This is a genomic window from Maritimibacter sp. DP1N21-5 (genome assembly GCF_019218295.1).
Taxonomy (GTDB): domain Bacteria; phylum Pseudomonadota; class Alphaproteobacteria; order Rhodobacterales; family Rhodobacteraceae; genus Maritimibacter.
Window position 1 is genome coordinate 1123358 of record NZ_JAHUZF010000006.1, and the last position, 112144, is coordinate 1235501.

105 protein-coding genes and 2 tRNA genes (2 of these 107 cut by a window edge) are annotated in these 112144 nt (G+C 65.2%); 63 read left to right on the plus strand and 44 right to left on the minus strand.

The features are described 5' to 3' along the window. From KJP29_RS13185 to KJP29_RS13220, 8 genes are all read left to right on the plus strand, one after another. Window positions 1–219, plus strand: the 3' end of a protein-coding gene (locus KJP29_RS13185; RefSeq protein ID WP_218463996.1) for an ABC transporter substrate-binding protein. The gene continues 978 nt to the left of window position 1, outside the view; 219 of the gene's 1197 nt are visible here — the last part of the coding sequence; its start codon lies off the left edge, out of view; its stop codon occupies window positions 217–219. 74 nt (window positions 220–293) lie between these two features. Then, entirely contained in the window at window positions 294–1076 is a 783-nt protein-coding gene (locus KJP29_RS13190; RefSeq protein WP_218463997.1) for an ABC transporter ATP-binding protein, read from the plus strand. Beyond that, on the plus strand, window positions 1073–1573 hold the full coding sequence (locus tag KJP29_RS13195; protein ID WP_218463998.1) for a hypothetical protein: 501 nt from the start codon (window positions 1073–1075) through the stop codon (window positions 1571–1573). The genes KJP29_RS13190 and KJP29_RS13195 overlap by 4 nt, the downstream gene beginning before the upstream one ends. Next, window positions 1570–2388, plus strand: coding sequence for an ABC transporter ATP-binding protein (locus KJP29_RS13200; protein WP_218463999.1), 819 nt, complete (start codon window positions 1570–1572; stop codon window positions 2386–2388). The genes KJP29_RS13195 and KJP29_RS13200 overlap by 4 nt, the downstream gene beginning before the upstream one ends. A gap of 2 nt (window positions 2389–2390) precedes the next feature. Beyond that, complete coding sequence (locus tag KJP29_RS13205) at window positions 2391–2759, plus strand: hypothetical protein (RefSeq protein WP_218464000.1); 369 nt, start codon at window positions 2391–2393, stop codon at window positions 2757–2759. Then, the gene (locus KJP29_RS13210) at window positions 2759–3769 is read left to right on the plus strand and encodes a branched-chain amino acid ABC transporter permease (RefSeq protein WP_218464001.1); all 1011 of its coding nucleotides are present in this window, start codon (window positions 2759–2761) and stop codon (window positions 3767–3769) included. The genes KJP29_RS13205 and KJP29_RS13210 overlap by 1 nt, the downstream gene beginning before the upstream one ends. Next, window positions 3766–5067 (plus strand): branched-chain amino acid ABC transporter permease, encoded by a 1302-nt coding sequence (locus KJP29_RS13215; protein WP_218464002.1) that lies wholly within the window; start codon window positions 3766–3768, stop codon window positions 5065–5067. Before KJP29_RS13210 ends, KJP29_RS13215 begins: the two co-directional genes overlap by 4 nt. Before the next feature lies 1 nt (window position 5068). Beyond that, window positions 5069–5680: an NTP transferase domain-containing protein gene (locus KJP29_RS13220; protein ID WP_218464003.1), complete on the plus strand. Its 612-nt coding sequence runs from the start codon at window positions 5069–5071 to the stop codon at window positions 5678–5680. Between the two features lie 66 nt (window positions 5681–5746). Here the strand turns inward: KJP29_RS13220 and KJP29_RS13225 are convergent, their stop codons facing one another. The 4 genes from KJP29_RS13225 to KJP29_RS13240 form a co-directional block, all read right to left on the minus strand. Continuing rightward, the gene (locus tag KJP29_RS13225; RefSeq protein ID WP_218464004.1) at window positions 5747–6445 is read right to left on the minus strand and encodes a Hint domain-containing protein; all 699 of its coding nucleotides are present in this window, start codon (window positions 6443–6445) and stop codon (window positions 5747–5749) included. A 563-nt stretch (window positions 6446–7008) separates the two neighbouring features. Further along, entirely contained in the window at window positions 7009–14865 is a 7857-nt protein-coding gene (locus tag KJP29_RS13230; RefSeq protein WP_218464005.1) for an Ig-like domain-containing protein, read from the minus strand. A 1067-nt stretch (window positions 14866–15932) separates the two neighbouring features. After that, window positions 15933–16018 (minus strand) — tRNA-Leu (locus tag KJP29_RS13235). 49 nt (window positions 16019–16067) lie between these two features. Then, entirely contained in the window at window positions 16068–16907 is an 840-nt protein-coding gene (locus KJP29_RS13240; protein ID WP_218464006.1) for a neutral zinc metallopeptidase, read from the minus strand. 135 nt (window positions 16908–17042) lie between these two features. Between KJP29_RS13240 and KJP29_RS13245 the strand changes: the two genes are divergently transcribed. After that, window positions 17043–17624 carry a YqaA family protein gene (locus KJP29_RS13245; RefSeq protein WP_218464007.1) on the plus strand — a complete coding sequence of 194 codons (582 nt, stop codon included), beginning with the start codon at window positions 17043–17045 and terminating at the stop codon, window positions 17622–17624. Between the two features lie 9 nt (window positions 17625–17633). Next, window positions 17634–18101, plus strand: coding sequence for a disulfide bond formation protein B (locus KJP29_RS13250; RefSeq protein ID WP_218464008.1), 468 nt, complete (start codon window positions 17634–17636; stop codon window positions 18099–18101). 14 nt (window positions 18102–18115) lie between these two features. Here the strand turns inward: KJP29_RS13250 and KJP29_RS13255 are convergent, their stop codons facing one another. Beyond that, window positions 18116–18877: an RNA methyltransferase gene (locus tag KJP29_RS13255; protein ID WP_218464009.1), complete on the minus strand. Its 762-nt coding sequence runs from the start codon at window positions 18875–18877 to the stop codon at window positions 18116–18118. A gap of 141 nt (window positions 18878–19018) precedes the next feature. Here KJP29_RS13255 and KJP29_RS13260 point away from each other — a divergent pair, with 141 nt between their 5' ends. Beyond that, window positions 19019–19636, plus strand: a complete 618-nt coding sequence (locus tag KJP29_RS13260) for a thiamine phosphate synthase (protein ID WP_218464010.1) — start codon at window positions 19019–19021, stop codon at window positions 19634–19636. A gap of 34 nt (window positions 19637–19670) precedes the next feature. On the opposite strand, the gene KJP29_RS13265 is transcribed toward KJP29_RS13260, so the two are convergent. The 8 genes from KJP29_RS13265 to KJP29_RS13300 all read right to left on the minus strand — a co-directional run bounded on the left by KJP29_RS13265 (window position 19671) and on the right by KJP29_RS13300 (window position 27030). After that, entirely contained in the window at window positions 19671–19892 is a 222-nt protein-coding gene (locus tag KJP29_RS13265; RefSeq protein WP_218464011.1) for a hypothetical protein, read from the minus strand. Window positions 19893–19957: 65 nt separating this feature from the next. Continuing rightward, window positions 19958–20620 (minus strand): SMC-Scp complex subunit ScpB, encoded by a 663-nt coding sequence (scpB, locus tag KJP29_RS13270; RefSeq protein ID WP_218464012.1) that lies wholly within the window; start codon window positions 20618–20620, stop codon window positions 19958–19960. Then, window positions 20613–21401 (minus strand): ScpA family protein, encoded by a 789-nt coding sequence (locus tag KJP29_RS13275; RefSeq protein WP_218464013.1) that lies wholly within the window; start codon window positions 21399–21401, stop codon window positions 20613–20615. The genes scpB and KJP29_RS13275 overlap by 8 nt, the downstream gene beginning before the upstream one ends. A gap of 11 nt (window positions 21402–21412) precedes the next feature. After that, window positions 21413–22417: a beta-N-acetylhexosaminidase gene (gene nagZ / locus KJP29_RS13280; RefSeq protein ID WP_218464014.1), complete on the minus strand. Its 1005-nt coding sequence runs from the start codon at window positions 22415–22417 to the stop codon at window positions 21413–21415. Between the two features lie 3 nt (window positions 22418–22420). Next, window positions 22421–23344, minus strand: a complete 924-nt coding sequence (locus tag KJP29_RS13285) for an SPOR domain-containing protein (protein WP_218464015.1) — start codon at window positions 23342–23344, stop codon at window positions 22421–22423. Next, window positions 23341–23568: a hypothetical protein gene (locus tag KJP29_RS13290; protein ID WP_218464016.1), complete on the minus strand. Its 228-nt coding sequence runs from the start codon at window positions 23566–23568 to the stop codon at window positions 23341–23343. The genes KJP29_RS13285 and KJP29_RS13290 overlap by 4 nt, the downstream gene beginning before the upstream one ends. A 489-nt stretch (window positions 23569–24057) precedes the next feature. Beyond that, entirely contained in the window at window positions 24058–25779 is a 1722-nt protein-coding gene (gene argS, locus KJP29_RS13295) for an arginine--tRNA ligase (RefSeq protein ID WP_218464017.1), read from the minus strand. Between the two features lie 90 nt (window positions 25780–25869). Continuing rightward, a complete protein-coding gene (locus tag KJP29_RS13300; protein WP_218464018.1) occupies window positions 25870–27030 on the minus strand; it encodes a deoxyguanosinetriphosphate triphosphohydrolase in 1161 nt (386 codons plus the stop codon). A gap of 78 nt (window positions 27031–27108) precedes the next feature. Here KJP29_RS13300 and KJP29_RS13305 point away from each other — a divergent pair, with 78 nt between their 5' ends. Next, a complete protein-coding gene (locus KJP29_RS13305; RefSeq protein WP_218464019.1) occupies window positions 27109–27438 on the plus strand; it encodes an iron-sulfur cluster assembly accessory protein in 330 nt (109 codons plus the stop codon). Between the two features lie 2 nt (window positions 27439–27440). On the opposite strand, the gene KJP29_RS13310 is transcribed toward KJP29_RS13305, so the two are convergent. Next, a complete protein-coding gene (locus KJP29_RS13310) occupies window positions 27441–28205 on the minus strand; it encodes an RES family NAD+ phosphorylase (protein ID WP_218464020.1) in 765 nt (254 codons plus the stop codon). After that, window positions 28165–28548, minus strand: coding sequence for an MbcA/ParS/Xre antitoxin family protein (locus KJP29_RS13315; protein WP_218464021.1), 384 nt, complete (start codon window positions 28546–28548; stop codon window positions 28165–28167). The genes KJP29_RS13310 and KJP29_RS13315 overlap by 41 nt, the downstream gene beginning before the upstream one ends. A 175-nt stretch (window positions 28549–28723) precedes the next feature. Between KJP29_RS13315 and KJP29_RS13320 the strand changes: the two genes are divergently transcribed. From KJP29_RS13320 to KJP29_RS13335, 4 genes are all read left to right on the plus strand, one after another. Continuing rightward, window positions 28724–30757: an ASKHA domain-containing protein gene (locus KJP29_RS13320; RefSeq protein ID WP_218464022.1), complete on the plus strand. Its 2034-nt coding sequence runs from the start codon at window positions 28724–28726 to the stop codon at window positions 30755–30757. Between the two features lie 96 nt (window positions 30758–30853). Further along, window positions 30854–30927 (plus strand) — tRNA-Gly (locus tag KJP29_RS13325). 79 nt (window positions 30928–31006) lie between these two features. After that, window positions 31007–31573: a superinfection exclusion B family protein gene (locus KJP29_RS13330; RefSeq protein ID WP_218464023.1), complete on the plus strand. Its 567-nt coding sequence runs from the start codon at window positions 31007–31009 to the stop codon at window positions 31571–31573. A gap of 189 nt (window positions 31574–31762) precedes the next feature. Continuing rightward, on the plus strand, window positions 31763–32152 hold the full coding sequence (locus KJP29_RS13335) for a GFA family protein (RefSeq protein ID WP_218464024.1): 390 nt from the start codon (window positions 31763–31765) through the stop codon (window positions 32150–32152). 21 nt (window positions 32153–32173) lie between these two features. Here KJP29_RS13335 and pgi read toward each other — a convergent pair whose 3' ends face one another. From pgi to zwf, 3 genes are all read right to left on the minus strand, one after another. Continuing rightward, window positions 32174–33790 carry a glucose-6-phosphate isomerase gene (pgi, locus tag KJP29_RS13340; protein ID WP_218464025.1) on the minus strand — a complete coding sequence of 539 codons (1617 nt, stop codon included), beginning with the start codon at window positions 33788–33790 and terminating at the stop codon, window positions 32174–32176. Window positions 33791–33863: 73 nt separating this feature from the next. After that, complete coding sequence (gene pgl, locus KJP29_RS13345; protein WP_218464026.1) at window positions 33864–34544, minus strand: 6-phosphogluconolactonase; 681 nt, start codon at window positions 34542–34544, stop codon at window positions 33864–33866. Beyond that, window positions 34541–35986, minus strand: coding sequence for a glucose-6-phosphate dehydrogenase (gene zwf, locus KJP29_RS13350; protein WP_218464027.1), 1446 nt, complete (start codon window positions 35984–35986; stop codon window positions 34541–34543). The genes pgl and zwf overlap by 4 nt, the downstream gene beginning before the upstream one ends. 192 nt (window positions 35987–36178) lie before the next feature. On the opposite strand from zwf, the gene KJP29_RS13355 reads away from it, so the two are divergent. Both KJP29_RS13355 and KJP29_RS13360 read left to right on the plus strand, forming a co-directional pair. After that, entirely contained in the window at window positions 36179–37126 is a 948-nt protein-coding gene (locus KJP29_RS13355) for a radical SAM protein (RefSeq protein ID WP_218464028.1), read from the plus strand. A 73-nt stretch (window positions 37127–37199) separates the two neighbouring features. Next, on the plus strand, window positions 37200–38369 hold the full coding sequence (locus tag KJP29_RS13360; protein WP_218464029.1) for a Hint domain-containing protein: 1170 nt from the start codon (window positions 37200–37202) through the stop codon (window positions 38367–38369). 3 nt (window positions 38370–38372) lie between these two features. On the opposite strand, the gene KJP29_RS13365 is transcribed toward KJP29_RS13360, so the two are convergent. The 5 genes from KJP29_RS13365 to KJP29_RS13385 all read right to left on the minus strand — a co-directional run bounded on the left by KJP29_RS13365 (window position 38373) and on the right by KJP29_RS13385 (window position 42279). Next, complete coding sequence (locus KJP29_RS13365; RefSeq protein WP_218464030.1) at window positions 38373–38957, minus strand: HNH endonuclease; 585 nt, start codon at window positions 38955–38957, stop codon at window positions 38373–38375. Between the two features lie 241 nt (window positions 38958–39198). Beyond that, on the minus strand, window positions 39199–39876 hold the full coding sequence (locus tag KJP29_RS13370) for an alpha/beta hydrolase (protein WP_218464031.1): 678 nt from the start codon (window positions 39874–39876) through the stop codon (window positions 39199–39201). Continuing rightward, a complete protein-coding gene (locus KJP29_RS13375) occupies window positions 39876–40508 on the minus strand; it encodes a DNA-3-methyladenine glycosylase 2 family protein (RefSeq protein WP_218464032.1) in 633 nt (210 codons plus the stop codon). The genes KJP29_RS13370 and KJP29_RS13375 overlap by 1 nt, the downstream gene beginning before the upstream one ends. Next, window positions 40505–41236, minus strand: a complete 732-nt coding sequence (locus KJP29_RS13380) for a cobalt-precorrin-6A reductase (RefSeq protein ID WP_218464033.1) — start codon at window positions 41234–41236, stop codon at window positions 40505–40507. The genes KJP29_RS13375 and KJP29_RS13380 overlap by 4 nt, the downstream gene beginning before the upstream one ends. After that, window positions 41233–42279, minus strand: coding sequence for a cobalt-precorrin-5B (C(1))-methyltransferase (locus KJP29_RS13385; RefSeq protein WP_218464034.1), 1047 nt, complete (start codon window positions 42277–42279; stop codon window positions 41233–41235). The genes KJP29_RS13380 and KJP29_RS13385 overlap by 4 nt, the downstream gene beginning before the upstream one ends. A 131-nt stretch (window positions 42280–42410) precedes the next feature. Between KJP29_RS13385 and cobA the strand changes: the two genes are divergently transcribed. The 3 genes from cobA to KJP29_RS13400 are packed head-to-tail and all read left to right on the plus strand — an operon-like array spanning window position 42411 to window position 45794. Continuing rightward, entirely contained in the window at window positions 42411–43265 is an 855-nt protein-coding gene (cobA, locus tag KJP29_RS13390) for a uroporphyrinogen-III C-methyltransferase (protein WP_218464035.1), read from the plus strand. Continuing rightward, window positions 43262–44533: a cobyrinate a,c-diamide synthase gene (locus KJP29_RS13395; protein WP_218464036.1), complete on the plus strand. Its 1272-nt coding sequence runs from the start codon at window positions 43262–43264 to the stop codon at window positions 44531–44533. The genes cobA and KJP29_RS13395 overlap by 4 nt, the downstream gene beginning before the upstream one ends. A gap of 40 nt (window positions 44534–44573) precedes the next feature. Then, window positions 44574–45794 carry an MFS transporter gene (locus KJP29_RS13400; protein WP_218464037.1) on the plus strand — a complete coding sequence of 407 codons (1221 nt, stop codon included), beginning with the start codon at window positions 44574–44576 and terminating at the stop codon, window positions 45792–45794. Between the two features lie 26 nt (window positions 45795–45820). Here the strand turns inward: KJP29_RS13400 and KJP29_RS13405 are convergent, their stop codons facing one another. The 4 genes from KJP29_RS13405 to cysS all read right to left on the minus strand — a co-directional run bounded on the left by KJP29_RS13405 (window position 45821) and on the right by cysS (window position 50720). Further along, a complete protein-coding gene (locus KJP29_RS13405) occupies window positions 45821–46561 on the minus strand; it encodes a squalene/phytoene synthase family protein (RefSeq protein ID WP_218464038.1) in 741 nt (246 codons plus the stop codon). Continuing rightward, window positions 46558–47526: an alpha/beta fold hydrolase gene (locus tag KJP29_RS13410; protein ID WP_218464039.1), complete on the minus strand. Its 969-nt coding sequence runs from the start codon at window positions 47524–47526 to the stop codon at window positions 46558–46560. The genes KJP29_RS13405 and KJP29_RS13410 overlap by 4 nt, the downstream gene beginning before the upstream one ends. Window positions 47527–47543: 17 nt before the next feature. Next, on the minus strand, window positions 47544–49172 hold the full coding sequence (cimA, locus tag KJP29_RS13415; RefSeq protein ID WP_218464040.1) for a citramalate synthase: 1629 nt from the start codon (window positions 49170–49172) through the stop codon (window positions 47544–47546). 150 nt (window positions 49173–49322) lie between these two features. Beyond that, complete coding sequence (cysS, locus tag KJP29_RS13420; protein ID WP_218464041.1) at window positions 49323–50720, minus strand: cysteine--tRNA ligase; 1398 nt, start codon at window positions 50718–50720, stop codon at window positions 49323–49325. Window positions 50721–50899: 179 nt separating this feature from the next. On the opposite strand from cysS, the gene KJP29_RS13425 reads away from it, so the two are divergent. Next, complete coding sequence (locus tag KJP29_RS13425; RefSeq protein ID WP_218464042.1) at window positions 50900–51247, plus strand: MmcQ/YjbR family DNA-binding protein; 348 nt, start codon at window positions 50900–50902, stop codon at window positions 51245–51247. Here KJP29_RS13425 and KJP29_RS13430 read toward each other — a convergent pair. Beyond that, the gene (locus KJP29_RS13430; RefSeq protein WP_218464043.1) at window positions 51244–52230 is read right to left on the minus strand and encodes a tellurium resistance protein; all 987 of its coding nucleotides are present in this window, start codon (window positions 52228–52230) and stop codon (window positions 51244–51246) included. The two genes, KJP29_RS13425 and KJP29_RS13430, sit on opposite strands and share 4 nt — an antisense overlap. An 82-nt stretch (window positions 52231–52312) precedes the next feature. After that, window positions 52313–55732: an indolepyruvate ferredoxin oxidoreductase family protein gene (locus KJP29_RS13435; RefSeq protein ID WP_218464044.1), complete on the minus strand. Its 3420-nt coding sequence runs from the start codon at window positions 55730–55732 to the stop codon at window positions 52313–52315. 161 nt (window positions 55733–55893) lie between these two features. Here KJP29_RS13435 and KJP29_RS13440 point away from each other — a divergent pair, with 161 nt between their 5' ends. The 5 genes from KJP29_RS13440 to grxD all read left to right on the plus strand — a co-directional run bounded on the left by KJP29_RS13440 (window position 55894) and on the right by grxD (window position 60639). After that, a complete protein-coding gene (locus tag KJP29_RS13440) occupies window positions 55894–56799 on the plus strand; it encodes a LysR family transcriptional regulator (RefSeq protein ID WP_218464045.1) in 906 nt (301 codons plus the stop codon). Between the two features lie 348 nt (window positions 56800–57147). Beyond that, window positions 57148–59310 (plus strand): phosphoribosylformylglycinamidine synthase subunit PurL, encoded by a 2163-nt coding sequence (purL, locus tag KJP29_RS13445; RefSeq protein WP_218464046.1) that lies wholly within the window; start codon window positions 57148–57150, stop codon window positions 59308–59310. A 101-nt stretch (window positions 59311–59411) separates the two neighbouring features. Next, entirely contained in the window at window positions 59412–59921 is a 510-nt protein-coding gene (locus tag KJP29_RS13450; protein ID WP_218464047.1) for a hypothetical protein, read from the plus strand. Window positions 59922–60015: 94 nt separating this feature from the next. Further along, window positions 60016–60258 (plus strand): BolA/IbaG family iron-sulfur metabolism protein, encoded by a 243-nt coding sequence (locus tag KJP29_RS13455; protein ID WP_218464048.1) that lies wholly within the window; start codon window positions 60016–60018, stop codon window positions 60256–60258. 21 nt (window positions 60259–60279) lie between these two features. Next, complete coding sequence (grxD, locus tag KJP29_RS13460) at window positions 60280–60639, plus strand: Grx4 family monothiol glutaredoxin (RefSeq protein ID WP_218464049.1); 360 nt, start codon at window positions 60280–60282, stop codon at window positions 60637–60639. 76 nt (window positions 60640–60715) lie between these two features. On the opposite strand, the gene KJP29_RS13465 is transcribed toward grxD, so the two are convergent. Beyond that, window positions 60716–61078, minus strand: coding sequence for a cell division protein ZapA (locus KJP29_RS13465; protein ID WP_218464050.1), 363 nt, complete (start codon window positions 61076–61078; stop codon window positions 60716–60718). Beyond that, on the minus strand, window positions 61071–61559 hold the full coding sequence (locus tag KJP29_RS13470) for a hypothetical protein (RefSeq protein ID WP_218464051.1): 489 nt from the start codon (window positions 61557–61559) through the stop codon (window positions 61071–61073). Before KJP29_RS13470 ends, KJP29_RS13465 begins: the two co-directional genes overlap by 8 nt. Before the next feature lie 236 nt (window positions 61560–61795). Here KJP29_RS13470 and tkt point away from each other — a divergent pair, with 236 nt between their 5' ends. Beyond that, complete coding sequence (gene tkt, locus KJP29_RS13475; protein ID WP_218464052.1) at window positions 61796–63817, plus strand: transketolase; 2022 nt, start codon at window positions 61796–61798, stop codon at window positions 63815–63817. Between the two features lie 66 nt (window positions 63818–63883). Here the strand turns inward: tkt and KJP29_RS13480 are convergent, their stop codons facing one another. The 3 genes from KJP29_RS13480 to KJP29_RS13490 all read right to left on the minus strand — a co-directional run bounded on the left by KJP29_RS13480 (window position 63884) and on the right by KJP29_RS13490 (window position 66052). Further along, window positions 63884–64564: a L,D-transpeptidase gene (locus KJP29_RS13480; RefSeq protein ID WP_218464053.1), complete on the minus strand. Its 681-nt coding sequence runs from the start codon at window positions 64562–64564 to the stop codon at window positions 63884–63886. Between the two features lie 52 nt (window positions 64565–64616). Further along, window positions 64617–64970: a hypothetical protein gene (locus tag KJP29_RS13485; protein WP_218464054.1), complete on the minus strand. Its 354-nt coding sequence runs from the start codon at window positions 64968–64970 to the stop codon at window positions 64617–64619. A gap of 98 nt (window positions 64971–65068) precedes the next feature. Next, window positions 65069–66052, minus strand: a complete 984-nt coding sequence (locus KJP29_RS13490) for a DUF808 domain-containing protein (RefSeq protein ID WP_218464055.1) — start codon at window positions 66050–66052, stop codon at window positions 65069–65071. 295 nt (window positions 66053–66347) lie between these two features. Between KJP29_RS13490 and gap (KJP29_RS13495) the strand changes: the two genes are divergently transcribed. From gap (KJP29_RS13495) to KJP29_RS13515, 5 genes are all read left to right on the plus strand, one after another. Further along, window positions 66348–67343: a type I glyceraldehyde-3-phosphate dehydrogenase gene (gene gap / locus KJP29_RS13495; protein ID WP_218464056.1), complete on the plus strand. Its 996-nt coding sequence runs from the start codon at window positions 66348–66350 to the stop codon at window positions 67341–67343. A gap of 148 nt (window positions 67344–67491) precedes the next feature. Next, window positions 67492–67635: a glyceraldehyde-3-phosphate dehydrogenase gene (locus KJP29_RS13500; protein ID WP_218464057.1), complete on the plus strand. Its 144-nt coding sequence runs from the start codon at window positions 67492–67494 to the stop codon at window positions 67633–67635. Between the two features lie 130 nt (window positions 67636–67765). Next, the gene (gene gap / locus KJP29_RS13505; RefSeq protein ID WP_218464058.1) at window positions 67766–68764 is read left to right on the plus strand and encodes a type I glyceraldehyde-3-phosphate dehydrogenase; all 999 of its coding nucleotides are present in this window, start codon (window positions 67766–67768) and stop codon (window positions 68762–68764) included. 104 nt (window positions 68765–68868) lie between these two features. Then, complete coding sequence (locus tag KJP29_RS13510) at window positions 68869–69882, plus strand: alpha/beta fold hydrolase (RefSeq protein ID WP_218464059.1); 1014 nt, start codon at window positions 68869–68871, stop codon at window positions 69880–69882. A 79-nt stretch (window positions 69883–69961) separates the two neighbouring features. Then, on the plus strand, window positions 69962–70588 hold the full coding sequence (locus KJP29_RS13515; protein ID WP_218464060.1) for a MarC family protein: 627 nt from the start codon (window positions 69962–69964) through the stop codon (window positions 70586–70588). A gap of 36 nt (window positions 70589–70624) precedes the next feature. Here the strand turns inward: KJP29_RS13515 and coaD are convergent, their stop codons facing one another. From coaD to KJP29_RS13530, 3 genes are all read right to left on the minus strand, one after another. Further along, the gene (gene coaD, locus KJP29_RS13520) at window positions 70625–71122 is read right to left on the minus strand and encodes a pantetheine-phosphate adenylyltransferase (protein WP_218464061.1); all 498 of its coding nucleotides are present in this window, start codon (window positions 71120–71122) and stop codon (window positions 70625–70627) included. A 106-nt stretch (window positions 71123–71228) separates the two neighbouring features. Beyond that, window positions 71229–71663 (minus strand): CBS domain-containing protein, encoded by a 435-nt coding sequence (locus KJP29_RS13525; protein WP_218464062.1) that lies wholly within the window; start codon window positions 71661–71663, stop codon window positions 71229–71231. Window positions 71664–71735: 72 nt separating this feature from the next. Then, complete coding sequence (locus KJP29_RS13530) at window positions 71736–72632, minus strand: LysR family transcriptional regulator (protein WP_218464063.1); 897 nt, start codon at window positions 72630–72632, stop codon at window positions 71736–71738. 125 nt (window positions 72633–72757) lie between these two features. Between KJP29_RS13530 and KJP29_RS13535 the strand changes: the two genes are divergently transcribed. The 9 genes from KJP29_RS13535 to KJP29_RS13575 all read left to right on the plus strand — a co-directional run bounded on the left by KJP29_RS13535 (window position 72758) and on the right by KJP29_RS13575 (window position 80932). Next, window positions 72758–74257, plus strand: a complete 1500-nt coding sequence (locus KJP29_RS13535) for a CoA-acylating methylmalonate-semialdehyde dehydrogenase (protein ID WP_218464064.1) — start codon at window positions 72758–72760, stop codon at window positions 74255–74257. A gap of 239 nt (window positions 74258–74496) precedes the next feature. Further along, window positions 74497–75099: a L,D-transpeptidase gene (locus KJP29_RS13540; RefSeq protein WP_218464065.1), complete on the plus strand. Its 603-nt coding sequence runs from the start codon at window positions 74497–74499 to the stop codon at window positions 75097–75099. A gap of 168 nt (window positions 75100–75267) precedes the next feature. Beyond that, the gene (locus tag KJP29_RS13545) at window positions 75268–75705 is read left to right on the plus strand and encodes a hypothetical protein (protein ID WP_218464066.1); all 438 of its coding nucleotides are present in this window, start codon (window positions 75268–75270) and stop codon (window positions 75703–75705) included. An 85-nt stretch (window positions 75706–75790) separates the two neighbouring features. Beyond that, window positions 75791–76213, plus strand: a complete 423-nt coding sequence (locus tag KJP29_RS13550) for a hypothetical protein (protein ID WP_218464067.1) — start codon at window positions 75791–75793, stop codon at window positions 76211–76213. 91 nt (window positions 76214–76304) lie between these two features. After that, entirely contained in the window at window positions 76305–77432 is a 1128-nt protein-coding gene (locus KJP29_RS13555) for a carboxylate-amine ligase (RefSeq protein WP_218464068.1), read from the plus strand. A gap of 129 nt (window positions 77433–77561) precedes the next feature. Next, window positions 77562–78707: an acyl-CoA dehydrogenase family protein gene (locus KJP29_RS13560; RefSeq protein WP_218464069.1), complete on the plus strand. Its 1146-nt coding sequence runs from the start codon at window positions 77562–77564 to the stop codon at window positions 78705–78707. Window positions 78708–78719: 12 nt separating this feature from the next. Beyond that, a complete protein-coding gene (locus KJP29_RS13565) occupies window positions 78720–79742 on the plus strand; it encodes an enoyl-CoA hydratase/isomerase family protein (protein WP_218464070.1) in 1023 nt (340 codons plus the stop codon). Window positions 79743–79752: 10 nt separating this feature from the next. Next, on the plus strand, window positions 79753–80625 hold the full coding sequence (gene mmsB / locus KJP29_RS13570) for a 3-hydroxyisobutyrate dehydrogenase (protein WP_218464071.1): 873 nt from the start codon (window positions 79753–79755) through the stop codon (window positions 80623–80625). 100 nt (window positions 80626–80725) lie between these two features. Then, window positions 80726–80932, plus strand: coding sequence for a DUF2892 domain-containing protein (locus KJP29_RS13575; protein WP_218464072.1), 207 nt, complete (start codon window positions 80726–80728; stop codon window positions 80930–80932). 102 nt (window positions 80933–81034) lie between these two features. Here the strand turns inward: KJP29_RS13575 and KJP29_RS13580 are convergent, their stop codons facing one another. Further along, on the minus strand, window positions 81035–82552 hold the full coding sequence (locus tag KJP29_RS13580) for an NAD(P)H-hydrate dehydratase (RefSeq protein ID WP_218464073.1): 1518 nt from the start codon (window positions 82550–82552) through the stop codon (window positions 81035–81037). A 174-nt stretch (window positions 82553–82726) separates the two neighbouring features. On the opposite strand from KJP29_RS13580, the gene KJP29_RS13585 reads away from it, so the two are divergent. The 18 genes from KJP29_RS13585 to KJP29_RS13670 all read left to right on the plus strand — a co-directional run bounded on the left by KJP29_RS13585 (window position 82727) and on the right by KJP29_RS13670 (window position 98104). Next, window positions 82727–83065 (plus strand): P-II family nitrogen regulator, encoded by a 339-nt coding sequence (locus KJP29_RS13585; RefSeq protein ID WP_218464074.1) that lies wholly within the window; start codon window positions 82727–82729, stop codon window positions 83063–83065. A 63-nt stretch (window positions 83066–83128) separates the two neighbouring features. Next, a complete protein-coding gene (gene glnA / locus KJP29_RS13590; RefSeq protein ID WP_218464075.1) occupies window positions 83129–84535 on the plus strand; it encodes a type I glutamate--ammonia ligase in 1407 nt (468 codons plus the stop codon). Window positions 84536–84775: 240 nt separating this feature from the next. Then, complete coding sequence (locus KJP29_RS13595; protein WP_218464076.1) at window positions 84776–84952, plus strand: hypothetical protein; 177 nt, start codon at window positions 84776–84778, stop codon at window positions 84950–84952. Between the two features lie 353 nt (window positions 84953–85305). Further along, complete coding sequence (alr, locus tag KJP29_RS13600) at window positions 85306–86355, plus strand: alanine racemase (protein WP_218464077.1); 1050 nt, start codon at window positions 85306–85308, stop codon at window positions 86353–86355. Then, window positions 86355–87134, plus strand: a complete 780-nt coding sequence (locus KJP29_RS13605) for an ABC transporter permease (protein WP_218464955.1) — start codon at window positions 86355–86357, stop codon at window positions 87132–87134. The genes alr and KJP29_RS13605 overlap by 1 nt, the downstream gene beginning before the upstream one ends. Then, entirely contained in the window at window positions 87131–87856 is a 726-nt protein-coding gene (locus tag KJP29_RS13610) for an ABC transporter ATP-binding protein (RefSeq protein WP_218464078.1), read from the plus strand. The genes KJP29_RS13605 and KJP29_RS13610 overlap by 4 nt, the downstream gene beginning before the upstream one ends. A gap of 145 nt (window positions 87857–88001) precedes the next feature. Continuing rightward, window positions 88002–88571 carry a hypothetical protein gene (locus tag KJP29_RS13615; protein WP_218464079.1) on the plus strand — a complete coding sequence of 190 codons (570 nt, stop codon included), beginning with the start codon at window positions 88002–88004 and terminating at the stop codon, window positions 88569–88571. Between the two features lie 17 nt (window positions 88572–88588). Then, window positions 88589–89023, plus strand: coding sequence for a paraquat-inducible protein A (locus KJP29_RS13620; RefSeq protein WP_218464080.1), 435 nt, complete (start codon window positions 88589–88591; stop codon window positions 89021–89023). A 153-nt stretch (window positions 89024–89176) separates the two neighbouring features. Then, window positions 89177–90544: a DNA repair protein RadA gene (radA, locus tag KJP29_RS13625; protein WP_218464081.1), complete on the plus strand. Its 1368-nt coding sequence runs from the start codon at window positions 89177–89179 to the stop codon at window positions 90542–90544. A gap of 48 nt (window positions 90545–90592) precedes the next feature. Then, complete coding sequence (locus KJP29_RS13630) at window positions 90593–91189, plus strand: CvpA family protein (RefSeq protein ID WP_218464082.1); 597 nt, start codon at window positions 90593–90595, stop codon at window positions 91187–91189. Window positions 91190–91300: 111 nt separating this feature from the next. Continuing rightward, window positions 91301–92773: an amidophosphoribosyltransferase gene (gene purF, locus KJP29_RS13635; RefSeq protein ID WP_218464083.1), complete on the plus strand. Its 1473-nt coding sequence runs from the start codon at window positions 91301–91303 to the stop codon at window positions 92771–92773. Between the two features lie 187 nt (window positions 92774–92960). Further along, window positions 92961–93248: a pilus assembly protein PilP gene (locus KJP29_RS13640; protein ID WP_218464084.1), complete on the plus strand. Its 288-nt coding sequence runs from the start codon at window positions 92961–92963 to the stop codon at window positions 93246–93248. A 73-nt stretch (window positions 93249–93321) separates the two neighbouring features. Further along, entirely contained in the window at window positions 93322–93696 is a 375-nt protein-coding gene (locus KJP29_RS13645) for an iron chaperone (protein ID WP_218464085.1), read from the plus strand. Window positions 93697–93889: 193 nt separating this feature from the next. After that, complete coding sequence (locus KJP29_RS13650; protein WP_218464086.1) at window positions 93890–94558, plus strand: SDR family oxidoreductase; 669 nt, start codon at window positions 93890–93892, stop codon at window positions 94556–94558. A gap of 6 nt (window positions 94559–94564) precedes the next feature. After that, window positions 94565–95329: a hypothetical protein gene (locus KJP29_RS13655; protein WP_218464087.1), complete on the plus strand. Its 765-nt coding sequence runs from the start codon at window positions 94565–94567 to the stop codon at window positions 95327–95329. A gap of 69 nt (window positions 95330–95398) precedes the next feature. Continuing rightward, complete coding sequence (gene surE, locus KJP29_RS13660) at window positions 95399–96184, plus strand: 5'/3'-nucleotidase SurE (RefSeq protein ID WP_218464088.1); 786 nt, start codon at window positions 95399–95401, stop codon at window positions 96182–96184. Continuing rightward, window positions 96181–96837, plus strand: a complete 657-nt coding sequence (locus KJP29_RS13665; RefSeq protein WP_218464089.1) for a protein-L-isoaspartate(D-aspartate) O-methyltransferase — start codon at window positions 96181–96183, stop codon at window positions 96835–96837. The genes surE and KJP29_RS13665 overlap by 4 nt, the downstream gene beginning before the upstream one ends. Before the next feature lie 94 nt (window positions 96838–96931). Beyond that, window positions 96932–98104 carry a peptidoglycan DD-metalloendopeptidase family protein gene (locus KJP29_RS13670; RefSeq protein ID WP_218464090.1) on the plus strand — a complete coding sequence of 391 codons (1173 nt, stop codon included), beginning with the start codon at window positions 96932–96934 and terminating at the stop codon, window positions 98102–98104. A gap of 42 nt (window positions 98105–98146) precedes the next feature. Here the strand turns inward: KJP29_RS13670 and der are convergent, their stop codons facing one another. The 3 genes from der to KJP29_RS13685 all read right to left on the minus strand — a co-directional run bounded on the left by der (window position 98147) and on the right by KJP29_RS13685 (window position 101743). Further along, window positions 98147–99607, minus strand: coding sequence for a ribosome biogenesis GTPase Der (gene der / locus KJP29_RS13675; RefSeq protein WP_218464091.1), 1461 nt, complete (start codon window positions 99605–99607; stop codon window positions 98147–98149). 48 nt (window positions 99608–99655) lie between these two features. Next, window positions 99656–101008 carry a PQQ-like beta-propeller repeat protein gene (locus tag KJP29_RS13680; RefSeq protein WP_218464092.1) on the minus strand — a complete coding sequence of 451 codons (1353 nt, stop codon included), beginning with the start codon at window positions 101006–101008 and terminating at the stop codon, window positions 99656–99658. 78 nt (window positions 101009–101086) lie between these two features. Then, entirely contained in the window at window positions 101087–101743 is a 657-nt protein-coding gene (locus tag KJP29_RS13685; RefSeq protein WP_218464093.1) for a hypothetical protein, read from the minus strand. A 217-nt stretch (window positions 101744–101960) separates the two neighbouring features. Here KJP29_RS13685 and KJP29_RS13690 point away from each other — a divergent pair, with 217 nt between their 5' ends. After that, the gene (locus KJP29_RS13690) at window positions 101961–103079 is read left to right on the plus strand and encodes an efflux RND transporter periplasmic adaptor subunit (protein ID WP_218464094.1); all 1119 of its coding nucleotides are present in this window, start codon (window positions 101961–101963) and stop codon (window positions 103077–103079) included. Next, entirely contained in the window at window positions 103076–106888 is a 3813-nt protein-coding gene (locus KJP29_RS13695; protein WP_218464095.1) for an efflux RND transporter permease subunit, read from the plus strand. The genes KJP29_RS13690 and KJP29_RS13695 overlap by 4 nt, the downstream gene beginning before the upstream one ends. A 128-nt stretch (window positions 106889–107016) precedes the next feature. Here the strand turns inward: KJP29_RS13695 and KJP29_RS13700 are convergent, their stop codons facing one another. Both KJP29_RS13700 and KJP29_RS13705 read right to left on the minus strand, forming a co-directional pair. Continuing rightward, window positions 107017–108882, minus strand: a complete 1866-nt coding sequence (locus tag KJP29_RS13700; RefSeq protein ID WP_218464096.1) for an ABC transporter ATP-binding protein/permease — start codon at window positions 108880–108882, stop codon at window positions 107017–107019. 117 nt (window positions 108883–108999) lie between these two features. Further along, on the minus strand, window positions 109000–110868 hold the full coding sequence (locus KJP29_RS13705) for a LysM peptidoglycan-binding domain-containing protein (RefSeq protein WP_218464097.1): 1869 nt from the start codon (window positions 110866–110868) through the stop codon (window positions 109000–109002). A 134-nt stretch (window positions 110869–111002) separates the two neighbouring features. Between KJP29_RS13705 and KJP29_RS13710 the strand changes: the two genes are divergently transcribed. Beyond that, window positions 111003–111560 (plus strand): TIGR00730 family Rossman fold protein, encoded by a 558-nt coding sequence (locus tag KJP29_RS13710; RefSeq protein WP_218464098.1) that lies wholly within the window; start codon window positions 111003–111005, stop codon window positions 111558–111560. Here the strand turns inward: KJP29_RS13710 and rarD are convergent. After that, window positions 111467–112144: the 3' portion of an EamA family transporter RarD gene (rarD, locus tag KJP29_RS13715; RefSeq protein ID WP_218464099.1), read on the minus strand. The gene runs 294 nt beyond the window's last position; the window shows 678 of its 972 coding nt (coding positions 295–972); its start codon lies off the right edge, out of view; the stop codon is at window positions 111467–111469. The two genes, KJP29_RS13710 and rarD, sit on opposite strands and share 94 nt — an antisense overlap.

The window sequence follows — 112144 nt, forward strand, 5'->3', positions numbered from 1 at the left end:
GCCGCCATCGCCGCCAACGTGATGGACGTGGCCAATGCCCCGGGCGAGCCGATCATGCCGGGCGAGCTTGGCAAGGCGCTCGAACTGATCGCCGCCGGCACCGACATCGACTATGTCGGCGCGTCCAACGTGGAACTCGTGGGACCGGGCGAAGCCGCTGGCACCTACCAGGAATACGAAGTGATGGACGGCGCCTACTCGACCGTCGGCTACCGCTGATCGTGCCTGAGTGACGACATCGCAGCCCGGGGGTCCGCCTCCGGGCTGCACTTATATTCTTCGGGGGACATCGCTTGATTACGGTCGAGAACCTGCACAAGCATTTCGGCGGCTTCCACGCGGTCGACGGCGCCAGCCTCACCATCGAAAAAGGCTCGATCACCGGGCTGATCGGACCCAACGGCGCAGGCAAGACGACGCTCTTCAACGTGATCGCGGGCGTTCTACCACCCACGTCGGGTCGCGTGACGATGGACGGCGAGGACATCACTGGCCTTCCGCCCCATGTCCTCTTCCACAAGGGCCTGCTCCGGACCTTCCAGATCGCCCATGAGTTCGGGTCGATGACCTGCCGCGAGAACCTTATGATGGTGCCGGGCGGGCAGTCGGGCGAGAACCTCTGGGACACGTGGTTCGGGCGCAAACGCATCGCCAACGAGGAACGCGCACTCCGTGCCAAGGCCGACGAAGTGCTCGAGTTCCTGACGATCTCCCATATCGCCGACCTGCGCGCGGGCCAGATTTCCGGCGGCCAGAAGAAACTTCTGGAGCTTGGCCGCACGATGATGGTCGACGCCAAGATCGTCTTTCTGGACGAGGTCGGTGCAGGCGTGAACCGGACGCTTCTCTATACCATCGCCGACGCCATCAAACGGCTCAACACCGAACGCGGCTATACCTTCGTCGTGATCGAGCACGACATGGATTTCATCGAGAAGCTCTGCAATCCGGTCATCTGCATGGCCGAGGGCAAGAAACTGGCCGAGGGCACGCTGGCCGAGATCAAGGCCAATGAACATGTGATCGAGGCTTATCTGGGCACCGGGCTCAAGAACAAGGACCAGGTGGGCGCATGAGGGGGTTCGCACTGGCCACCACCCTGCTCGCTTTCGCGGTGCCCGCTCTGGCACAGGCCGCCGCCTGCCGCGCGGTGACCGAGGGGGTGGATTTCTGTGCCGAAGGGACGCCCTTCGCGGGGGTCGAGCCGGTGGTGAACACCGACAGCGAACAGGAGGTCTTCACCTCCCGCTCCGGCATCACGCTGACCTTCGACAGGCTGCCGGTCTTTGCGCTGTCGCGCTGGGACGGCACCGACGCCGGCGCGAAGTCCATCGCCAATACGCTGGTCGGCGGCTTTGTGGGACAGTTTCCGCCGGTCGAGCACCCGGAAGACCGGGTCGCGGCGAGCGTGGATTACGCCATCATGACGAAACTTCAGGCGCTGGTCACCGTGACCGAAGTCGGCGAGGAGGTCGTCGTGATCCAGACCACCGAAGCCACCGAGGGGCTCACCGAGGCCCATCTCGATGCACATGCCGCCGTTCTGGCCGCAACCAAGGAAGACACCCCATGAGCGACGCTTATTCGGGACGCGGAAACAAGGACCGCTCGGTGACGAAGGAAAGCCACGCGACGATGACGCCCGGCCCGCAGCACGGCCGCGCCACCCCGGCAGCCGGCGGCCCCTTCCTGATCGGAGACACCATGACCGGCGGCTACGGCAACGGGCCCGACATCCTGCATGACTGCACCATCGCGGTCGAAAAGGGCGAGATCGCCGTGATCGTCGGACCGAACGGTGCCGGCAAGTCGACTGCCATGAAGGCGCTCTTCGGCATGCTCGACGTGCGCGGCGGCAAGGTGCGGCTTGATGGCGAGGATATAACCGAGCTGTCGCCGCAGGACCGGGTGCAGAAGGGCATGGGCTTCGTGCCCCAGACCCACAACATCTTTACCTCAATGACGGTCGAGGAAAACCTCGAGATGGGGGCCTTCATCCGCCAGGACGACATCCGCCCCACGATGGAACAGGTCTATGACCTTTTCCCGATCCTGAAGGAAAAGCGCCATCAGGCGGCGGGCGAGCTCTCCGGCGGACAACGACAGCAGGTCGCGGTCGGTCGCGCGCTCATGACGAAACCCAAGGTGCTGATGCTCGACGAACCGACAGCTGGCGTGAGCCCCATCGTGATGGACGAGCTTTTCGACCGGATCATCGAGGTGGCGCGCACCGGGCTTCCGGTCCTGATGGTGGAGCAGAACGCGCGCCAGGCGCTGGAGATCGCCGACAAGGGCTATGTGCTGGTCCAGGGCGCCAATGCCCACACCGGGACCGGCAAGGAGCTTCTGGCCGATCCCGAAGTGCGCCAGAGTTTCCTGGGAGGATGAGGATGGCTCGACAAGCGCTTGTGGCTCTGGCCTTTTCTCTCATTCCTCTAGCCGCATGGGCAGAGGGTGGCGTGATCACTTACGCCTGCACCGATGATACCGGGCACCCCATGACCTTCGACATCGCACCACAGGCGCTCGATGCCCGTCGGGCCGGTCACGTCGAGGTTACGGTCGGCGACGCGGCGATGTCCGGCACCATGGCCGGTGATCTGGGGCCGTGGAGCTGGAACGACGGTGGCGCGGTGACGACGCTTTTGGTCGACGGGGCAAGCGAGACCGGCATCGCGATGCTGCTTCACGTGCTCGACACCGGGACGACCCCGCCCACCTCGACCCTGACACATCTGACCTGCGAGGCGCCCGCGTAATGGATTTCGTCAACGCAATCGTTGCCCTTCTGAACTTCGTGGTGATCCCCGCTACGGCCTATGGCAGCCAGCTTGCACTGGGCGCACTGGGCGTGACCATGATCTACGGCATCCTGAGGTTCTCGAACTTCGCCCATGGCGACCAGATGGCCTTCGGCACCATGGTCACGATCCTGATCACCTATTGGTTCCAGTCGATGGGGCTGCATCTCTGGGTCCTGCCCACCGCCCTTCTCGCCCTGCCCTTCGCCATCGCGATCACGGCGGCCCTGATGATCGGGACGGACCGGGTGGTCTATCGCTACTACCGCCGGGTGCGCGCCAAGCCCATCGTGCTCGTCATGGCCTCGATCGGTGTGATGTTCGTGATGAACGGCATCGTGCGCCTCATCGTAGGTCCCGACGACCGCAGTTTCACCGACGGCGAACGCTTCATCATCAACGCGCGCGACTTCCGGGAGTGGTCGGGGCTGGCCGAGCCGCTTGCCTTCCGGACCACGCAGGGGCTGACCATCGTCACAGCGCTCATCGTCGTGATCGCGCTCTTCTGGTTCCTCAACAGGACCCGCACCGGGAAATCCATGCGCGCCTATTCGGACAACGAGGATCTGGCGCTTCTGTCGGGCATCAATCCGGAGCGCGTGGTGATGATCACCTGGCTGATCGTGGCCGCGCTCGCCACCATCGCGGGCGTGCTCTACGGGCTCGACAAATCCTTCAAGCCCTTCACCTATTTCCAGCTCCTCCTGCCGATCTTCGCCTCGGCCATCGTCGGCGGGCTCGGATCGCCCGTCGGGGCCATTGCCGGGGGGTTCGTCATCGCCTTCTCCGAGGTGACGATCACCTATGCCTGGAAGAAGGTCGTGGCCTATGTGGCGCCGGGTGACTGGGTGCCGGACGGGCTGCTCCAGCTTCTGTCCACCGACTACAAATTCGCCGTGTCCTTCGCGATCCTCGTGATCGTGCTGCTGTTCAAGCCCACGGGTCTCTTCAAGGGGAAATCGGTATGAGCATGAACTGGCGGAATATCGCGCTCTTCGCCGTCGTCGCGCTGCTGATCGTGGGCACCGGCACGTTCCAGAGTTGGAACCTTGCCCTCGCGATCCTGAACATGGGGCTCATCTCGGCCATCATGGCCCTGGGCGTGAACATGCAGTGGGGCTATGCGGGCCTCTTCAACGTCGGGATCATGGGCTTCGCCGCCTTGGGCGGCCTTGGCGTGGTGATCACCGCCATGCCGCCGGTTTCGGACGCATGGGCCGCGGGCGGACTGCGCGCGCTTGGCGGGCTCGTGGTCGGCGCTCTGGTCATCCTGGGCGGGGTGCAGATCTGGAAGCGCATGGCACCGGGCAAGACCCGCACGCTGGTCCTGCTGGCCGAGCTGGTCATCGGGTTCTTCCTGTTCCGCTGGGTCTTCGACGCCGGCGTCGACGCGATCGAGGCGGTCAACCCGGCGGGCACCGGATATCTGGGCGGGCTGGGCCTTCCCGTGATCCTCGCCTGGCCCGTGGGCGGCGCGCTGGCGGCCGCCGCCGCCTGGGCCATCGGCAAGACCGCCCTTGGACTGCGCTCGGATTACCTCGCCATCGCGACGCTCGGCATCTCGGAGATCATCATCGCGGTCCTGAAGAACGAGGAGTGGCTGTCCCGCGGCGTTAAGAACGTGAACGGGCTGCCGCGTCCGGTGCCCTATGAGATCAACCTGCAGAACAATCCCTCCTTCGTGGACCTTGCGTTGGGTTGGGGCATGGACCCGACGACCTTCTCGTCCATCGTGGTGAAACTGGCCTATGCCGGGCTTTTCGCCGTGGTGCTTCTGATCCTGATCTGGATGAGCGAGATGGCGCTGAATTCGCCCTGGGGCCGGATGATGCGCGCGATCCGTGACAACGAGACCGCGGCCGAGGCCATGGGCAAGGACGTCACCCGCCGCCACCTCCAGATCTTCGTAATCGGCTCGGCCGTCGTGGGGCTCGCGGGCGCGATGATGACGACGCTGGACGGCCAGCTGACTCCTTCGTCTTATCAACCCCTTAGATACACCTTCCTGATCTGGGTGATGGTCATCGTCGGCGGCTCGGGCAACAACTGGGGCGCTGTGCTGGGGGGCTTCGTGATCTGGTTCTTCTGGGTCCAGGTGGAACCGATGGGCAATGCCCTCATGGGCTGGATCACCGCGAGCATGCCGGAGGGCGACCTGAAATCGCATCTGTTGTCCTCGGCGGCACATATGCGGCTCTTGACCATGGGGCTTATTTTGCTTCTCGTATTAAGGTTCTCACCGCGCGGTCTGATACCGGAGAAATGACATGCTCGCCCTGCCCGTTCTCATCCTTGCCGCTGGCCAATCGTCGCGGATGCGAGGCGCGGACAAGCTGCTCGAACCCGTGGAGAGCGGTAAGCCGCTGCTGATCGACCGGATCGAGGCGGCGCTGCTGACCGGTCAGCCGGTGGTGGTGACGCTTCCGCCGCGCGAGGAATGTCCGGATCGCTGGGCGCTGATCGAGGAATGGCCTGTCGCGGCGATCGAGGTCAGGGACGCGGGAGAGGGTCTCTCCGCATCGGTCGCCGCCGGGGTCGAGGCGCTGCCGGAAATGTCGGTCGCGGTCATGATGCTCCTAGCCGACATGCCCGACATCACGTCGGAAGATATGCGGCGGGTCCTGGCCGAGTTCGACGGGGAATCAATCCTGCGCGGCGCGACGGCGGACGGAATCGCGGGGCACCCCGTGGTGTTCCCGGCGCGCGATTTCCCGGCTCTGCGGTCGCTCAACGGCGATGAAGGCGCGCGGCGGCTGTTTCGCGAAAACCGGGATCGCGTGCGCCCCGTCACCCTGCCCTACAGTCACGCGCGCACTGATCTGGACACACCCGAAGACTGGGACGCCTGGCGTTCCCGCAGCCTCGTCGCGCGGGCCTGATCCAAACGAAGCGGCCGCCACTCGGGCGGCCGCTGTGGTTTCTGGGCCGAGGTTGGTGGACCCGTTTCAGATATCCTGAAGAAGACGGGCCTCGCGGCTGTTCAGCGCCATGCGCGGACAGATGTAGTTGGCCTCGCCGGTTTCGAACTTGAGCCGCGGCACGGCCTCTGTGATCTCTTCGTATTGATCGGGGAAGGCCACGCGGATGGCCCACATCTCGGGCGAGAAACTTTCCATCCAGATGCCGTTGGCACAGAGAAGCTCATGCGTGTCGAGCAGGATATGCCGGAAACGCATCACCGAGCGCGGCACGAAGTCGACTCCGTCGAGGTGGGTCAGATCGCCCACCTCCGCGATCACCTCTTCCGTCCCAAAGTAGAGTTCGTTCAAGGGGCTGCGCACCAGGAGCCGATGACCCGCGTTGAGCACGAGGTTTCCGGCGTCGGGATCGGTTTCGAGCGCCCCGGCCTTGATCCGCACGGGACCGCGGGCCGAGCGGGATGCATCGTCATGCGTGGTGTCATACATGGTCATGCTCTCGCCGACCCAACGCACGACCGCCGGTCCATTGTCGCGAGTGACGAGTTGGTCGCCCGTCTTGACATCACGCGCGAGCGTCGGGCCGTTTACCGTTTCCAGCACCGCTGACGGGGCAAGACCCGATGGCGAGAAGACCGACAGGGGCGACCCCCCGCGTCCTTCGGGTTGCAGGCCAAGTCCGGGATCGAGGTCGCGATCAACAGCGGGTGAGCGGAAGTGCAACATGGCGGCAGTCCAGTTCCAATAGCTAGGTCCAAAGGGCTCGTTGACCGTCAGGCTAATCGGAAAAGGTGCCGTAAGTGTGAAAACGGCACCGACAATTGGAACGACCCAAACCCTTCCCCGCAAGGGCGTTTCGCGCTCGCCTGAGCAATGCGCCGCATTTTCGCCACATTGCGGGGCGCGACTGGGCGCCTCTCCTCTCCCCTCATGCGTTTCATCAGCTCAGGGCGCAGGTGAGCGACGAATCGCTACAAGGGCCTTGTTTCATGGGTAAATGTAGAATGAGCGGCCTATTGAACACGTGATGGAAACAATAAACGCCTGTGGCGCGGCGATCTTCAATTGTGTCCGAAATGCGTCTGCGGCACGGCAGAACGGCCACAATCGTTAACCATCCGTTACGTTTCCCAAAGCAAAAGCAACTCCACGAGCAAGGTCATGGAGTTGCTTTCTTAACCTGTGACGTCCTGCGGTCGTTCACCGCGCGACGCGGTCCTCGCGGACCGGGGGCAGCCCCTCCCCTGACAGGTTTGGGTGGCCCGCCGGTTACCTGGCGGGCCGCTGCATCACTTCTTCACCAGCATCTGCGCTTCGTGCTTCTTCAGGATGCGCCGCGCGGCGACATAGTCGTCGATCCCTTCGCGGGTCTCGAGCTCGGGGAAGAGTTCGAAGAGTTCCTGACGCTGCGCGTTGCCGACGCCCTTCAACGAATGGTCGCCCGGCTGGAAGCTCTCCGACCAGGTGCCGTCCGCGAGCACCACTTCGTGCTTTTCGAACATAAAGTGCACATAGGTCAGCGACTTCACATCGACCTGCATCACACCCTCGTTGTCGACAAGGTGCTTGGCCGAGGCCAGCACTTCGCGTTCGTCGAAGTAAAGCGTGGTGCGTTCGTTGGCGACCAGCATCCGGTGGTTGGGCGACACCATCATGTCGCGCTCCGGAAGATTCGGCCCCAGCGCGCCTGCCTTGATCAGCACCGGCTTCAAGTGCTGGCTCGAATGGAGCGCCCGCCAGTCGAGCGCCTTGTGCCCGACCCAGGCGATGTCCTGGATGCCGTTGTCACGGGTGATGACCCGATCGCCCTCACGCAGCTCCTCGACCGGAACCTCGCCCTTCGGCGTCGCGATCAGCGTGCCGGGGGTGAAGCAGGGAACGACGTCCTCGATGTTGAAGAACTCCATCGTGCCGACCGAGTTGCCCTGGTCGTCGAAGAATTCGACCATGCCGTTCTCGACGTTGGACGGGTCCTTCGTGACGATGAGCGATCCGCCGACCGGTGCCGACCCGGTGAGGTCGAGCGTGTCGAAGTCGTCTCCGCCCTCGCCGCCATCGACCACATCGCCCGCGTTGACGTTGACGAAATAATCCCTGTCGTCGCCGCCATCCATGGTGTCGTTACCGGCACCACCGTCGATATAGTCCTGCCCCTTGCCACCATAGAGCTCGTCGTCGCCGTCTCCACCGAAGATGGTGTCGTCGTCGATCCCGCCGTCGATGTAGTCGTCGCCCTCGTCCCCGAAGAGGACATCATCGTCGTCCTGGCCATAGATGACATCGTTGCCTGCACCGCCGTGGATGATGTCCTTGCCGTTCTCGGGTCGCGGATCGAGGAAGGTGGGCGTGACGCTGTCCGGATCGTTGCTGTCGGCATCGCCATAGTCGTTCACCGGATAGGCGTCGTCCTCGAGGTCAAGGATGTCGGGCGTATTCGGGCCCAGGCCACCCCAGATCTCGTCATCCCCGTCGCCGCCGTCGATCACATCCGCGCCGTGACCGCCGATGATGTAATCGTCCCCGGCATCGCCCTTGAGCGTGTCGTCGTCGAGACCGCCGTCGATGGTATCGTCACCATCGCCGCCATAGACCACGTCGGCATCGTCGCCGGTCAGGATGGTGTCGTTCCCGGCCCCGCCATAGACCACGTCCATGTCGTTGTAGGGGTCGGTGTCTTTCGGCACCAGATCGTTGGGCGTGAGCGGGCCGAAGGGCCAGTTGTCGACCGTCTCGCCCGGCACGAAGCCGTGATCCGAGGCCTCGGTCGGCGCCCGCGTGTCGATGTAGTCGTCCCCGTCACCGCCATAGGCCACGTCGTTGCCGTCGCCGCCGTAGATCTCGTCGTCGCCGTCACCGGCCCGAATGATGTCATCGCCTTCGTAGGCCTCGATGATGTCGTCGTTCGGTCCCTTGTCCGGGAAGATGTTGTCTCCCGCGTCCACGAGGTCGCCTTCCGGGTCGCCCGTGTAGCTGGTGTCGATCACATCGTTGCCGGTGGTGCCCTCGACGATCCCGTCGTTGATCATCAGGGACACGGTCGCCGTATCGGTGCCGCCGTTCCCGTCCGAGACCGTATAGGTCACCGTGGCCGGCCCGGTGACGTCCGTCGCGGGCGTGAAGGTGATCGTGCCGTCGGCATTGATCGTGGGCGTGCCGAAGCTCGACTGCGCGTCGATCACCGAAAGCGGATCGCCGTCCGGATCGCTGTCGTTGGCCAGAACGGCAAGCACGATGGGCGTGTTGATCGGCGTGCGGGCCGTATCGTCCACGGCATCGGGATTGGCGTTCTGGCCTGGCTCGGGGTTGACCACAACGGTCACTGTCGACGTATCTGTCCCGCCGTTTCCGTCGGAAATCGTATAGGTGAAGGTATCGGTCCCGGTGAACCCGTCATTGGGATCGTAAGTCACGGTGCCATCGTCGTTTTGCGTGACGGTGCCATTCGTGGGCGTGCCAATGTCGATGATGTCAAGCGGATCGCCGTCCGGGTCGCTGTCGTTGTCGAGCACCGGAATGACCACGGGATCGCCGCCTTCTGTCACCACCAGATCGTCCTCGGAGTCCGGGTTGTCATTCACCGGATCGACCGTCACGGTCACGGTCGCCACATCGGTCGCGCCGTTTCCGTCGGTCACCGTGTAGGTGAAGCTGTCGGTTCCGAAGAAATCCGCGTTCGGCGTGTATTTCACCGTGCCGTCGGACAGGAGCTCGGCCGTCCCGTTCGTGGGCGTGCCCAGGGCGGTCACGGTGATCGGGTCCCCCTGCGGGTCCAGGTCGTTGGACGTCACATCGACGATGAGGGCGGTATCCTCGTCGGTGTCATAGGCGTCGTCTACCGCATCGACCGTATTCGGCCCAGTCATACCCACCGACACGGTCACCGTCGCGATATCCGTCGCGCCAAGCGCGTCGTCGATCGTGTAGGTGAAGGTGTCGGTCCCGGTGAAGCCCGCGTTGGGCGTGTAGGTAAAGACCCCACCTGCGAGCGAAATCGTCCCGTTGGCGGGCGGCGTGGAGCCGATGACGCTGATCGCGTCGCCTTCCGGATCCGTGTCGTTCGCCAGCACGTCGATGGCCACGGGCGTGTTCGCCGCGGTCGAGGCCGTGTCGTCCACGGCATCCACCTCGTTCACCGGGTCGACCGTCACCGTCACCGTGGCCGTGTCGGTCGCGCCGAACTGGTCCTCGATGGTGTAGGTGAAGGTGTCGGTGCCGAAGTAGTCGGCGTTGGGCGTGTATTTCACCGTGCCGTTGGGCAGAAGCTCGGCCGTGCCGTTGCTGGGCGTGCCGACCGCGATCAGATCGAAGCTGTCGCCTTCCGGATCGCTGTCGTTGGCCAGCACATCCACGATGACCGAAGTATCCTCATCCACCGTCGCCGCATCGTCCACGGCGCTGACGGTGTTCTGCCCACCCTCCATCACGCGCACCGTGACGGTCGCCGTGTCGGTCGCGCCCTGGGCGTCGTCGATGGTGTAGGTAAAGGTGTCGACGCCGGTGAAGCCCGCATTCGGGGTATAGGTGAAGACCCCGTCCACGTTCGTCACGGTGCCGTTGGCCGGCTGGGTCGAGGAGATCACGCTGATCGCGTCGCCCTCGGGATCGGTGTCGTTGGCAAGGACGTCGATCTCCACCGCCGTCCCCGGCGAGGTCGTCGCGGTGTCGTCCACCGCGTCCGTAGTGTTCTCGTCATCGGGTTGCACGCCGATCGAGACGGTCGCCGTGTCCGTGCCGCCGTTGCCGTCGGTCACGGTATATTCGAACGTATCGGTCCCGATGTAGCCGGCCTCGGGCGTATAGGTCAGCGTCCCGTCGGGGTTCGCCGTCACCGTGCCGTTCGAGGGCTGGGTGTAGTCCAACACCTCGAGCGGGTCGCCGTCCGGATCGCTATCATTGGCGATCACGTCGATCACGACCGGGCTGTCCTGCTCGATCACCACGACGTCGTCGTCGGCGTTCGGGTCGTCGTTCACCGGGTCCACGTTCACCGTCACGGTCGCCGTATCGGTGGCGCCGTAGATATCGGTGATCGTATAGGTGAAGCTGTCGGTCCCGAAGAAGTCCGGATCGGGCGTGTATTGCACCGTGCCGTCCGCCAGCAGCGTCGCCGTCCCGTTCGCGGGCGTGCCCAAGGCGGTCACCGAGAAGCTGTCGCCCTGGGGGTCGAAGTCGTTGTCGGTCAGGTCGACGATGATCGAGGTATCCTCGTCGATATCGAGCGCATCATCCTTGGCCACGACGGCGTTGTTGCCGTTGGGCGTGACGTCGATGGTAACGCTGGCCGTGTCGGTGCCTCCGTTGCCATCGGAGATGGTGTAGCTGAAGCTCTCGGTCCCGATGAAGCCCGCATTGGGCGTATAGATGAACTCGCCCGGGTTCGCGCCAGCCGTGAGCGTGCCGTTGGCGGGCGCCCCGATGAGCTGGGTGATCTGGAGCGGGTCGTTCTCTGGGTCCGTGTCGTTGGCCAGCACGTTGAAGGTCACCGGCGTGCCCGCGATGGTCGAGGCCGTGTCGTCGACCGCGTCCGGGTTCGAGTTGGGCGCGGCCCCCACATCGACCGAGACGGTGGCCGTGTCCTGATTTCCGGCGCCATCGGTGATCGTATAGGTGAAGCTGTCCGGCCCGGTGAAGCCGTCATTGGGCGTGTAGACGAGGTTTCCGTCCCCATCCTGGGACACGGTCCCGTTGGTCCCGTTGGTGAAGCTGTCGATCGAGATCGCATCGCCGTCCGGATCGCTGTCGTTGGCCAGCACATCGACCGTGACCGGCGTGCCTTCGGTGGTAGAGGCCGTGTCTTCCACGGCATCCGGCGGCAGGTTGCCATCGCCGACCGAGATCAGCACCGTCGCGGTGTCCTGACCGCCGTGGCCGTCGGTGATCGTGTAGGTGAAGCTGTCGGTGCCCTCGAAGCCCGCATTGGGCGTATAGGTGAAGGTGCCATCGGCATTGCCGCTGATCGTGCCATTCGCCGGACCGGTCGCCTTCAACACTTCAAGCGGATCGCCGTCGATGTCGGTATCGTTGGCCAGGAGGTTGAGCGTGACCGGCACACCGGGATCGGTCGAGGTCACATCGTCAACGGCATCCGGCGCGTCGTTCTTCGGGCAGACGTCCACGGTGACGGTGGCCGTATCGGTGCCGCCGTTTCCGTCGGTCACGGTGTAGGAGAAGCTGTCCTGACCGTTGAAGTCCGCGTTGGGCGTGTACTTCAGCGTCCCGTCCGGGTTCTGCGACACGGTGCCATTTGCCCCTTGGGTGAAGCTGCCGACGGTCAGCGTGTCGCCTTCCGGGTCGCTGTCATTGGCGAGAACCGGGATATCGACCGAGCTGTCTTCATCCACCATGATGGTGTCGTCGACGGCATCCGGCGCATCGTTCTGGGCGCCCACGTCCACGGTGACGGTCGCCGTATCGGTCCCGCCGTTTCCGTCGGTCACGGTGTATGTGAAGCTGTCCTGGCCATTGAAGTCCGTGTTCGGCGTATAGGTCAGCGTCCCATCCGGGTTCTGCGATACGGTGCCGTTCGATCCTTGAGTAAAGCTGTCGACGGTGAGCGTGTCGCCCTCAGGATCGCTGTCGTTGGCCAGAACAGGAACGACGACCGAGCCGTCTTCGTCGACCGAGGCGCTGTCATCCACGGCGTCCGGGTTCGTGTTCTGCGGGTCGGTCACGATCTCTTCGATCTGGCTGAAGGTCAGGACCTTGCCGTTCGAGAAAGTCACCGTGCCCTTGAAGGCACCCGCGTCGCTGTCGTCCGCGGTCTGGTCGATGGTGACGCGGCCCGCGCCGGTGAGGTCGAGCACGTCGCGGTCGGTGGTCTGGACGGGGCCGTTGCCGCCGATGACCGTGTCGCCCGCGCCGTCTTCGCCACTTGCCACCACGAAGGTGTCATTGCCGCCTTCGCCATACATGAGGTCGGCACCCGCGCCGCCCGTGATCGTGTCGTTGCCCTCGTCATCGGGCTCACAGGCCGCACCATCCGCCACGTCGAAGTAAACGTCGGTGACGTTGATGCCCGAATTGTTGGGGCCGTTCTGGGCATGGTCGATGACGATCTTCGCCACCGGACCCGCGATCTGGACCAGGGTCGAGTATTCGGCGGCCGTGTCTTCCAGATAGCCGCCGTTCGAGTCGATGGTGTCCTTGCCCAGCGTGCCGTCGGTGTCCTTCAGGGTGACCTTGGAGCCGCCGGTCAGCTGAACCGCGATCTGGTTCCCGTCTGCGTCATAGGCCTTGATCGTGACAAGCCCGTCGCCGTCCACGTCGTTGACGCGGAAGGCCACGTTCTCCACGGCGTTCGAGAAGGACAGCTCATAGGAGGCGTCACGCCCCTGCCCGCCCGTCTCGGAATAGAAGGACTGCTTGGCGTTGATCGTCTCGGAGCCGCTGTCGATCCCCGAAACATTCTGCGCATCGGCGGCGTAGGACGAGGTCACCCCAGCGTCTTCGGAGACGATCTTGAAGGACACGTCCACATTGCCGGTGTTCTGCGCAAAATCCTGCGCGTCGGACCCGGCCGGTTTCGTCCAGTTGAAGCTCTCGCGCACCATGGTCGGCGCGGGCGTGCCGTTGACCAGACCGTGGTCGCCATAGAGCACGTCGTTCCCGGCGCCGCCGTCGATGGTGTCATCACCGCCCTCGCCATAGATGATGTCGTCGCCGTTCATGCCCAGAAGCGTGTCGTTGCCCGCTTCGTCCGGCAGGCAGTCGCCTTCGGTGGTCGCCGTGAAGTAGACGTCCGTCAGCTGCACATGGCTCGTCGACGAGCCCGTGATGTCGTGCTCCACCACGATCTTGTCGACAGGACCCGCAATCTTGACGAGAAGCGAGTTCTGATCTGCGGTCGCCGGCGCGTCCGAAGCCTTGGCCGTCGCCACATTGCCCGAGACACCCACCTTGGTGCCGCCTGTCAGATCGACCTCGACGGCCTTGCCATCGACATAGGCCCAGACCTTGACCGACGAACACTGGTCGATGTCGTTGATCCGGAAGCTCACGTCGGTGACGTCCTGATCGAAGGCGAGTTGGATCTTGGCGTCGTCGTATTTGTCGTCGCCTTCGAGCGCGAGGCCGGACTTGGCGTCGGCCCCGGCGTCGAGGCCGGACACGTTGCCGGCGTCGTTCTCGAACTCGACCTGCGCGTCCGAGGACTTCGACACGACCGACATGGTCACATTGACGGATCCGGTGTTCTGGGTGAAGCCGGCGGTGTCTTTCTCATCCGCATATCCCGGCGCTGCGTCCCATTTGAAGACTTCACGCGTCTCGGTAGGAACGTTGCCATCGCGGGTTTCCATGTCGCCGTGAATGACGTCATTGCCCGACGAGCCTTCGACGTAATCATCGCCGCCCCCTGCATAGATCTCGTCGTAGCCCGCGCCCGCCTTGATCACGTCATCGCCGCCGAAACCATAGATGATGTCGTCATTGCCAAACTCGCCCGGCAGCACGGCGTCGTTGTTGTCGACCATGTCTCCATCCGGATCGCCGGTGTAGGAGGCGTCGATCACGTCGGCCCCGTCGGTGCCTTCGACGATGCCGTCGAGCGACGCAGCATCGGGCACGGCGTTGAAGCCCATATCCGTGATCTTGACCCAGCCGCTGTCCTTGTCGGAGGCACCGTTGTCGTGGATGATGACGAGCTTCGTGATCGGACCCGCGACGGAGACGGTCACGTTGTCGCGGGTGCTTTCGCCGCTCAAGCCGCCGTCGATGTTCTTGCCGCCCTCGACGCTGTTGCCGGTCGCGGTAATGCCGCTGTCGGAAGCAAAGGAGAAATCCACGTCGACGAGGTTCCCGTCGGCGTCATAGGCGAGCACCGTCACCTTGTCGTCCCAAGTTTCCGACAGAAGCCAGTTGTTGTCCTGGTCCACGTCCTCGATCTGGAAATTCACGTCTGTCACGGCCGCGCCAAAGTCGATGATGGTCTGTGTCGGGTTCTGCACGCTCGCGGAGTGAAGTTTGCCATCCGCCATCGCGAAGCTGTCGCCGTCGCCATTGCCTGGCGTCGAGACCGAAACCGAAACGTTCTGGTTGCCGGTGGCGGACACGAGCGCGGCAGAGCCGTCGGACCCGGTGAGGTCCCAGTCGAGGCGGTAATCGCCGGACGGCTGCCAGGTGGAGGAAGTATTGGAATTGAAAGTCATGTCACTCTTTCCCTTGCTCAAATCCGCGCCGTGCGATGGGCTGGCTGGTCACGTTGCGGTCATAGGTTGCTGACCGGGGAAACGGGCCCCCGGCGACGGTGTCGCTCATTCGTGTCGCTTGATGGGTGCGAACGCCGCCGGCGCCCGCAGCGCAGGCGCGGGTCCCCGGATCAAGTACAGGCAAAGACGTCATGTCCCTCAGTGTCCCCTCGACATCGGTGTTCGTTCCGACCCAAGCGTCGAGCGACATCCGGACCACGGATTGCCCGCACACTCGGCACCGTCACAGCCCAGAAGGAGAGAGATCGGACCCCGTGGGACCGGCGTGATTGGAAAAGACGAAAAGCCCCCCGGCTCGTTCCCACCATCACGCATGCCGGATCCGCCCAAACGAGCGACACGGCACACACCTCTAACCCTCGGAAAATACCGTGGCTTCGCGTGCGGCCGCCCCCGTGGCCTATCAGACATCGCCCCCCAGTTGGGCAGGGCCACGTTAGCCCGGAGGAACTGGCTAAAAAAGGGATTTCTAACGATAAAACGGCGATTTGCGCCGCGCCTTTGTTAACGAACCATTACCTACGGAGGTGCCAGTTGCGAGATCCACGACGCGCATTGTTTCAGTTGCTCCGACGATCACAACCAAAAGACGAGCGCGCGATTGTCTGGGTTGTGGCGATCTCCTCAGAAGACGGCAGGTTATCCACAGAAATGGCCCAAGAGCGGCGATCTTGTCCCCAGGTCACTGTTGTCGCAACGGAAACAATGGGTCCCACATGGCAGACCGTCGACTTTGCCTCATTTCCGCCACGATCAAAGTGACCGAGCCTTCGAGCGTCGTTCACGATTCGATGCCAATCCACGCAGGCAGCCTGTTCTGTCCGCGGCCAAGCCTCTCGAAGGGCTCGCGATTTCCGAATCACAGAAAGCGACCCCCTTGCGTGGCCACGCGCTCTCGCCCCTGACATTCGCGACCTGCCGGGAACGCCGTCGAAGACGCGGTATCGCAGGCCACGACCGGAAAAGGCGCAGAACCTGGCACGAAACCGCCGATCAGATTGTGAGGCTGGTACCCGAGGTCGGACTCGAACCGACATGACCTTGCGGCCGGGGGATTTTGAATCCCCTGCGTCTACCATTCCGCCACTCGGGCCCCGGTGGCTGATCTATCCGCCGGGCCCGATGGCGTCAACGGTCGACTGTCAGAGCCGGGCCGCATTGAAGGTGTCGCAGGCGCGCATGTCGCCGGTCTGATATCCGGTCATAAACCAGCGCTGGCGCTGGGCAGAGGTGCCGTGGGTAAAACTCTCGGGCATGGGCACCCGACCGGCGTTGCGCTGGAGCGTGTCGTCACCGATCTGGCGCGCCGCGTTCATCGCCTCCTCGATGTCGCCGGGTTCGAGCGAGCCGAACTGCGCTTCGGCATGACGTGCCCAGATCCCGGAGTAGCAGTCGGCCTGCAACTCGATCATGACCGAGATCGCATTGGACTGCTCCTCACCGGAGCGCGCCCGCACGGCATTGGCCTGCGACAGGGTGCCCAATTCGTCCTGCAAGTGGTGCGCGACTTCATGGGCGACCACATAGGCAGCGGCGAAATCGCCCCGTGCGCCCAGTTGCCGCGACATCGTGGTGAAAAAGGCCGTGTCGAGATAGACCTTCTTGTCGCCGGGACAATAGAAAGGCCCCGTCGCTCCCGAGGCCCCGCCACAGGCGCTTTGCGTGACGCCCTTGTAGAGGACCAGCGTGACCGGGGTGTAAGATTCTCCCACCTGTTCGGGAAAGACCCCGGCCCAGACATCTTCGGTATCGGCTAGCGTCACCGACACGAAGTCGGCCGCCGCTTCGTCCTCTGCGGTGATCTCGCCGCCACCCTGCCCCGAAGCGACCTCGTTCAGGATCGGGGTGACGTCGACGCCGGCGAAATAGCCGACCGCGAGGATGATCAGAAGCCCGACCCCTCCGATGCCCCCGACCGCGCCGCCGCCCATCCGTCGGCGGTCCTCGATGTTGCGGCTGCCACGCCGTCCCTGCCACTTCATTGCGCGATCCCCCAACACCAATGCCTGCTTCACAACCAGTTCAACGCCTACCGGTTCCTCAGCGCAAGTCGCGACCTTGACCCCAGGGGCGTTTTCGGTCCTTTTGGCCGCAAAACGGGGTCGCCGGGGACAGGCATGCTGAGAAAACTCTACGACTGGACGATCGGTCTGGCACGCTCGCCCTATGCGCTCTGGGGGCTCGCCTTTGTCGCCTTCGTGGAAAGCTCGGTCTTCCCGATCCCGCCGGATATCCTGCTGATCCCGATGATCATCGCCGCGCCGCGCCGGGCCTTCCTTTATGCCGGCGTCGCCACGGTCGCATCGGTCGCCGGGGGCGCCTTCGGCTACTACATCGGGGCCTTCGCCTTCGACAGCATCGGCAGGCCCGTTCTCGAGTTCTATGGCAAGACCGACGGCTTCGACCAATTCACCCAGCGCTACAACGAATGGGGTGCCTGGGCGGTGCTCGTCGCGGGTGTCACGCCCTTCCCCTACAAGGTGATCACGATCCTCTCGGGCGCGACCCATCTGTCCTTCCCGGTCTTCATGATCTCCTCCCTTATCGCGCGCGGCCTTCGGTTCTTCGTGGTCGGTGCGCTTCTGTGGTTCTTCGGCGAACCGATCCGCGATTTCATCGAACGGCGGCTCGGGCTCGTCTTCATCGCGCTGGTCGTCCTGCTCTTCGCAGGGTTCTATGCCGTGACCTTCCTGCACTAAGGACATTTCATGCAACGCTTCGACTGGAAAACCCTCGTCCTTGTCGCCACTCTCGGGTCGGCGGCGCTTCTTGGCGGGGCGTTCATCTTTCAGGCCTTCGGGATTCCCCCCTGCAAGATGTGCTACTGGCAGCGTTACCCCCATGCCCTCGCCATCGCGGTCGGTGTTCTTGCGCTGGCTCTGAAGCGGAAATGGCTCGCTTGGATCGGGGCGCTCTCGGCGCTGACGACGGGGCTGATCGGCGTCTTTCATTCCGGTGTCGAGCGCGGGCTCTGGGAAGGTCCGTCAAGCTGCACGGGCACCGCGGGTGCGGGCCTGTCGACCGCCGACCTCATGGATCAGATCATGAATGCGCCGCTCATCCGCTGCGACGAGATCGCCTGGCAGATGGCGGGGCTGACCATGCCCAACCTGAATGCGATCTTCTCGATCGGACTGGCGGTGATCTGGGTCGTGGCGGCGCGTCGCCCCGCCTGAGCCATTGGCGGCAATCACTTGCCGTCGAGTTTGCGCCCGACCTGCCGCATCATGCCGTGGAACATCTGCACGTCCGCCTTGGTCAGCCCCAGGCGCGTCCACATGTTGTGCAAGACGACCTTCATCCCCGGAGCCTTGTCCGGCGGGAAGAAATAGCCGATCCCGTCGAGCCGCTCCTCGTAATGTCGGGCGAGCGCCTCCACTTCGACCTGCGAGGCGAAATCGGTTCTGGCCAGGCCGTCCACGGTCGGCTCCGCCTCGATCGTCTGGCGACCCCATTCATAGGCGGTGAGCAGCACCGATTGCCCGAGGTTGAGCGAGGCGAAGGCGGGGTTCACCGGCACCGTGATGATCGCATTCGCGCGCATCACGTCCTCGTTCTCGAGCCCCGCACGTTCCGGTCCGAACAGGATGGCGACCTTCTTGCCCGCCGCCTGCATCGCCCGCGCCTCGGCCATGGCGCGTTCGGGGGTGCGCACAGGTTTGGACAATTCGCGCGCGCGGGCGGTTGTCGCGTAGACATAGTCGCAGTCCGCGACCGCCTGCGCGAGGTCCGGAAAGACCCCCGCATCGTCGAGCAGACGTCCCGCCCCCGAGGCAAGCGCCACGGCGCGCGGGTTGGGCCAGCCGTCGCGCGGGTCCACGATGCGCATGCGGGTGAGCCCGAAATTGAGCATCGCCCGTGCGGCGGCGCCGATGTTCTCGCCCATTTGCGGGCGGACGAGGACGAAGGCGGGCTGAGGACCGGGAACGGCGGTCTGGGGTGCGTCTGTCATGCGCGCGGTGATACGACGCGACGTGGCACGGGGCAAGGGACGCGGTGGACGTCCGTCGCCCGAAAGGCCGGGCCTGCCGACCGCATGGCCAAAGGCTCCAAACCCCTGTAAAAGGCCGCGAATCCACGCAACAGGTGCGACATGTCCGAAGACCTTCCGCAACTCTACCTCGTGTCGCCCCCGCAGATCGAACTGTCGAGCTTTCCGGGCCTTCTCGCCCGCGTGCTCGACACGACCGAGGTGGCCTGTGTGCGGCTCGACCTAGCGACGCGCGACGAGGACACCATCGCGCGGGCGGCAGACGCCTGCCGCGAGGTGACCCACGCCCGCGACATCGCGCTGGTCATCACGGATCATGTGCTGATGGTGGAACGGCTTGGGCTCGACGGTGTCCATTTCACCGATGGCGCCCGCCATATTCGCAAGACCCGCAAGGACCTTGGGCAGGACACCATCGTCGGCGCCTTCTGCGCCACGTCGCGTCATGACGGGATGACCGCTGGCGAGGTCGGGGCGGACTACGTGTCCTTCGGTCCGGTCGGCACCTCGAACCTTGGCGACGGCACTCAAGCCGAGCCCGAGCTATTTGCCTGGTGGTCGGAGATGATCGAAGTGCCGGTCGTGGCGGAAGGCGGGCTGACTGCGGATCTGATCCGCGAACTGTCGCCCATTACCGACTTCCTCTCGATTGGCGAAGAAATCTGGGGCGCCGACGATCCGGCCGCGGTGCTCGCACGCCTCGCTGCTGCGCGGGTCTGACGCGACCGGCGACCGGTCTTTCCGTCAATCGGGACTAGCGCATCCTCCGCATGAGTTTCGCGCTTTGCTTGGCGCGTGCCGCAGCCTGCCGCGCGGCCTTTGCACGTTGCCGGTCCTCGGGGGTCATGTCCTCGGGGGCCTTGCTCCCCGACTTGCCCCGACGCGACGCACGGTCGATCCCAGCGTCGACGCCCTTGTGCACGAGCCGTCCGACGACCATGCGGATGACCATGGTGATCAGTCTTTCAATGTTCATCTGCCTGCCTCTGGCTGTTTCGACCACCCTATCAGATTGCGTCGGGCCTGTGAATCGGCAAGTCCCTATTCCTCGAAGAGCTCGGACTGACCCTCGTCGTCGTCGTCTTCCTCGTCCTCTCCGGCCACCTGCGCGCCGGGGATCGGACGGTTCTCGAGGAGACCCGCCGCACGAAGTTCCTTCAGTCCCGGCAGGTCACGCGCGCTTTCCAGCCCGAAATGGTCAAGGAACCCCTGCGTGACGACGAAGGTCACAGGTCGTCCCGGCGACATCTTGCGGCGTCCGAAGCGGATCCATTCCATCTCGATAAGCTGGTCCACGGTCCCGCGCGACACGCTGACGCCGCGGATCTCTTCGATCTCGGCGCGGGTCACGGGCTGGTGGTAGGCGATGATGGCCAGCGTCTCGATCGCCGCGCGCGACAGCTTGCGGGTCTCGACCGTTTCCTTCTGCATGAGGTAGCCAAGGTCCGGCGCCGTGCGGATCGCCCAGGCATCGCCCACCTTGATGACGCGCACTCCGCGCCCTTCATAACGCTTTCGCAAATGCACCAGCGCTTCGGCCGGGTCCGAGCCATGGGGCATCCGCGCCGTCAGCTCGGTCACCGTCACGGGGTCGGCGCTCGCAAAGAGGATGGCTTCGACCATACGCTCCTGCTCGCCCATGGGCGGGGCCTCGAAAAGGCTCTTCTCGGCTTCCATCGGCGCGTCGCCACCGTTTTCACTCATCGGGCTTCCTGCGGATCTGAATGGGGGCGAAGGTTTCGCCCTGCCGAATCTCGATCGCGCCACGTTTGACGAGCTCGAGCGAGGCCGCGAAATTTGCCGCCGTCGCGGACCGGCGCTTGGCGGGGTCGGTTTCCCAGCCGTCGGGCAGATAGGACATGATGTCGGTCCATTCGCCGGCGAAACCGATCAGGTGACGCATCCGGTCGAGCGCCTGTTCCATCGACATGATCGCATCCCGGTCCATCACGAAGGGGCGGAATTCGTCGCGTGTGCGGATCCGCGCATAGCCCTGCATGAGGTCCAGAAGCGTCGCCGTGAAGGTCACGCGACGCGTGCGTTCGACGACCTCGACCTGCCCGCGTGCGAAGAAATCGCGCCCCAGCTGGTCACGAGCCATGAGCTTGGCCGCTGCATCGCGCATCGCGGCGAGCCGCTCGAGCTGAAACGCCAGATGCGCGGCGAGGTCCTCACCCGAGGGTCCCTCGTCGGTGGGATCGGGCGGCAGAAGGAGGCGCGACTTGAGAAAGGCGAGCCAGGCCGCCATCACGAGGTAATCCGCCGCCAGTTCGATCCGAAGGTGCCGGGCGCGTTCCACGAAGACCAGATATTGCTCGGCCAGTTGCAGGACGGAAATCTTGCGCAGGTCGACCTTCTGGGTGCGCGACAGCATGAGAAGCAGGTCGAGCGGCCCTTCGAAGCCGTCCACGTCGACGATAAGCGCCTCGGCGGCAAGGCGCTCTGTCACCGACAGGACGTCGGACTGGAAATCGTCGTCGCTCATGAGTTGGGGTGTCACCCGGACCGATGCGTCATCAGGTCCCGAAATTCCGCGTCGAGCGCGCCAATGTCAACATCAACAGGCTCGCGCCGCCAGGTGAGCGCCTCTTCCGCCCGCTCTGCCGCCCGGCCCGTAAGCCGTCCGGCGGCCTCGACGATGGGCGCCATTTCGGCCATGTCGCCATTGCAGTGCAGAACGATGTCGCAGCCAGCGCCGAGCGAGGCTTCGGTGCGCTCGGCGAAGCTGCCGGTAAGCGCCTTCATCGACAGGTCGTCGGTCATGAGTAGCCCGTCGAACCCGATCGTCTCGCGGATGATGCCGATCATCCTGGACGAGGTCGTCGCGGGGTTCTCGGGGTCGATGTCGCGATAGACCACATGGGCGGTCATGGCGAGCGGCAGGCCCGCGACGGACTGGAAGGCCAGGAAATCCGACACGCGAAGTGCCTTTTCCTTCGTGGTGACGACAGGCAGCTCCAGATGGCTGTCCGCCGTGGCACGCCCATGTCCGGGGATATGCTTGATCACAGGCAACACACCGCCCATCACCAGCCCCTCGGCCACTGCCCCCGCGATGTCCGACACGCGCACGACGTCATTGCCGTAACACCGGTTCTTCAGGATCTCGTGGGTGTCAGGCTGCACGAGGTCGACCACAGGCGCGCAGTTCCCGTCGATGCCGAGCGCGCGGAGCTCATGCGCGATGATCCGGTAGCGCAGGCGCATCGTATCGACCGCCTTGCGCGGGTTGAGCTTCACCTGTTCGAGCGCGGGCAGCCAGTCGCGCCAGACCGGCGGGCGCAGCCGTGCGACACGCCCGCCTTCCTGGTCGATGAAGATCGGCGCCTCGCGCCCGACAGACTCCCGCAACTCGGTGGTGAGCCAGCGGATCTGGTCCGGGTCCTCGAGGTTGCGGGCAAAGAGGATGAAGGCCCAAGGATCGGCGGCGGCGAAGAATTCCCGCTCGGCACGGGTCAGGCGCGGTCCCGCCAGCCCAAGGATCGTGGCCCCCGCGCCCATCGGTCAGCGCGTCACGACGGGAATGCAGTTCGCGTTGCCCGCCATGAGGGCGGCGCAGAAGCGGCGCGCATCGGACAGGTCGTCGAAGCCCATCACCCGCAGGCGATAGAAGGTCTTGCCACCCGACGAAGCCTCTTCGATCACGCGGGACTTGTCGCCCATGTAGTCGGAGAAACGCCCGGCAAGTTGGTCCCATTCCGTCCGTGCCACATCGACGCTGTCATAGGCCCCGATCTGGACGAGCCGCGTGCCCACCGGGATGTCCGCGGCGCTTACCTCGGCCACGGCGCTGGAGGTGGCGGCCAGAAGCGGATCGGACGACGGGTTTGCCGACGACCGGGCAACCAGCGCTTCGGGGCGCGGTCTCGGGCGCGGCGAGACGGCCACCCCCGGCGTGCTCGCGTCGACCAGATCGACGCTGGCGCCAAGGACCTCGGTTTCGTCGGTCATGGTCAGGTCCGCTTCCTCGCCCGAAAGCGGTGCCGCACCATTGGCGATCTGCTCGGCCATGGCGAGCGCGGCAGCGCGCGCCGCGTCGTCATCCGCATCCACCCCGGCATCGGGGAGCGCCTCCTCGACAGTGGCGGAGGCGGGCACGATCTGGGCGTCCTGCGTGGTCTCCAGCGGTTCGGACCCGAGCGCTGCCGCGACGGCGGGCACGTCTTCTTCCGAGAGCTGGTCGGACGCCGGAGCGAGCATGACCTGGGAGGCCGGACCTTCGGCGGTCCCTTGCGCGGCGACGTTGTTGACCGCGAGCCCCTGATGGGCAGCTTCCGATCCACCCTCGTCGTCGGGCGCCACGCGCATCGGCCCTTCCAGAGCGGCGACGACCGGGATCTCGGTCACATCCCGCATGGCGAGCTTGTAGCCCCAGACCGCGAGCCCTGCGACGAGCGCGATGGACAGAACCGCCCCCACGCCGTTCATGGCCCGAGTGACGGCCCCGGCATGTCCGGGTTCCTCGGCGAAAGGCGCATCCTGCCAGTCAGGCTCGGCTCCGTTTGCGGGCGCAGCCCCTGCATGACCGTATGGCTGCTGCGCAGGATATCCGGTCTGCGCATATTGCGCGTGCGGCGGCTGGTGGCCATGAGCGTGCGGGCGCCGACCCTGAGCGGGTGCCGGTTGCCGGTGAACAGCCTGCGTTGGCGCATGGGATTGAACATAGGCCGGCGGCCGCGCGGCCGGTTGCTGGGCTGCCTGCCGGTAGCCCATGTGGTGGGACGGTGCAGGCTCCGGCATTTGAGAGGCGGGCATCTGGCGGGGAGCCGCAGCGGGATAATGGTGGTGTTCGCGGTACTGGCCCGCGCCCACCTGCGCCTGCGGTCGCGGCGCTGTCTGGGGTTGTGGAGTCTGGTGCTGCGGATCGCGGCGTTGGATTTGCGGCTCGAAGGCACGATTGCCCTGCGAACCGGCTCTCATGCCGCCACGTGGTCCGCCCTGTTGATCTGCGTAGTGAGAGTCGGGGAATACGGCCCCGGGACCGCGCCAATCAGCATTCGCCATAACCTGCCTCGCTCGGCGTTCGGGGCGCGTCCGCCCCTTCGCCGTATCTGCCGTTTCTCGCCTTGCCCGGAATTTGCCGATCTGTCGTCGGATGCTTGTCCGGGCGCCTCATCACCCGGTCGGGTCGCGCCTGTAGGTCAGCGCATTTCCTCGACCGGAGTCACGCCAAGAATACCAAGGCCCGATGAAATCACAATGGAAACGGCTTTCGGCAGGGCAATTTTCGCCGCTGTTGCGAGAGGGTCACTCTCATTCAGGAAGCGAAGTTCCGGGTGATCGTTGCCCTTGTTCCAAAGGGCGTGGAAGTCGCTGGCGAGGTCGTAAAGGTAGAAAGCGATACGGTGCGGTTCATGGCCGCGCGCGGCGATCTCGACCAGCCGCGGCCATTCGGCGAGCGTGCGGGCGAGCTTCAGTTCGGCCTCGTCGGACAGCGTCGGCGCGGCGGGCGCGCGCACGCCCATATCCGCCGCCTTGCGCAGAACGGAATGGACCCGGGCGTTCGCATACTGGACATAGAACACCGGGTTGTCTTTCGACTGCTCCATCGCCTTGTTGAAGTCGAAATCGAGCGGCGCGTCGTTCTTGCGGGTCAGCATGATGAAGCGCGTGACGTCCGGACCGACTTCATCCACCACGTCACGCAGGGTCACGAAGGTCCCGGCCCGCTTGGACATTTTGAAGGGCTCGCCATCCTTGTAGAGCTTGACGAGCTGCGTGAGTTTGATGTCGAGCGGCACCTTGTTGTCGGACAGGGCGGCGACCGCCGCCTTCATCCGTTTGACATAACCGCCGTGGTCCGCGCCGAAGACGTCGATCAGCTGATCGAAGCCCCGCGTCACCTTGTCGTAGTGATAGGCGATGTCCGGCGCGAAATAGGTCCAGGCCCCGTCCGACTTCATGATCGGCCGGTCGACGTCGTCACCGAAGTCGGTCGACTTGAACAGCGTCTGCTCGCGCGGCTCCCAATCCTCGGGTAGCTTGCCCTTCGGCGGTTCGAGCGTGCCCTTGTAGATCAGACCCTTGGCCCTCAGATCCTCGATCGCGGCTTCGATCTTGCCGGTGCCGTAGAGGCTCTTCTCCGAGTAGAAGACGTCCATCTCGACGCCGAGCGCGGCGAGGTCTTCGCGGATCAGGTCCATCATCCGGTCGGTCGCGAAGTCGCGCACTTCTTCGAGCCAGAACTGCTCGCCCTTGTCCACGAATGCGACGCCCACCTTGGTCTTGAGCGCCTCGCCCACCTCGATCAGGTAGTCGCCGGGATAGGTCCCGTCGGCGAACTGCACCTCCTGCCCGTGAGCCTCGAGATAACGCAGGTAGACCGACCGGGCGAGCACGTCGACCTGGGCGCCACCGTCGTTGATGTAGTATTCCCGCGTCACGTCGTAGCCCGCGTATTCCAGCAGCGCGGCAAGCGCGTCGCCGAAGACCGCGCCCCGGGTATGGCCCACGTGCAAGGGTCCCGTGGGGTTGGCCGACACGTATTCGACGTTGACCTTCACGCCCTGCCCCAACGTGCCACGCCCGTAGTCGGCATCGGCGAGAATGCCAGCGACGAGACCCGCCCAGATGCCAGGTTCGAGCCTTAGGTTGAGAAACCCGGGACCGGCCACCTCCGCCGTCGCGATCCTGCTGTCGGCGGCAAGCTTGGCGGCCAGCCTTTCGGCGATGTCGCGCGGCTTCAGCCCGGCGGGCTTGGCCAGCACCATGGCGGCGTTGGTCGCCATGTCGCCATGCGCCGCGTCACGCGGCGGTTCCACGGCCACGTTGGCATAGTCGAGCCCCGCGGGCAGCGCGCCCTCGGCCACCATCGCATCGAGCGCTTCGACGGTGAGGGCACGAATATCGGCGAAAAGGTTCATCGGAACACCTGTTTTGGGGCGGAAAGGTCTGGCGGGGTCTACCACGTCGCCCGCCAAGGTCAACGCTGCACGTGGCCGGCCCGCCGTGGTTCAGAGGCGGGAACGGACGTCGGCACCGCCAATAAAGCGGCCATGCGTTTCGATGGCGAAGCGGTCGGTCATGCCGGCGATGTAATCCGCGACGATCCGCGCGAGTGCGGTTTCATCCGCGGCCTTCGCGACATCTTCGCGCCATTCGCTGGGCAGGTAGTCGGGGTTCTCCATGAAAAGCGGGAAAAGCTCGTTCACGATCATCGTCACCTGCTCGCGCATCTTCACCACGGAAGGGGCACGATAGACCTGCCGGAACAGAAAGCCGCGGAGCTGCTTCAGCTCTTCCCACATGCCGGGCGAAAAACGGATGAGCTGCTGGCCTGCATGGCGCACGTCCCAGGCACTCCCGGGATTGGCCTTGTTCATCAACCGGAAGCTCTCACCCAGCACATCCTCGACCATGAGGCCGAAGACCCGCCGCAGAGCTTCGTGAAAGCGCCGGTTGGCATCGAGCGTCGGGTATTTCTCGTCCACGTCGGAGAAACTGCGCGCGACCATGTCGACGGTGCAGATGTCGCGTTCGGTGATGAGTTTCGCGCGGATCGCATCGTGAAGGTCGTGGTTGTTATAGGCGATGTCGTCCGAGATCGCGGCCACCTGCGCCTCGGCACTTGCATAGGTGTCGAGCTCGAGATCGTGCTTTGCATCGTATTCCGCGAGCGCCACGGGAAGCGGGCCGGTAACCGGACCATTGTGCTTGGCAATGCCTTCGAGGGTTTCCCAGGTCAGGTTCAGACCGTCGAAATCGGCATAGTGCCGTTCAAGCGATGTCACGATCTTCAGGGCCTGCGCGTTGTGATCGAACCCGCCATAGGGCTGCATGAGCGCGTCGAGCGCGTCCTCGCCCGTGTGGCCGAAGGGCGTATGGCCAAGGTCATGCGCCAGCGCCACCGCCTCGGTCAGATGTTCGTTGAGACCGAGGGTCCCCGCGATCGTGCGGGCGACCTGCGCCACCTCGATCGAATGGGTCAGCCGGGTGCGGTAGTAATCCCCTTCGTGTTCGAGAAAGACCTGCGTCTTGTGCTTCAGGCGGCGAAAGGCCGATGAATGGATGATCCTGTCCCTGTCCCGCTGGAACGGAGAACGGAACGCGCTCTCCTCTTCGGGGTACAGTCGACCCCGCGAATTCGCCGGATCACACGCATATGTGGCTCCCATGCCCGATTGCTTCCCTTGTCGCCTCTTCTTTCCCCCCATATATTCGGCTTCAACGCCAAGTAAAACAGGGTGCCTCACATGGACCTAAACCTGCCTCCCAAAGTGACCGACCGTGCCTTTGCCCGGCTGGGCGAAATCGGCGCGGGTCAGGACGGAAAAGCGCTTCGCGTCGCGGTCGAAGGCGGCGGATGCTCGGGCTTTCAGTATGAGATCACGCTGGCCGAACCGGAAAACGGCGATCTGGTGCTGGAAGGTGCCGGCGAAAAAGTGGTGATCGACGAAGTGTCGCTTCCCTTCCTGACCGGCGCGACGATCGACTTCACCGAAGAGCTCATCGGCGCGCGTTTCGTGATCGAGAATCCCAACGCATCGAGTTCCTGTGGCTGCGGCGTGTCGTTCTCGATGTGACGCTAACGCACCCAGACCATCCCGGATAAACGTGGATCATCAAAGGTTTCCGCGCCGAAGCTCAACCTGACATCGGGAAAATCGCACAGCGCCTGAGCGCCCGTGCGCGACAGCCGTATGCGCCATGTCTGGCGCTTGCCCGGTGCGCGTTCGGCAAAGACCCGGCAGGACAGCACCGCCAGATTGGCACGCGCCCCCGGATCACGGACCGAGGTGTAGCGGATCAGGTCGCCGTCAGCCTCCCGCACCGCCTCTTCCAGCGCCTGACAGGCTGCATAGTCGACCGGATCGGTCCAGAGCGCTGCATCGTGAGCGAGCGGCGCAGAGGTCAGGTCGATCGCCCGGTCGGTCGACAGTCGCACCCCGAGCGCGGTGTAATCCGCCGGATTGGCAGGCCAAGGGGTATCGGGGCTCTCGGCATAGAACAGAAACCGGTAGAACACCATTTCCGCCACCGCCGTTTCCACTGCCTCGGCCCCATACCACACCCCTGGCGTCATCCCCGCCCGGCGAAACCGGGACCCGTGCGGATAGGGCCCGTCATAGCGAAACGGTGTCGCGAGGAGGTAATCCAGCGCCCGGCACTCGGGCGGCACGGGGGGCTTTGACTCCTCCAGGATGTCTTCGAGCACGGACTGCTCGTCCAGGCTGTCGACGAGCTTCAGGGTCGACACCCGATGCTGTGCCTCGACCAGCCGCCAGGCCCGCCCGCGCCAGGCGCGCCGTTCAGAGCGGAGCGCGTCGGGCGTCCAGGTATTGCGTGACACGCACCAGCCCCTCGACATTGCGGATCGCCTGCACCGGCGCCATGCCAAGCGCCCGGTTGTCCGCGACGAGCCAGGCACGCGCCACGGCCTCGTCGCCGCCGGTGATCGCATCGAGCGACCGAAAGAGCCGCAGGAATAGCGCCGCGAGTTCAAAGGGTTTCGAGCCGTCTTCCAGCACCCAGGCGCCCTTGGCCATGCGCGACACGGTCGGCCCCGATACGCCGATCACCTCGGCCAGCCGCGCGCCGGTCAGGCCGAGCCGCGTGGAAGCGGACAGGAGCGCCTTGGTGAGCACGGTGCCCCTGTCGGACACGGCAGCGGAATTCAGCTTGTGGATGGTCATGGCACGATCCTTTCGGGAGAAAATATAGGATACATCCTATTCATCTGCAAGCTTCAGCCGCAGCGCCCTGCCCGTTTCGCCACGCGTCCGGTGCCGCTTTGCATCCCTGACGCGTCGCAGGTCGTGCTTGCCCCTGACGTTCGCCCCGATACAACGGGCGCAGAAGGAGCGCGCCATGAGTCAGGATCCCCTCGTCATCTTCACCCCCTCGGGCAAACGCGGACGGGTCGCCGCCGGCACGCCCGTGCTTCAGGCCGCACGCAGCCTTGGCGTCGACCTTGACAGCGTCTGTGGCGGGCGCGGCATCTGTTCGAAATGCCAGGTGTCGCCGGGTTACGGTTCCTTCCCGAAGCACGGGCTGACAGTGGCGGAAGACGCGCTGACCGAGATCAACGCCGTCGAAGAGCGTTACGACCGTATCCGGGGGCTGAAGCCCGGCCGCAGGCTTGGCTGTCAGGCCCGGATCATGGGTGACTGCGTCATCGACGTGCCGGCCGAAAGCCAGGTCCACAAACAGGTCGTGCGCAAGCGCGCCGAAGTGCGCGACATCACCCTTTCGCCCACCGTGACCCTGACCTATGTGGAAGTCGCCGAGCCCGACATGCACCACCCCTCGGGCGACGTGGAGCGGTTGTTGGCCGCCCTCGCCGCCCAGCGGGCGGACAGCGACAAGGCGGGCCTCGCGCTCGATTTCCACCTTCTGCCCCGGTTGCAGAAGATCCTGCGCGACGGAAAATGGACCGTGACGGCCGCGATCCATGACGACGGCGTGACCCCGCCCCGCGTCATCGGGCTCTGGCCCGGGTTCTTCGAGGGGCCGGTGCACGGACTGGCAGTCGATCTCGGCTCGACCACCATCGCCGGACATCTCGTCCGCATCGACACCGGAGAAGTGCTTGCCTCCTCGGGTCTCATGAACCCCCAGATCCGCTTCGGCGAGGACCTCATGAGCCGGGTGAGCTACGGCATGATGAACCCGGAGGGCGCGGCCGAAATGACCCGCGTGGTGCGCGAGGGGATCGGCACACTTGTCGACGAGCTTGTGACCGAGGCGTCCATCGACCGGTCGAGCCTTCTGGACACGACCTTCGTGATGAACCCGGTCATGCACCACCTGTTCCTGGGGCTCGATCCCTACGAGCTTGGCCAGGCGCCCTTCGCGCTCGCCACGGGCACGGCGCAGCGCCTGCTTGCCACCGACATCGGCCTGTCGGTCGCGCCTGGCACGCGCGCTTACGTGCTGCCGCTCATCGCGGGCCACGTGGGGGCCGATGCTGCCGCGGTGGCCCTGTCGGAAGCCCCCAACCTCTCGGACGACCTTGTACTCGTGGTGGATGTGGGCACCAACGCCGAGATCCTGCTTGGAGACAAGAGCGGCGTGCTCGCCTGTTCCTCGCCCACCGGCCCCGCCTTCGAGGGTGCCCAGATTTCCTCGGGCCAGCGCGCCGCGCCCGGCGCAATCGAGCGGGTGGAGATCGACCCGGTCACCAAGGAACCGCGCTTCCGCGTCATCGGCTGCGAGCTGTGGTCGGACGACCCCGAGTTCGCCGAGGCCACAGCCGGCTCCGGCATCACCGGCATCTGCGGGTCGGGGATCATCGAAGTGGTCGCCGAGATGCGCATGGCGGGCATCGTGGACGCGGGTGGGCTCATCGGCGGGCCGGAGGCCACGGGCACCGCGCGTTGCATCTCGGAAGGTCGGACTTACTCCTATCTCCTGTGGGAAGACGAGGACCGCAAGATCACCGTCACCAATGGCGATATCCGCGCGATCCAGATGGCCAAGGCGGCGCTCTATGCGGGTGCGCGCCTGCTCATGGACAAGCGCGGCGTCGATCATGTGGACCGGGTCGTGCTGGCCGGGGCCTTCGGGGCCCATATCAGCCCGAAACACGCCATGGTCCTGGGCATGATCCCGGACTGTCCGCTGGACCGCGTCACATCGGCGGGCAATGCTGCGGGCACCGGGGCGCGCATCGCGCTCCTCAACCGTGAGGCGCGCGGCGAGGTCGAGGCCCTCGTGCGCCGGATCGAGAAGATCGAGACCGCGGTCGAACCCCGGTTCCAGGAGCATTTCGTCGCTGCCACGGCCATGCCCAACGCGGCCGACCCCTTCCCGATCCTGCGCTCGGTCGTGACGCTCCCGGATGTCACCTTCAATGCCGGCCCGTCAGAAGACGGCACCCGCCGCCGGCGCCGGCGCGGCTGATGTGCTGACCCGAGGGGAGCGTCCGGCTAGATCGCGCGATGCCCCCGGACGAACCCCCTTGACGAAGCCCGCGCCGCTCCGTATCTCCGCCGTCACGCGGGTGTAGCTCAATGGTAGAGCAGGAGCTTCCCAAGCTTAAGACGAGGGTTCGATTCCCTTCACCCGCTCCAAAACGTTTCTCAAATGGTTGATTTTATGTCATATCTTAAGAGATAAGGCCCTCATCTTACGTGTGGGCAGGCGAATACCATGGACTCGGGCTGGCTAACAATTCTGAAGGCTACTTGGGGGCAATTGCTTGGACTGAGTGTTGCACTCGGCATCTTCTGGTTACTTCTGATCTTTGAGGTGCTGCCGCCAATAGACTCGCCGTGGGTGGTGTATGGATTGCCGCTAGCCTGCCTTGTTTGTGGCGGCCTCGGTCTAGCACCGTTGTTTCACCACTTGGCAGATTGGACGAAGAATGGTTTCGACAACCGTTTGAATAAGCGAAAGCGGGTCAAAGCTGTCGCCAAGAAGCAGGAAGATTTCGTCGACTACATTCAGTACATGAACCCGAGAGAGCGCGCCATCTTTGGTTATCTCTTGGAGCACAATCAAAAGAGTTTCGAGGCCGAGATGGACTGTGGGCCAGGATCTTCATTGCTGAAACGTGGATTCATACAAATGGATGCGATTTCCGGTTTGTCCTACGGTCTGAGTGAATTCCCTTTCTCGGTGCCTGACCATATTTGGGACATGCTACTGGAACACCGCTCGGCCTTCCCGGAGAATCACAAGGGCCCGGCTCTTCCTTGGTTCAGGGGTCGATATTGAGCACAGGCAGGATAGAGAGCGCAGTTCTTCTTTTTGCACAACCATTGTGTCAATTGGTGAGGAGCCGCATGGAGAAGGCAAAATACGTGAGCCGGGCGACTTCTACTATTCCAAGCCTATGTCACGAATCCCTCGCAGAAAGAGCGAATGACATTCTTGCGGCAAATCGCGTGAAGAAGGAGACCAACCATGCCGGAACACCCCGGAGGCTGCCTCTGCGGCGACGTGCGGTTCACCGCGACCGGCACGCCGCTGCGCGTCGGGCTTTGCCATTGCCTCGACTGCCGCAAACACCATGGTGCGGTGTTCTATGCCGCCGCCGTCTTTCCGTCCGAGGACGTTCCCGTCACCGGGCGGACCGCTGAGTATCACGGTCGTCACTTCTGTCCGCGCTGCGGTGGGTCGGTGTTCGCGGTCAGCGATCATGATGGCGAGATCGAGGTGCACCTTGGTGCCTTTGATGCGCCCGACCGGTTCCGCCCGGATTACGAGCTCTGGACCATCCGCCGCGAAAGCTGGCTCGCGCCCCTGCCTGGCGCGCGGCAGTACGAGCGCGACGGCGCAGCGGACGATCGCTGAACCGGAGCCAACCGGACCCGCTCAGTCGCGGTTGGCGTGGAGGTAGCTCACGAGCATGCGCGTGGAGCCGTCCTTGTCGTCCCCCGAAACCTCACCGGCGACGACCGGACCGAGCGCAAGCGCCAGTTCCTTGCCCAGTTCCACCCCCCACTGGTCGTAGGAGTTGATGCCGAGGATCACGCCCTCCACGAAGACCCGATGTTCGTAGAGCGCGATGATCCGGCCGAGAACGCGCGGCGTCAGCAGCGGATAGATCAGGGTCGTCGAGGGGCGATTGCCGGGGAACACCCGGTGGCGGGCCTGCCGCTCCAGCTCGTCGCCTTCCAGACCCTTCTCGCGCATCAGCGCACGCGCCTCGTCCAGCGACCGGCCCTTCATGAGGGCCTCGGACTGGGCGAGGCAATTGGCCACGAGAAGCTGGTGCTGGCCATCCAGGTCGGCTTCGTGGCCCCGTGCGGCGACAAGGAACTCGCAAGGCACGACCTGCGTGCCCTGGTGGATGAGCTGGTAGAACGCATGCTGGCCATTGGTGCCAGGCTCGCCCCAGACGACGGGGCCCGAGGGAACCGGCAGATCGGTGCCATCCATCGACACCGACTTTCCGTTGCTCTCCATCTCGAGCTGCTGGAGATAGGCCGGCAGACGCGACAGGCGCTGGTCATAGGGCAGCACGGCGCGGGTCGGATAGCCACAGACCTGCCGATGCCAGATCCCCACGAGCGCGAGCATGACCGGCATGTTGTCGGTGCCGGTCGTGGTCTGGAAATGGAGGTCCAGGTCGTGACCGCCCGCGAGAAACTCGCGAAACTGCTTCGCGCCGACCGCGATCATCAGCCCGAGCCCGACAGGCCCCCAGATCGAATAGCGCCCGCCGACCCAATCCTCGAAGCCGAACACACGGCTCGGGTCGATGCCCCATTCAGAGGTCTTGTCGATCGCGGAGGACACCGCCGCGAGATGCCGGCCCACCGCCTCGGCCCCGAGGGCGGACTTGAGCCACTGCCGGGCCGTTTCGGCATTGGTCATGGTTTCGATGGTAGTGAAGGTCTTCGACGCCACGATCACGAGCGTCGTCGCCGGGTCGAGCCCGTCGAGCGTGTCGTGGATATGGGCCCCGTCCACGTTGGAGACATAATGGATGCGCGGGCCGTCGTGATAGGGCGCGAGCGCGAGCGTCGCCATGGCGGGGCCAAGGTCGGAGCCCCCGATGCCGATGTTGATGACGTCGGTGAACCGGCCCCCGTTGTGCGGGCGCACGTTGCCGCGGCGCAGGCCCTCGGCGAACTCCTCCATCCGCTCGAGGGTCGCGTGAATCGCGGGCATGACCTGTTCGTCGTCGACAGATGGCCCCCGGCGGTCGGGATTGCGAAGCGCGGTGTGGAGCACGGCGCGACCCTCGGTCTCGTTGATCCGCTCACCCGCGAACATCGCCCTTGTCCGGCCCTCGACATCGCGTTCCGCTGCAAGGGCCAGCAGTTCTGCTCGGGCGCCGCCGTCCATCGCGGTCTTGGAGTAGTCAAAAAGCATATCATCGAGCCGGACCGAAAATGCCTCGGCCCGCCCGTCATCGCCGAGCAAGTCGCCGATCGAGAGGTCGCCCTGATCGGCCCGGTAGGCCTTCACCGCGTCCCACGTCATGTGATGTCCCCATTCCCTCGGCGCCCGCGCGTGGCAGGCGCGACCGCTTTCGTTTAGCCGATGATCTACGCCATCATTCGGCCCAGTGCACCACCATATCACGTAATACGGCGCTGACCGGCGCCTGGGCAGGGTCGTTCAGTTTCACTGCACGTTCAAGCGCTTCCCGCTTCGCCGCGCCGGTGATGACGAGGTGTTTCGACATTGCATCATTCAGCACGCGCGCCGTCAGCGTGATCCGGGCCTCCGGTGCGCCGGGCGCGCGCATCGGGAGCAGCGCGGGCGCATGGGGATCGAGCGCTTCGTCCAGTTTGTCCGCCCCGGGGAACAGGCTTGCAGTGTGCATGTCCTCGCCCATGCCAAGCAGCACGACGGACAGGGGAAGCACGGCTTCGACCGCCTCGGACAGCTGCGCGAGGCTGTCCTCTGGCGTCTCCGTCCCGCCATAGAGAGGCACGAGCCGGGCATCGGAGGCCTTGTCGACGAAGAATCGATCCCGCAGGAGCCGCGTGTTCGAACGCGGGCTGTCCTCGGGCACCCAGCGTTCATCGGTCAGCAGGACGTCGATCCTGTCCCAATGGAGATCGACCCCGCTCAACGTGTCGAAGATCGGGCCCGGCGTGGTTCCCCCGGGCACGGCAATCGACGCGCGATCGTCGTTCTGAAGCGCCTGCCGCAGGTCGCTCGCGATCCGGTCGGCGATGCCCATCATCATCATTTCGCGGTCGGGATACTCCCGAAAGTCATGTTTCATGTGCGCAACTCCCGCCAGCGGCGCCCGTCCCGATGCATGAGGATCAGCGCCTCTTCCGGGCCAGTGGACCCGGGTTCATAACTGTGGGGCCGGTCTTCCCGCGCTTCCCAGCTTTCGATCAGCGGGTCGGTCCAGGCCCAGGCGGCCTCGACCTCGTCACCGCGCATGAAGAGCGTCTGGTTGCCTCGGATCACGTCCATGATAAGCCGCTCATAGGCGTCCGGCACATCGGCGGCCTCCTCTCCCAGCGCCTCGGCAAAGGTCATGTCGAGCGGCACGTCGATGAGCCGCATTCCCCCGGGGCCCGGCTCCTTGATCGTCACGGTCAGATCCATGCCTTCATTGGGTTGAAGCCGGATCGTCAGCTCGTTCGCGGTCTGGCCGGTGTCTTCCTCGAAGATCGAATGCGGCGGTTCCTTGAACCGCACGACGATCTCGGACACCCGTTCCTTCATCCGCTTGCCGGTGCGCAGGTAAAAGGGCGTTCCGTTCCAGCGCCAGTTCGCGATCTCTACCTTAAGTGCGATGTAGCTCTCGGTGATCGAGCGCGGGTTCTCCACGTCGTCGATGTAGCTTTCCTTCTGGCTCTTGTATTGCCCGCGCACGATGTCGGCGGGTTCGACCGGCTGGAGCGCGCGGATGACCTTGAGCTTTTCGTCTCGCACGGCATCGGGTTCAAAGCGCGAGGGCGGCTCCATCGCGGTCAGGCACAGAAGCTGCATCAGGTGATTCTGCACCATGTCCCGCATGGCGCCCGATTTGTCATAGTATCCCCCGCGCCCGCCGACACCGACCGTCTCTGACACCGTGATCTGGATGTGATCCACGTATTGCGCATTCCAGAGCGGCTCGAACAGCATGTTGGCAAAGCGCACCGCCATCAGGTTCTGGACCGTCTCCTTTCCCAGATAGTGGTCGATCCGGTAGATCTGGGTTTCGTCGAAGTGCTCGGCCAATGTGCGGTTGAGCGCCCGTGCGGTCTCGAGGTTGTGGCCAAAGGGCTTCTCCACGACGATCCTGCTCTGGTCGTCCGCGATCTTGTGCTTGTGAAGGCGTTCGGCGATCTCGCCGAAGAGCCCCGGCCCGACCGAGAAGTAAAACGCCCGCACCACGTCCTTGCGCATGATCTTGGCCAGGTCTTTCCACCCGTCCGTGCCAAGCGCATCCACCGCCACATAGGTCAGGGTCTCGAGAAAGGCGTCGACCCGTTCCTCGTCGAACCGTTTCTTCACGAACTCCCGGATAGCCTCCTTCACGAAGGCCCGAAACTCGGTTTCGTCCATTTCGGACCGGGCGGCGCCGACGATACGGGCACCCTCGGGCATCTGCCCGTCATAAAAGCGCCGGTAAAGACCCGGAAGGATTTTGCGGCGGGCCAGATCCCCCGTTCCGCCAAAGATCACCAGATCGAAAGGCTCGACCGGAATGACGCGCGATACCATGACCGTCTCCTGTTGGCCGACCGGAGGGACAGCTGCTCTTGACCTGCCGTCGTTAGCGCTAACCGGTCGCGCCCCGTGGATAGCCTCCCTCCGCCAAGCTGTCTAGCATCCTTCGCGTCTTCACAACACCGTTCGCGCCGCTTTTCCTTGTCCGAGCTTTCGGTTAGGCCTTGATCGAAGCGGAGAGGTTACATGGATCAGCGGATCGTCCCGGCCAATCAGGGGAAATTCATCGACCCCGAGGTCACGGCAGACGGCAGCGACCGGGCAACCGTGGCTTTGACGAATCCGACGACGCTCTGGTTCAACACGGGAACGCTCTGCAACATCGCCTGTGAGAACTGCTATATCGAGAGCTCGCCGGACAACGACCGCCTTGCCTATATGACGGCCGCCGAGGTCCGTGATTTTCTTGGGCAGATCGCCGAGCGCGGCTGGCCGGTGCGCGAAATCGGCTTCACCGGCGGCGAGCCCTTCATGAACCCCGACATCATCGCCATGATGCGCGACAGCCTGTCGGCCGGGTTCGAGGTCCTCGTCCTCACCAATGCAATGCGCCCCATGCAGCGCCCGCAGGTCACGGCGCACCTGGGGCAGCTGATCAAGGGGTTTGGCGCCAGGATCACGCTGCGGGTTTCGCTCGATCATTGGACCGAAGCGGGCCACGACGCCGTGCGCGGGGCGGGAAGCTGGTCCTCGACCCTTGCCGGGACCGACTGGATCGCGGGCCAGTCCTGCACCCTCGCCGTCGCTGGCCGGGCGCGGTGGGACGAGACCGAAGACGAGGCCCGTGCCGGCTATGCGGCGCTCTTTCGAGACCGCGACTGGCCGATCGACGCGATGAATCCGGCGGAGCTCGTCCTTTTCCCCGAGATGGACCTCTCCGTCGAAGTGCCCGAGATCACGACGGCCTGCTGGGGGATCCTGAACAAATCGCCCTCGGACGTGATGTGCGCCACCTCGCGCATGGTGGTGAAACGCCGGGGCGCCCTGCCCTCGGTCACCGCCTGCACGCTCCTGCCCTACGAAGACGGCTTCGACCTCGGCCCGACGCTCGCGGACGCCGAGCGCCCGGTGGCGCTCAATCACCCGCATTGCGCGAAGTTCTGCGTTCTGGGCGGCGCGTCCTGTTCGGCCTGAGGGGCCAGGCTTCACTTAACGGCATCTCAACGATGCAGCCCTATGCCTTTGGGAATGAACCAAGGGCACCCTAGTGGCTGACAATATCTTCTGGTCGACGCTCTATCTCGGCAAGCTGGCCCAGATGGATACCGATGAGGCGTCTCTCACCGTCGAGACGGCCGCACCCCTGCTGACCACTTTTGGCGCAGGGGCCGGAAACGCACTGGCCACACGGATCGTGACCGTCAGGACGGATACCGGTTCCTTCGACAACACTGTGACGACGGACAACGACCTGCTCGCCACCGACACGGTGCATTACGACCTTGGCGCCGGCATGGTGCACACCAAGCTCGACGCCGCGCTCCTGATGAATGCCACAGTCACGTTCTATGACCAAACCTCGATCGCGCTGCAGATCGGGGTGGTGCAAACCCAGACCGGCGACACATTCGCGATCATCCGGGATACGGAACCGGAACTGGCGAGCCAGGGCATCGACCGGATCACCTTCACCTCGGTTGCCACGTCGAACTACACCGGCGTCGTGCAGGATGCCGCCGCCCGGCTTGACTATGTCTGTTTCACCTCCGGGACCCTGATCGACACGCTGTCGGGGCCGCGCCGGATGGACCGACTTCGCCCCGGCGATCTTGTGACCACGCTCGACAGCGGGCCGCAGCCGGTGGAATGGATCGGAAAACGGCGCATCCGTTTCGCGGAGCGTCCGCATCCGGCGCAACCCCTGTGCATCTCGCGCGGGGCCTTCGGGCCCGGTCTGCCGACCCGTGACCTGCTCCTGTCGCCCAATCACCGGGTGCTGGTCGCCACCTCCGGCGCCTTCGCTCTCCATGACCCCCTCGGCGCGCTCGCCCCTGTAAAGGCGCTCGCGCAGGACAGAGGCATCCGCGCCCTGCCCGGGCGTCGGGAGATTACCTATTTCTCGATGCTCCTGCCCCGGCATGAGATCGTGATCGCGAATGGCATCGCGGTGGAAAGCCTGTTTCCGGGGCCTGAAGCGTTTGGCACGCTCAGCGGCGGCGAACGCTCCGACTGGCTCCGCCTCGCCGCGCGCATGGGCCGCCTGACAGGCACACCGCCGGCGCGGCTCATGCTCTCTGTGGCCGAAACACGGGCCGCCCGGCAGGCAGGGCTTCTGTCCCTGCCGGGGACGAAACCCGTGCCCCTCGGCTGGTCGGCCACCCGCCACGCCCCGCGCCAGATGCCCGAACACCTCGAGGCACGAGAGCGGCGCGCGTGAGCGTCACTCTTCCAGTTCGGCGTCCCAGTAGAGGAAGTCCATCCAGCTATCGTGCAGGAAGTTCGGCGGAAAGCGCCGGCCCATGTTGCGCAGCTCTTCCGCCCCGGGCTGGCGTGGCGGTTTGCGCAGGGCGAGGCCTGACTGATGCAGGGGCCGCGACCCTTTCTTCAGATTGCACCGGGAACAGGCCGCCACGACGTTTTCCCACGATGTGATTCCGCCCCGCGCCCGTGGCACGACGTGATCGAAGGTCAGATCGCCCTTCGATCCGCAGTACTGGCAGCAGAACTCGTCCCTCAAGAAAAGATTAAAGCGCGTGAAGGCCACGCGCTTTTGAGGTTTGACGTAATCTTTCAGCACCACCACCGAGGGGATCCTGATCTCCATACTGGGGCTTCGGACCGTCTCTTCGTATTCGGCGATGATGTTCACCCTGTCCAGAAACACCGCCTTCACCGCCTCCTGCCACGGCCACAGCGACAGTGGATAATAGGATAACGGTCGATAATCCGCATTCAGCACCAGCGCGGGATGCGACCGCGGGTTGCTGTGGTCTCTGACAAAACTCGTCCTGAAATCGCCGTCCATTCTTAGTGACTCCGCTCTCGCCCTGTGCCCCGGATATTTCGCCTTGGTTGCAGGGCGGGAGCCCCCGCCCCGTCATGTCCTAACTTGGACTATATCTGGGTTCGGAAACCTGACAAGCCCCATGATCTGGGCGCAGTCTGACCGGACCTCATGTCAGCCATGTGACAGGCCAGCGGCGCAGCGAGATGTCGGCTAAATGCATAGAAAACAGGCACAATCGGAGCGTGCCCATCCGAGGACGTCACCCCCGGTCGAGCGGGACCCCCAAACGTTCGGCCATGAAAGACAGCGCCGCCCCCAGCCCGTCAGGGGCGATTCCATGTCCGGTGCCTTCCTGAACATGGCCATAGACGGTGAAGCCCGCGTCCTGAAGGATCGCGCCCGCTTCGTGGAAGTGATTGAAGGGCACCATTTCATCCGCCGTCCCGTGGATCAGGAGCACCGGCAGGCGCACCTTCACATGCTCGGCAAAATGCTCCGGGTCGAGCAGGCGACCGGAAAAGGCGACGAGACCGGCAATCGGCGCGTCACGCTGCGGCAGGGTTTGCAGGGACATCATGGTGCCTTGCGAAAACCCGACGACGACGAGTTGTTCGGGCCCGATTTCCTCGGCCTGCATCACGATGTCAAGAAAGGCGTCGATATCCTCCTGCGCCGCAGCCGCTCCGGCCTCGGCCGCCTCCTGTGACGAGCCGTCGAGCCAGGGAATCGGGAACCACTGGAAGCCAAAGGGGTTGCCCGCGCATTTCTCGGGCGCGTCAGGGGCATAGAAAGTCGTGTCAGGCAAATGGGGCGCAAGCGGTTCGGCAAGACCCAGAAGATCCGCGCCATCGGCCCCGTAGCCATGCAGGAACACCACGACCGAGGTGGTGGTGCCGGAAGCCGCTTCCCGTTTCTTGAACTGCAATTCGCGCGCCATCACCGCACCCCTTCCCGTTGTTTGACCACCCGGTAATAGGACCACAGGAGCCGCGCCGCAACGGCCCGCCACGGCGACCAATCCTGCGCCATGATGCGCAGTTGGCGCTCGCCCGGACGTTCCGGCAGGTTGAACAACACCCGCGCCGCCTCCTGCAAGGCGAGGTCGCCAGGGGCGAAGACGTCTGCCCGACCCAACGAGAACATCGCATAGATTTCCGCAGTCCAGCGCCCGATCCCCGGCAGCGCGACCAGCCGCGCGATCACGGATTCGTCGGGCAGGTCCGACAGCGCGTCGAAGTTCAGTCCGGACTCGGCAAGTGCGAGGGCATAGCGGATCTTCTGGCGCGACAGCCCGACCGCGCGCAGCCCCTCCTCGCCCGCTCGCGCCACAGGTCCCGGTGAGACCAGCCCCGCCGCCTCCATCCGCGCCCAGATTGCAGCGGCCGAGGCGGTGGAAACCTGCTGGCTCACGATGGCCGACAGAAGCTCGGCAAAGCCCTCGGGCTTGCGACGCAGGGGAAGCGCGCCGGTTTTGACAAGCGCCGCCGCGAAACGCGGCTCTCGGGCGGCGAGCCAGGCAGCGCCCTCTTCCACGCAGCCCGGTCCCTCGATGATGCGGCCGACGCTCACAACCGGTCCACCCAGTCGATCGCCTGCTCCAAGGTCTCGACCACCTCACCAGCAGGGGGCGGTGGCCGAGAGATCATGATCACGGGAAGGCCCAACTGCCGCGCTGCGACGAGCTTGGCTTCGCCCCCCGTGCCGCCAGCGTTCTTCGTGACCAGGAGGGTCACCCCTTCCTCACGGAAGGTCTCGATCTCGTCACCCGCGTCGAAAGGCGGCCGCCCGACGAGCCAGTTACCGACCATCCAGGGAAATGGCTGATCCGTCGGGTCGATCCGGCGACACAGAATCCGGCGCGCGTCGAGCGGGCCGATGGCGTCGAGAGACCCGGGTCCGGTCGCCAGAAACACGACGTCATCCTGCTTGACGTGATCGCCCACTCGGGCCGCGCTTTCCACCTCCTGCCAATCGTCGCCGGGTCCGGGTTGCCAGGGCGGCCTCAGGAGGACCAGACGCGGCAGGCCGAGGGACCGACAAATCTCCGCTGTGCGCTCGGTAATCCGCGCCGCGAATGGATGCGTCGCATCAATGACGGCGTCGAAGCCCATACCTTGCATGAATTTTTTCTGAGCCTCACGACTACCGAAGCCGCCCGTCCGCAGGTTTCCCTGCAGCGGAAGCGGGCTGCGCGTGGCGCCGGCCAGCGACACGGTGAGGTCGATGCGACCGTCGCGGTCGAGCCGAGCGGCGAGCGCCCGCGCTTCGGTGGTGCCGGCCAGAAGCAGGATCTTCATGGCCCGGCCCGCCCGATGACCGCGCCCGCCCGGTCCACGATGACGACGTCGAACCGGGTGTCCTTCCCGAAGCGGTCCCGGATCTGGTCCAAGGCCCGCCGCGCGACGATGTCCGGCAGTTTTTCGCCTGCGAACTCATAGGCTTCCAGAGCCGAGTTCATCTTCTTTATCCGCGGCTCCTCCAGCCAGTCCGCCAAGGCGCCCATATCGACCTGCGCGCGTTTTGAATGCAGGTCCCAGGCGCCCTGGGCGAGCTTCGTGATCTTGCCGATCCCGCCCCCGACGGTCACGCGGTCGACCGGATGCGTGGACAGATACTTGAGCATCCCCCCCACGAAATCCCCCATGTCGAGCATCGCCCCCTCGGGCAGACCGTAGAGCGCGCGCACGGCCCGCTCGCTCGTGGCACCCGTGCAGCCCGCGACATGAGTCAGACCTTCGGCCCGCGCCACGTCGATCCCGCGATGGATGGAGGCGATCCAGGCCGCGCAGGAAAACGGCCGCACGATTCCCGTGGTGCCAAGGACAGACAGACCGCCCTCGATCCCGAGCCGGGGATTCCAGGTCTTGGCCGCAATCGCCTCGCCACCCGGAATGGAGACCGTGATCAGAACGTCTGGCGACTGGCCGAAACGCGCGGCCAGCTCGGCCACCTGCGCCGCCATCATCTCACGCGGAACCGGGTTGATCGCGGGCTCGCCCGGCGCGATCGGCAGGCCGGGCTTCGTCACGATGCCCACACCGGGACCGGCCTCAAAACGCACGCCGGTGCCGCCGGGCGTCACGCGCGCCACGATCAGCGCGCCGTGAGTCACGTCTGGGTCGTCGCCCGCGTCCTTGGTGATGCCCACTTCGGCCCAGCCCTCGCCCTCCGCGACATGGGCGAGCGGGAAGGTCGGCGTCTCGCCCCTCGGAAGGGTGATGGTCACGTCATCCGGCCAGGCCCCGCCCCAAAGACGCAAGAGCGCCGCCCGCACGGCGGCGGTGGCGCAGGCGCCCGTGGTCCAGCCCCGGCGCAACTCTCGGACAGATGTGTCGTTCATCGCCGCGACTATGGCCGCGCGGGCGTGAAAAGAACAGGGGGACTACCGAGGTTCAGAGCGATGGTCGCAGGCAGCCGGCCATGGTCGCAACCGGCCTTTCCGAGTGACCGGCAAGGGTGCATAACGGCCCCATGACGACACAGACCTTCTCCCTTCCCCCCGGCGACTGGCCCCTCATGGAGCCCGGCTGGGTTTGGCTCTGCGGTGCCGGTCCCGGTGATCCCGGCCTTCTTTCGCTGCACGCGCTCAATGCACTCGGACAGGCCGACGTCATCGTTCACGACGCGCTGGTGGATCCCCGCATCCTCGACTGGGCACCCGAGGGGACCGAACGCATCCACGCCGGGAAACGCGGCGGCAAGCCATCGGCCAAACAGCGCGACATTTCGCTTCAGCTGGTCGACCTCGCCCGCGCGGGCAAGCGGGTCTTGCGCCTGAAGGGGGGCGATCCCTTCGTCTTCGGGCGCGGCGGCGAAGAAGGCCAGACCCTTGTTCAGCACGGAGTTCCGATCCGCATCATTCCGGGCATCACGGCGGGCATCGGCGGGCTGGCCTATGCGGGCATCCCCGTCACGCATCGCGACGTCAATCAGGCCGTCACCTTCGTGACGGGGCACGACCGTTCGGGTGCGACAACTCGAGTCGATTGGGCCTCGGTCGCGCGCGGGTCGCAGGTGATCGTGATCTACATGGGCATGTCGAACCTTGCCGAGATCTGCGCGGACATCATGGCCGCCGGGCGCGCAGGCGATGAACCGGTCGCCATCGTGGCCCATGCCACGCTGCCCGAACAACAGGTGCTCGAAACCACCCTCGCCCAAGCGTCGCTGGATGCCGAGAAGGCCCATCTCGCGGCGCCGGCGGTCATCTGCATCGGGCGCGCCGCGCTTCTGCGGCAGGCGCTCGACTGGCAGTCCCTTGCCATGGGACGCGCACCGAGGGACCTCGACCCCCTGCGAATTGGCCGTCCGGCGGAAGAGGGATGACCCTCTCCGCGACGAACCGGGGCCTGATCCTCGCCGCACCCGCCTCGGGAAGCGGCAAGACGACGCTCAACCTTGGGATTCTGCGCGCGCTGTCGCGTCAGGGGGCGCCGGTGCGCGGTGCGAAATTCGGACCCGACTACATCGACCCCCGGTTTCACGAGGCCGCCTCCGGGCAACCCTCGGTGAACCTCGATGCCTGGGCCATGACGAAACGCCAGATCCGCAGCCTCGCCCATGGTGACGGGCTTCTGATCGTGGAAGGCGCGATGGGATTGTTCGACGGGGCACCGGATGGCGACGGGGCGACGGCAGACCTCGCCCGGATCCTCGACCTTCCGGTGATCCTCGTGGTCGATGCGGCCCGGATGTCCCAATCGGTCGCCGCCGTGGTGCGCGGCTTCGCGACCCACGATCCGGAGGTCCGCGTGGCCGGGGTGATCCTGAACCGGGTCGGCAGTGCCCGTCACGAGGCCATGCTGCGCCGCGCGCTTGGCCCCCTGGGGCTCCCGGTGCTTGGCACGCTCTACCGCGACGCGGCACTTGCGCTCCCGGACCGCCACCTGGGCCTCGTGCAGGCCGGCGAACACCCGGACATCGCGACGTTTCTGGACAGTGCCGCCGACCTTGTGGCCGCCGGGATCGACCTCGACGCGCTCGTCGCTCTCGCCCGGCCCGTCGCCTCGGTTGCGCCGGGGCCGGTCCAGCCCAGACCGCGACGCATCGCCATTGCGCGCGACACGGCGTTTTCCTTCTCCTATCCGCACCAGCGCGCCGCCTGGGTGGCGGAGGGCGCGACGCTCCTGCCGTTTTCCCCGCTTGCCGACGAGGCGGTGCCCGATGCGGACTTCGTCTACCTTCCCGGCGGTTATCCTGAGCTTCACGCAGGCCGGATCGCGGCCAACACGCGCTTCCTCTCATCGCTCCGGGAGGCCGCGACCGAGGCCGACATCTATGGCGAGTGCGGCGGCTACATGGTGCTGGGCGAATGGCTCACCGATGCCGCAGGCACCCGACACCGCATGGCCGGGCTTCTGGGGCTCTCCACCTCCTTCGAGACGCGCAAGCTCCATCTGGGCTATCGAAACCTGACAAGCCACTGGCCCGGCCTGCCCGGTCGCCACAAGGCGCATGAATTCCACTATGCCACCACGATCAGCGCCCAAGGCACGCCGCTCTTCGATGCGACCGACGCTCTTGGCGAAGCGCTCGATCCCATGGGCCTGATCGAGGGGCGGGTCGCCGGGTCCTTCGCCCATCTCATACCATGACCCCTTTTCCCGGGCGCTCTGAACATATAAGCGATCTTGCATGACTGACGCGATCCTCACCCCGGCCGACGACTCCCGCGCGAAACGCAATGTCGCGATCCTCGTGCTCGCGCAGGCGCTGCTTGGCGCCCAGATGCCGATGATCTTCACGATCGGCGGCCTTGCGGGCCAGTCGCTTGCGCCCAACCCCTGTTTCGCGACGCTCGCGATCTCGGCCATCGTTCTGGTGTCGATGCTCTCGGCCAATCCGATGAGCTGGATCATGCAACGCTTCGGCCGCCGCGTCGGTTTCTGGACCGGCACGCTCGGCGGCACGGTCGGCGCGGGCATCGCCGCCTATGGGCTGGCCCTGGGCAGCTTTACCGTCTTCATCATCGGCTCGGCCTTCACCGGCATGTATATGAGCGCGCAGGGGTTCTACCGCTTCGCCGCCGCCGATACCGCGTCAGACGCGTTCCGGCCCAAGGCGATCTCCTATGTCATGGCGGGCGGTCTCGCCTCTGCCATCATCGGCCCGCAGCTGGTCAAAGTGACGGCGGACGCGACGGTGGTGCCCTTCCTCGGCGCCTATGTGGCGATCATCGCGCTGAACGTGATCGGCTCGCTCCTCTTCCTCGCGCTTGATATCCCGAAGCCGCCGGTGCCGTCGCATGACGCGCCGCGCGGGCGCAGCCTGTGGGAGCTTCTGACGACGCCGACGATTGCGGTCGCGATCATCGTCGCCATGGTCAGCTACGCGCTCATGAACCTCGTCATGACCTCGACTCCCCTCGCGGTGGTCGGCTGCGGGTTCGAGAAATCCACCGCCGCCGACGTCGTCTCGGCCCATGTGCTGGCCATGTATATCCCGAGCTTCTTCACCGGCCACCTGATCGCACGCTTCGGCACGCGACGGATCATGGCGGTCGGGCTCGCCATCCTCGCGGCAGCCGGGGTCGTGGGGATGCAGGGCGTGGAGCTCGAGAACTTCTTCCTTGCGCTCGTCCTGCTGGGCGTGGGCTGGAACTTCGGTTTCATCGGCGCGACCACGATGCTCGCCGGCGCCCACGAAGCCCATGAGCGGGGCCGGATTCAGGGCATGAACGACATGCTCGTCTTTGGCGGGGTCACCGTCGCCTCGCTCGCCTCGGGTGGGCTCATGAACTGCGCGGGCGGCACGCCGCAGGACGGCTGGATGGCGGTGAACCTCGCCATGGTGCCTTTCCTCGCGCTTGCAGGGGCCGCGTTGATCTGGCTGGTGATGCGTCCGTCCGAGGACTGAGCGCCCCTCTGTAGCCCGCCTCGAACCTACCAGGTCCCGCGCAGGGCCTTCCAGGCAAGGCTGCTGCGCCGCGCGAACTCGCTCTCGACCAGGGGACCTTCGGGATCACGCAGGAATCGCGTCAGCGTCCCGCGCGCGCGCCAGGCCGCGCGGGCGGCCGGGGTCGCTGTCGCGAAGTCTACGCCCTTCAGCGCCGCGATATCCGTGAGGGCCGTCTGCGCCATCCGGGACAGACCCTCCGGCGCGACCGGCGACCAGCCATGCGCCTTCATGTCGGGCAAGGCCGTGATGAAGTTCGCAAGCCCCTGCGCCCGCCCCAAGGTCAGCGCGGGGTCCCGGGTGTCAAAGCCCAGACCCGCGCAACTTGCAACCATGAGGCCGCCCGCGCCTTTCTCGAGATAGGTCCAGAGGAGCGACACGTCGGTGAAAGGCTCGCGGGAGATGTCGGCCAGCCGCGCGTCGATCATCCCGCGCAGGGCTCCCAATGGAATGTCACGCCGATGGATCGCCTCGGACAGCGGTTGCACTACCTCATGCGCGCGGGGCGTGGCGCCCGCCTCGATCTCATCCAGGGCGTCGCGCCAGAACTGGAGCCGCATCTGTGCGATGATGGGCTCCTGTGTCATCCAGGGCGCCTTTGCGACCTCGAGGTTGAAGGCATAGAGCGGAAACAGGATCTCGCGGTCGGGCACCGGCGCGGTCATGGCGGCCGCGAAACGGTCGGGATCGCCCGCATGGACGATCTCGGCGCAGGCCTGAACGCTCATTTCAGGTAGTCCCGGATAGCCGCGCGCGTCTCGGGATGGTCGACGATGTCGAGATGCCCGGCCCCCTCCACCACGACATAATCGCCTCGGTCCGTCACCTCCGACAAGATAGGTTCATAGGCGCCGGCCACCATCGCCTCATCCTCGGCCCCCGCCACCAAGAGGAACGGCGGCAGCGCGGCAACGTCCGCCTTCCAGTCCCGCCGCGGCGCGAAGCCTGTGTTCAAGCGCATGGAGTAGGCCGTCGTGGCGTACCCGCCGAGAGGCCCGTCAAGCACCACCTGCGGCATGTTGAACTGGATGACCGTCAGATGGTCGAGGGCGTGAATGCCGACAGTGTTCAGCATGGTGAGTCCGATGATGCGCCGGGTCAGGACATGGGCCCACCCCCCGGAATTGGGCCGCGTTGTCGGGGCGTCATATTGCAGGAACGGCGCAAGCAGCACCGCGCCGTCGATCATCGCGCCGTGCTTCCCGCCCGCGAACCGCGCCACCAGCCCGCCGCCGGAGGAATGACCAAGCAGGAAGCGCCTGCGCCCGTCGGACTCAGCCAGGAGCGCGGCCAGATCGTCCTCGAACTGGCCGACGTAATCCACGTCGCCGCGCCGTGCCGGGTCCTTGCCGTGACCGCGCAGCGTGACCGCCTTGACCTCTGCCAGATCGCCCAAGGACCGGGCGAGTGCCTCGAACTGCCCGCCATACCAGCCCGAGCCATGTACCATGAGGACGAGCGGCGCGTCGGGAGAGGGTGCCGGCACATGGGCGTAGGTCAGCTGCGTCCCGTCCGGCGCGGTCCAAGTCCCCTGCGGCAGTGGCGCAATCTTCGTTTGCCGCAGGATACCGTCGAAAGTCAGACCTCCCTCGCCCGAGAGCGTCCCGGGCCGTTGCGACAGGATCAGCCCCAAGGCGATGGCGAAATACACCGCGACCGAAATCCCCGCGAAGATCAGAACCTTGGCAAACATCCCTGCCCCCTGTCCGCTCAGACCGGCGTCACGCGGTCGCGCACCAGCTTCCAGACCACGGCGTCGAGCAGCGCCGCGAAGCTCGCATCGACGATGTTGGCCGAGACACCGACCGTCGACCAACTGTTCTCAGCCGCGTCCTGAAAGTCGATGATGACCCGCGTCTTGGCTTCGGTGCCGCCCTGCGTGATCCGGACCTTGAAGTCCTTGAGGAAGACGTCGCCCTTGATCGCCTTCTTGTAGGGGCCAAGGTCCGATTGCAGCGCCTGCCAGAGTGCGTTCACTGGCCCGTCGTCCTGCATTTCCTGCGCATGTTCGTTCTTGAAGAAGGCCGTGCGTTCCTTGCCGTCATTGGTGCGCGTCGTGACAACGGCCTCGCTCTCCACCACGATCCGGCCCATCGCGTTGCGGCGGCGTTCGGTGATGACGCGGTAGCGCTCGACGTCGAAATAATGGGGCAAGGTGCCAAGGATGCGCCGCGCGACCAGTTCGAAGGAGGCCTGCGCCGAGTCGAAGGCATAGCCCTCGTCTTCCAGCCGCTTCACCTCGTCGAGGATCTCGGTCATCCGGGCGTCGCCCTTCTCGAGCGTGATCCCAACCTCCTCGAGCCGCGCGCGCAGGTTCGACTGCCCGGCCTGGTTGGACATCGGCACGACGCGAGCATTGCCCACGATCACCGGGTCGATGTGCTCATATGTCGTCGGGTCTTTGAGGATCGCCGAGGCGTGAAGCCCGGCCTTGTGCACGAAGGCCGACGAGCCGACATAGGGCGCGGATTTCGTGGGCACGCGATTGAGGATGTCATCGAGCTGCCGCGACACACGGGTCAAGGTCACCAGCGCCTCCTGCGGCACCCCGGTTTCGAAGGCCGTGCGGTAAGGCTCCTTGAGCAGAAGCGTCGGGATCAGCGTGATCAGGTTCGCGTTGCCGCAGCGTTCGCCAAGGCCATTGAGCGTGCCCTGGATCTGGCGCGCGCCCGCGTCCACCGCCGCCAGCGAATTGGCCACGGCGTTGCCGGTGTCGTTGTGGGTATGGATGCCAAGGTGATCGCCGGGGATGCCCGCCTCGATGACCGCCCGCGTTATCGCCTCGACCTCGCGCGGGAGCGTGCCGCCGTTCGTGTCGCAGAGCACGACCCAGCGCGCGCCGGCGTCATGGGCTGCTTTCACGCAGGACAACGCATAATCCGGGTTCTCCTTGTAGCCGTCGAAGAAATGTTCGGCATCGAAGAGCGCCTCTTTCCCCTCGGCCACGATATGGGCGATGGAGGCCGAGATGTTCTCGAGGTTTTCCTCCAGCGTGATCCCGAGGGCCGTGGAGACGTGGAAATCATGGGTCTTGCCCACAAGGCAGACAGCAGGCGTGTTCGCGTTCATCACCTGCGCCAGCACATCGTCATTGGCTGCCGAGCGCCCGGCCCGCTTGGTCATGCCGAAGGCAGTGAAGGTCGCACGGGTCTCGGGCCGCTGGTGGAAGAACTCGCTGTCCGTCGGATTGGCTCCCGGCCAGCCGCCCTCGATATAGTCGATCCCGAGCGCGTCGAGCGATTTGGCAATGGCCATCTTCTCGGGCGTCGAGAACTGCACGCCCTGCGTCTGCTGCCCGTCGCGCAGCGTGGTGTCGAATAGGTAGAGACGTTCAGGCATGGTAAGCCCCGCGATCCAAAAGAGTTACATCGAAGCATTCCCACCGAAACGCTTGCGTTTCGGTTCGCCCCCGACCCGCCCCCAGGGCGGGGGCGAAATCGCCCCCACCCTCGGATCGGGCGCGAACCTCTGTTCTTCGCTGCACAACCATCAAGAAATACCCGCCAGCTTAGCTGCGTCGAAGCCTTTACCAGGGACCAGTTCGACGCCCTCCTTGGACATCTTCACCTCGACACCGGCATTGGTCAGCACGGTTTTCAGGGCGTCGACCTCCGAAAAATCCTTTGTTTCCACTGCGCGAACCCTGAGCCCGGAAAGCAACTCCGCATAGCGATCCAATGAAGCCTTTTGTTCGCGATACTCCGAGACCCGGTGTGCGAGGGCGTCCCAATTCAGAATCCCAAGGAACACGACATTCCGCGCGAGCCGATTTGCATCGCCAGATCCGTTTAGCTTGCCCAAGACCTCGAGCGCCGCGTGTGTGTTCAAGTCATCTGCGAGAGCGTTGATGAGGGCAGGTTCTGGTTCCAAGGTCTTCGCAGTCTCGAGGTCCCCATACATCCCTATCAACTCGACAAAACCTTCGATCTTTGTCTCAGCACCGACCCGTTTTTCCGCTGTCCAATCCATCGGCTTGCGATAATGCGTCCCGAGGAACACGAAGCGGATCACCTCGCCCGGGACGCCCTGATCCAACAAATCCCGCACCGTGAAGAAGTTGCCCAGCGACTTGGACATCTTCTTGCCCTCGACCTGCAACATCTCGTTGTGCAGCCAATACCGTGCGAACCCAGCCCCCGCGTGGGCGCATTTCGACTGGGCGATCTCGTTCTCGTGGTGGGGGAACATGAGGTCGTTGCCGCCGCCGTGGATGTCGAAGCTCTCCCCGAGCAACTCATAGGCCATCGCCGAGCACTCGATATGCCAGCCGGGCCGACCACGCCCCCAGGGGCTGTCCCAGCCCGGTTGCCCCTCGTCCGACGGCTTCCAGAGCACGAAATCCATCGGATCGCGCTTGTAGGGCGCGACCTCGACCCGTGCGCCTGCGATCATGTCGTCCACCGACCGGCCCGACAACTTGCCGTAGTCGGCATAGCTCTCGACCGCGAAGAGCACGTGACCCTCGGCCTCGTAGGCATGGCCCTGGTCGATCAGGTCGCCGATCATCGTGACCATGTCGCCGATATGGGCGGTCGCCCGTGGCATGAGATCCGGTTCCAGCGCGCCGATGGCGGCCATGTCGTCGAGATACCACTGCGTCGTCTCGGCGGTGATCTGGTCGATGGGTTTCTCGTCCCGCACGGCCCGTTCCATGATCTTGTCGTCGACATCGGTGAAATTGCGGGCATAGGTGACGTGCTCGGCCCCGTAGACATGCCGCAGGAGCCGGTAGAGCACGTCGAAGACCACCACGGGCCGCGCGTTGCCAAGATGCGCTCGGTCGTAAACCGTGGGGCCGCAGACATACATGCGCACGTTTTCCGGATCGAGGGGCACGAAGACCTCTTTCTTCCGCGTGGCGGTATTCGTCAGCTTGATCTCGACCATGTCTCGTCCTCACACGCGTCTCCCGCGGCGGGCTTTAGCAACTTCGGTCTGGTTGTGAAACAGAAGAACGGCCCGCCGACGATGTCAGCAGGTAATGCAGCCAATGATGATTGCGGTTTTCTTCATGCCCCGTCGATAGCAGGCTTCGCGGCCCCTGCCAAGCGTGTTAGCGTTCCTCCATGTCACGCGAGCTGGTCAACGAAATCTGCGCCACCTACCCCGGAGCCGAAGTCTCGGACCCCTGGGGCGGCGGGCATGACGCCTGGAAGGTGGGCGGCAAGATGTTCGCGAGCATCGGCGCGATGGGGCTGGGCGTGGCGGTCAAATGCCCGGACGTGGAAACCGCCGACATGCTGAAGGAAGCCGGCGTGGCCGAGCGTGCGCCCTATTTCCACAAGTCCTGGGTGCATCTGCCGTTCGGGGCGACGACCGAGGACGAGTTCCGGCATCGCATCCGCGTGAGTTACGATACGATCCGCGCGAGCCTTCCGAAGAAACTGCAAGCCTCGCTGGCGACGGTCGATTAAGCCTCGGCCGCGTTGGTCTTGACCGCGAGCACGCCCTTCGCCCAAAGCTGGATCACCTTCCACATGACGACCGGAATGCCCATCGTCGCGAGGACGAGCACCGCCGCACCGACATAGCGGAACAACTCACCCATCCCTGCCGCGCCGAGAAGCAGCATGAGTGCGGCAAAGGCCGCCGCCGGAAAGGTGAAAGCTCCCCAGAGCGGCGAAAACCCGGCCTCGGTCAGCCACCGGACACGCAGGACCAGAAGCAGGACAAGGACCAGCGCGAAAAGGCCGAGACCCAGCGACAGATAGGAATAGCCGAGCAGCATCGCCACCGACCCGAGCACGCTCGCCGGGGCCACATGGATCGCGAGGAGCGGGCGCAGCGGCGCGGGCACGTCGCGCCGGACGAACTGCGCGACGGACGCGCCCCAGATAAAGACCGCCAAGGCCAGCGTGACCCAGAAGACGACCGTGGAAAAGGTCAGCCATCCGAGCGGGACCGCGGCGATGGGCGAGATTATGAAGCCGACGAAGGTCAGGTGCCAGACGGGCGTCACGGTCCGCGCCTCGGCCGGCCCGGTGACCAGCGCCCGGATGACCAGCACCAGCAACAGGGCGTGCACCGTGATCGCCACGACCAGTACCGCACTGGCGAGCGCCTCGGACACCGGGATGAGCCCGCCCGCCATCAGCATCCCCGAGAGCGACATCGCCGCCAGCCCCGCCCGGCCGGGCAGAACCCGCAGATCCTCGGCCACGACCCCGGGACGGCGGAGGACCTTGGCGACATAGGCAAGGAGCACGAAGAGATAGAGCAGCGTCACCGCGCCGAATATCACCTCGCTCATCGCGAAGGGTGCGTTCCAGGCGTCCACGGCGCGGCGCCAGGCCACGCCCAGACCGAAGAGTCCGAAAATCGGCGGGAACAGCGCGGGCGGCGTGCGCCGCCAGATACCGGGTTTCTTGGGCGCAGGCTTCAGGAAAGGCGGTTGCATGGGCATATCTCCTGTCGGGACACACCCATGCGATATCACGAATGTCTACGCCATGCGCCCACTTGTCGCGACGGGCGCCGGGTTATTCAGCGGCCCGGGACAGGGGCGCATCACCGGCCTTGAACGCGGCCAGAAGCTCCTCGCGCCGTTTCGCGGCCTTCGCGGCATTCGCGGCTTTCACCGGACCGAACCCCCTGATGTCGAGCGGCAGACGAGCCAGGGCCTCGGCCGCCGTGTGATTGCCCGTGGCCCAACCGTCACGGAGCGTCGCCATGTCGGCTTCATATTCCGCGATAAGCGCCCGCTCCATGCGCCGGTCCTCGCTGCGTCCGAAGGGATCAAACGCGGTGCCACGCAGCACCTTCAACCGGGGCAGCACGTTGGACATGAGCTTCTGAATCCCCTCGCCGAACTGGCGTTTGGCGGGGCGGCCATCGGGCCCTTCACCGCTCATCACCGGTGGCGCGAGATGAACCGAAAGCTTGAGATCGCCTTCGAAGGCGGCTTCCGCCTTGGCGCGGGTATCGGCCATGAGGCGTGCGACCTCGTATTCGTCCTTGTAGGCCAGAAGCTTGTGGTAACCGAGCGCCACGGCCTCGCGCAGCTCCTGCGGCATCGCGTCGATCATCGCGCGGTAGCGTTTCGCGAGCTTGCCGTTCTGATAGGCCGTCAGATGGCGCTCCCGAAAGGCAATCCGTTCCTTGAGGGTCAGGGGTTTGTCCACGACCTTCGATCCGGCGACGCGATGCGCGGCGTCGGGATCGGCGGCGACCCAGCGCCCGACCTCGAAGGCGCGGATATTGCGCGCGGGCGCCTGCCCATTGAGCTCGATGGCCCGGTGCAGGGCCTCCCGGCTGATCGGCACGAGCCCGTTCTGCCAGGCCGCGCCCAGCACCATCATGTTGGAGAAGATCGAGTCGCCCATCAGCGCCTCGGCCAGTTCGGTCGCGTCGAAGAGCGTAAGCCGTTCCCGGAGCCGCGCTTCGAGGGATAGCGCGAGCCGGTCGCCGGGGATGCGGAACTCGGTGTTGCGCGTGAAGTCGCCCGTGATCGTCTCGTGGCTGTCCACCACTGCGCCCGTGCGGCCTGTCGTGGTCAGGCCCAATGTCGACGGCGTGGCAGACACCACAAGCTCGCCCCCGATGAGCGCATCGCATTCGCCGACGGCCACCCGGATCGCGGAAATATCCGCCGGGTCCTCGGCAATCCGCAAATGCACCAGCACCGCGCCACCCTTCTGGGCCAGACCCGCCATTTCCATCATCCCGGCACCCTTGCCGTCGATATGCGCCGCCTGCGCCATGATCGCGCCAAGCGTCACGACCCCGGTGCCGCCGACACCGGTGATCACGGTGTTGAAGGTGCCTTGAATCGCGGGCAACTGCGGCGCGGGCATGTCGGGCAGGTCGAACTCGGCCGCTACCTTCTTGCGCGGTGTGCCGCCTTCGACCGTTACGAAGCTCGGGCAGAAGCCTTTGAGGCAGGAGAAGTCCTTGTTGCAGGAGGACTGGTCGATGGCACGCTTGCGGCCCAGCTCGGTTTCGACAGGCACGATCGACACGCAGTTCGACTGCACCCCGCAGTCGCCGCAGCCCTCGCAGACGTCGGTGTTGATCAGCACCCGGCGGTCCGGGTCCGGATAGAGGCCCCGCTTGCGGCGGCGGCGTTTCTCGGCGGCACAGGTCTGGACATAGAGAAGCACCGTCGTGCCCTTGATCTCGCGCAGTTCTTCCTCGACCCTCAGGACCTCGTCGCGGGTGCGCCGTTCGACCTCGGCCGGGAAGGCGTCGATATCCAGGTCTTCCTTCGGATCGTAGACGAGGACCAGTTTCCGCACCCCGGAGGCGAGCATCTCCTTTGCGATGCGCAGTGCGTCGAGCCCGCCTTCGTTCGGTTGCCCGCCGGTCATCGCCACGGCGTCGTTGTAAAGGATCTTGAAGGTGATGTTCGTGCCGGCGGCAATCGCCGCGCGCACCGCCTGAATGCCGGAGTGGTTATAGGTGCCGTCGCCCAGGTTCTGGAACACGTGATCGCGGGTCGAAAAGGGTGCCTCTCCGATCCAGTTCACGCCTTCGCCGCCCATGTGGGTGAAACCCACGGTCGAGCGGTCCATCCACTGCACCATGTAGTGACAGCCGATGCCGGCATAGGCCCGGCTGCCTTCCGGCAGTCGGGTCGAGGTATTGTGCGGGCAACCGGAGCAAAAATAGGGCAGCCGTGCCGCGATGGGTTCGGCATTGTCGGCCTTTTTCGCGGCGTCGATCTGGGACAGCCCCGCGCGGATCGCCTCGGTGTCGCGGCCTTCCTCGATGAAGATCTCGCCCAGCCGTTGCGCGATGAAGGTCGGGTCCAGGGCATAGCGGGTCGGGAAGAGCTCGAGCTTACGGCCGTTTTCCCAGGAATCGCCCTTGTGCCAGCCATAGACGCGCCGACCGCGGCGGTCGTCGAAGATGGCTTCCTTGATCTGGACTTCGATCAGCTTGCGCTTCTCTTCGACCACGATGATCAGATCGAGGCCTTCCGCGAATTCGTGGAAGCTCTCCATGTCCAGTGGCCATGTCTGCGCCACCTTGTAGGTCGTGATCCCCAGCCGCTCGGCCTCGCGATCGTCGATGCCCAGAAGCGTCAGCGCGTGGATCAGGTCGAGCCAGTTCTTGCCGGCCGCGACAAGCCCGATCTTAGCCCCCGGCTTTCCCCACATCCGCCGGTCGATCCGGTTCGCGCGCGCATAGGCCTCGGCAGCGAAACGCTTGTAGTCGATCATCCGCGCTTCCTGCGGGATGCGGTCGTCCGCCAGCCGGATATTGAGCCCACCGTCGGGCATGTCGAACTCCGGCGTGATCAGGTTCATGCGGTCGAACCGCCCGTCCACCACGGAGGTCGCCTCGACCGTGTCCTTCATGAGCTTGAGCCCCGCCCAGACACCGGCGAAGCGCGACAGGCCGTAGCCATAAATCCCGAGATCGAGAATTTCCTGCACCCCTGCGGGCGACAGGACCGGCATATAGGCATCGACCATCGCCCAGTCGGACTGATGCAACACGGTCGAGCTTTCGCCGGTATGGTCATCGCCCATGGCCATCAGGACGCCGCCGTGGCGCGACGATCCAGCCATGTTGGCGTGCCGCATCACGTCGCCCGTCCGGTCCACGCCCGGCCCCTTGCCATACCAGAGGCCGAAAACCCCGTCGAACTTGCCCTCACCGCGCAATTCGGCCTGTTGCGACCCCCAGAGCGCCGTGGCCGCCAGATCCTCGTTCAGCCCCGGCTGGAACACCACGTCCGCCGCCGTGAGATCCTTGGCCGCACGCATCATCCACATGTCGACCGAACCGAGCGGCGAGCCACGGTAGCCTGTGACCAGCCCCGCCGTATCGAGCCCGGCCGCCCGATCGCGCGCTTTTTGCATGAGCATCAGGCGCACCAGCGCCTGCGTGCCGTTCAAGAGCACCGGGCTCTTGTCGAGATCGAACCGGTCGTGAAGGGAAACCTCCTGCCGCATATGCTTGCTCCTCCCAGCTGGCATGTCGCGTGCCTTGAGGGTAGGTCAAAAAAACTGACCTGTAAAACGCAAGATCGCCCGATAGGCGGTTGGCTTTTCACGGAAACTTGAGGATAAGAACCTATCTTCAAACCGCTTCACAACCGCTAGTTAGTTACGCGATGGATTGGGACAAGCTCAGAATATTTCACGCCGTGGCGGATGCCGGGTCGCTCACCCATGCGGGTGACACCCTCAACCTGTCCCAGTCGGCGGTGAGCCGCCAGATTCGCGGTCTCGAGGAAAGCCTGAACGCCACCCTGTTCCACCGCCATGCGCGCGGACTGATTCTCACCGAACAGGGCGAACTGCTGTTCGATGCGACCCGGTCCATGGCGCAGCGTCTCGACGCCGCCGAAGCCCGGATCCGCGATTCGAAGGAAGAGGTCTTCGGTGAGCTGCGCGTGACCACGACCACCGGGTTCGGCTCACTCTGGCTCGCACCGCGGCTCAACAAGCTTTACGAGAAGTTCCCCGACCTCCGGATCGACCTGATGCTCGAGGAACGGGTTCTCGACCTTCCGATGCGGGAAGCCGATGTCGCGATCCGACTGAAAGAGCCGTCACAGGCTGACCTGATCCGCAAGCGGCTCATGGGCGTGAACATGCGGCTTTACGCCTCCAAGGACTATCTCGACGCACGCGGTCGACCCGAGAAGATCGAGGACCTGTCGCACCACCGGCTCATCTGCCAGAACGTGAATTCCACGCAAGTCAGCGCCGGTTCGACCTATACGCAGGAACTCCTCACCTACAACATTCCCTCGCTCCTGACCGTGAACAACTACTTCGGGGTGCTTCAGGCCACGTTGAACGGTCTCGGGATCGGGGTGCTGCCGGACTATATCCTTGCCGATTTCCCCGACATCGAACGGGTCCTGCCGCCCTCGGAAAGCCGGGAGATCCCGGTGTTTCTCGCCTATCCCGAAGAATTGCGGCATTCCAAACGCATCGCGGCCTTCCGCGACTTCGTGACGGAAGAGATCTTCGAGCACCGCAAGAACCTTCACGAGTCGGGCGACACCTGACCCTCGCGCCCCGCGTGCCATGCGCAGGGCGCATAGCAGGTTTGTTCACACTCTGCTTGTTTCATGAGCACTGCGGCAATAAATCCCCCTTCGAAGGCGATCGTAGAGACATTCTCCGATTGTCTTCACCTCCCTGTTGGACTTAGGCCGGGCCCAGTGCCCGGTCTTTTTTTGGGCCGGACACTCCCCTTTAGAATTGGGCCCGGCCTTTTCTTGCTTGGCACGCCTTTGCGAAGCATGGGGCGGTCTTTTTTGCCTCGTTGCGCCCCGGACCGTCCCCGAAGCACTTCCCTGTCCCGCGCCTGTGCCTTATGACGCGCACGAACAGCGCACCATGGGGAGTTGGCAATGCAAGAGCCCGAGATCACCGAAGACCTGATTGCGGCCCACGGGATCAAGCCCGACGAATACGCCAATATCCTGCGCATCCTGAACCGGGCGCCGAACTTCACCGAACTGGGCATCTTTTCGGCCATGTGGAACGAGCATTGTTCCTACAAGTCCTCCAAGAAATGGCTGCGCACCCTGCCCACCACCGGCCCGCAGGTCATCTGCGGCCCCGGCGAGAACGCGGGCGTCGTAGACATCGGTGACGGTCAGGCCATCGTCTTCAAGATGGAGAGCCACAACCACCCCTCCTACATCGAACCCTATCAGGGGGCCGCGACGGGTGTGGGCGGCATCCTGCGCGACGTCTTCACCATGGGCGCGCGGCCCATCGCGGCAATGAACTCGCTGTCCTTCGGCGAGGTCGATCACCCCAAGACCAAGCGCCTCGTTCATGGTGTGGTTGAGGGCATCGGCGGCTACGGCAACTGTTTTGGCGTGCCTAATGTCGGCGGCGAAGTGCGCTTTCATGCCGCCTACAACGGCAACTGCCTCGTGAACGCCTTCGCCGCGGGTCTCGCGGATGCGGACAAGATCTTCTACTCGGCCGCCTCGGGCGTGGGCATGCCGGTGGTCTATCTTGGCGCAAAGACCGGGCGTGACGGCGTCGGCGGGGCCACGATGGCCTCGGCCGAGTTCGACGACACCATCGAGGAAAAACGCCCCACCGTTCAGGTCGGCGACCCCTTCACCGAAAAGCGCCTGATGGAAGCCACGCTCGAACTGATGAAGACCGGCGCGGTGATCTCCATTCAGGACATGGGGGCCGCCGGGCTTACCTGTTCCGCCGTGGAAATGGGCGACAAGGGCGAGTTGGGCATCCGCCTCAACCTCGACGACGTGCCGCAGCGCGAAGCCAATATGACCGCCTACGAGATGATGCTCTCCGAATCTCAGGAACGCATGCTCATGGTGTTGAACCCGGAGAAAGAGGCCGAGGCCCGCGCCGTGTTCGAAAAATGGGACCTCGATTTCGCCATCGTGGGCGAGACGATCCCCGAGGACCGCTTCCTCATCATGCACGGCGGCGCGTGCAAGGCCGACCTGCCGCTGCGCGCGTTGTCGGGTAATGCGCCGGAATACGACCGCCCCTGGGTGGAGACACCGGATGCCGCGCCGCTGGCCGACGTGCCCCAGATCGACGCCATTGACGGTCTGAAGGGCCTCATCTCATCTCCCAACTACGCCGCGAAACAGTGGGTCTACGAACAGTATGACCACATGGTCATGGCCGATACCGTGCGCCGTCCGGGTCTGGGTGCCGGGATCGTGCGGGTGCACGGCACCGACAAGGCGATTGCGTTTACCTCCGACGTGACGCCCCGCTATGTGAAGGCCAACCCGGTCGAGGGCGGGAAACAGGCCGTGGCTGAAGCTTATCGCAACCTCACCGCCGTGGGCGCGCTGCCGCTCGCAACCACGGACAACCTGAACTTCGGCAACCCCGAGAAGCCCGAGATCATGGGCCAGTTCGTGGGTGCGCTGAAAGGCATCGGCGAGGCCGTCGCGGCGCTCGACATGCCCATCGTCTCGGGCAACGTGTCGCTCTACAACGAAACCGACGGCAAGGGCATCCTGCCCACCCCCACCATCGGCGCGATCGGGCTTCTGAAGAACCTCGAGGCCGACCTGATCGGCGGGCTTGCACGTGAAGGCCATGTCGCGCTCGTGATCGGCGAGACCACCGGCCACCTCGGCCAGTCCGCCCTCCTCGCCGAGGTCTTCAATCGCGAAGACGGTGATGCGCCCCATGTGGACCTTGCGGCCGAGAAGCTCAACGGCGACTTCATCCGCGCGAACGGCGCCAACATCGCCGCCTGCACCGATCTGTCGGACGGCGGCCTCGCCCTCGCCGCCTTCGAGATGGCGGAAGCCGCGGGCGTTGGCGTCTCGCTTGACGCGGCCGACACGCCGACGCTCTTTGGCGAGGATCAGGCGCGCTACCTCGTCGCCTGCGACATGGACCAGGCCGAGGCGCTCATGGTCGCCGCCGGTCAAGCAGGCGTCACCATCGCGACGGTCGGAAAGTTCACCGGCTCTACGGTGAAACTGGGCGGCTCCGAAGCGCCGCTCGCTGATCTCGCCGCGATCTATCGCGCGTCCTTCGCCGAGAAAGCCGCCTGAGGCCAATCCACGGGTGTAGGGCGGGCAACCCCGCCCGCCCCTTTCATCTTTCCCCAAATACTCCTACCACCGTGACACGAGGCTCCCGCCACGAGGTCCCTATGCCCCATATTCCCGAACTGGAATCCGACTGCCAATCCTGCGCGGCGCTATGCTGTATCGCGCTGGCCTTCGACGAAGGTCCGGACTTCGCTTTCGACAAGCCCGCGGGGCTGCCCTGCCCCAATCTCGACGAGAACCTCGCCTGCCAGCACTACAATTATCTGGAGGACGCCGGATTTCCCGGCTGCGTGCGCTATGAATGCCGCGGCGCGGGTCAGCGCGTGACGCAAGAGGTCTTCGACGGCGACACATGGCGCGCCACCCCCGCCATCACCGGGCCGATGCTAGAGGCTTTTGCCACCATGCGCCGGATCCATGACGGGATCGAACTGCTTCTCGCCGCCGAAAATCTCGATCTGCCCGACAGCTACGAGGAAGAGCGGGAAATCCTGCTCGAGCTCTACGCGCCCGAGGAGAAATGGACCGAAGACAGTCTCGCCGCCTTCGCGACATCGACCGCCCCGGGCCGGCTCGCCCAATTCCTGCCCCGGCTGCGCGATTTCGTGTGAGCGCGCAGGGGGTCGCCGCGCCCGCGCACCCTTGCAGCCCGCCGCCGCCCCCTCTACATCTTGAGGCAGAACAGATACGGGAGACCCGCGCCTCATGGCCATGGATGGATCGGAAATCGAAGCCCTCATTCGAGAGAGCTTTCCGAACGCGAAAATCACGATCACCGACCTTGCCGGAGACGGCAATCACTGGTCGGCGGAGGTGATCGACGAGAGTTTCCGGGGCATGAACCGCGTCCAGCAACAGCGCGCGGTCTACGCCTCACTCAAGGGCAAGATGGACGGGCCGAACGGCGACCTTCACGCGCTCGCCCTGACCACGAAAGCGCCCGCCTGACCGGGCTGAAAGGACTAGAAGATGAGCGCACAGGACAGCATCAAATCGACCGTCACCTCGAATGACGTCGTGCTTTACATGAAGGGCACGAAGGAAATGCCGCAATGCGGTTTCTCCTCCCGCGTGGCGGGCGTGCTCAATTTCATGGGGGTGGAATTCAAGGACGTGAACGTTCTGGCCGACGACGAGATCCGCCAGGGCATCAAGGAGTACTCCGACTGGCCGACGATCCCGCAGCTCTACGTCAAGGGCGAGTTCGTCGGCGGCTGCGATATCATCACCGAGATGACGCTCTCGGGTGAGCTGGACCAGCTTTTCGATCAGGAAGGCATCACCTACAACAAGGATGCCGCCGAGAAGATCCGCGAAGCCAACGCCTGAAGCAGGTGTCACGGACCCCTCAAACGAAAGCGCCCCTCGCGGGGCGCTTTTTGCGTTTCAGGCCCTGAGACCCGTCCTAGCCTGACTTGCTTTCCACATGGGCCGCGATCGCCTCGGCCCGCGACACGAGCCCGGAGAGCGTATCGACCACGGCTTCGGAGGCAGCCGCACCCGTGCTTGCGTCGGCCAGCGCCGCCTCGAGCTCGGCAATCCGGCGTTCGGCCATTCTGAGGCTGTCGTCGAGCCCGGCGGTCTTGTCGGCGAGCATGAGCCCCGCCATCAGGAGCATCCGGCTTTCGGTCAAATGCCGGATCTGGCTGATCATGGAGGAGGCTTCGGCATCCAGCATCCCGGCCGCTGACCTCAGAAAATGTTCCTCGCCCTCGGCACAGGCCACCTCGAATTCCCGGCCACCGATAGCCACCACGACGTCAGGCATCCTGTTTCTCCTGTCCTGCGGCAACGATCATCGCCTCGATCTCATCCAGCACGCCGTCAAGCTCGGTCCGATCCGCGCCCTGCGCCGCGCGCAGCGCTTCGAGTTCGGACATCATCGCCCGGTTCACCAGATGCGGCTCGGCCACCCCGTCCTGAATGGCGCCGCGCAGCGCCGCGTTGTTGGCGCGAAGTTCGGCGTTGATCCGGGCGAGCCGGGCCGAAACCTCTTCCTGCCGCGAGAGCGCCGCGGAAAGCCGTTCGACCTCGCCCGACAAACGCCCGAGGGTCGTGTCCTGCTTCTCGCGGATCGACCGCACCCGCTCCTCGAGCTGGGCATTGGCCATGCGTTCTTCCTCAAGCTGGCGCCGGAGCGCGTCGGCTTCGGCCGTGTCGCCGCCGCCGGTCCCGAGTGTCTCGACACTCGCCACGATCCGGTCGAGCGCTGCCGAGAGGCGCCCCTGAAGCTCGGAAATGTCAGTCATGATCTGCTGCCCAATCACGTCGTCTGTTGCCTCTTGCGAAGACCATGCCGGGTTCTTGGCCCGGCTGCAACCACACGACGAATCGCGCGGCGAGGCTCCGCTCGCCCCAGATTAGCGCAAGGGCCTGCCGATTGTCGCCCCTTTGCGGCCAAGGCCTTGGGTGTCGCGCTTGAACTTGGGCCTTAGCCTGATAAGAGAGACCGCGATTGCGCAATCATCGTCAAAGGAACCGCCCCGTGGACATTCCCGCCCTTCGCGAACAACACCCCGACCATTGGATGAAGGCCGCCGCCGTGCGGATGCTGGCCGTAGATGCGGTGCAGGCCGCGAACTCGGGCCATCCGGGGATGCCGATGGGCATGGCGGATGTGGCCACGGTGCTCTTCGAGAAACACCTGAAGTTCGATCCGTCCCGCCCCGACTGGCCGGACCGGGACAGGTTCGTGCTGTCTGCCGGGCACGGGTCCATGCTGATCTATGCGCTCTTGCACCTGACCGGCTATGCCGACATGACGATCGACGAGGTGAAGAACTTCCGCCAGTGGGGCGCCAAGACCGCCGGGCACCCGGAATATGGCCACGCCGCCGGGATCGAAACGACGACCGGCCCGCTGGGTCAGGGTCTGTCCACGGCCGTCGGCATGGCGATGGCCGAAGAAATGCTCCGCGCCCGCTTCGGTGCCAAGGTGCAGGATCACTTCACCTATGTGATCGCCGGGGACGGCTGCCTCATGGAAGGCATCAGCCAGGAGGCCATCGGGCTGGCCGGCAAGCAGAAGCTCGCGAAGCTGATCGTCCTGTGGGACAACAACAACATCTCCATCGACGGCGAGATTTCCATGTCCGACGTCACCGACCAGCGCGCCCGGTTCAAGGCATCAGGCTGGCACGTGCTCGCCTGTGACGGCCATGACCCCGAGGACATCGACCGGGCTCTGACCGAGGCGAAGAAGTCGAAGAAACCCACGCTCATCGACTGCAAGACCCACATCGGTTTCGGTTCGTCCAAACAGGACAGCGCCAAGGCGCATGGCTCGCCGCTCGGCGACGAGGAAATCGCGAAACTGCGCGAAACTTACGGCTGGAACGCCACCGCCTTCGAGATCCCCGCCAATGTGGCGCAGGACTGGAAAGCGATCGGCGAGCGCGGCGTCGAAGCGCGCCGCGCCTGGGAAGGCCGGGTGGCCGACCTCTCCGACCAGCGCCAGAAGGAACTGTCGCGGGTCTTCTCGCTCGAAGCACCGTCGAAGCTCTCGGCCCGGATCAAGGCGCTGAAAAAGCAGATCTCGGACGAAAAACCGAAGGTCGCGACCCGGAAGGCCTCGGAAATGGTGCTGGAGATCGTGAACCCGATCATGCCGGAAAACATCGGCGGCTCGGCCGACCTCACCGGGTCCAACAACACGCTGACCGGCGATCTGGGCATCTTCGACCCGAAAAACCGCAAGGGCCGTTACGTCCACTTCGGCATCCGCGAACACGGCATGGCGGCCGCGATGAACGGTCTGGTGCTTCACGGGGGCATCCGCCCTTATGGCGGCACCTTCATGGCCTTCACCGATTACGCTCGTGGCGCGATCCGTCTGTCCTCGCTCATGGGCATTCCCGTGACCTATGTGATGACCCACGATTCCATCGGTCTGGGCGAAGACGGCCCGACCCACCAGCCGGTCGAGCATCTCGCGATCTGGCGGGCGACGCCGAACACCTGGACCTTCCGTCCCTGTGACACGGTGGAGACCGCCGAAGCCTGGGAACTGGCGCTGACCTCGAAATCGACGCCCTCCTGCCTTGCCCTGTCCCGGCAGAACCTCGCGACGCTGCGCACCGAGCACAAGAACACGAACCTCACCGCCAAGGGCGCCTATGTGCTCGCCGAAGCGGAAGGCAAGCGCCAGGCGATCCTCATGGCCACGGGCTCCGAGGTGGAGATCGCCATGAAGGCGCGCGATCTTCTACAGGAAGAGGGCATCGGCACGCGCGTCGTGTCCATGCCCTGCATGGAGCTTTTCGCCCAGCAGGATGACGCCTATCGCCGCAAGGTGCTTCCCCCCGGCCCGGTCCGTGTGGGTGTGGAAGCAGCCCTGCGAGCCGGTGGCTGGGACCGCTGGCTTCTGGGCGAGCGCGGGTCCGAAAAGAAAGCGGCCTTCGTCGGCATGGAGGGCTTCGGTGCCTCGGCCCCGGCCCCGAAGCTTTACGAAGAGTTCGGCATCACTGCCGAAAACGTCGCAGCCACGGTCAAGAAGCTGATCGGCTGATCCGTGCCTTCATGAGGCTTATACGCCCCCGCAGAGCTCTGCGGGGGCGTTCGCCTTCCATCGGGACTAAAGGACGCGCAGGGTCTCCGGCGCGCGCGACGGCAAGACAATGACATCGGCACCGTGCACGGCCTTGTCGTGAAGATGGATAACGTCCTGATCGAGCATCCGGATACAGCCTGACGACACGGGTTTGCCCAGCTCCCGTGCAGAGGCATTGCCATGGATGCGATAGAGCGTATCGACGCCATCCTTGAAGAGATAGAGCGCCCGCGCGCCCATCGGATTGCCCGGCCCCGGATCCATTCCGCCCAAACGCCAAGAATACTCCGCCAGCTCAGGTTTCCGCTCGATCATCGCGTCGGGCACCTTCCAGCGTGGCCAGTCCCGACAGAACTGGAGCCGCGCGGTCCCTTCCCAGGCAAAGCCCGCAGCGCCCACGGACACGCCGTATCGCGTGGCCGTCTCGGGCGTGTCGATGAAATGCAGGAGCGCGGCGTCCGGGTCGACGACGATGGTGCCCCGGCGCTTGTCCGGCCAGGGGTTCGGCACGGACTGGCGCCAGAGGTCGGGGCCGATCACCCCTTCTTCCACGGCGGGCACGGGAAAGGGTTCGTCGAAGATCGGCCCATAGAAGTCGGGAAGCGGCGGGGTCCTCGGGGGTTCGGGGTTGGTGTTTTCCGGGCGTGCGCAGGCAGCGACGAGGCCAAGCGCTCCGCCCGCAACAAAGGTGCGGCGTGAAAGCATGTGAAAGCTCCGTTTGATCGTGAGAATGGTGCGACAGGCACCGGGTTCGCGATCAAATGGGTCGGGGTGGTCCGATTTCGGGGGATGGAGCAAAGCGGCTCGCGCCCTGCTCGGCCTGTGTCATGGCCAGCCGACCCTGCCCCGCGGGAGGCCGCACGTCTGCCTGTGCCGGCAAGAGCGCGTTGAAGCTGCAGACCGCGCCCGGGAACACTGCCGTTCGGCAGCGGTGGCCCTGTTGCGGCGCCACGCGCACGCTCGGCTCGGCGCGCAGGACCTGTTGCGCGTCCGGGGTCACGGGCACCTGACCGGCCTCGGCCACGCGCAGAACCGCGCCCCAGGGGAGCGTGAGCACGAGCATGACGACCAGCAGGATATGGCGGGCGGCGTTCATGAAGTCGTCATCCATCGCGAGAGCCGCGAAGTCCAGAGGAACACGCCCTCCAAAACGTCGCCCTCACGGGAACTTGCACGTTATGAAAGTGCACAGGGTCAATGTGCGCCGGGTCAATGTGCTCCGGCTTCGGTCTTCTTGCCAGTCACGGCAGCGATCGCGGGCCCGATGATCCACGTCGCCACCGGGATCAGCACGAGCCCCCAGACAAGCCCGAGCACGCCGTCCATGAAGGCCGTGACCACCCAGCTCGCCACTGGCGCGAACCCTTCGCCGACGGCCTCGCCGGCGAGGTCGGCCATGTGGTGAATGAACTCGTAGATCGGATGCCAGCCCAGGTCGTGCAGGCCATGGATGACGATGTTGCCGCCGACCCAGAGCATCGCGGCCGTGCCGACCGTCGTCAGGATCCGCATGAAGACGGGCATCGCCTTGACGAGCCAGCGCCCGAAGGCCCGGGTGGCCCCGAGCCGCCCCCGCGCCGCCATGGCGAGCCCGAGGTCGTCGGCCTTCACGATGAGCGCGACCGAGCCATAGACCGCGACCGTGATCCCGATGGCGACGACCGCGAGCACCGCAGCCTCGGTCCAGATGTTGCTTTCGGGGATGGCGGCGAGCGCGATGGTCATGATCTCGGCAGACAGGATGAAATCGGTCTTGATTGCGCCCGAGACCTTCTGTTCCTCCAGATGGCTCGGGTCCGGGTTTTCGTGGACCTTGGGATCGTGCACGACATGCTCATGCGGGAAGAGCGCGTGCCAGACTTTTTCGGCGCCTTCGAAACACAGATAAGAGCCACCGATCATCAAGAGCGGGGTGATCGCCCAGGGCGCGAAATTCGCGAGGATCAGGCCGAGCGGCAAAAGGATGAGGAGCTTGTTTCGCACGGACCCCAGCGCGATCTTGCCCACGATGGGCAGTTCGCGGCTCGCGTCGAAACCGGTGATGTATTTCGGCGTGACAGCGGCATCGTCGATCACGGCGCCCGCGGCCTTCGACCCCGCCTTGAACGCCTGCGCCGCCACGTCGTCGACCGATGCTGCAGCCACCTTGGCGATGCCCGCCACGTCGTCCAGTAGTGCCAGAAGTCCGCTCATGCTGTCCCCTTTGTCCTCGGCACAAGGTAATCCACCCGCCTTCAACCGCAAGTCGCGAATCCCTCGAAAGGTTCCGGCGGCGCGCGCGGCTGGCGGCATGCAATCGCACACCGTCGACGCGATCCGTTTGCGATAACGGTCCCGCTAACACCATATCCGACAGGCATGTTTTCGCTAACATATTGCCGAATAACAGGAATTTCGGTGGCCGGGCGCGACCGTCCTCTGTATATCTGCGTCAAACCAAGGCGCGAGGTCTGCGCAGGGTATGACGCATTTCGAGAGGGAACATGACATGACGGTCACCGTCGGCATCAACGGCTTCGGACGCATCGGGCGCTGCACGCTTTCTCATATCGCGCAGTCGGGCCGCAACGACATCCAGGTGGTCAAGGTCAACGCGACCGGTCCGCTCGACACCGCCGCGCATCTTCTCAAATACGACAGCGTCCATGGCCGCTATCCCGATGAAATCCGCGTCGCCGGCAACACCATGGACATCGGTCGCGGCCCGATGGAGATGATGTCGACCTACGACATGGACGAACTCGACTGGTCCGGTTGCGATGTCGTGCTCGAATGCACCGGCAATTTCAACGATGGCGAGAAGGCGAAAGCTCATATCGCGCGCGGTGCCAAGAAGGTGCTGATCTCGGCCCCCGCCAAGAACGTGCAAAAGACCATCGTCTTCGGCGTGAACGACGAACTTCTGGCTTCGTCCGACTACATGATCTCGAACGGGTCCTGCACGACGAACGGCCTCGCCCCGCTGGCCAAAGTGCTCAACGACGCCATCGGGATCGAGCGCGGCGTGATGACCACGATCCACAGCTATACCGGCGACCAGCCGACGCTCGATCGCCGCCACTCGGACCTCTACCGCGCCCGCGCCGCTGCCATGGCGATGATCCCGACCACGACCGGCGCGGCCAAGGCGCTCGGCGAAGTGCTCCCGGAACTAGCGGGCAAGCTCGACGGCACCGCGCTGCGCGTGCCCACGCCAAATGTCTCCTGCATCGACCTGACCTTCGAGGCGGGCAAGGACGTGACCGTGGACGACGTGAACGAAGTCGTGCGCGAAGCGGCCGCCGGCAACATGAAAAAGGTCCTTGCCTACGATCCCGAGCCGAAGGTGTCGATCGACTTCAACCACACCGAGTATTCCTCGATCTTCGCGCCTGACCAGACCCGCGTCGTCGGCCGCACCGTCCGCGTGCTGGCTTGGTATGACAACGAATGGGGCTTCTCGGCGCGCATGGCCGACGTGGCCGCGGCGATGGGCCGCCTCTGAGGAGGATCCACAGCCTCACAGAACACCGTCCCCCGGCGCCCGCGTCGGGGGTTTTCGTGTTCCAGGCCTTCCCCTTTGCGGGGAGCGCAGGAACCGGATGCGACGCAAAACCCCTTGCCGCGCCCAGACCCCTGAGCCACAAGGCCTCATGACGAACCGTGTCGCCCTAATCCTGTTTCTCGTGGTCGCGCTGGCCTTCGCGGGCGACCTCATCCTGAACGAGGGAGCGGCGACCTTGTTTCTTGCCAAGAAATTGTACGACCTCCTCGACTGGATCGCCTTCTGGCGCTGAAAATACGGGCGAAACTGCCTGCGCCCCCTTGACCTTCGCGCCGATCTGTCGATGTTAGCGATAACGCAAGACCCGCCGTCCCACTGTGACGCCAGACAGCGATGAACCTCCAAAGCTACGGGAGCCTCCCATGACCACCAAAGTCGCCATCAATGGATTTGGCCGGATCGGCCGCAACGTACTGCGTGCGCTCATCGAACAGGGCCGCACGGATCTCGAAGTCGTCGCGATCAATGATCTGGGGTCGGTAGAGACCAACGCCCATCTCCTCGAATTCGACTCGGTGCATGGCCGGCTCAAGAACGAAGTGACCGTGAAGGGCACGTCCATCGACGCGGGCCTCGGGCCGATCGAGGTCACGGCAATCCGTGATCCCCGGGAACTGCCTTGGGGCGACGTCGACGTCGTCATGGAATGCACCGGCATCTTCACCGGCGACAAGGCGACCGTGCATCTTGAGAACGGCGCATCGCGCGTGCTCGTCTCGGCCCCTTCGGCGGGTGCCGACAAGACCATCGTCTATGGCGTCAACCACGACACGCTGACCTCGGCGGACGTGCATGTCTCGAACGCCTCCTGCACGACGAACTGCCTCGCGCCTGTGGCCAAGGTGCTCAACGACACCTTCGGAATCAAGCGCGGCCTGATGACGACGATCCACAGCTACACCGGCGACCAGCCTACGCTCGACACCTACCACAAGGACCTCTACCGCGCCCGGGCCGCCGCGATGAACATGATCCCCACCTCGACCGGCGCGGCCAAGGCCGTGGGTCTCGTCCTCCCCGAACTCAAGGGGAAACTCGACGGCGTCGCGATCCGGGTGCCGACGCCCAACGTCTCCTGCGTCGACCTGACCTTCGAAGCCGCACGCGACGTCACGGTCGAGGAGATCAACGAGGCGATCCGGGCGGCCGCGAACAGCACCTTCAAGGGCATCCTCGGCTTTACCGACAAGCCGCTCGTGTCGACGGATTTCAACCACAACCCGAACTCCTCCACCTTCGCGACGGACCAGACCAAGGTGATGGACGGCAATTTCGTCCGCATCCTGACCTGGTACGACAACGAATGGGGCTTTTCGAACCGCATGCTCGACACGGCGGCGGAGATCGGCAGACATCTCTGACGCCACCGGCGATCCCCCGCCGAAACGAACCACTGACGCGACGCCCCGGCTTTCCATGGCCGGGGCGTTTTCGTTACGCTCGGGCTTCAGAAAAGAGGACCCCCATGATCGCCACCCTGTCCGCCGTTGCCGGCCTTGTCGTCATCGCCTTGCTCGCGGTGGCGCTCTATCTCCTGTCGCAGGCCAAGAAGACGCGGATCATGGCGCAACAGGTCGAGGCCGCCGTGCCCCCACAGGGACAGTATGTCCAGATTTCCACGGGTCGCCTTCATTTCACCGATATCGGCACGGGCCGCCCCGTGCTGCTGATCCACGGGCTGGGCGGGCAACTGCGCACCATGACTCTCGCGCTGACCTCGGCGCTTGGCCGACAGTTCCGGGTGATTGCGGTGGACCGGCCCGGCATGGGGTATTCCGACCGGCCCGAGGAGATGTCGGCCACCATCGAGGCGCAGGCGGGATACATGGAAGAGGTGATCGACCGGCTGAACCTGCAAAAGCCCATCGTGGTCGGCCATTCGCTCGGCGGTGCCATCGCCGCGCAACTGGCGCTCCGGGCACCCGAGAAGGTCGCAGGCCTCGCGCTTATCGCGCCCCTTCTGCGGGCGTCGTCGAAGTCGTCGACCGCCTTCGCGGCCCTCGGTGTGAAGAACCCGCGCCTGCGGCGTTTTCTGGCCCGCACGCTTGCCGTGCCTGCGATGGTGAAGAACCAGGACGTGACAAGGACCGAGATTTTCGGCCCGGACCCGGTGCCCACGAACTACACGCGTGATGGCGGCGGGCTCCTGTCCCTGCGCCCGAAGAGCTTTCTCAATACCTCGCGCGATTACTGCGCCGTCGGCGAGACCATTCACGCGCAGGCTGAGCGCTACGACGAGCTCAAGATGCCGGTGCGGATCCTCTACGGCACCGAGGATCGCATCCTCGACCATGTGGAACAGGGCATCGACATGGCCGCGCGCTATCCGCACATGCACCTCGAGTTGATCGAGGGCGCGGGCCACATGCTCGTCACCAACCATGTCGACGCCGTGGTGCGCACGGTCGAGGCGGTGGCCGAGGATCTCGCCCCGCGACTGGTCGTGAGCACCCCGACGCCCGGCGATGTGACCGCCTGAGCGAACCGGCCCCCTTGCCGCCATGGGCCCAACCGTCTAGTCGGAAAGCGCGAACAGACTCTCCGACCACGAGACGCCCTTGCCCAGCTTTTCCCTTATCCTGCAGGAATTCATCACCCTCTGGGTCGTGATCGACCCGATCGGGACCCTTCCGGTGTTCCTTGCCGTGACCGCGCGCATGACGCCCAAGTCGCGCCGCGCCGTGGCCTTCCGCGCGATTGCGGTGGCCTTCGCCGTGCTTCTTGCCTTCATCCTCTTGGGACAGGTGGTTCTGGATGCGCTCGGCGTGGACCTGCGCTCGTTCCAGATCGCGGGCGGCGTCGTGCTGTTCCTCTTCGCCCTGACCATGATCTTCGGACCCTCGAAACCCGAAAACGAGATCAGCGAGGCGGAGGCCGCCAAGAACGCGGCCGTCTTCCCCATCGCCATGCCCTCGATCGCCTCGCCCGGGGCGATGCTCGCGGTCGTGATCCTGACCGACAACGACCGTTTCGCCGTGGCCCACCAGGTGATGACTTCGGCGCTCATGGCCGTGGTGCTGCTCATCACGCTCGCGATCCTCTTGCTCGCAGGCCCCATCCACCGCGTCATCGGACAGACGGGTGCGGCCGTGATCAGCCGGGTGATGGGCATGATCCTCGCCGCCGTCGCCGTGGACGCCATCGTGCGCGCGCTTGCCGCGATGGGGGCGCTCCCGGGCTTCTAGGCGACTGACCCCGCTCAGGCGTGCCAGCCCGTCGCCTCAGCTGCGGCCGAGCTTCTGGTAGAGACTGGCCTTGACCTCGGGCGTCACGAACTTGGTGACGTCGCCATCCAGCCGCGCGATTTCCTTGACCAGTTTCGAGGCAATCGCCTGATGCTTAAGGTCGGCCATGAGGAAGACGGTTTCGACCGTGTCGTCCATCGCCCGGTTCATCCCGACCATCTGATACTCGTATTCGAAATCGGTCACGGCCCGCAGACCGCGCACGATCATCGTGGCGCCCACGTCCTTGGCCGCATGGATGAGGAGGTTCTCGAAAGGATGCGCGACGATCTCGGTCCCCGTCACCTCGGTCAGTTTCGCGCATTCCGCCTCGACCATGGCGACGCGCTCCTCGAGCGTGAACATCGGTCCCTTGTCGCGGTTGATGGCCACGCCGATCACCAGCCGGTCGACCAGCACGCAGGCGCGTTTGATGATGTCGATGTGCCCGATCGTGATCGGGTCGAACGTTCCCGGATAAAGTGCAACGCGCATCTTCGTCCCTCCCCTTTTGGGGGCTCACGCAACATTATTACCCGGTTCAATGCAAGCCGTTTCGCACATGCAGAAACGAACTTTGCAGATACCTGATATTGGCGGTTCAGTAGCCCATGATGAGCGACTTCATGCTCTCTGCCTGATTGGCGAGCTCCTCGAGCCGCGCCTTCACGACGTCACCGATGGACACGAGACCGATCATCTTGCCATCCTCGAGCACCGGCATGTGGCGAAACCGTCCGTCGGTCATGATCTGCAGGACCAGGATCGCCCGGTCTCCTGGGGCGCAGCCCCGGACCTTGGCGGTCATGATCGACTCCACCGGTTCGGAAAGGACCGCGGGACCGCGCACCCCCAGTTCGCGCACGATGTCGCGTTCCGACAGGATGCCGTCCGGCGTGGTGCCGTCTTCCGAGACCATGAGGGCCCCGATCTTCTCGCGGGAAAGGATCGCCGCAGCCTCCGACACGCTGGTCGCCTTCGACACCGTCAGAACGCCCTGAGTCGGTTTGTCCCTGAGAATGTGGCTGACTAGCATGATCGGCTCCTCCCGTAGCGGCGCAGCGGTCCTCCCCGCGTCCTAACACCCTCAAATGCGTGCGACATTTTGTCAAGTGAGCGCTTCGAGTCGTGCCACCTCGGCGCGCAATCCGCCGAGCAGAAGCTCCCCCACCCGCGCCATGCGCTCGATCCGCGCGTCGCCCGCATGACGGACGAGATAGAAGGTCCGGGTGAGCGATATCCGGTCAGTCAGGATCTTGCGCAGGTTCGGCGCGAAGGGCAGCGCGAAATCATGCGCGATCCCCAGCCCCGCGCCCTCGCGCAGGAAACCGAGTTGGACCGAGACGGAGTTCGAGGCGAGCGTGATCCTCTCGGCGCTGAGCTCGGACAGGTAGTCCAGTTCCTTGTCGAAGATCATGTCGGGGATATAGCCGACGACCGGGTGCCGGGCGATATCGGCAACCTCGGAAATCGCGTCGTGGCGATCCAGGTAGTCGGCTTCCCCCACGAGATGCAGGCGATAGTCGCTGATCTTCTGCACGGTGAGCCGCCCGGTCGCTGGCGGCGACACCGCTATGGCCAGATCCGCCTCGCGCTTTGACAGGTTGATGACGCGCGGCAGCGCAACGATCTGAAGCTCGATTTCCGGATGTTCGCGGGCGATGGCGGCACAGACCTGCGGCAGCAGGAAATTCGCGCAGCCGTCCGGTGCGCCGATCCTGATCTGCCCCGACAGCCCCCCGGTGGTCCCGGCAAGCGCCTCGGTGCCGCGGGTCACCGCCTGCTCCGCCTCTTCCGCATGGACCAGTAGACGCGCGCCTGCGTCGGTGAGACCGTAGCCCTGCGGCGAGCGGGCAAAGAGCGGCGCGCCGGTGTCTTCCTCGAGCCGCGAAATGCGCCGACCCACCGTCGCCGGATCGAGGCGCAGCACCCGTCCCGCCGCCGAGAGGCTTTCGCCCCGGGCCACGGCCAGGAACACGCGAAGATCGTCCCAGTCCATCGTCACCTCTCCTTCGGCCCGGATTTGAACGCGCCACCTTTGCAATACTGCAAAACGTTTTGAGGAAGTCACCCTTTCCTAAGCAATTTTGCAAGGATATTCTCCGCGCAAGGAAATCAGGAGGACACCTCATGTACGAAGTCGGCAACTGGATCGACGGCGCAGCGGCGAAGAGCACGTCTGGCCGATCGCAAGACATCTTCAACCCTGCCACCGGCGAAAAGCAGGGCTCCGTGCATCTGTCGACGAAGGCGGAGCTCGACGCCGCCGTCGAGCGTGCAGCCGCCGCCCAGGTCGGCTGGGGTGCCACGAACCCGCAGCGCCGCGCGCGCGTCATGATGAAATTCGCCGACCTCATCAACCGGGACATGGACAAACTGGCCGAAGCCGTTTCGCGCGAGCACGGCAAGACGCTCCCCGATGCGCGCGGCGATGTGCAGCGCGGCCTCGAGGTGATCGAGGTCTGCATGGGTGCGCCAAACCTGCTCAAGGGCGAATACATGAACGACGGTGGCCCGGGCATCGACCTTTATTCGATGCGCCAGCCGCTCGGCGTCGTCGCGGGCATCACGCCCTTCAACTTCCCGGCCATGATCCCGCTGTGGAAGATGGGCCCGGCCCTCGCCTCGGGCAACGCGATGATCCTCAAACCCTCCGAGCGCGTGCCGACTACTTCGATGATGCTGGCCGAACTTCTGAAGGAAGCAGGGCTTCCCGACGGCGTGCTTCAGGTCGTGAACGGCGACAAGGAAGTGGTGGACGCAATCCTCGACAATGAAACCGTGCAGGCCGTGGGCTTCGTGGGTTCGACGCCGATCGCCCAGTATATCTATGGCCGTGCCGCGACCAACGGCAAACGTGCCCAGTGCTTCGGTGGCGCCAAGAACCACATGATCATCATGCCCGATGCAGACCTCGACAAGGCGGCCGATGCGCTTGTCGGTGCGGGCTTTGGCGCGGCGGGCGAACGCTGCATGGCGATCTCCGTGGCGGTGCCGGTGGGCAAGGACACCGCAGACAAGCTGATCGAAAAGCTGACCCCGCGCGTCGAGGCGCTCAAGGTAGGCCCCTATACGTCGGATCAGGACGTGGACTACGGCCCCGTCATCACCGAGCAGGCCAAGACCCGGATCGAGGGGCTCATCTCCTCGGGCGTGGATCAGGGTGCGACGCTCGTGACCGACGGACGCGGGTTCAAGCTGCAGGGCTATGAGAACGGCTACTATGTCGGTCCGACGCTCTTCGACGACGTGACCGAGGACATGGACATCTACAAGGAAGAAATCTTCGGTCCGGTGCTCTCGACCGTGCGCAAGGACAGCTACGAAGACGCGCTCGACCTCGTGATGAAGAACCAGTACGGCAACGGCACGGCGATCTTCACGGCGGACGGCGACACCGCCCGTGACTTTGCTTCGCGGGTGAACGTCGGCATGGTCGGCATCAACTTCCCGATCCCGGTGCCCCTGTCCTATTTCACCTTCGGCGGCTGGAAGAAGTCGGCCTTCGGCGACCTCAACCAATACGGCCCCGACGCCTTCCGCTTCTACACCCGGACCAAGACCGTCACGGCGCGCTGGTTCTCGGGCATCAAGGAAGGCGGCGAGTTCGCCTTCAAGGCGATGGACTGAGGCATGGACCTTCTTTGAACACAAAGACAGGCGCCCCGGCGCCTGTCTTGCTTTTCACCCGGGCCAAGCACGCGGACCTCGGTGGCAGAATTCTGCTCATGAGCGATGCAGCAAGGTCCCAGTGCACGCCCATTCACGGCACCGTGCATTGATCGCGGCGCGGGATTGCGCTTGATGTGGCGCCAGAACGCGGCCCTCTGAAGGCCGTCAACCATGTCATTCAAGTGGGACAGGCACTCATGACCGATCGCAAGATGACCCGTCGCGGCCTTCTCGCCGCGGTGTCGGCTTTGCCCTTCGCGGCGCCGGCAATCCTCCGGGCCCAGGACACCCAAGGCACCATCGTCGGCGCGAACGACGAGACCGTTCAGGAGATCGTCCGCCACAACATGTCGTCGTTCCGGCGCATGGACTGGCGCGACCATTTCGAAACGCTGGGGGTCGGCACCATCGTCGTCGATACCCAATCGCGCGCCCTGCATTTCTGGGACAAGACCGGCACCGACTACCGTTTGTATCCGACCTCGGTGCCGCGCACGGACGAGTTGACCAAACGCGGCTATACCGAGATCGTGCGCAAGAAAATCGGCCCGACCTGGACGCCGACGCCCAGCCAGATGGAGCGCTACCCCGACTGGGTCCCGATCGGCGCGGGCGACCCCAAGAACCCGCTGGGCACCCATGCGATGTATCTGGGCTGGCCCGCCTATCTGATCCACGGCACCCACGACACCCGCAAGATCGGGCGCAAGTCTTCGGACGGCTGCATCGGCCTTTACAATGAAAAGATCGCGGAGCTGTTCGAGCTTTGCGAAGTGGGCACGCAGGTGCGCCTGATCTGACGCGCCTTGGCCCCCCGAACATCGGGGCCGGTGACCAAAAACGGGCAAAGGGGCTTCCTCCTCTGGGGAAGCCCCTTCTTTTATTTGAGATATAGGTTATTGTTTGCTCCGGACCTTGCAGAATGGATGCGAGGCCCGACCAATGTGAAGAACGAGGTTCGGCAGAGTATGCCAGGAAGTTACAGGATCCTACCCGGGCAGGGCATCGTCTATGTGGAGTATCGGGGCAAGGCGACCCTGTCAGAGGCAAAATCCCTGCTGAATCAATACTCGACGGACCCGGAAAGACGGATGGGCCAGCGCCAGTTGATCGATCTGTCCCGGATCACCGACTGGGAAAAGGACTTTCTGGGTCTCATGAAGTATCAGGCCGACAGCGCGGCCCGTATCTTTTCGCCCCACGGGACCATGATGATGGTGATCTACGCGCCGACAGGGCCCGGAAAGGACCTCGGGCGCCATCTGGTTCAGACCTGGTCTGCCGTCAGCGGCGCCGTGGTGACCCTGCAGGTGAGCGAAAGCGCCGCGCTTTCGGTGTTGGGCCAGCCGGAAAAACGGATCGCGGAGTTGCTCGCGAAGGCCTCGCACGACCCGCGTTATGCGTGACAACCCTTGCGCGAAGGCCTTTCTTTTCTGACCACTTGGTCTAAGCTGCCTGAACACATAGTAAATATTTGCAAGTGATTGACCAATGCCAGGCAGCTACACGATCCTACCGGAACGCGGCCTCGTCTATGTCCGTTACGAGGGCTTCATCACGCTCGATGAAGCCAACACGATGTTCGCCGATTACACGCGCAACCCGGATAGCCACCCCGGCCAGAAACAGCTGGTCGACCTGTCGCGGGTGACGGACTGGGAGCGGGATTTCTTCCGTCTGATGAAGATGCAGGCGGAGAAGGCCGAAGTTTTCCTCGACCCGAAGAACCCCCAGTTCATGATGATCCTCTATGCGCCGACGGCCCGCACGCAGGAGGTGGGGCGCCATTTCGTGGCCTCGTGGCAGGGCGTGCGCGGGATCGTCGTGTCGTTGCAGCACGATGAAGCGGGCGCACTAGCCATCCTGGGACAACCGGAATCGAGTTTCGACGCGCTGCTCGCCTCGGTCGCCTGACCGCGGTTGCGAGGCCACGCGCAGCGCCGGCTTGCAAGCCGGCGTGACGCCGCGCAATCTGAAGCGGGCCCAGGGGCCGGGAGGACGCGAGATGGGCACGCCGGAGTTCACCATCGGAATCGAGGAGGAGTATCTTCTCGTGGACGCGTCGAGCGGCGCGCTGGCCACCGCGCCCGAAGACCTGATCGGGGCCTGCAAGGCCAAGCTCGAAGACCGGGTGAGCCCCGAGTTCCTGCAATGCCAGATCGAGATCGGCACCCACGTCTGCAAAGGCGTGGTGGAAGCCCGTGAGGACCTGCGCCACCTGCGCAAGGTGGTGGCCGAAGAAGCGGCGGCTTTCGGCCTCGCCCCGATCGCGGCGGCCTGTCACCCGTTTTCCGACTGGAAGACCCAACATCACCGGGACCGCGAACGCTATAACGACCTCAGGCGCGACCTGGGCGGCGTCGCGCGCCGTCTGCTGATCTGCGGGATGCATGTCCATGTGGGCCTTCCGGACAAGGAAAGCCGCATCGATATCATGAACCAGATGAGCTATTTCCTGCCGCATCTGCTCGCGCTCTCGGCGTCCTCGCCGTTCTGGCAGGGCGAGGACACGGGGCTTGCCTCCTATCGGCTATCGATTTTCGACAACCTGCCCCGCACCGGACTTCCGCCCCGGCTTGCGTCGTGGGCCGAGTTCGACCGCACGGTGCAGGCGCTGGTCGATCTGGAACTGATCGAGGATTCGTCCAAGATCTGGTGGGACATGCGACCAAGCTCGAAGTTCCCGACCATCGAGGCGCGGATCTGCGACGTGTCGCCCCGGATCGAAACCGCGCTCTCCATCGCGGCGCTTGTCCAATGTCTCACCCGGATGCTCTGGCGGCTGAAGGGCCTCAACCAGCGTTGGCGTATCTACGACAATTTCCTCGTCGCTGAGAACCGATGGATGGCACAGCGCTACGGGGTGAGCGAAGGGCTCATCGACTTCGGTCGGCGCAAGATCGTGCCGATGGCCGACCTCGTCGAAGAACTGATCGACCTGCTGACCGAGGATGCCGAGGCGCTCGATTGCCTGCCGGAATTGCAGGCGCTCCGACTCGTGGTCACCGAAGGCACCAGCGCGGACCGGCAGAGGGCCCATCTTGCGCGGATGCTCGACGAAGGCACGCCGCGCGACGCGGCGCTTCACGGCGTGGTCCAGCAGTTGATCGCCGAATTTCATGAAGGTCTCTGAAGGGGTTGTGCCGAGCGCCCGCCGGGCTTTGCATTCCTGCAAAGCCTCTTTGGGGAAAACCCGCTTGTGCTTTGCGCTGACGCTGGCACACTCGGGAATTGAACCGATGTTCATTTCTTGGGAGGAACCATGGACTTCGCATTGACCGAAGAGCAGGACGCGATCTTCGATATGGCCCGGGCCTTTGGTCAGGACCATATCGCGCCCTACGCGCAGGACTGGGAAAAGCAAGGCACGATCCCCAAGGAACTTTGGCCCAAGGTGGCTGAACTTGGCCTTGGCGGGATCTACGTCTCGGAAGATTACGGCGGATCTGGCTTGTCCCGTCTCGACGCCACGCTGGTTTTCGAAGCCCTCGCGATGGCCTGCCCCTCGGTTGGATCGTTCCTCTCGATCCACAACATGTGCGGCGGCATGATCGACAAGTTCGGCTCGGAAGAGACGAAGGCGAAGTGGCTTGCCGACCTGACCTCTATGACCAAGGTCTTTTCCTACTGCCTGACGGAGCCTGGATCGGGTTCGGATGCGGCGGCGCTGAGGACCAAGGCGGAGCGGACCAACGACGGCTACAAGCTCAATGGCACCAAGGCCTTCATCTCGGGCGGGTCCTATTCCGACGCCTATCTGACGATGGTGCGCACGGGCGATGACGGGCCCAAGGGCATTTCCGCCATGGTGATCGAGGACGGCACAACGGGCCTCTCCTTCGGCGGGCTCGAGGAGAAGATGGGCTGGCGGTCGCAGCCCACGGCGCAGGTTCAGTTCGACGATTGCGTGGTGCCCGCGGACAATCTTGTCGGCGAGGAAGGACGCGGCTTCGTTTATGCCATGGCCGGGCTCGACGGCGGGCGGCTCAATATCGCGGCCTCCGCGCTTGGCGGCGCACAATCGGCGCTCGACCTGACGCTCGCCTATATGGGCGAGCGCAAGGCCTTCGGAAAGACCATCGACCAGTTCCAGGCGCTTCAGTTCAAACTGGCCGAGTTGGAGGTCAAGCTGCAGTCGGCCCGCATCTTCCTGCGTCAGGCGGCGTGGAAGCTGGACAACGGCACGCCCGACGCTACCAAGTTCTGCGCCATGGCCAAGATGTATGTTACCGACGCGGCCTTCGACGTGGCGAACGCCTGTTTGCAACTTCATGGCGGCTATGGCTACCTCGCCGACTATGGCATCGAGAAGATCGTTCGCGACCTGCGGGTGCACCAGATCCTCGAAGGCACGAACGAAATCATGCGCTTGATCGTGAGCCGACAGATGCTCGCGGACCGGGGCTGAGAGAGGACCGACTTGGATATCTTCTGCGAGATCAAGGGCCGCGCCGGGCGCATCACGCTCAACCGGCCCAAGGCGCTCAATGCGCTGACCTACGACATGTGTCTGGCCATCGAGAAGGCGCTCGACGACTGGCGCGAGGACGACGCAGTCGAGATCGTCGTGATCGACGCGGCAGGCGACAAGGCCTTCTGCGCGGGCGGCGACATTCAGGAGATGTATGACACCGGGATCGCCGGGAACTTCGACTACGGGCGCAGGTTCTGGACCGACGAATACCGGATGAACGCCAAGATCGCCGAGTATCCCAAGCCCATCGTGGCCTTCCTGCAAGGCTTCGTCATGGGCGGAGGCGTCGGTATCGGCGGGCACGCCTCGCATCGGATCGTTTGCGAGACCTCGCAGGTTGCCATGCCGGAAACCGGGATCGGCCTTGTACCCGACGTGGGCGGCACGCTTCTTCTCGCCCGGGCGCCGGGGATGATCGGGGAATACCTTGGTCTCACGGCGGCCCGGATGGACGCGGGCGACGCGATCCATGCCGGCTTCGCGGATAGCTTCGTGCCGCGTGAGTACTGGCTCGATCTGATCGTGGACCTTGAAGAGACCGCGGATGTCACGGTGATCGAAAAGGTCAAAGGCCCTGCCCCGGAAAGCAAGCTCATCGCCCTGCGAACCACGATCGACACCTGTTTCGCGGGCGGGCTTGCCCATATCGTATCTGCGCTCGAGGGCGACGGTTCGGAGTTCGCCGCCTCGGCACTGAAGGCAATCGGACGCAATTCGCCGCTCGCCATGGCGGTCACGCTGGTCAATATTGCCCGCGCCCGGGCCGCCGACGACATCCGCGCCGTGTTGGGCTTTGAATATGAGTATACCTATCGCTCGATGGAGCACGGCGATTTCCTCGAAGGGATCCGCGCCGCCATTGTCGACAAGGATCGCAATCCGAAATGGAAACACCCGCTCGACGCCCTGCCTGATGAGGCGGTCGAGACGATGACCGCGCCTCTGGGCGTGGACGCTCTGAAGATCTAGGGAGGATCACATGCAAATCGGCTTTATCGGACTGGGCAACATGGGTGGGCCGATGGCGGCCAACCTCGCCAAGGAAGGGCATGACGTGGTCGGCTTCGACCTCGCCGCCCCGATGCCCGAGGGCGTTACCAAGGCGGCGACCGCCGCCGAGGCGGCCAGCGGCGCGGATGTGGTCATCACGATGCTGCCCAACGGCGCGATCCTGCGTTCGGTGGCGGACGAGATCATCCCGGCCATGAAACAGGGCGCGGTCTTTGCCGACTGCTCGACCGTGGACGTGGAAAGCGCGCGCGCGGTCGCGGATCAGGCGATGGAGGCCGGGCTAATGGCCATCGACGCGCCGGTCTCGGGCGGGATCACGGGGGCTGCGTCGGGCACCCTCACCTTCATGGCCGGCGGCTCGCAGGAGGCCTTCGACAAAGTGAAGCCGCTTCTTGATATCATGGGACAGAAGGCCGTGCATTGCGGGCCGTCGGGCAACGGGCAGGCCGCCAAGATCTGCAACAACATGATCCTCGGCGTCACTATGATCGCCACCTGCGAGGCCTTCGCGCTCGCCGACAAGCTCGGGCTCGACCGGCAGGCGATGTATGATGTCGTGTCGACCTCGTCGGGCTACTCCTGGACCATGAACGCCTATACACCGGCGCCGGGGATCGGCGCCAAGTCGCCCGCCGACAACGGCTACAAGCCCGGCTTCGCAAGCGAGCTGATGCTGAAGGACCTGCGCCTGAGCCAGCAGGCCGCCGAAGCGGCGGATGCCGATACGCCGATGGGCATGGCCGCGACCGAGCTCTACGCGCAATTCGTCGAGGCGGAAGACGGCAAGGGCACCGATTTCTCCGCCATGCTGCCCCGCTTCGAGAAACGCGGACGCAGCTGAGCGTTTCTTGCGACCCCGCTGGACAAAATAACACATTCGCGGTTCTGCATGCGGGTGCTATAGTTGGCTAACATAGGGTAAAGGGGGAAAGGACCTCGCCATGTTCAAGACCAACGAAAGCACGACCGACCGCATCATCCGCGCGATCGTCGGCATTGCCGCCCTCGTCGTGTTCTTCCTCAATCAGGGCACCACTCTGGGCTGGGTCGCCCTTGTGGTGGCCGTGCTGGCTTTGTTCACCGCCATCGTCGGCTGGTGCGCGCTCTATACCGTCTTCGGAATCAACACCTGCAAGCTGAAGAACTGAGGTCGCCTCGGGCTTCGCCCGAGACGACCCGTTGGGGAGAGGCGCTGCCTCTCCCCAAACCCCTCTCCGGGATATTTATGAACCAGAGAAGGAAGAATCCGGTCAGAGGCCCAGACTTCGGAAGACCCTGGACAGCGCGTCGGGCAGGTCCTCGGCGATAAGGCCGGGACCGAAGGCGCGGGCCGCTTCGACGTGGAGCCAGGTGCCGGTGGTGGCGGCCTCCCAGGGTGTGAAGCCACGCGCGAGCAGCCCGGTGATTACGCCCGCGAGCACATCCCCTGCCCCCGCCGTGGCGAGCCAGGGCGCAGCCCGTCCATAGGCCGCCGCATGAACGGCGGCGCGGCCAGACGGCTCGGCAATGACGGTATCCGCGCCTTTCAGGAGCACGCAGCATCCCGCCCGCTGGGCGGCGTCGCGCACCGCGTTCACCCTCGAATAGGCCGGCCCCCTGTCCGCCCTGCGGCCAAGGCGTTCGGCGAGATCCGGAAACAGCCGCGCGAACTCGCCGCCATGTGGCGTGAGCACCACCTCGGGGTGCAGCCGGTCCGGGTCGCTTTTCGCCAGAGCGGTCAGCGCATCGGCATCGAGGACGACGGGACGGCGAGCGTTCAAGGCTGGCGAAAGCAGGGCCTCGGCCCGTTCGACCCCGAGCCCCGGACCGAGACACAGCGCGTTGAGCCGAGAATCCCGAAGTCGCTCGGTCAGGACCTCGGGCCCGTCGACGGGTGCGAGCATGACGGCATCGAGCCGGGCCGCGTTTTCCTGAAGCGCCCCCGGTGTCGGCGCGAGCGTTACGAGGCCTGCCCCGGCGCGCAGCGCGGCCCGCGCGGCCATTCGCGCGGCGCCCCCCTTGCCGACACCGCCGGCAAGGACAAGCGCATGTCCATAACCGTATTTGTGCGCCTCGGGGCGCTTGGCGAGGACCCCGGGATCGGGCCGGCCGACAAGGGCGGCAGCATCCTGAGGCGGTGGCGACGCAAGTCCGATGTCGACCACCCGCAGCTCGCCGCAATGCGCCGGTCCATCCGCGAGACAATGCCCGAGCTTCGGGGCGTGAAACGTCACGGTCAGGTCGGCCTTGACCGCCCTGTCGCCCAACACGCGACCGGAATCGCTGCAAATCCCTGACGGCAGATCGACGGCCACAACACAGGGACCCTGCGCCCCCCTCTCCGGCACGAGCGCGGGATCGAGGGGGCGGGCCAGCCCGATGCCGAAGAGAGCATCGACGAGGATGTCACAGGCAGGCGCGAGATCCGTGCCGCTCTCGCCAATCCGCCGCACCGGACCCAACGCCTCCCATCGCGCCCGGTTGGCCCGGGCATCTGGCGGCAGCGATCCGGCCCCGCCCATGGCCTGCACCTCGCAGTGCCAGCCGCGTTGGGCGAGAAGCCGAGCAACGACATATCCGTCGCCCCCGTTGTTGCCCGGCCCGCAGAGGATCGTGGCCCGTCCCGCGCGCGTCGCGAGATATGGCCAGCGCTCGAAGACCGCCTGAACGACGCCCTCACCCGCGGCTTCCATGAGCCCTGCCCCCGTCACGCGTCCTGATGCGATCTCCTTCACCTCGATCGCACGCATTTCGGCCGCAGAGAGCAGGCAGGAAGCGGCTTCAAACATGTCCCATGTCCCCGGTTTTCTCAGACGGCACATATTTTGTGCAATCCGCATCAATTTTGATCAAGGTCAGTGGAATCCCGCCAAGACCTCTGCTACCCAAACCCTATCCAATTGTGGCCCCCCACGAGAAGTGGTCAGTGGGCGACGAACCTGATTTCCGATGGGGGGACACCAATGAAGAAAATCGAAGCCATCATCAAACCCTTCAAACTCGACGAAGTGAAAGAAGCGCTTCAGGAGATCGGCGTGCAGGGTCTCTCGGTCATCGAAGTCAAGGGTTTCGGCCGTCAGAAGGGCCACACCGAGCTTTATCGCGGTGCCGAATACGTCGTGGACTTCCTGCCCAAGGTGAAGATCGAGGTCGTGCTTCCCGCCGATCAGGTCGATGCCGCCATCGCCGCCATCATCGGCGCCGCCAAGACCGACAAGATCGGCGACGGCAAGATCTTTGTCTCTCCGATCGAGCAGACGATCCGTATCCGCACGGGCGAGACCGGCCACGACGCCATCTGAGCCCGCAGTAACTCCGTAACCGGGACAACCAAACTTTCAACCAAATAGGGGAAAGAAAGAGCAATGAGCAACAAGGACGTTCTCAAGCTGATCAAGGATGAAGACGTGGCCTACGTCGACATCCGTTTCACCGATCCGCGTGGCAAACTCCAGCACGTCACCGTCATCGCCGACCTCGTCGACGAAGACTTCCTTGAAGAAGGTTTCATGTTCGACGGGTCGTCCGTCGCGGGCTGGAAATCGATCGAAGCCTCGGACATGAAACTCATGCCCGACATCGATTCCGTCTACATCGACCCCTTCTATGCGGAAAAGACGCTCGCCGTTCATTGCTCGGTCGTGGAACCCGACACGGGCGAACCCTATGAGCGCGACCCGCGCGGCACCGCCGAGAAGGCCGAAGCCTATCTCAAGTCGTCGGGCATCGGCGATGTGGCCTACATGGGTCCGGAAGCCGAATTCTTCCTTTTCGACGACGTGAAGTACAAGGTGTCCCCGAATAAGGTCGCCTATGAGATCGACGCCGACGGCGCCGCCTGGAACACCGACGCCGAGTTCGAGATGGGCAACCTTGGCCACCGTCCCGACTACAAGGGCGGCTACTTCCCGGTGAACCCCTCGGACGACGGTCAGGACATCCGTTCGGAAATGCTCTCGACCATGAAGATGATCGGGATGAAGGTCGACAAGCACCACCACGAAGTGGCGACCTCGCAGCACGAACTCGGCCTGATCTTCGACAGCCTCACCAAGCAGGCCGACGAGATCCAGAAGTACAAATACGTGATCCACAACGTGGCCCAGTCCTATGGCCGTTCGGCGACCTTCATGCCGAAGCCGATCAAGGGCGACAACGGCTCGGGGATGCACGTCAACATGTCGATCTGGAAGGACGGCAAGCCGCTCTTCGCCGGTGACAAATACGCCGACCTGTCGCAGGAAGCCCTCTACTTCATCGGTGGCATCCTGAAGCACGCGAAAGCGCTCAACGCCTTCACGAACCCCTCGACGAACTCCTACAAGCGTCTCATCCCTGGCTTCGAAGCCCCGGTTCTGCGCGCCTACTCGGCCCGCAACCGTTCGGGTTGCGTGCGTATTCCGTGGACGGAATCGCCGAAAGCCAAACGTGTGGAAGCCCGCTTCCCCGATCCGGCGGCGAACCCCTACCTTGCTTTCGCGGCGCTGCTGATGGCCGGCCTCGATGGGATCAAGAACAAGATCGACCCGGGTCCGTCGAACGACAAAAACCTCTATGATCTGCCGCCCGAAGAACTGGCCGAAATTCCGACCGTCTGCGGCTCGCTGCGCGAAGCCCTTGAAGAACTGAGCGCCGACCACGAGTTCCTTCTCGCCGGCGACGTGTTCACCAAGGACCAGATCGACGCCTACATCGATCTCAAGTGGGACGAGGTTTATCTCTACGAACATACCCCCCACCCGGTCGAGTACCAGTTGTACTACTCCTGCTGATCGGCGGAGACATCAGGTCGAAGGGCGTCCCACGGGGCGCCCTTTGCGTTTGGCCGATACGGCACGGCGCGCGGACCATGGCGCGAAATGTGTCAAACCCGCCATGAAAACACGCCGGGTTGGCCATATTGTCTCCAATCCGTGAACAAAGATCGGCTGTCTTCTGCGTGTGTTCCGACACGGGACCGATCCAACGACAGACCCGGGCGAACCGGCGTCACCGAGCAGAAAGACAGGCACATGCTTCAGGCGAAGGAGTTGCGGTCCCTCTATGGTGCCGAGGAACCGGCAGACATTGACCGCCACTTCCGCGAAGACCGCCAGACATTGGCAGACCGGCACCGCCGCATGGCCGAGGACACCCCCAAGCTGACGCGGACCTGGACCGACGGACGATTCGCGTTGCAGCGGACCTGATACGGCCTCTGGCCCTTCTTGTCCGAATTGGGTCATCCGCCCGTTGTCCGACCGTCCGTCGAAGGTCCCGGCGGCGGGAGATGTGACCGAAAACTGGCGGAAACAATCGGTTTCCGCCGCCTTCCCTCCGCGACCCCGGCCCAATCCACCGCGATAAAGACCGCGTTCGAAAGAACTGGTCAGAGGGTTCAGCGGCTCGGTGGGGGTTCTACCGGGATCCCGCCGCACGGCACCCCACTACTTCGGGGCGATCCGCATAGGCAGGATCGCCCTTTTTCCTGGTCGTCGCGCCTCTTGTTCTCGCTCCGCGCTTTCGACTTGACCCAAGACGGGCAGCGCGACAAACCACCGAAATGGCAAGCGGAAGACTTACGATTGATCTCGACGCGATCGCGTCGAACTGGCGAGCGCTGGACGCGATGAGCGCGCAGGGCGTGCAGACGGGCGCAGTGGTCAAGGCGAACGGATACGGGCTCGATGCCGGACGCGTGGCGCGGGCCCTTGCGGCGGCCGGGGCGCGACGGTTTTTCGTCGCCGTCGCAGAAGAAGGCGCGGCGGTGCGCGAAGCGCTTGGCCCGGGTCCGGACATTTCGGTCTTCTCCGGCCATATGCCCGGCGACACCGCCATGATCCATGAGCTGGGCCTGATCCCGATGCTCAACAGCCTCGATCAACTCACCCGACACTTCGAGTCCCTGCCCGGCCATCCCTTCGGTATCCAGATCGACTCGGGCATGAACCGGCTCGGGATGGAACCCGCCGAATGGAGCGCCGTGCGCGACATCGCGCTCGACGCCGGTCCGCGGCTGATCATGTCGCACCTGGCCTGCGCCGACGAGCCGGAGCACGACATGAACCCCCGGCAACTGGCAATGTTCGAGGAAATGACCCAGGGGTGCGACGTGCCGCGCTCGCTCGCCGCGACGGGCGGTATTCTTCTGGGCCCGGATTATCACTTCGATCTCACGCGCCCCGGCATTGGCCTCTACGGGGCCCGCCCCTTCGAGGATGCGGCGCCCGTCGTCGGGCTCGATCTGCCCGTGATCCAGGTCCGGGATCTCCTGCGCGGCGAAAGCGTGGGCTATGGCAACACGTTCGTGGCCGACCACCCCCTGCGCGTGGCCACCGTGTCGGGCGGCTATGCCGACGGGATCACCCGCGATCTGTCCAACAAGGGCGTCCTCTGGGACGGGGACACGCCCTGCCCGATCCTTGGCCGTGTTTCCATGGACCTCATCGGGGTCGATGTGAGCCACTTGCCGACGGTGCCGCAGGACCTGACGCTGATCGGACCGCACCAGAGCGTCGATGACATCGCCGATACCACCGGCACCATCGGCTACGAAATTCTCACCCAGCTGGGCCACCGCTACGGACGCCATTACACGCGGGGTCGCGGGTGATCATGGCGCTTGCGCCCGTGGCCCGGATCGGGCGCGGGACACTGTTCGGCCTGTCGCGCATCGGCCGAAGCCTGCGCTTCGCCCTTGGCGCCGTCGCGCGCATTCCCCTTTGCCTGCGCCACCAACGTCAGATCGCCCGCGCCTTCTGGCAGGTCGTCTGGCAGTCCCTGCCCGTCATCGGGCTAACCGCGGTCTTCACCGGCGCGGCGCTCGCCCTTCAGATCCACGCAGGCGGCAGCCGGATCGCGGCCGAAGCGGTCGTGCCCCAGATCGTCGCCGTGGGTATCCTGCGCGAACTCGGGCCCGTGATGGTCGGCCTCATGGTCGTCGCCCGCGTGACCGCCGCGATGGCCGCCGAAATCGCGACGATGAAGGTCGGCGACGAGGTCGACGCGCTCGTCACCCTGTCGGTCGACCCGGTGACATGGCTCGTCGCACCCCGGCTCCTCGCGGGTGTGATCGGTCTGCCGGTCCTCGTGTGCCTCGGAGACATTCTGGGCATCGCGGGCGGCTGGGGCGTCGCGACCACGGTGCTGGATTTCCCCGGCCCGGCCTATGTCCGGGCGAGTTGGGCGTTTCTGACGGCATCCGACCTGTGGCTGTCCCTCACCAAGGCCGCGGTCTTCGGTCTGATCGCCATTCTCGCTGCGGGTCAGGCGGGTCTCTCCGCCGAAGGTGGCCCCGAAGGCGTCGGACGGGCTACGACGGGCGCGGTGGGCCGGGCGGCGCTCGCCATCCTTGCCGCCAACGTGGCGCTTTCGGCGCTGTTTCTCTCATGATCGCCTTCGACCGGATCACCAAGTCCTTCGGCACCCGGTGCGTCTTGTCGGAGGTGTCCCTCGAGCTTCCGAAGGGCCAATCGCTCGCCCTGATCGGACGCTCCGGGTCGGGTAAATCGGTGATCGGGCGAATCCTCCTGGGTCTTGAAACCCCCGATGCGGGCCGGGTCCTGTTCGACGGGGACCCGCTGACCCCACGTGGCCGTCGCGCGTTCCTATCCCGCTGCGGGGTGCTGTTTCAGCACGCGGCACTCTTCGAGAGCCTGCCGATCTGGGAAAACGTCGTCTTTCGCGCGCTCCACGGGCCCCGTCGACAGCCCAGACAGACGTCACGCCACCGCGCCATCGAGGCGCTCGTCGAAGTCGGGCTCGACCCTCAGGTGGCCGTCGCCAGACCTTCCGAGCTTTCTGGTGGCATGCGAAAACGCGCCGCGCTGGCCCGCGCCATTGTGGACCGCCCCGACATCCTGATCCTCGATGAGCCGAATGCCGGGCTCGATCCGCTGTCGGCTGCCGAGATCGACGGGCTCATCCGGCGCATCCTGTCGGACCGGGCGATCACGGCCCTGACCATCACGCATGACATCGCGTCGATTCGCACGATTGCGACGCGTGTAGCGCTGCTGGAGGCGGGGCGCATCGCGTGGGAGGGCGCTCCCGACGACATGGCCACCTGTGACGACGCGACGATCCGGGCCTTTTGGCGGCGTTCGTTTCCATAGCGGAGACAATCGGCCTTTTGGCCGAGGAATCTAGCGAAATTAGCGGCTTATATGTGACCCTGCTTGCGCTTAGACTTCACGGGCGAGCGGAGGTCGCGCCATGGTTTCGGCGCGACGTGAGACAGGGGCCGGGACGATGACAGCCATGAGGGCATGGACCGATGCGGTGCGGCGGCGGGCGCGCGACCTCGTGCGGCTCGTCGTTGGGGCCTGCGCGATCTTCCTCTCCGTGCTGACACTTGGCGCCATGGTCGGCCTGGGCCCATGGATCGACTTCTATGCAAGCTACGGTGGCGTGCCTCTCACCCATGCGGGGGTATGGGCGCAAGCGGGACTGACACTTCTGATGGTGACACTCGCGCTGTTTTTGCCCTCGGGGCGGTCCATGGACCGGCTCGAGAATCGGACGCAGGACGCGCAGGCTTCTGCGTCACGCCGCGAAGCGGGGATCGCGCTCTTTCGGGGTCGGCAGGACGCACTGGACCGGCGCTACGAGACCCTCGCCCGCGCCAGACGCGCCACGGGAGGACTGCGCCCGTGGTCGGCCCGGCGAAATGCCGAGAGGGACGAGGCGGTCACCCCACCCGCGTCGGATGCCGAAGTCGCGCCCGAACGGATCGACATCGGTGCGCTGCCCCCGATCCCGGCGACGAGACCGCGCACGGGGCGCCCTGCTGTTCACGCGGTCCGGACGCCCTCGCAACCGGGGCACTAACGCCCTATCTCGGTCCCATGTGGCAACGCTGGCTCAACCTCTCGCTCCTCGTCCTGTTTCCGGTCGCCTGGTTCGCGCCGCTCATCCGGGCCGGGATCAACCTGCCGCTTCTGGGGCTGAAGGACGTCTCCGTGGCGAGCGGCCTCGTCGCGCTTTGGGAGGAGGACCTCGTCCTCTTTACCGTGGTCTTCCTGTTCGCCCTCCTGGCGCCCGCGCTAAAGGTGCTCGGCATCGCGCTCCTGCATGCCGGGCGACTGGGTGCGAAGGCAAAGACCGTATTCGTCTTCCTGGGTCGGGTCGCGATGGCGGACATCTTTCTCATGGCGCTCTACGTCGTGATCGTGAAGGGCGTCGCGGTGACCCGGATCGAGGTCGGCTGGGGGCTCTACCTCTTCACCTTCTGTGTCCTGGCGTCGCTGGCCGTTTCGTTTTTTCCCGGCACCAAACGATAGGGATCGAATGCCGCTTTCGCGGCATCCGACCGGCGGGGGGAGGCTCTGCCTCCCCCAAACCCCCACCGAGGTATTTGTGAAGCGATCAAGATGAGCGGCGCGGGACCTGTGCCACCGTCTTGCACCGCCCCCCGCGGCTTGGCACAAGGGCGCATGGCGAAATCCCAATCCACCTATGTCTGTCAATCCTGCGGGGCCACTTCGACCAAATGGTCCGGGCGCTGCGACGCCTGTGGCGCGTGGAACGCCATCGTCGAAGAAGCGCCCTTGTCGGCGGGCCCCGGCGCCAAGGCGCTTGGTGCGGACCGAGGGCGGGCCGTGCCCCTTACCGATCTCGCCACCAAGGAGGCCCCGCCACCGCGCGCCGCCTCCGGCATCGCGGAGTTCGACCGGGTGCTCGGCGGAGGGCTGGTCCCCGCGAGCGCGGTGCTGGTGGGGGGCGATCCCGGCATCGGGAAGTCGACGCTGCTTCTTCAGGCGGCCGCGGCTTTCGCGCGCAAGGGGCTCAAGACGCTCTATATTTCCGGGGAAGAGGCCTCGGCTCAGGTCCGGATGCGCGCCCAGCGACTAGGCCTGTCGGATGCGCCCGTGGCGCTTGGGGCCGAGACCAACCTGCGCGACATCCTGACCACGCTCGATACCGAGCGTCCGGCGCTGGCCATCATCGATTCGATCCAGACCATGTGGGCGGACAATGTCGACAGCGCGCCGGGATCGGTGAGCCAGGTGCGCGCCGCCGCCCATGAGCTTGTCACCTTCGCGAAGAAGCGCGGCGTCGCGGTGATCCTCGTCGGCCATGTCACGAAGGAGGGCCAGATCGCGGGCCCCCGCGTGGTCGAGCATATGGTGGACACCGTGCTTTATTTCGAGGGCGAGCGCGGCCACCAGTTCCGGATCCTGCGCGCGGTCAAGAACCGCTTCGGCCCGGCGGATGAGATCGGCGTCTTCGAGATGACCGGCGGTGGGCTGGCCGAGGTCGGCAATCCTTCGGCGCTCTTCCTGTCGGACCGCGAGGAGCCCGCGCCCGGTGCCGTCGTCTTTGCCGGGATCGAGGGCACCCGGCCCGTGCTGGTCGAGTTCCAGTGCCTCGTCGCCCCCTCGCCGCTCTCGCAGCCCCGGCGTTCTGTGCTGGGCTGGGACGGCGGGCGGCTCGCGATGATCCTCGCCGTGCTGGAGGCGCGTTGCGGGATCCCTTTCGCGGGGCTCGACGTCTATCTCAACGTGGCGGGCGGCATAAGGGTGTCGGAACCCGCCGCCGATCTGGCCGTGGCCTGCGCGCTCCTGTCCGCGCGCGAGGATGCGCCGGTGCCCCGCGACACGGTCGTTTTCGGTGAAATCTCGCTTTCCGGCGCGTTGCGTCCCGTGGGGCAGACCGAAAACAGGTTGAAAGAGGCGCAAAAACTTGGTTTCACAACGGCGATCACGCCAAGCCGGTCGAAGGCCGGCGACAAGCCCGACCTCGCCATGAAACATTACGGCGATCTCGCCGGGTTCGTGGGCGACATATTCGGCGCAGGATAAGCGTCTCAGGACAGGGCCCGAATGGGCCACATGCAGGAACGAGGGTTCATGGACGGTTTCACGATAGTCGACGGCGTCGTCGCTCTGGTCATCCTCGTGTCGGCGATCCTCGCCTATTCGCGCGGGTTCGTTCGCGAAGGCATGGCCATCGTCGGTTGGGTCGTGGCGGCCATCGTCGCTTTCCTCTTCGCGCCGAAGTTCGTGCCGCTGATCAAGGAAATCCCGGTCCTGCGCGACTTCATCGCCGACAGTTGCGAATTGTCGGTGATCGCGAGCTTTGCGGGGGTCCTCGCGCTCTCTCTCGTGGTCGTCTCGCTTTTCACGCCGCTCTTTTCCTCCTTCATCCAGCGCACGGCACTCGGCGGGGTCGACCAGGCCTTGGGTTTCGTCTTCGGTGTGCTGCGCGGCATCCTCCTCGTGGCGGTCGCGCTCATCGTCTATGACAACGTGGTTACCTCGGATTCCGTGGCCGTCGTGGACAATTCGCGCACCGCCAAGGTGTTCGCCCGCACAAAGAGCAACGTGAACGAACAGATCCCGGCCGATGCGCCCGGCTGGATCGTCGCGCGGTATGAGGAGCTGGTGTCGACCTGCACCACCGGCGGCGCGGACGTGACCACCGACGCTCCGGCCACGGTGCAGTAATTCGCAGCCCGATCACATAAAACCGTTACAATCCCTGCGTGGCCCCGTGACAGCGTGCTGGACCTGCACTAGATAGGGGCCATCCTGAAATTGGATTCGGACCTGCTGCCCATGTCCCACGGCGAGAAGACCCTGCCGCCCGCCCATCCCTTCGACGACGACAAGCTCAAGGAAGAGTGCGGCGTCTACGGTGTGGTGGGCCTGACCGACGCCGCGAACTTCGTCGCGCTCGGCCTTCACGCGCTTCAGCACCGCGGACAGGAAGCCGGCGGGATCGTGAGCTATCACCCCGACCACGGTTTCAACTCGGCCCGCCGCTTCGGCTACGTCCGCGACAACTTCACCAAGGCGTCGTTGATGGAGACGCTGCCGGGGCCGCTCTCGATCGGCCATGTGCGTTATTCGACCGCCGGGTCCAAGGCCGCCGCGATCCGCGACGTGCAGCCGTTCTTCGGCGAGTTTTCCATGGGCGGCGCGGCGATCGCGCACAACGGCAACATCACCAACGCCGACGAGCTGCGCAAGGATCTCATCTCGCGCGGGTCGATCTTCCAGTCGTCCTCCGATTCGGAGTGCATCATTCACCTGATGGCCCGCTCCATGTCGCGCACCATCGCGGAGCGGCTCGAAGATGCGCTGCGTCAGGTTGAAGGCGCCTTCTCGGTCGTGGCCATGACGCGTACCAAGCTCATCGGCGTGCGCGATCCGCTGGGCGTGCGGCCCTTGGTGCTGGGCCAGCTTGGCGACGGCTGGGTGCTGTCGTCGGAAACCTGCGCGCTGGATATCATCGGGGCGAAGTTCGTCCGCGAGATCGAGCCGGGCGAGATGGTCGTCATCGACCACAACGGCGTCGACAGCCGCCGCCCCTTCCGCCCGCAGAAATCGCGCTTCTGCATCTTCGAGCATGTCTATTTCTCGCGGCCCGATTCCATCATCGGCGGCCGGTCGGTTTATGAGACCCGCCGCCAGATCGGTGTCGAGCTGGCCCGCGAGACACCGGTGGACGCCGACCTCGTCTGTCCCGTGCCCGACAGCGGCACGCCAGCGGCGATCGGGTTCTCTCAGGAATCGGGCATCCCCTTCGCGCTCGGCATCACGCGCAACCAGTATATGGGCCGGACCTTCATCGAGCCGACCGAGCAGATCCGCAACATGGGCGTGCGGCTCAAGCTCAACGTCAACCGTTCGCTGATCCAAGGCAAACGCGTCATTCTCGTGGACGACTCGGTGGTGCGCGGCACGACCTCGCGCAAGATCAAGGACATGATCCTCGACGCCGGCGCGGCCGAAGTGCATTTCCGCATCGCCTCCCCTCCGACCGCATGGCCCTGTTTCTACGGCGTCGACACGCCCGAACGGGACAAGCTGCTGGCCGCCAACATGAGCGAGGACGAGATGCGCGATTATCTCGAAGTCGACAGTCTGAAGTTCATTTCGCTCGACGGTCTATATCGTGCCGCTGGCGAAGCAAACGGGCGCAACGCCAGGCACCCGCAGTATTGCGACGCCTGTTTCTCGGGCGAATACCCGGTGGCGCCGCGTGACATGATCGCCAAGGGATTCGCGCTGAAGGCCGCCGAATAGCGCCACCGCGCCGGCAGAAAACCGAATGAGCACAAGGACCGTCGGCGCTTACCCGCCCGCGGTCCTTGTCGTTTCGGCGAAGCCCTGCCCAGAGTTTCCACGCCTCTTTCCCCTGCTCTGAACCTGTTGTTTACCCGCCGCCCGTAGTTTCGCGAGGTCCACTCCCTCGCCAACCAGAGGTGACAACATGGCAGATGCCACCACCGCGCCCGTCGGCGGCGCGACCAATGAGATCGTGTCGACGAACGCCACCAAGACCGGAGAGCTTCCGCTGGATCGGGTGTCGCTCATCGGGATCATGGGCAAACCGGCCGAGAAGAAGGCGCTCTTTCGCATGACGCGGGGCGATATCCTGACCGTGACGCGCGGGGAGAAGACCAATTTCGGCACAATTTCCGAGATCACCGACGCGGGCGTCGTGATCCTGCGCAATACCGGCAACTCCGTATTCGTGCCGCCCGTCCCACTGGGCTAGGCGAGAACCGCTTGAGCGGCGGGCGGTCCCGTCGTCAGAATAGCGGTGAGATACGGAAGAACAGGACTGCGCGATGACAGCCAAGCCGACGACGCATGAAGAGTATCTCGCCACATTGCGCGAGGACCAACGCGAGGCGCTGGTCGCGCTCGGTGCACGTATCGACGCGCGGCTGCCCGGGTATGCCCATTGCGTGAGCTATGCGATGCCGGCCTGGCGCCCGGCGCAGGCCAAGGGGTCGAAGGACATCGTGATCGGCATGGCGGCCTTCTCGCGCAATCTGGGCCTCTATCCCTATTCGGGTTCGATCATGCCGCATGTCGCCGAACGGGCGCAGGCTGCGGGGTTCACCACGTCCAAGTCCGGCTTCACCTTCAAACCGGACCAGCCCCCGCCCGACTGGCTCCTCGACGAGGTCATCGCGCTGCGTCTGGCTGAGATCGGCTGACAGGGCATCCCGAGACCTCCGAGATCGACCTACGCATCTCAAACCCGGTCGTCGGCCAATCCTCGCCAACCGCATAGCGGTTCCGGCCAGTTGGCGTCGCTTCTTTGCATCATTCCTCCCCCGCGCCGTCCGGCCCCCACTGGACAGGCCCTTGGCCCGATGGAATAGACGCCGCAAAGTTCCGGAGACCACCATGCAAGACACTGCCGCCCCGTCCGAGAAGATCGCCCTCATCACCGGGGCCTCGCGCGGCATAGGCGCGGCTCTGGCCGAAGCTCTGGCCCCCGACTACCACATCGTCGCGGTCGCGCGGACGACGGGCGCGCTGGAAGAGGTGGACGACCGGATCAAGGCCAAGGGCGGCGACGCCACTCTCGCCCCGATGGACATCACCGAAGACCACGCGATGCAGCAGCTCTGCCGTGCAATCCACGAACGCTGGGGCAAGGTGGACCTGTGGATCCATTCGGCCATCGAGCCGCAACAGCTCATGCCCACTGACCACGTCGCGCTCGCGCCCAAGGACTGGGCCAAGTCGCTCGCCGTCAACGTCGATGCCACCGCCCGGCTCATGGCCTATGTCTCGCCGCTCCTTGGCGCCACTGGCACCGCCGTCTTCTTCCACGACGATCACGCAGGCGAAAAGTTCTTCGGGGCCTACGGCGCGACCAAGGCCGCCCAGATGGCGCTCGCCAGGTCATGGCAGGCCGAGACCGCCGCGATCGGCCCCAAGGTCCGGATCGTGAGCCCCCGACCGCTCGCCACGGCCATGCGCGCGCGGTTCCACCCGTCCGAGGATCGCTTGGGCCTCGCGAAACCGGCGGACGAAGCGCAAAGGCTCCTCCCCGAAATTCTCGAGTAGGCCGCCATGGCGCTGACCCTGTCACTGGCGCTGTTCTTTCTCGTCGCGCTCGACCTGATCCGCGGCTCCCGGCAACCACGCGTCTTTCTGCAGATACGCTTCGTGCTGGGCTGCCTGATCGGCGGAGCCTATCTCGGCATCCTGGCGCTTTCGCGCGACGGGCTGTCGTCTTTGCTGCCGGGCCTCGTCGCGGCGCTTCCCACGCTCTATATCCTCTGGGCCGCATCGCAGGATCGGCTCCTGCGCCGGCTGATCTTCGCGGCCGTCATGATTGCGGTCTTCTTCCTCGCCTCCTCGATTGCCCTGTCGTCGCCCGGTGCGCTGCTGAATGGCGACCCCCATCCCTTCGCGGTCATCGGGGGCGGCTGCCTTACGGCGGCGGCCGTTGCGCTCATCCTTCCTCCGGCCCGGTCGCCACGCCTCGGATGGGCGCGCGGCACGGGCTTTGCCGTCCTCGTGGCGCCGCTGCCCATCCTCCTGGCAGGCTGGGCGACGATCGCCCTCTGGATGGAGCGCGAGGCCCGTTCCGTCTTTCCAACGGAACGCATCTGTTTCGCCCAACCCAACAGCCGCCAGACCGCCCATGCCTATGCGCTCGTGCCGGGCGACGTGCTTTTCGGACGCGACTACCGCGGCGCAACCCGCGCCTGGGTGCTCATCGGCCCGGAGGGCGGGCGCTGGACCCACCACTGGAGCTTCGGCACGGGTCAGTTTTCCCCCAATACCTCCCGGGCCTTCTTGTTCGACGCGCCACGCTTCCCGAAATGCTGAGGCGTTTTTCCGCCGTTCCCTTGTGACGCTTTCGCCCCCCGTCTATTGAGAAGGAAGCAAGGGATAAAGATGCGCATACTCATCACGAACGACGACGGAATCAACGCTCCGGGCCTCAAGGTGGCCGAGGCGATCGCCGCCGAGGTGGCCGGACCCGAAGGCGAAGTCTGGGTCGTCGCGCCTGCCTTTGAACAATCGGGCGTCGGCCATTGCATCAGCTATTCCCACCCCATGCTCGTGGCCGAACTTGGCCCACGCCGCTTCGCCGCCGAAGGCAGCCCTGCGGACTGTGTCCTGGCCGCCATCGGGGACATCCTGCCGGGGCGGCCCGACCTCATCCTGTCGGGTGTGAACCGGGGCAACAACTGCGCCGACAACGCGCTTTATTCAGGCACGCTGGGCGGGGCGATGGAAGGCGCGCTCCAGACCATTCCCGCGATTGCCCTGTCGCAATTCCTTGGTCCCGCGACTGCCGGGCTCGACGACCCCTTCGAAGCCTCCGCCACCCATGGCGCGGAGGTCGTGCGCCGGCTGATCCATCGGGCCCCTTGGCAGGAAACCGCCGACTACCGCCTGTTCTACAATGTGAATTTTCCGCCTGTCGCGGCGAAGGACGTGAAGGGACTTCGCGCCGCCGCACAGGGCTGGCGTCCGGAGAGCTTCTTCGGGATCGAACCGACCTTTTCGCCCTCGGGCCGGCGATTCGTCTGGATCAAGGGTGGGCCGCAGCACCAGCCAACGAAGCCCGGCACCGATGTCGCCGTGAACCTTGACGGCTATGTTTCGGTGACGCCGATGCGCGCCGATCTCACCGCCCATGACGCGCTCGCGGATCTGTCCGAGGCGCTTTCATGACCGAGGACGCCCCCCGCGACGACGCCGAGCGGAAGATGCAGTTCCTGTTCCACCTGCGCCAGCGCGGTGTCACGAATAGCCGTGTTTTACAGGCGATGGAGGCCATCGACCGGGGGCTCTTCGTGCGCGGGCTCTTTGCCGGGCGCGCCTATGACGACACGCCCCTTCCGATCGCGTCGGGCCAGACGATCAGCCAGCCCTCCGTCGTAGGGCTCATGACGCAGGCGCTCGACGTGCAGCCGCGCGACAAGGTGCTCGAGGTCGGCACCGGCTCCGGTTATCAGGCCGCGATCCTCGCCAAGCTCGCCCGCCGCGTCTACACCGTCGACCGCCACCGCACGCTGGTTCAGGGCGCGCGGGCCGTCTTCGAGGATCTCGGGCTTCACACGATCACGGCGATCACGGGCGACGGCAGCTTCGGATTGCCCGAACAAGCCCCCTTCGACCGCATCATCGTGACCGCCGCGGCCGAGGATCCGCCCGGCCCCCTATTGGCTCAGTTGGCCGTTGGCGGTATCATGGTCCTACCGGTGGGTCAGTCGGACACCGTGCAGAGCCTGATCAAGGTAACGCGCAACGAAAACGGGTTCGACTACGAAGAAATCCTGCCGGTCCGCTTCGTGCCTCTTGTGGAGGGGCTCGCCTCGGACTAGGTCCGCCGACGGACCCGATCTAGGCATGATATCGGAGCGGGACGAGGCAGTAGGACACGACCTGCTTTGGCAGGTCCCAGAAGAGGGCAGAGCGATGGATTTCCGGCGCATTGGATGGACAACGGCGGGCCGTTTCGGGATCGCAGGGGTGAGCCTTTTGGCACTGGCCGCCTGCGAAAGCGGAATCGAGAACTTCGACCCGGACCTGCGCCGGTTCGGCCCCGGCTTCTCGACCGCCGAAGCGGCTCAATCGGCCGCAGCCAGCCGCCCGACACCGGATGCGCGGGGCGTCATCTCCTATCCGAATTACCAGGTCGCCGTAGCCCGCTCCGGCGACACGATGACGACGCTCTCGCAGCGGATCGGTCTGCCGGAGAGCGAACTTGCCCGGTTCAACGGCCTGTCCGACGGCGCGCCCCTGCGTGAGGGCGAGATCATCGCCCTGCCCCGTCGCGTGGCCGAAAGCGGCGGCGGGTCCGGCGCGGTCGATGTGACCACCATCGCCGGCCAGGCGCTCGACCGGGTCGGCAGCGGATCGGGCGGAAGCCAGGCGACGATGGTCCAGGCCACCCCCTCGGCTCCCACCGGGAACGAACCCACGCGCCATCAGGTCGTGCGCGGCGAAACCGCCTATTCCATCGCGCGGCTCTATGGCGTCTCGGTCCGGTCGCTCGCGGAGTGGAACAGCCTCGACGCCTCGCTCACGGTGCGTGACGGGCAATACCTGCTGATCCCGACCGGCGGGAACGCGCGGGTTGCGGCCGCCAGTGTCGACACCTCGTCACAGCCCGGCGCCGGATCGGCCGCGCCTTTGCCGCCCTCTTCGGCAAGCCCTCTGCCGCCTGCCGCCGCCACCACCACCAGCACGATCGAGGCGACCCCGGCGTCGCCAGAGATGGCCGGCAGCCGCACCCAATCTGCCGCCATGGCCATGCCTGTGGCGGGAAGCATCGTGGGCGCCTATGTGAAGGGCAAGTCGGACGGGATCGACATCTCGGCCCCCGCCGGGACCCCGGTCAAGGCGGCCCAGTCGGGCACCGTCGCCGCGATCACGCGCGACACCGACAACGTGCCGATCCTCGTCCTGCGCCACGAGGGCAGCCTTTTGACCGTCTATGCCGGGATCGACAACATCACGGTCGCCAAAGGCGCGACGGTGAGCCAGGGACAGGCCATCGCGCAGGTGCGCAAAGCCGAGAACCCGACGCTCCATTTCCAGGTGCGCCAAGGCACGGCCAGCGTCGATCCGATGAAATACCTCAACTGAGGGCGCGCGCGGCAGATCCTGTCTGCCACGCTTCCGAAGACGTCACTCGTCCGCGCGCCCTTTGCCAAGGTGCTTGCGCAACCGGGATGGCGTGGATTTCGTCTTGTTCTTGTAGGGGTTCTTGTCCCCCTGATCGCGCATGTAGAGCCGGATCGGCGTGCCCGGCATCTCAAAGGTGTCGCGCAATCCGTTGACAAGATAGCGAGAATAGCTTTCGGGCAACTTGTCCGGCGCCGAGCACATCACGACGAAGGCCGGGGGCCGCGTCTTGGCCTGGGTCATATAGCGCAGCTTGATCCTGCGACCGCCGGGGGCTGGCGGCGGGTGCTGCGACACCATCTCGCCCAGCCAGGCGTTCAGCTTCGCCGTCGTGACACGACGGTTCCAGATTTCATGCGCCTTGAGAACAGCGGCGTGCAACCGGTCAAGGTTCTTGCCCGTCTTGGCCGAGATGGTCACGAGCGGCGCGCCGCGAAGCTGCGGCAGGAGCCGTTCGAAGCTGTCGCGCAGCAGCTTGATCTTCTCGTTCTTGTCCTCTTCCACGTCCCATTTGTTCACCGCGACCACGACCGCGCGCCCCTCGCGTTCGGCAAGGTCGGCGATGCGCAGGTCCTGTTGCTCAAAGGGGATCGCCGCGTCGAGAAGCACCACGACGACCTCGGCGAACTTGACTGCGCGAAGCCCATCGGCGACAGACAATTTCTCAAGCTTTTCCTGGACTTTCGCCTTCTTCCTCATCCCCGCCGTATCGAAGATCTTGGTGGGCGTGCCGTGCCAGTCGAAGGTGATGGAAATCGAATCTCGGGTGATCCCTGCCTCGGGTCCGGTCAGCAGGCGATCCTCACCGATGAGCTTGTTGATGAGCGTCGACTTCCCTGCATTTGGGCGACCGATGACAGCAACCTGAAGCGGGCGCTGCTTGGTGATCTGACGCGCAGGAGCATCCTCGTCCTCGTCGGAGACATCCACATCCACCTCGGGCGCGGTTTCTTCGACGCGGGCCGCGGCCTCTGCGACCAGCGGAGCGAGCGCATCGGCCAGTTCCCCCATCCCTTCGCCGTGCTCGGCAGACAGGCGGATCGGCTCGCCAAGGCCCAGAGACCAGGCCTCGATCACACCGGCATCCGCCGCCTTGCCCTCGGACTTGTTGGCGGCGAGGATCACATGGGCATTCTTCTTGCGCAGAATCTCTGCGAAGATTTCGTCCGTGGGAAGCACGCCCGCGCGCCCGTCGATGAGGAAAAGACAGGCGTCCGCCATTTCAACAGCCCGTTCGGTGAGACGACGCATCCGACCCGGCAGGCTGTCGTCGGTCGCGTCCTCGAGCCCGGCCGTGTCGATAATGGTAAAGCGCAGTTCGCCCAGACGTGCGTCGCCTTCGCGCAGGTCGCGGGTCACGCCGGGCTGGTCGTCGACCAGCGCAAGGCGGCGACCGACGAGGCGGTTGAACAGCGTTGATTTGCCGACATTGGGTCGGCCGACGATGGCGAGCGTAAAGGTCATGTCTTCGGTCCTGAAGCGATCAAGACGCCCGCTTACATCATTCGGCGCTTAACGCAAAGCCACCAGCGTGCCTTTTTCCGTCACGATATAGGCGACCCCGCCGACGATGACCGGACGACTGGCTGCACCGGCGGGCAAGGCGACCGAAGCGGCCAGCGTCCCGTCGGTGGGCGAGAAGGCGCGCAGGTATCCATCGCCCGAGGCGACCCAGAGACGGCCACCGGCCAGAGTGGGACCATAGGAGGGATAGACCGCCTTGCGACGGCGCGGCTTCTCCTTGACGTAGCCCGGCAGAGGCACGCCCCAGATCCGGTCGCCGGTCGACGCATCGACCCGCACAAGCTCGAGCGTATCGCTGACCATGAAGATCGATCCGCCGGCCACCGTGACCGGGCCCGTGGCACCCTCCGCCGACGTCCAGAGTGCCTGTCCCGAGGTCGTGACTGCCGTGCCCGCACCCGAAAAGTTCTGGGCGTAGATCGTCGAGCCGGAGACCACCGGCGCGCCCGAGATCTCCGAGACCACCGAATAGCCGCGTCCAGTGCGCACGCCCTTCACCGGCACGACCCAAGCGGGCTCACCGGTCTGGCGGTTCACGGCGACAAGCGAGCCGATCGAAAAGGGCACGATCACGTTTTCGCCCGCGATGGCCGGGGCGGCCGACCCCATGAGGCTCGGCTTTGACGGGGTTCCGGGCAACTGCCACTGCACACGACCGTTCGAGGCGGTGACGGCCAGCAGCCGGTTGTAAGCGTTGAGCACATAAACGGTGCCATCGGCGAACGTGGGCGCGCCCGACCCCGGTGCGCCAAGGTCCTGCCGCCAGATCACCGCACCCGAACCCGGGTTGAGCGCGACAAGCTCGCCTCCGCCGGTCGAGGCAAAGACCATGCCCGCGCCATAGGCGAGCCCGCCGGCCGTCGCTTCACCGCCCCGGTCGCCCGGACGGGTCAGATCAGCGGACCAGAGCGCACCCCCGCCCGTGCTGGTCGCGGTGACCTGCAGGCGGCTGTCCATGGTGAAGACGCGGCCATCGGCCACGACGGGTTCGGCGGTAACTTTATACTTGCGGGTCGACCCCTGCCCGATCGGGACCGAGAATACGACCTGGGGCGCGGCCGAGAAGGCCAGATGCGGCACGTTGTGGGAGGGGCCGGCCGCCACACCCGGCCAGGCACCGAGCGAATTCATCGACGCGAGCGAGATGGGCGCGGCCCGGTTCGCATTCGCCTCGGCCTCGGTCTGCGCGAAGCGCGCGGCTTCGGCTTCGCCGACCACTTCGGGATCGGGTGAGAAGAGCGACTCGCGTTGGCCCTGAAAGATGACTTCCCGTTCGGCACAGGCCGAAAGCGCGGCCACCGCGCCGATGAGTAGAAGTCGGATCACTGTCGTCCCGGCCATCCCGTGCCCCCCGTTTCCGCCCGCCCTCGAGCGTTCATTGTCGTCGTGCCGGTCCCGGGTCCCGCCCGGAACCCTTGTCTAGTTCGCCGTCACGGCCATCTCGGGCGTGCCGCCCAGGGCCACGATGATCTGGCTCGCCCGATCCCGCAAGTCCGTCGTGCTTTCGGCGTCCTGCAGGAGCGCCTGAAGGCGGGCCATCGCTGCCTCGGCATCGCCCATCTCGAGCTCGGCGAGCGCCATCTGTTCCTCGGCCAGCGTTCGGAAGGGCGCACCGGCTGCACTCAGCGGTTCGAGCGCGTCGAGCTTCGCCGCCGGCGTCATAGGTCCGTCCGCGAGCGCCACGCGCTTCATGGTGGCCAGGTCGCGATAAAGCGCCGGATATTCCGCGTTGTTTTCGATATCGGCGAGAAGCGCGTCCGCCGTCGCCGGGTCTTCGCTTTCGGCGGCCTTGATCAAACCCAGCACGGCCTGCGCGTCACCGGTCGCCGGCACCGCGTCGAGCGCCGAGGTCCGGGCTTCGGTCGTGTCGGATTCCACGGCGGCGAGGATCGCGTCGCCGGTCGCCTGCGCTTCCCGGGCTTCGCGTGCGCCGAGGAACTCGTTGACTGCCGCGCCGCCGACGATGACGATCACACCAAGCGCGCCGATCCAGCCCCATTTGCGGAAGGCCGCAAAAAGCTTGTCGCGGCGCACCTCTTCGGTCACCTCATCAATGAAACTGTCGGGATTGCTCAAATCCTCGGCCTCCGCCGCCTCTGCCGCACCTTTTGTTGCCTCTCTTTAGCCCGAAGCCCCAAGCTTTGCCAAGGGCCGGGGCTATGGGTTGTGAGCAATCGGGAAAAATGATCCAAATCTTCATGAAAGCCGAATTACGGTCATGAAGGCGCTTGTGGCCTGATCCACCGCGTCCTATCTCGATGACAATTGTACCAGATGGGGAAACTGGGGACAGATGCGACCGATCCCGATCCTGACCGCGCTCCTGACGGTCACCGTGCTGTTTCTTCTCGTGTTCCAGCGTGAATGGGTGCGCGACCTGATCGGCACCTCCGGGCCTGACGCGACCATCGAAACCGTCTCGGACGCGCCAGACGCGGCCGAGGACGCACATGTCGTTTCGGTCGTGGCGCAGCGCTCCTCCGCACAGGAAATCGACAGTGCGGTTCTCCTCCGGGGTGAGACGCAGGCCAACCGAGAGGTGGCGCTCATGGCCGAAACCGCCGGGCGCGTCGTGTCGTCCCCCATCGCCAAGGGCGCTGAAGTGGCCCAGGGTGATCTCCTGTGCGAACTCGATCCCGGCACCAAGGATGTCGCGCTTGCTCAGGCGCAGGCGACGCTCGCGGAAGCGGAACGCAACCTCGCAAATGCGGAAAGCCTGTCGCAAGACGGATTCGCGGCCGAAACCCGCGTTCTTGCCGCCCGCACCGCCCGCGAATCCGCGCAGGCCGCCGTGGCACAGGCCGAACGCGCACTCGCCGACACCCGCATCACCGCGCCCTTCCCCGGCGTTCTGGAAACCGACACCGCCGAAATCGGAAGTCTCCTGCAACCCGGATCGCCCTGTGCGACTCTCGTCGATCTCTCTTCGATCAAGCTCGTGGGCTATGTGGCCGAAGCCGACATCACCCGCGTGTCCGAGGGTTCGACCGTCGGCGCCCGTCTTTCAACCGGACAGGAGGTCATGGGCAACGTGAGCTTCGTCGGTCGCTCCGCCGATGCCGTGACCCGCACCTTCCGCATCGAGGCCCGCGTGCCCAATCCGGACATGGCCATTCGTGCCGGCCAGACGGCGGATATCCTGATCCAGACAGCGGGTCGGACCGCCCATCTGGTGCCGCAATCCGCCCTGACCCTGAACGATGACGGCGACCTCGGCGTGCGCGTCGTCGGCGAAGGCACGACCCCGGATGAAACCGTCGCGCGTTTCGCGCCGGTCGATCTGATCCGCGACACCCTCGACGGGGTCTGGGTCGCCGGACTGCCCGAGGAAACAGCGGTCATCGTGGTCGGTCAGGATTATGTCGTCGACGGTGTTGCGATCGACGTCACCTATCGGGAGCCGGGGCTGTGACCGGTATGGTCGACTGGGCCGCATCCCGTGCGCGGATGGTCATCGCCTTCATCTTCCTGTCGCTGACGGCAGGGATCGCCGCCTATGTGGGCCTGCCGAAAGAAGGCGAGCCCGACATCGAAATCCCGGCGCTTTTCGTCTCGGTCCCCTTCCCCGGCATTTCCGCCGCTGACAGCGAGAACCTCCTCGTCCGCGTGATGGAAAGCGAGCTCGCCGATATCGACGGGCTCAAGACCATGACGGGCACGGCGGCTGAGAACTACGGCGGCGTCGCGCTCGAGTTCGAGTTCGGCTGGGACAAGACCAAGGTCATCGCCGACGTCCGCGACGCCATGAACGCGGCGGAAGCGCGCTTTCCGTCGGGGGCCGACAAGTATTCGGTCAACGAGATCAACTTTTCCGAGTTCCCGATCCTCATCGTGAATTTCACGGGCGACGTTCCGGAACGGATGCTCGTGCGCCTCGCCAAGGAGGTGCAGGACCAGATCGAGGGCATGGACGCGGTCCTCGAGGCGCAGCTCACGGGTTCGCGGGACGAGATGATGGAAGTCCTCATCGACCCCCTGAAGCTCGAAGCCTACAACGTGACGGCGGGCGAATTGATCAATGTGGTGGTCAACAACAACCAGTTGATCGCCGCAGGCCAGATCACGACCCCCACCGGCGCCACGGCGATCAAGATCCCTTCGAGCTTCTCGGAGGTCGCCGATATCTACGCGCTTCCCGTTAAGGTGAACGGAGACAGCGTGGTGACGCTGGGCGATCTTGCCAGCATCCGCCTGACCTTTGAGGACCGGGCCGGCACCGCGCGGTTCAACGGTGACACCACGGTCGCGCTACAGGTGGTGAAACGGAAGGGCTTCAACCTCATCGACACGGTGACCGAGGTGAAGGCTGCGGTCGAGGAGGCACAGACCGACTGGCCCGAGCCGCTGCGCGATGCGGTTGACGTTCGCTTCTCCAACGACCAGAGCCACATGGTCTCCTCCATGGTGAGTCAGCTCGAAGGCTCGGTCATCACCGCCATCGCGCTCGTCATGATCGTAGTTCTGGCCTCCCTCGGCATGCGTTCGGCGCTGCTCGTGGGCTTCGCGATCCCGACCTCGTTCCTGCTCACCTTCGCGCTCTTCGCGGTGCTGGGCGTCGCGATCAACAACATCGTCATGTTCGGCCTGATCCTGGCCGTCGGGATGCTGGTCGACGGGGCCATCGTGGTCGTGGAATACGCCGACAAGCGGATTTCCGAAGGCGTGGGCCCCATGTCAGCCTATACGGAAGCCGCCAAGCGGATGTTCTGGCCCATCGTGTCCTCGACCGCGACGACGCTCTGCGCCTTTCTGCCGATGCTCTTCTGGCCCGGCATTCCCGGCGAGTTCATGGGGATGCTGCCGCGCACCATCATCTATGTCCTGAGTGCGTCCCTTCTTGTGGCGCTCATCTATCTGCCGGTGATGGGCGGCGTCGCGGGGCGCCTGTCGCGCTCGCTCGAACAGGCGAGCCGGCACCTGCGCGGCTGGCCGATCTGGCTCCGGCTCGGGCTTACCGTCGCGGCCGCGGCGGCGCTCTTCGTCTCCGCCTTGCAACTTGCCAATCCTGACTATGTCTTCGGTCCCGCCGGTAACCCGTTGACGGGCGTCGCGGCCATGGCGCCCGGCATCGTAGCCTTCATCGCCTTCGCCCTCGCCACCACCATCCTCATGGACAGCGTGAAGCCCCGCCGCGCACCGAAACCGCCCCGGGGCGGGCATCGACGCACCGGTTTCGGCGTGGTCATCCAAGGCATCGTCGGAAACCCGATCATGCCCGTGGTGACCATTCTGGGGGTCATCGCGCTCGTCGTCGGGATCGGAATGGACTTCGGACGCAACTCCAAGGGGGTGGAGTTCTTTGCGGACACCGCGCCCGAAACGGGAGTCGTCTACGTCCGGGGGCGCGGCAACCTCTCGGTCGAGGAAAAGGACGCCATGGTCGCACAGGTCGAGGAGATCGTACTCTCCACGCCCGGCATCAAGAACGCCTTCGCCTTTGCCGGGGAAGGCGGTCTCAACCAGAACACCGGTGGTGCGGCCGGGCCACGCGACCAGATCGGGCAGGTTCAGATCGAGATCGCGACCTTCGAGGACCGCCCCTTCTACACCGAGGAGGCCAAGCTTCTGGGGTTCATTCCCTATACACGCACAGTGCGCGACGACGCCTATGACGGAAAGGTCGTGCTCGAGGTGCTCAAGGACCGGCTGGCCGACCTTAGCGGCATCCAGACCGAGGTCATCGGCGTCGCGGGTGGTCCGGCCTCGACCAAGCCCGTCCATCTGCGCCTCAAAGGCGACGACTGGGACACGCTTCTGGCGACGACCGCGAAGACGAACGACTTCATGACGGGCCTGCCCGGGCTCGAACTCGTCGAAGACACCCGCCCCCTGCCCGGCATCGACTGGGAAATGGACATCGACGTGGAAGAGGCCGGCCGTTACGGGACCGACGTCGCCACGGTGGGCGGCATGGTGCAACTCGTGACGACGGGGCTGCTGCTCGACACGATGCGAATCGACGGCTCGGACGAAGAAATTGAAATCCGGGTGCGGTTTCCCGAAGCCGACCGGACACTCGCCACCCTCGACACCCTGCGCGTGCGCACGCAGGAAGGGCTCGTGCCGATCTCAAACTTCGTGGAACGCCGTGCGGTGCCGACCCTCGCCCAGATCGACCGGATCGATCAGGCGCGCTATTTCGACGTGAAGGCGGCGGTGACCCCGGACCTCGTGGTGCTCACGGGTCCGGAAACGGACCGCGTCCTCCCCCTGACCGAAGCCGACAGGATCATTGCCGCCTCCGACACCCCCGACGAGTGGCGCAAAACCCCGGTCACCGCGACCGAGCGGATCGGTCAGATCGAAAACTGGCTCGACTCGGGCGTGCTGCCGCCCGGCATCGACTATGAATGGGCGGGCGACTTCGCGGACCAGTCAGAGTCGACCGCCTTCCTGGGGCAGGCCTTCGCCGGCGCGCTGTTTCTGATGTTCATCATCCTGCTTGCGCAGTTCAACTCGTTTTACAACTCGGTCCTCGTGCTGCTCGCCGTGGTGCTCTCCACCGCCGGCGTGCTCTTCGGCATGCTCGTCATGGGCCAGCCCTTCTCGGTCATCATGACGGGCACCGGGGTCGTGGCCCTGGCCGGGATCGTGGTGAACAACAACATCGTGCTCATCGACACCTACCAGGACTACGCCCGCTACATGCCCCGGATCGAGGCCATCGTGCGCACCGCCGAGGACCGCATCCGCCCGGTGCTTCTGACCACCATCACCACCATGGCGGGCCTCGCCCCGATGATGTTCGGCCTGTCCTTCGACTTCATCGGCGGTGGCTATTCGGTCAATGCGCCAACCGCGCTCTGGTGGGTCCAGCTTGCCACTGCGGTCGTCTTCGGCCTTGGCATCGCGACGATCCTGACACTGGTCTTTACGCCCTCCATGCTCGCCCTCCGGGTCTGGCTCGGCGTCGGCGCATATCAGAGCTACGCACGGCTCAAGTCCATGAGCTGGGGCAAATCCTCCCGCACCGCGCGCGACCTCGCGCTCAACAAACAGGCCAAGCGCACACGGATCGACGAAATCCAGTGGGACTTCGACGAGACGCCTCTTGAGACGGATAGCGGCGACAGCGCGCCGACGGCCGACGAGCTGGACGTGCTGCTCGCCGCCCGCCGCGATGCGACCGGGACCGCGGTGGAGGGTCCGCCAGAGCCAAACGACCTGCCTGACGACAGGGCCGAAGACGACAAACCCGGCGACATCAAAGCCGCCGAGTGACCGTGCTCTTCACTGCTTCCTAAATACCTTGGGGGTGTGGGGGCAAAGCCCCCACGATCGTGGGGGTGCGGGGGCGGAGCCCCCGCCCCGGTCGGATGGCGCGAAGCGACATTCGAGACCCGGACACTTCAGGCCGCGTCTTCCTCTTCCTCGGCCAGTTGCCGCGCCCACATGGCGGCGTATTTCCCGTGCAGCGCGAGAAGCTCCTCATGCCGCCCTTCCTCGCGCACGATGCCGTTCTCCAGCACCACGATCCGGTCGGCATCGGCAATGGTCGACAGGCGGTGCGCGATGATCAGGACCGTACGCCCGACGCCCATCGCCTTCAGGCTCAACTGGATGTCGCGCTCGGTCTCGGTGTCGAGCGCCGAGGTCGCCTCGTCCAGAAGCAGGATCGGCGGGTTCTTCAGAAGCGTCCGCGCGATCCCCACGCGCTGCTTCTCGCCGCCAGAGAGCTTCAGCCCGCGCTCGCCCACTGGCGTGTCGTACCCTTCGGGCAGGCTCATGACGAAGTCGTGGATCTTCGCCGCCTTCGCCACCGCCTCGATCTCGGCAAAGCTCGCGCCCTCGCGCCCATAGGCGATGTTGTAGCGGATCGTGTCGTTGAAGAGCACGGTGTCCTGCGGCACGACGCCGATCGACTTGTGCAGGCTCTCCTGCGTCACGTCGCGGATATCCTGCCCGTCGATCCGGATCGCCCCGCCGGTCACGTCGTAGAAACGGAAGAGGAGCCGCCCTATGGTCGACTTCCCCGACCCCGAGGGGCCGACGATGGCGACGGTTTCGCCAGCCGCCGCCCGGATCGTCACGTCATGCAGGATGGGCCGCGCCGGATCATAGGAGAAGCAGACCTCGTCCAGTTCCACCGCGCCGCCTTTCACGTCCAGATCCGGCGCGCCGGGTTTGTCCGTCACCTCGGCGGGCTGTTCCAGCAGGTCGAACATCTCGGCCATGTCCACCAGCGCCTGGCGGATCTCGCGGTAGACCGACCCCAGGAAATTGAGCGGCATGGTGATCTGGATCATGTAGGCGTTGACCATGACGAAATCGCCGGTCGACAGCTGGCCGTTCTGCACCCCGACCGCCGCCAGCACCATGACGGCCACGAGCCCGATGGTGATGATCAGGCTTTGCCCGGCATTGAGGAAGGCGAGCGACTGGCTCGTCTTCACGGCGGCCGTCTCGTAGCCCGCCATCGACTGGTCATAGCGCGTGGCTTCGCGCTCGGCGGCCCCGAAATACTTGACCGTCTCGTAGTTCAGAAGACTGTCGATCGCCTTCTGGTTCGCTTGCGTGTCCTCGTCGTTCATCTGCTTGCGCAGCTTCACCCGCCATTCCGTCACCGCGAAGGTAAAGCGCACATAGACCGCGATGGTCGCCACGACGGCGACCACATACCAGACGTCGAAGAGCACGAAGAAGACGATCACGGTCAGGCCGAGCTGGATGAAGAGCGGCACGATGTTGAACAGGAGGAAGCGGAGAAGGAACTCGACGCCCTTCACGCCGCGCTCCATGATCCGCGACAGGCCCCCGGTCTTTCGCGTGATGTGATAGCGCAGCGAGAGCGCATGGATATGGCGGAACGTCTCGATCGCCATCGCGCGCAGCGCCCGTTGCGCGACCTTCGCGAAGATCCAGTCCCGCCCCTGCGTGAGCCCGACGGACATGAACCGCGCCACGCCATAGGCAACGGTAAGCCCGATCGCGCCGATGGCCAGGAGCCAGGCGGGATTGTCCGAAGGCTCGCCGGTCAGCGCGTCGACCGCGGCCTTGTAGAAGAGCGGCGTAATGACGGTAATGATCTGGGACCCGGCCAGCATCGCAAGCGCCACGATGACGCGCAGACGCACCTCTCCCTCGCCCGGCTTGCCCTCTCGCGGCCAGAGATAGGGGGTCACCCGTTTGATCGTGCGCCAGCCCGACCCGGTCTGGCTCCCGTCGAGCCGGGCGTCGCTGACCGTCCGCCTGCCGCCGCCACTCCTGCCTCGCATCGCCATCCCCTGCGCCGTCCTGAAATCAGGGCGCGACCCTAGGCCGAACGCCGGGCATTGGCCAGAGGTAAGCACCGGCAATCTTCAGGGGGTCGCCTGTCATCGCGACGCATTGGCTTACTCGGCAGGCAGATCGAAGACCTGACCGGGGTAGATAAGGTCCGGATCGCGGATCCGGTCCCGGTTCGCCTCGAAGACCTGGACGTATTTGATGCCTTCGCCGTAGCGTTCGGTCGCGATGGCCCAGAGGGTCGACCCCGGCTGGACCGTGACGGCCACCACCGGCGGGCTGTCTGGAGCATCTTTCGGGTCGGGGGCGGCACCGGGCGCGCCGATCTCGGCGGTCGGCGGTTGCTGGGGTGCCCCGTCCGGGGGGTCTGCCGTCTCGGGGGCTGTCGCAGGGGACGCGGCCCCTTCGGCGGGTCCGTCCGGCGCGTCGGTCTCGGCGACAACCTGGGATTGGGTGGGGTCGGAAGATGCGTTCTCCGGGCTTTCCGTCGAAGCGGCCACGTCGGGCACCACTGGCTGCGGCACGGCCCCTGCGGGCGCGGCGCCGGTTCCGTCGGCGACGTCAGCGGCGGGGACCTCCACTTGACCGGTCGGGGCGGCCGCGCGCAGCATTTCGGGGTCTTCGCGCTTGAAGGGTGTTTCGACCCGCGACAGGACCGCACCCCGCGCCGACAACTCGTCGGCCCGCAGCGTGTAGATCCCGGGTTCGATGTCGCCTTCGGTCAGGGACCAGCGCGCGCTTTCGTCTACCGGCGCATCGCCCAGAACGGCATTGTCCAGATACAGGCGCACCGTCGATCCCGGCGCGGCGCGCCCGGTCAGCGTCACGGCCCCGTCGTCCTCATAAGCGATGGTGTCGATGGAGAGTGCAGGCACGGTCGCCGGGTCGTCCATCACCTTGATCCCGTCTCGATCCACCCTCAGGATGCGCGGCCCAGCCTGTGCCTCCTGCTCGGCGGGCGGCGGCTCGGACGGGGCGCCGGGCGTCGGCGGATCCGCCGGGGCGTCGGCCAAGTCGGTCGCTTCCGGGGCGGGCGCCGTCTCGGCGGCCACTTCCAGCTCTGTGGGACCGCTCTCGGGCGCGGCGGGGGCGGACTGATCGACCGGTGGGGCGAGATCGGCTTGGGTCTCTTTGTCGGCGGTCATCCCGGCCGTCACGGTCTCCCCTTGGTCCGGCACCTCGTCCACACTGACCTCGTCCGGCGCGCTCGGTGCATCCGAGACGGCGGGCGCAGGCGGAGCCTCGGGCGTGGCCTCGGCGGGTGTGCTGGCCGGCGGCTCCCCGGAGGGCGACGCAAGTGCGATCTCGGTCTCTTTGGACGTGGGGTCCCCGTCTTCGGGCCCTGATGGCGCGGGCGACGCTTCTGCGATCTGCGGCATCGGCTCGACGATGAAGGTCGTCTCCGACATCGCCTGTTCGCCGCCGTCCCGCGATGCGGAGAGCTGGAGCACCTGGGGTCGGTCGGTCATCTCCATGTCGAAGAGCGCGACGAAATTGCCGGCGGCGTCGGTCGCGGCCTCGGCGACCGGAATGCCATCGAGGAGGATCCGGATCGCCGTGCCCGGCTCGGCGAAGCCCGCAACGACGGCCGACCCATCCGGCGCGACGCGCACGACGTCGAAATCGGGGGGCGTCATCGCCTCGGGCGCTGGAGGCTCGGCGGGCGCCGGGTCGGGGCTGTCGGCATCCGCCGTCGCTTCGTCGGGTTCCACCGGTGCCGGGGCCTCTGTGCCTTCCGCCACATCCGTGCCGTCAGACGTTTCCGGTTCCGCCGGGCTTTCGTCCGCCGCGACCTCGTCCTGCGGGGCGTCGTCGGCCTGTGCATCCGCGGTCGGTTCAGGGATGTCGGCCACCGTCGCCGGATCGTCCGGTGTCTCGGGTCTCTCGTAGGTAGCGATAAGCCCGGCCAGAACGACGAGCGCCGCGGCGACACCGCCAAGCGCCCAACCGAGCCAGCCCCGTAGCAAGGCGATCATGTCTATCCCTTTCCCCGTCCCCCGCTCCGGTTTCGGGCCCTCGAACAAGCCCCCGGAGCCCCGCTGTCGTCGCGGGTTGAGCGACCATAACAATCGGCCTATCACGGGTCAAAACACTTTCTTCAGAGGGTCATATGTCGAAAAGAAAAGCCTCGGTCTGTGTCTATTGCGGCTCGCGTCTCGGGGCGAAACCGGCCTACGAGGAAGCCGCGACAGAGGTCGGCCGTCTGATCGCCCATCGGGGCTGGCAACTGGTCTACGGCGCGGGGGACGTGGGCCTCATGGGCGTCGTCGCGCGTGCGGCGCAGGCGGCGGGCGGCGATACCTTCGGCGTGATCCCCGTGCATCTCATGAAGTGGGAGGTCGGAAAGACCGATCTCACCTCCTTCGTCGTGACCGAGACGATGCACGAGCGGAAGAAGGTGATGTTCATGAACGCCGATGCGGTCGTCATGCTGCCCGGTGGGGCCGGATCGCTGGACGAGTTCTTCGAGGTGCTCACCTGGCGACAGCTTGGCCTCCACGAAAAGCCCATCGTGCTACTGAACACCAAGGGCTACTGGGAGCCGCTCATGGACCTCATGCGCCACGTGATCGCTCAGGGCTTCGCGGATGCCTCGCTGCTCGACTTCGTGTCGGTGGTCCCTGACGTGGCCGCGCTGGCGACCCGGCTCGACGGGGCCCTGTCCTGACGGAAGAGGGACAGGGAGTATAGCGCAAGGGCGGCCCAGACAATGGGAAGCGCGATCATGTGCCAGCGGGTCACGGGTTCGAGGAACACGAAGGTGGCGACGAGGAACTGGAGCGTCGGGTTGAGGTAGTTGAGAACGCCGACCATCCCGTAGTTGAGCCGCTGCGCCCCGTAGGAAAACAGGATCAGGGGCATGCCGGTGATGACCCCTGCGAAGGCAAGCATCACCGTATCGTGGAGGTTCGTGCCAAAAGCCCCGACCACCCGGCCCGTGACCCCGCCCCAGTCGAAAGCATAGAGCCCGACGAGCCAGAGGACCGCGAGGGGCGCCAGAAGCGTGACCTCCGCGGTCACCGACGTGAGCGCGGAGCCGGGCAGGCCCTTCTTCACCACGCCGTAAAGCCCGAAAGTCCCCGCAAGGGCGAGCGAGATCCACGGCAGCGTGCCGAGCCCCACGGTCAGCACCGTCACCGCGATGGCCGCCAGCACCACCCCCATGACGCGGTAGGGTCCGAGCCGTTCACCATAGAACACAACCCCCAGCATCACCGCGACGAGGGGGAAGATGTAATAACCCAGCGACGC

Excerpts from the sequence above, each read along its gene's own strand:
- KJP29_RS13195 (WP_218463998.1), top strand. The coding sequence starts at position 1,073 with ATGAGGGGGTTCGCACTGGCCACCACCCTGCTCGCTTTCGCGGTGCCC.
- KJP29_RS13200 (WP_218463999.1), top strand. The coding sequence starts at position 1,570 with ATGAGCGACGCTTATTCGGGACGCGGAAACAAGGACCGCTCGGTGACG.
- KJP29_RS13205 (WP_218464000.1), top strand. The coding sequence starts at position 2,391 with ATGGCTCGACAAGCGCTTGTGGCTCTGGCCTTTTCTCTCATTCCTCTA.
- KJP29_RS13210 (WP_218464001.1), top strand. The coding sequence starts at position 2,759 with ATGGATTTCGTCAACGCAATCGTTGCCCTTCTGAACTTCGTGGTGATC.
- KJP29_RS13215 (WP_218464002.1), top strand. The coding sequence starts at position 3,766 with ATGAGCATGAACTGGCGGAATATCGCGCTCTTCGCCGTCGTCGCGCTG.
- KJP29_RS13220 (WP_218464003.1), top strand. The coding sequence starts at position 5,069 with ATGCTCGCCCTGCCCGTTCTCATCCTTGCCGCTGGCCAATCGTCGCGG.
- KJP29_RS13225 (WP_218464004.1), bottom strand. The coding sequence starts at position 6,445 with ATGTTGCACTTCCGCTCACCCGCTGTTGATCGCGACCTCGATCCCGGA.
- KJP29_RS13230 (WP_218464005.1), bottom strand. The coding sequence starts at position 14,865 with ATGACTTTCAATTCCAATACTTCCTCCACCTGGCAGCCGTCCGGCGAT.
- KJP29_RS13240 (WP_218464006.1), bottom strand. The coding sequence starts at position 16,907 with ATGAAGTGGCAGGGACGGCGTGGCAGCCGCAACATCGAGGACCGCCGA.
- KJP29_RS13245 (WP_218464007.1), top strand. The coding sequence starts at position 17,043 with ATGCTGAGAAAACTCTACGACTGGACGATCGGTCTGGCACGCTCGCCC.
- KJP29_RS13250 (WP_218464008.1), top strand. The coding sequence starts at position 17,634 with ATGCAACGCTTCGACTGGAAAACCCTCGTCCTTGTCGCCACTCTCGGG.
- KJP29_RS13255 (WP_218464009.1), bottom strand. The coding sequence starts at position 18,877 with ATGACAGACGCACCCCAGACCGCCGTTCCCGGTCCTCAGCCCGCCTTC.
- KJP29_RS13260 (WP_218464010.1), top strand. The coding sequence starts at position 19,019 with ATGTCCGAAGACCTTCCGCAACTCTACCTCGTGTCGCCCCCGCAGATC.
- KJP29_RS13265 (WP_218464011.1), bottom strand. The coding sequence starts at position 19,892 with ATGAACATTGAAAGACTGATCACCATGGTCATCCGCATGGTCGTCGGA.
- scpB (WP_218464012.1), bottom strand. The coding sequence starts at position 20,620 with ATGAGTGAAAACGGTGGCGACGCGCCGATGGAAGCCGAGAAGAGCCTT.
- KJP29_RS13275 (WP_218464013.1), bottom strand. The coding sequence starts at position 21,401 with ATGAGCGACGACGATTTCCAGTCCGACGTCCTGTCGGTGACAGAGCGC.
- nagZ (WP_218464014.1), bottom strand. The coding sequence starts at position 22,417 with ATGGGCGCGGGGGCCACGATCCTTGGGCTGGCGGGACCGCGCCTGACC.
- KJP29_RS13285 (WP_218464015.1), bottom strand. The coding sequence starts at position 23,344 with ATGAACGGCGTGGGGGCGGTTCTGTCCATCGCGCTCGTCGCAGGGCTC.
- KJP29_RS13290 (WP_218464016.1), bottom strand. The coding sequence starts at position 23,568 with ATGCGCCAACGCAGGCTGTTCACCGGCAACCGGCACCCGCTCAGGGTC.
- argS (WP_218464017.1), bottom strand. The coding sequence starts at position 25,779 with ATGAACCTTTTCGCCGATATTCGTGCCCTCACCGTCGAAGCGCTCGAT.
- KJP29_RS13300 (WP_218464018.1), bottom strand. The coding sequence starts at position 27,030 with ATGGGAGCCACATATGCGTGTGATCCGGCGAATTCGCGGGGTCGACTG.
- KJP29_RS13305 (WP_218464019.1), top strand. The coding sequence starts at position 27,109 with ATGGACCTAAACCTGCCTCCCAAAGTGACCGACCGTGCCTTTGCCCGG.
- KJP29_RS13315 (WP_218464021.1), bottom strand. The coding sequence starts at position 28,548 with ATGACCATCCACAAGCTGAATTCCGCTGCCGTGTCCGACAGGGGCACC.
- KJP29_RS13320 (WP_218464022.1), top strand. The coding sequence starts at position 28,724 with ATGAGTCAGGATCCCCTCGTCATCTTCACCCCCTCGGGCAAACGCGGA.
- KJP29_RS13330 (WP_218464023.1), top strand. The coding sequence starts at position 31,007 with ATGGACTCGGGCTGGCTAACAATTCTGAAGGCTACTTGGGGGCAATTG.
- KJP29_RS13335 (WP_218464024.1), top strand. The coding sequence starts at position 31,763 with ATGCCGGAACACCCCGGAGGCTGCCTCTGCGGCGACGTGCGGTTCACC.
- pgi (WP_218464025.1), bottom strand. The coding sequence starts at position 33,790 with ATGACGTGGGACGCGGTGAAGGCCTACCGGGCCGATCAGGGCGACCTC.
- pgl (WP_218464026.1), bottom strand. The coding sequence starts at position 34,544 with ATGAAACATGACTTTCGGGAGTATCCCGACCGCGAAATGATGATGATG.
- zwf (WP_218464027.1), bottom strand. The coding sequence starts at position 35,986 with ATGGTATCGCGCGTCATTCCGGTCGAGCCTTTCGATCTGGTGATCTTT.
- KJP29_RS13355 (WP_218464028.1), top strand. The coding sequence starts at position 36,179 with ATGGATCAGCGGATCGTCCCGGCCAATCAGGGGAAATTCATCGACCCC.
- KJP29_RS13365 (WP_218464030.1), bottom strand. The coding sequence starts at position 38,957 with ATGGACGGCGATTTCAGGACGAGTTTTGTCAGAGACCACAGCAACCCG.
- KJP29_RS13370 (WP_218464031.1), bottom strand. The coding sequence starts at position 39,876 with ATGGCGCGCGAATTGCAGTTCAAGAAACGGGAAGCGGCTTCCGGCACC.
- KJP29_RS13380 (WP_218464033.1), bottom strand. The coding sequence starts at position 41,236 with ATGAAGATCCTGCTTCTGGCCGGCACCACCGAAGCGCGGGCGCTCGCC.
- KJP29_RS13385 (WP_218464034.1), bottom strand. The coding sequence starts at position 42,279 with ATGAACGACACATCTGTCCGAGAGTTGCGCCGGGGCTGGACCACGGGC.
- cobA (WP_218464035.1), top strand. The coding sequence starts at position 42,411 with ATGACGACACAGACCTTCTCCCTTCCCCCCGGCGACTGGCCCCTCATG.
- KJP29_RS13395 (WP_218464036.1), top strand. The coding sequence starts at position 43,262 with ATGACCCTCTCCGCGACGAACCGGGGCCTGATCCTCGCCGCACCCGCC.
- KJP29_RS13400 (WP_218464037.1), top strand. The coding sequence starts at position 44,574 with ATGACTGACGCGATCCTCACCCCGGCCGACGACTCCCGCGCGAAACGC.
- KJP29_RS13405 (WP_218464038.1), bottom strand. The coding sequence starts at position 46,561 with ATGAGCGTTCAGGCCTGCGCCGAGATCGTCCATGCGGGCGATCCCGAC.
- KJP29_RS13410 (WP_218464039.1), bottom strand. The coding sequence starts at position 47,526 with ATGTTTGCCAAGGTTCTGATCTTCGCGGGGATTTCGGTCGCGGTGTAT.
- cimA (WP_218464040.1), bottom strand. The coding sequence starts at position 49,172 with ATGCCTGAACGTCTCTACCTATTCGACACCACGCTGCGCGACGGGCAG.
- cysS (WP_218464041.1), bottom strand. The coding sequence starts at position 50,720 with ATGGTCGAGATCAAGCTGACGAATACCGCCACGCGGAAGAAAGAGGTC.
- KJP29_RS13425 (WP_218464042.1), top strand. The coding sequence starts at position 50,900 with ATGTCACGCGAGCTGGTCAACGAAATCTGCGCCACCTACCCCGGAGCC.
- KJP29_RS13430 (WP_218464043.1), bottom strand. The coding sequence starts at position 52,230 with ATGCAACCGCCTTTCCTGAAGCCTGCGCCCAAGAAACCCGGTATCTGG.
- KJP29_RS13435 (WP_218464044.1), bottom strand. The coding sequence starts at position 55,732 with ATGCGGCAGGAGGTTTCCCTTCACGACCGGTTCGATCTCGACAAGAGC.
- KJP29_RS13440 (WP_218464045.1), top strand. The coding sequence starts at position 55,894 with ATGGATTGGGACAAGCTCAGAATATTTCACGCCGTGGCGGATGCCGGG.
- purL (WP_218464046.1), top strand. The coding sequence starts at position 57,148 with ATGCAAGAGCCCGAGATCACCGAAGACCTGATTGCGGCCCACGGGATC.
- KJP29_RS13450 (WP_218464047.1), top strand. The coding sequence starts at position 59,412 with ATGCCCCATATTCCCGAACTGGAATCCGACTGCCAATCCTGCGCGGCG.
- KJP29_RS13455 (WP_218464048.1), top strand. The coding sequence starts at position 60,016 with ATGGCCATGGATGGATCGGAAATCGAAGCCCTCATTCGAGAGAGCTTT.
- grxD (WP_218464049.1), top strand. The coding sequence starts at position 60,280 with ATGAGCGCACAGGACAGCATCAAATCGACCGTCACCTCGAATGACGTC.
- KJP29_RS13465 (WP_218464050.1), bottom strand. The coding sequence starts at position 61,078 with ATGCCTGACGTCGTGGTGGCTATCGGTGGCCGGGAATTCGAGGTGGCC.
- KJP29_RS13470 (WP_218464051.1), bottom strand. The coding sequence starts at position 61,559 with ATGACTGACATTTCCGAGCTTCAGGGGCGCCTCTCGGCAGCGCTCGAC.
- KJP29_RS13480 (WP_218464053.1), bottom strand. The coding sequence starts at position 64,564 with ATGCTTTCACGCCGCACCTTTGTTGCGGGCGGAGCGCTTGGCCTCGTC.
- KJP29_RS13485 (WP_218464054.1), bottom strand. The coding sequence starts at position 64,970 with ATGGATGACGACTTCATGAACGCCGCCCGCCATATCCTGCTGGTCGTC.
- KJP29_RS13490 (WP_218464055.1), bottom strand. The coding sequence starts at position 66,052 with ATGAGCGGACTTCTGGCACTACTGGACGACGTGGCGGGCATCGCCAAG.
- gap (WP_218464056.1), top strand. The coding sequence starts at position 66,348 with ATGACGGTCACCGTCGGCATCAACGGCTTCGGACGCATCGGGCGCTGC.
- KJP29_RS13500 (WP_218464057.1), top strand. The coding sequence starts at position 67,492 with ATGACGAACCGTGTCGCCCTAATCCTGTTTCTCGTGGTCGCGCTGGCC.
- gap (WP_218464058.1), top strand. The coding sequence starts at position 67,766 with ATGACCACCAAAGTCGCCATCAATGGATTTGGCCGGATCGGCCGCAAC.
- KJP29_RS13510 (WP_218464059.1), top strand. The coding sequence starts at position 68,869 with ATGATCGCCACCCTGTCCGCCGTTGCCGGCCTTGTCGTCATCGCCTTG.
- coaD (WP_218464061.1), bottom strand. The coding sequence starts at position 71,122 with ATGCGCGTTGCACTTTATCCGGGAACGTTCGACCCGATCACGATCGGG.
- KJP29_RS13525 (WP_218464062.1), bottom strand. The coding sequence starts at position 71,663 with ATGCTAGTCAGCCACATTCTCAGGGACAAACCGACTCAGGGCGTTCTG.
- KJP29_RS13535 (WP_218464064.1), top strand. The coding sequence starts at position 72,758 with ATGTACGAAGTCGGCAACTGGATCGACGGCGCAGCGGCGAAGAGCACG.
- KJP29_RS13540 (WP_218464065.1), top strand. The coding sequence starts at position 74,497 with ATGACCGATCGCAAGATGACCCGTCGCGGCCTTCTCGCCGCGGTGTCG.
- KJP29_RS13545 (WP_218464066.1), top strand. The coding sequence starts at position 75,268 with ATGCCAGGAAGTTACAGGATCCTACCCGGGCAGGGCATCGTCTATGTG.
- KJP29_RS13550 (WP_218464067.1), top strand. The coding sequence starts at position 75,791 with ATGCCAGGCAGCTACACGATCCTACCGGAACGCGGCCTCGTCTATGTC.
- KJP29_RS13555 (WP_218464068.1), top strand. The coding sequence starts at position 76,305 with ATGGGCACGCCGGAGTTCACCATCGGAATCGAGGAGGAGTATCTTCTC.
- KJP29_RS13560 (WP_218464069.1), top strand. The coding sequence starts at position 77,562 with ATGGACTTCGCATTGACCGAAGAGCAGGACGCGATCTTCGATATGGCC.
- mmsB (WP_218464071.1), top strand. The coding sequence starts at position 79,753 with ATGCAAATCGGCTTTATCGGACTGGGCAACATGGGTGGGCCGATGGCG.
- KJP29_RS13575 (WP_218464072.1), top strand. The coding sequence starts at position 80,726 with ATGTTCAAGACCAACGAAAGCACGACCGACCGCATCATCCGCGCGATC.
- KJP29_RS13580 (WP_218464073.1), bottom strand. The coding sequence starts at position 82,552 with ATGTTTGAAGCCGCTTCCTGCCTGCTCTCTGCGGCCGAAATGCGTGCG.
- KJP29_RS13585 (WP_218464074.1), top strand. The coding sequence starts at position 82,727 with ATGAAGAAAATCGAAGCCATCATCAAACCCTTCAAACTCGACGAAGTG.
- glnA (WP_218464075.1), top strand. The coding sequence starts at position 83,129 with ATGAGCAACAAGGACGTTCTCAAGCTGATCAAGGATGAAGACGTGGCC.
- KJP29_RS13595 (WP_218464076.1), top strand. The coding sequence starts at position 84,776 with ATGCTTCAGGCGAAGGAGTTGCGGTCCCTCTATGGTGCCGAGGAACCG.
- alr (WP_218464077.1), top strand. The coding sequence starts at position 85,306 with ATGGCAAGCGGAAGACTTACGATTGATCTCGACGCGATCGCGTCGAAC.
- KJP29_RS13610 (WP_218464078.1), top strand. The coding sequence starts at position 87,131 with ATGATCGCCTTCGACCGGATCACCAAGTCCTTCGGCACCCGGTGCGTC.
- KJP29_RS13615 (WP_218464079.1), top strand. The coding sequence starts at position 88,002 with ATGAGGGCATGGACCGATGCGGTGCGGCGGCGGGCGCGCGACCTCGTG.
- KJP29_RS13620 (WP_218464080.1), top strand. The coding sequence starts at position 88,589 with ATGTGGCAACGCTGGCTCAACCTCTCGCTCCTCGTCCTGTTTCCGGTC.
- radA (WP_218464081.1), top strand. The coding sequence starts at position 89,177 with ATGGCGAAATCCCAATCCACCTATGTCTGTCAATCCTGCGGGGCCACT.
- KJP29_RS13630 (WP_218464082.1), top strand. The coding sequence starts at position 90,593 with ATGGACGGTTTCACGATAGTCGACGGCGTCGTCGCTCTGGTCATCCTC.
- purF (WP_218464083.1), top strand. The coding sequence starts at position 91,301 with ATGTCCCACGGCGAGAAGACCCTGCCGCCCGCCCATCCCTTCGACGAC.
- KJP29_RS13640 (WP_218464084.1), top strand. The coding sequence starts at position 92,961 with ATGGCAGATGCCACCACCGCGCCCGTCGGCGGCGCGACCAATGAGATC.
- KJP29_RS13645 (WP_218464085.1), top strand. The coding sequence starts at position 93,322 with ATGACAGCCAAGCCGACGACGCATGAAGAGTATCTCGCCACATTGCGC.
- KJP29_RS13650 (WP_218464086.1), top strand. The coding sequence starts at position 93,890 with ATGCAAGACACTGCCGCCCCGTCCGAGAAGATCGCCCTCATCACCGGG.
- KJP29_RS13655 (WP_218464087.1), top strand. The coding sequence starts at position 94,565 with ATGGCGCTGACCCTGTCACTGGCGCTGTTCTTTCTCGTCGCGCTCGAC.
- surE (WP_218464088.1), top strand. The coding sequence starts at position 95,399 with ATGCGCATACTCATCACGAACGACGACGGAATCAACGCTCCGGGCCTC.
- KJP29_RS13665 (WP_218464089.1), top strand. The coding sequence starts at position 96,181 with ATGACCGAGGACGCCCCCCGCGACGACGCCGAGCGGAAGATGCAGTTC.
- KJP29_RS13670 (WP_218464090.1), top strand. The coding sequence starts at position 96,932 with ATGGATTTCCGGCGCATTGGATGGACAACGGCGGGCCGTTTCGGGATC.
- der (WP_218464091.1), bottom strand. The coding sequence starts at position 99,607 with ATGACCTTTACGCTCGCCATCGTCGGCCGACCCAATGTCGGCAAATCA.
- KJP29_RS13680 (WP_218464092.1), bottom strand. The coding sequence starts at position 101,008 with ATGGCCGGGACGACAGTGATCCGACTTCTACTCATCGGCGCGGTGGCC.
- KJP29_RS13690 (WP_218464094.1), top strand. The coding sequence starts at position 101,961 with ATGCGACCGATCCCGATCCTGACCGCGCTCCTGACGGTCACCGTGCTG.
- KJP29_RS13700 (WP_218464096.1), bottom strand. The coding sequence starts at position 108,882 with ATGCGAGGCAGGAGTGGCGGCGGCAGGCGGACGGTCAGCGACGCCCGG.
- KJP29_RS13705 (WP_218464097.1), bottom strand. The coding sequence starts at position 110,868 with ATGATCGCCTTGCTACGGGGCTGGCTCGGTTGGGCGCTTGGCGGTGTC.
- KJP29_RS13710 (WP_218464098.1), top strand. The coding sequence starts at position 111,003 with ATGTCGAAAAGAAAAGCCTCGGTCTGTGTCTATTGCGGCTCGCGTCTC.